Here is a 115,343-nt window from a genome sequence, read left to right as displayed (position 1 = left end):
AGCCGTACGAAAGCTATGCGCAGAAGGCCATGGGCAGCGCCGGCTTCACGGTACTGGCCAATGTCAGTGGCCAACCGGCCATTTCCCTGCCGCTGGGCATGAGCGACGACGGCTTGCCGATCGGCATGATGTTCACCGCCCGCTTAGGGGGCGAAGACCTGCTGATCCGCCTGGCCGCGCAGTTGGAGCAAGACCGCCCTTGGGCCGCCCGGCGCGCGCCGGTGTAAGACGTTCGGGCACCAGGGAAGGTGCCGTTTCGCCGCTTGTCTAGTCCGCTTTGACGATGATTATTCAGTCCCTGCATTCGATCATCGACCCATGCCTCGTGCAACCGCACAACGCGATCGGGAGAACGAACGGATGGACAGCATGCGAGTCAAAACGCGCGAAGAACAGCAACTGCTAGACCATGCCCGGCGCATGGTCCCCGCCCTGAAAAGCCGCTCCGCACGGGCGGACCGCGAGTTCCGGGTGCCGGACGAAACCATTTTCGAACTGCAGCAGGCCGGTTTGCTGCGCGCCCTGCAACCCCGGGCCTTCGGTGGCTTCGAAGTCGACCCGCGGACCTTCTTCGAAATCCAGATGATCCTGGCCGAAGGCTGCATGTCGACGGCGTGGGTGTACGGGGTGATGGGCGTGCACCCCTGGCAGCTGGCGCGCTACCCACTTGAAGCGCAAAAGGATGTGTGGGGACAGGACCACTCGACCTTGATCTCTTCCACCTACATGCCGGTGGCCGAGGTGACGCCTGTGGAGGGCGGCTACCGGATCAGTGGCCGATGGGGCTTTTCCAGTGGCAGCGAACACTGCCAGTGGTGCTTCCTCGGCGGCGTGCTACCCGCCGACGAGCAGCGCGCCGCCGAGCACGGCACCTTCCTGGTGCCGCGCAGCGACTATCGGATCGAACACAACTGGGACGTGCTGGGCCTGCGCGGCACCGGCAGCCATGACATCGTGGTCGAAGATGCCTTCGTGCCTGCGCACCGCGTGCAGCGCACCAACAACTGCGAGGTCGACGCCACCCCAGGGCGTCAGGTCAACACCAACCCGATCTACGCCATTCCTTTTGCCCAGGTGTTCACCCGTGCGGTCTCGACGTCAGCCATTGGGGCCTTGCAGGGGGCCATCGATGCGTTTCGCGCCAACGCCGCCGCGCACATCGGCAAACATGGGATGAAAACCGCCGAGGATCCGGTGGCACAGACCACGGTGGCCGAAGCCACGATCATCCTCGATGGCCTGAAGCTGGTGCTCGAGCGCAACTACGCGCACCTGATGGCGCTGGCCGAGGCGGGTGAGTACCCGGACGTGGAAACCCGGCTGCTGTACCGCTACCAGTCTTCGTACGTCACCAACATCTGCGCCGAAAAAGTCAACGAACTGCTGCGCTGCATGGCGGCCTCCGGGCTTTACAACACCAACCCCGTCTCGCGGCTGTTCCGCGACCTGCACCAGGCCCGCGGGCATATCGCCAACAACTACATGGCATTCAGCCGCAGCCTGGGGGCGGTGCAACTGGGCCTGCCCAACCCGGACCCGTATGTCTGAGCCGTGCCCGGGCCGCCACTCTGCGCGCCCGGGCTTGCGAGCCCCTGGTCGGTATACCGGGGCAACCTAGATCACAGCCAAGGCACAACAACAATGACAGCTAACGCTCAGTCTACTTCTCACTACGACGTGATCGTCGTCGGTTCCGGCGCGGGGGCGATGACCTCGGCGCTGTTTGCTGCTGAACAGGGCCTGTCGGTACTGGTCGTTGAAAAAAGCGACAAGTTCGGTGGCACCTCGGCGATTTCCGGCGGTGGCATCTGGATTCCCAACAACCACTATTTTGCCGCCAAGGGCGGGCGCGACAGTTTCGAACTGGCCCTGCAATACCTCAAGGCTGCTACCGGTGAGCACGGCGATGACCTGCGCCTGCGCGCCTACCTCAAGCACGCGCCACAGATGATTCACGCCCTGGAGACCCGCAGCCGGGTCCGTTACGCCGTGGCGGAAAAGTACCCCGACTACTACCCGCAATTGCCCGGTGCCCTGGCGGGTGGCCGAACCCTGGATCCGCAACTGTTCGACACCAGCGCGCTGGGCGATGAGCTGCGCAACCTGCGTGCGCCATCGCCCTCGACCCTGTTGATGGGGCGTATCGCCTGGACGGCCAGGCATGCCCACAAGGCCATGTCCCGCTCGTTCGGCTGGCGCCTGCTGATCCTCGGCCTGATGCTGCGCTACAAGCTCGACTTCAAATGGCGGCGCAAGGGTCGCCGAGACCGCCGCGCCGCCCTGGGCAGCGCCCTGGTCGCAGCACTGCGCTGCTCGCTGATGGACCGCAAGGTCCCGGTGTGGCTGAACACCGATTTCCAATCGCTGCTGACTGACCAAGGCCGCGTCAGCGGCGTGCAGGTGTGTCGTGAAGGCCAGGTGGTGCAGTTGCAGGCTCGCCGCGCGGTGATCCTCGGCTCCGGCGGCTTCGAGCAGAACCAGGCGCTGCGCGAGCAGTACCTGCCGCAACCCACCCAGCGCAGCTGGAGCGCCACGCCACCGGGCAACAATACCGGCGCCGCCTTGCAGGCCGGTCTTGGCCTGGGCGCGGCGACGGCGTTGATGGACTGGGCCTGGTGGGCACCCACCCTGGCGGTGCCAGGCGAGGAAAAGCCGCGAGGGGTGTTTGCCGAACGAGCGTTCCCTGGCGCTATCGTGGTCAACAGCCAGGGCCGGCGGTTCGTCAATGAAGCCGCACCGTACCTGGAGTTCGTCGATGCGATGTACCGCGACAACCAGGACTCGGGGGGCAAGTCCATCCCGGCCTGGGTGATTTTCGATGGCCACTTCCGCTTCAACTACGCCATGGGCCCCTTGATGCCGGCCCAGGTAATGCCCGACAGCAGGCTGCGCAAGGAATGGCTCAATACCCTGTATTTCAAGGCCGACAGCCTGCCGGCCCTGGCTGCGCAGATTGGCGTCGATGCGGAGGGACTGACCCAGACCGTGGCGCGCATGAACGGCTTCGCCCGCAGCGGCGTCGATGCCGACTTCGGCCGCGGCGGCAATGTGTTCGACCGTTACTACGGCGACAGCAACGTCAAGCCCAACCCGTGCCTGGCGCCGTTGAGCAAAGGCCCTTACTACGCCATGCGCCTGGATGCTGGCGACATCGGCACCAAGGGTGGCTTGCTGACCAACGAAGACGCCCAGGTGATGAGCCAGGACGGTGAAGTGATCCCCGGGTTGTATGCCATCGGCAACTGCTCGGCCTCGGTGATGGGCACCAGCTACCCCGGTGCGGGCGGCACGCTCGGCCCGGCCATGACCTTCGGCTACATCGCTGCCCACCATATTGCCGCCCAGCGCTGAGGAGCTCACATGCCTGCTGCTGTTCACTCAAGCGCGACTGAAATACTGCCGGCGCTGCAGGCGGCCAATGCCGATGCGCTGCATTGGCACGCGCACTGCGATGTGCTGGTGATCGGCTGGGGCGCCGCGGGTGCCTGCGCGGCCTTGCAGGCACGGGCCGACGGCGCCGATGTACTGGTGGCCGACCGCTTCAGCGGTGGCGGGGCCAGTGCCAGGAGCGGGGGGGTGGTGTACGCCGGCGGCGGCACCCGTCAGCAGCGCGCCGCCGGCTTCGACGACACGCCTGAGGCGATGTTCCAGTACCTCAGGCATGAAACCCAGGGGGTGGTCAGTGACACCACCCTGCGGCGTTTTTGCCAGGACAGCGCAGCCAACCTGGCCTGGCTGGAAGGGCATGGTGCGGGCTACGCCCACAGCATGCCGCCCGGTGGCAAGACGTCGTACCCACCCGATGGCTACTTCTTGTATTACTCCGGCAACGAAACGGTGCCTTCGCACCGTGACGGCCTGCCACCGGCGCCGCGTGGACACCGCACGGTCGGCAAGGGGCAATGCGGCGCGGTGCTGTATGCACACCTCAAGGCGGCCTGCTTGCGCAACGGTGTTCGAACCCTGCTGCAGTCCAGCGCCCGGCGCCTGGTGGTCGATGCCACCGGCAGGGTCCTGGGCGCCGAATTGTGGTGCCTGCCTGCGGGAAGCGAACCGGCGCGCCTGCACGCCAAGTGGGCTGCACGCGCCGACCGTCTGCAGAATGTCGCGCCGCGCTACTGCGACAGGCTCAGACAACGCCTGAAAAAGCTCGAGCGTGACTGCGCAAGCCCTCTGCGGGTACGGGCGGCGCGTGGTGTGGTGTTGAGCACCGGCGGCTTCATCTTCAACCGCGACCTGATCGGCCAGCATGCTGCCAAGTACCGCCGTGCCTTCAAGGTCGGGTCTGCCGGCTGCGATGGCAGCGGCCTGCGCCTGGGCTTGAGCATTGGCGCGGCAAGCGATCGACTGCAGCAGGTATCGGCCTGGCGCTTCATCAACCCGCCGCTGTGCTGGCCCAAGGGTATCGTGGTCAATACGCTCGGCCGACGCTTCGTCAACGAAGAGCTCTACGGTGCGACCTTGGGCCAGCCGTTGTGCGAAGAGCAGGGCGGCAAGGCCTGGCTGGTGCTGGATGCGCGCTTGCGCAAGATGGCCATCAAGCAGACCCTGTTCGGCGGCTACTGGTGGTTCCAGCGCTTGCCGGCGTTGCTGCTGATGCTGTGGGGCCTGCGCAAGGGCCAGAGTGCCGAGCAATTGGCCCAGGCCACGGGCATGCGCAGCGATGTGTTGCGCAGCAGCTTGCAGGCCTACAACCGCGCGGCACGCGGCGACACAGCCGATGCCTTCGGCAAGTCGCCCGACAGCCGACAGGTGCTGGACCAGGGCCCTTACTACGCCATCGATATCTCCATGGGCAACCGGCTGTTTCCACTGGGTGCCCTGACCCTGGGCGGCCTCAAGGTGAACGAAGACAGCGGCGCCGTGCTCGACGAGCAGGGCGCGCCCATCACCGGCCTCTATGCCGCCGGACGCACCGCCATCGGTATTCCCTCCCACCTGTACGTCAGCGGCCTGTCGCTGGCCGATTGTGTGTTTTCCGGCCGGCGCGCCGGCCAGGCGGCCGCCGCGGCCAGCGCCGGTGATGACCTCAAACCCTGCGAGCAAGTGCCATGAGCCAGGACTACCAGACACTGCGCGTCACGCGCGTGATCGAAGAAACCTCAGACAGCCGCTCCCTGGAGTTCGAACTGCCAGAAGCATTGGTGACCCGTTTCGCGTATCGACCAGGACAGTTCCTGACCTTGCGAGTGCCGTACCAGGGCGGTTGGTTACCCCGTTGCTACTCGCTTTCGAGCACGCCGCTGCTCGACGAGCCGCTGCGGGTCACCGTCAAGCGAGTGCGCGACGGGCGCGCGTCCAACTGGTTGTGCGATGAAGTGCAGGCAGGCGATCAGCTGCAGGTGCGGCTGCCTGCCGGGGTTTTCGTGCCCCGCGAGCTGGACACCGACCTGTTGCTGTTCGGCGGTGGCAGCGGCATCACCCCGGTGCTGTCGATACTGCGCTCGGCGTTGCTGGCCGGGCGCGCCAAGGTCGTGCTGATCTATGCCAACCGTGATGAAGCCTCGGTGATCTTCCGAGAGCAGCTCAAGGCCTTGGCCAACGCTTATCCGCAACGGCTGCAGGTGATTCACTGGCTCGATTCGGTGCAGGGTATCCCTTGCGCCGACCAGCTGGCCGAACTGGCACGCCCGCATGCAGCCGCCGAGGCGTTCATCTGCGGCCCCGGCCCGTTCATGGATACCGCCGTCGCTGCCCTGCACAGCCTGGGCATGCCTACGGCGCGGGTGCACGTCGAACGCTTCGTTTCGCTGCCGCAGGAGGGGGATGCGCCACCGGCTGCCGTGGTCGACACCCTTCGACCCAACAGCCAGCTGTCGGTGCGCCTGGACGGCGAGGAGTACGAGGTGCCGTGCGCCGAAGGCGAAACCGTGCTCGATGCCATGCGCCGGGCCGGCCTGAACCCGCCCAGTTCTTGCCTGGTAGGTGCCTGCGCCACCTGCATGTGCACCGTAGAAGCCGGGGCGGTGCAGCTGCGCCGCAACGATGCCCTCGATGCGCAGGAGCTCGACCAGGGCTGGACGCTGGCGTGCCAGGCATTGCCCCGCAGCGAGTACCTGCGCGTGCTGTTTCCCGAATAACCCGAGAGTTCATGACCATGACGACCTGTTCCGCATTACCGGGCACTGTGCCTGGCCTGGCCCCGCTGTCGATTCCTGCCTTGCTGTTCGCCAGCGCCGAGCGCCACGCCGGCCGGGTGGCCCTCGAAGAAAACGGTGTGGCGACCGACTACCGCGACCTGCCGGCGCTGGCCCTGGGCGTGTGCCGCAGCCTGATTGCGTTGGGGATCGAGGCGGGCGATCGGGTGGCGATCTGGGCACCTAATTGCCGCGACTGGGTGATCGGCGCGCTGGGCATCCACTGCGCCGGGGCGGTGCTGGTGCCAATCAACACGCGCATGAAAGGCGCCGAGGCGGCCGACATTCTGCTGCGCAGCGAAGCGCGCGTGCTGCTGATGCAGGGGGAATTCCTCGGGGTGGACTATCAGGCGATGCTGGCGCCGCTGCGCCCGGCGACCCTGCAGCGGCTGGTGGTGTTCGGCGCAGCACAGCCGCAAACGACCGCGGACCTGGACTGGGCCGGCTTTCTGGCGCAAGGCGCGGCAGTCAGCGAAGTGCGTGCCCGCCAGCGTGCAGTGGCGGTCGGCCCGCGTGATCTTTCCGACATCCTTTACACCTCGGGCACCACGGGAAGGCCCAAGGGCGTGATGTGCGCCCACGGCCAAACCCTGCGCGCCTACACCGAGTACGCCCGTGTCATTGGCCTGCAACCGGGCGACCGCTATCTGGTCATCAATCCGTTCTTCCATGCCTTTGGCTACAAGGCCGGCTGGCTGACCTGCCTGCTGGCCGGTGCGACCATCCTGCCCCATGCAGTGTTCGACGCGGAAGTGGTGTTCCAGCGCATCGCCGCCGAACGCGTCAGCGTGCTGCCGGGTCCGCCTACGCTGTACCTGTCGATGCTGGCGCACCCGCACCTGGGGCAAACCGACTTGTCGAGCCTGCGCATTGCCGTGACGGGGTCGTCGACGATCCCACCGGTGCTCATCGAGCGTATGCGCAATGAGCTGGGGATCGATGTGGTGACCACGGCCTACGGCCTGACCGAATGCGGTGGCCTGGCGACCTTGTGCGACCCCGGTGCCCCCGCCGACATCGTCGCCGGCACCAGTGGCGCGGCGATCGATGGCACTGAGGTATGCATACGGGCGCCAGACAACCAGCCACTGGCCCAGGGCGAATCCGGGGAAATCTGCCTGCGTGGCTACCATGTGATGCGTGGCTACTTCAACGACCCCGAGGCCACGGCCCAGGCCATCGATGCGGACGGCTGGCTGCATACTGGCGATATTGGCAACCTGGATGCGCAGGGGAACCTGCAGATCACCGACCGGCTCAAGGACATGTTCATTGTTGGCGGCTTCAACTGCTACCCCGCCGAGATCGAGGCCGGTCTGATCCAGCATCCGGCCATTGCCCAGGTGGCGGTGATCGGTGTGGCCGATGCGCGCATGGGGGAGGTGGGGTGCGCCTGTGTCGTGCTGCGCCCGCACCAGCAACTGGATGAACCGGCCCTGATCGCTTGGGCCCGGGAGCGCATGGCCAACTACAAGGTGCCTCGGCAAGTGCGCTTTTTCCAGGCGTTGCCGGTGAATGCGTCGAACAAGGTGGTCAAGGGCGAACTGCGTCAGGCCGTTCAGGCGCAACAGGCGTGAGGAAGGGGGCGGTACCTGCCGCCCCGGCTTTGCTCAATGGCCTTCGAATCGCGCGGGGCGTTTCTCGATGAACGCCTGCATGCCTTCCTGCTGGTCGCGTGAGGCGAACAGCAACGCATTGGCCTTGCGCTCCAGGGCAAGGCCTGCTTCCAGCGGCGCGTCCATGCCCGCGAGGATGACTTCCTTGATCTGCTCGGCGGCCAGTGGCGGCATGGCGGCAATGGTCTGGGCTAGCTTCAGGGCCTGGGCCAGCACCTGGTCGTCGTCCACCACGTCGCTGACCAGGCCACTCACCCAGGCCTCGTGCGCGCTTATCGGCTGGCCGGTGAGAGCCATGCGCATGGCCTTGGCCTTGCCCACTGCACGGACCAGGCGCTGGGTGCCGCCAATGCCGGGCATGATGCCGATGCGAATCTCCGGTTGGCAGAACCGTGCGCTGTGCCCGGCGACGATGATGTCGGCGAGCATCGCCAGCTCGCAGCCACCGCCGTAGGCATAACCGCACACGGCCGCAATCACCGGTTTCGGGCACTGCTGGATGGGCGCCCAGACGCGCTCGGTGTGGCGTTGGTAGATATCGATCGGGCCAACGCCAGCAAGGCTGTTGATGTCGCCACCGGCCGCGAACACCTTGTCGCCACCGGTCAGCAGGATGCAGCGTACCTCGGGGTCATTGCCCAGCTCGCTGAAGCGCTGCGAGAGCAGGGCCTGCAACTCCAGGCTCAGGGCATTGGTCGCCAGCGGGCGGTTGAGCCGCAGCAAGGCGACACCCGGGCACGGGTGCTCGAGCAGCACCGGTGCGGTCAGTGATTCAGACATGGTCAACCTCGGGCAGTAGGCGCCCTGGACGGGCGCCATTGCGTGGATTGTCGCGAGCGCCCCGACCCGCTTCATCGTCCGTTCAGACGAAGTCGCTGTCGGCCTTTGTCCTTAGAGTGAGCCTCACACAAGCATGAGGAGCACGCCATGAGTGAACACTCGGGCCTGGATTACAGCGGCAAAGTGGTGTTGGTCACCGGGGGTACCAAAGGCATCGGTGCAGGTATAGCCCGCAGCTTTCTGGCAGCCGGTGCCCGGGTGATCGTCTGCGGGCGCACTGCCCCGGAACAACTGCCCGGCGTGGGCGAGGCCCGTGCGGACTTCCTGGCGGCCGATGTGCGCGACCAGGCCGCCCTGGAGGGATTGTTCGACACGGTGCGCCGCGAATACGGGCGCCTCGACGTGTTGGTCAACAACGCCGGCGGCAGCCCGTCGGCTGATGCCGCCAGCGCCTCGCCACGGTTCCATGAGGGGGTGATCCGCCTCAACCTCATCGCGCCGCTCAACGTGGCCCAGCAGGCCAACCAGTTGATGCAGGCCCAGCCACAAGGCGGCTGCATCGTCTTCATCGGCAGCATCAGCGGCCTGCGGGCCTCGCCTGGCACGGCGGCCTACGGTGCGGCCAAGGCCGGCGTGCTGGCCCTGGTGCAGTCGCTGGCGGCGGAATGGGCGCCCAAGGTGCGGGTGGTGGCGATCAGCCCGGGGCTGGTGCGTACCGAACGCTCGCACCTGCATTACGGCGATGAGGCCGGCATGGCCGCGGTCAGCGCGGGCATTCCGGCCGGGCGCATGGCCGAGCCTGACGATATCGGCAATGCCTGCCTGTACATCGCATCGCCCCTGGCCGGTTACGCCAGCGGCTGCAACCTGTTGCTGCACGGTGGTGGCGAACGCCCGGCCTACTTGGCTGTGGCGCAGCCTGCCGCGAACTGATCGACCCACGTCGGCGCTTCTGTCCGGAGCGCTGCTTAGATACGCAGGAGACGAACTTGGCTGATCCACAATTGCTATCCAGCGTGCGCGCCCTGGTGGGGCGCGAATACGGTCATGTGTACGCCTGGGATGCCGTCAATGCGCCGATGATTCGCCACTGGTGCGAGGTCATCGGTCTGCAGAACCCGCTGTACACCGATCCGGTCGCCGCCGCCGGCAGCCGCCACGACGGCATCATCGCGCCGCCACCCATGCTGCAGATCTGGTGCATGGAAGGCTTCCACATGAACAACTACGCACCGGGCTCGACCAGCGAGAACCCCTATGAGGTGCTGGGCCTGATCGAAAGCTACGGCTACCCGTCGGTGGTGGCGGTCAACTCGGAGCTGACCTTCGAGCGCAACCTGCGCCTGGGCGAGAAACTCTACTACACCACCCGGTTGGATTCGGTGGGTGATGAGAAAACCACCGGCCTTGGCACCGGGTTCTTCGTCACGCTGGTGATGAGCTACTTCTCGCAAACAGCCGCGGGCGACGAAAAGGTCGGTGAGTTGCTGTTCCGGGTGTTCAAGTTCAAGCCTGCTCATGCCCATAAAGCCGAGCCACAGGCATCGACCGAACCGGTTCCGGTGGCGGCCAAGCGACCGAAACCAGGCATGAGCGACGACACCCGCTACTTCTGGGATGGCTGCAAGCAGGGCCAGCTGCTGATCCAGCGCTGCACGCACTGCGCCACCTTGCGCCATCCACCGGCACCGGTGTGCATCCAGTGCCACAGCTTCGACTGGGACACCCAGCAGGCCAGCGGCAAGGGCGAGCTGTATTCCTTCGTGGTGATGCATTACCCCGAAGTCGCGCCGTTCGATCACCCCAACCCGATCGGCCTGATCGAGCTGGACGAAGGCGTGCGCCTGATTGCCGGGTTGGTCGGGGTCAACCGCGACGAAATCCAGATCGGTCAGCGCATGCAGGTCGAATTCCAGACATTCGACGATGACCTTGCGTTGCCGATGTTCCGGCCCTTGGCGCAGTAGGAGTCGACATGGACTTTGAATTCAATGAAGACCAGCGCGCCATCGCCGAAATGGCCGGCAGCCTGATGCGCGACTATTGCACCGACGAGCGCCTGCGCGAGTGGGACCTGTCGGGCGAGCCGTACATGCAGGGCCTGTGGGCCGGGTGCGTGGAAACCGGGCTGCATGCCCTGGCCATTGCCGAATCGGCAGGGGGCAGCGGCCTGGGCATGACCGAGTTGATGCAGGTGCTCGATGCCCAGGGCGGCGCGCTGGCCCAGGTGCCGTTGTGGCGCCACCAGCTTGCAGCGGCCACCTTGGCCGAATTCGGCGGCGCAGCCGCCGCGCCCTGGGTTGAACGTGCTGCTGCCGGAGAGTGCCTGCTCACCCTTGGCCTCGACGGCCTGCACAACGTCCGTGGCATCGAGCTGCTGGCCCACCCGCAAGCGGATGGCTGGCAGCTGCAGGGGCGCGTGTCGGCACTGCCCTTGGCCGAGCAGTCGGCGGCCGCGCTGGTGCTGGCCAAGGTCCAGGGCCAGCCGCGGCTGGTGCGGGTCGAACTGGATGATCCGGGCATCAGCAAGACATCGGGCGTGATGACCCACGGCGAAGCCCATGCCGACCTGCAGTTCAATGGCGTGCGCCTGGACAACCGTCAACTGTTGCCCGAAGCCGCCCTGGACTGGCTGGCCCCGCGCACCATCGCCGCCCTGGCGGCCCTGCAACTGGGCGTGAGTGCCGAACAGGTGCGCCGCACCGTGGCCTACGTCAGCGAACGGCAACAGTTCGACCGCAGCATCGGCAGCTTCCAGGCCGTGCAGATGACCATGGCCGACACGCACGTACAGCTCGAAGTGTTGCGCAGCACCCTGTGGCAACTGTGCTACCGCCTGGATGCTGGCTTGCCGTCCCCGAGCGAAGCCCTGGCCACCGCCTTTCTGGCCTGCGAGGCCGGGCATCGCATCGGCCATGCCGCACAACACGTGCACGGCGGTATCGGCGTCGACCTGACTTATCCGATCCACCGGTTCCTGTACTGGAGCCGGGCATTGAGCAGTGCACTAGGAGGATCTTCGGTGATCCTGGAACGTCTCGGCGACTGGCTGAGCGACAACGACTCGTTGGGATGGAAATATGACCTCGAAGAACACCAAGCGCTTTGACGACGTGCGCCCCGGCGAGCAATTGCCGCCGCTGACGATCCCGATCACCGTCGGCCTGATTGCCGGTGGCGCGATCGCCACGCGTGACTACTTCCCCGGCCACCACGACCTGGACGCCGCCCGCGAGCTGGGCTCGCCGCATATCTTCATGAACATCCTGACCACCAACGGCCTGGTGCAGCGTTTCATCGAGCAGTGGAGCGGCCCAGATGTGCAGTTCCGCTCGCTGAAAATCAAGCTTGGTGCGCCGAACTACCCCGGTGACAGCATGACCTTCAGCGGCGAAGTCACCCACCAGGATGCCGAGGCGCGCTGCGTGCAAGTGACCCTGCAGGGCAAAAACTCCATGGGCAACCACGTGGCCGGCACGGTCGCGCTGGTTCTGCCTTGATTCGCGGGAGAGACACTGATGACGCATTTGTCGATTTCCGGACGCGCCGCCATTGCCGGTTTGGGCGCGACCGAGTTTTCCAAGAACTCCGGGCGCACCGAGCTGCGCCTGGCCATGGAAGCCACACTGGCAGCCCTCAAGGACGCCGGCATCGACCCCGGCGAGGTCGACGGTTTCAGCTCCTATTCGGTAGACAAGGTGCCGGAGTATGAAATTGCCCGGTTGCTCGGTTGCAAGGATGTGCGCTTCTTTTCGCAAGTGCCCCACGGTGGCGGTGCGGCCTGCGGGCCGGTGATGCACGCGGCCATGGCCGTGGCCACCGGGGTGGCCAAGGTGGTGGTGGTGTACCGAGCCATGAACGAGCGCTCCTGGTACCGCTTCGGCACCGGCAGCTACGGTTTTGCCTCCACGCCCACCTTCGAAAACGTCAACTACGGCTGGTACATGCCCCACGGCTTGCACACGCCGGCCGCCTGGGTCGGCATGTTCGCCAAGCGCTACATGCACACCTACGGTGCCACCTCCGAAGACTTCGGCCGGGTGGCGGTGGCGGTGCGAGATTTTGCCGCCAGCAACCCCCAGGCGTTCTTCCACGGCAAGCCGATCACCCTCGAAGAGCACCAGGCATCGCGCTGGATCTGCGAGCCGCTGCACCTGCTCGACTGCTGCCAGGAGTCCGACGGTGCGGTGGCCATGGTGATCACCTCGGTGGAGCGCGCCAGGGACCTTCAGCACAAACCGGTGCTGATCAAGGGTGGCGCGCAGGGCATCAGTGCCGGGCAGCAGGTGATGACCTCGTTCTACCGGGACGACATCACCGGCCTGCCGGAGATGAGCCTGGTGGCCCGTGAGCTTTACAGCCAGTCGGGCCTGGGGCCGGAGGCGCTGCAGACGGCGGTGATCTACGACCACTTCACGCCGTTCGTGCTGCCGCAACTGGAAGCCTTCGGTTTTGCCAAGCGCGGCGAAGCCAAGGAATTCATCCGCGCCGGCCACCATGCCCGGGGTGGCAAGTTCCCGATCAACACCCACGGCGGCCAGCTGGGCGAGGCCTACATCCACGGCATGAACGGCATCGCCGAAGCCGTGCGCCAGGTGCGCGGCACGGCCGTGAACCAGGTGGCCAGCGTGGAGAACGTGCTGGTGACCGCCGGGACCGGCGTGCCCACCAGCGGCCTGATCTTAGGCGCGGCATAAGGAGCGCAGCATGTTCGTCGATCTCACCCCCGAGCAGCATGCCCTGCGGCTCAAGGTTCGCGATTACTTCCAGAACCTCATGACCCCTGAACTGCGCATGAAGATGCGCGGCACCGAGGGCGGCGAGCTGTTTCGCCGCACCATCGCCCAGATCGGCCGTGACGGCTGGCTGGCAGTGGGTTGGCCCAAGGCCTACGGCGGCCAGGGCTATGCCGCCACCGAACAGTTGATATTCTTCGAAGAGGCCAATATTGCCGGTGCGCCACTGCCATTCGTGACCATCAGTACCGTGGGCCCGGCGTTGATGGCCCATGGCTCGGCGTTGCAGAAGGAAATGTTCCTGCCCGGTATCGCTGCCGGTGACATCAACTTTGCCATCGGTTACTCCGAGGCCAGCGCCGGCAGTGACCTGGCCGTGCTGAAAACGTCGGCGCGGGAAGAGGGCGACGCCTTCGTGGTCAACGGCAGCAAGCTGTGGACCTCGGGCGCCGATTCGGCCGACTACATCTGGCTGGCCGCCCGCACCGACCCCGAGCGGCCACGTCACAGAGGCATCTCGATCCTGATCCTCGACACCCAGGCCGAGGGTTTCTCCAGTACCTTGATCCCGACCTCGGGCAACCCGACGGCCGCCACCTACTACGACAATGTGCGCGTCCCCAAGGACATGCTGGTGGGCGAGCTGCACGGCGGCTGGAAGCTGATCACGGCGCAGCTCAACCATGAGAGGCTGGGACTGGGTGCCTGGTCGGACAAAGTGGTCAGCCTGTTTACCCGGGTCTACCTGTGGGCGCGCTGCGCCGATGAACAGGGCCAACGCGCCACCGACCATGCCTGGGTCCGCCGTGATCTGGCCGAATGCTATGCCCGGCTCGAGGCCATGCGGCTGATCAACTTCCGTATTGCAGCCGATCTGGAGCATGATCGGGTCGACGTGGCGCTGGCTTCCACGACCAAGGTATACGGCTCGGAGTCGGCCATCGAAATCCTGCGCAAACTGTCGGCCATCGTCGGCGCCAGTGGCCTCACCCGGGCAGGTTCCGCGGCATCCTACCTGCTGGGCGAGCTGGAGTATGAAGTACGGGCCTCGGTCAACCTCACTTTCGGTGGTGGGACCAACGAGATCCAGCGCGAGTTGATCGCCCAGTTCGGGCTGGGCATGCCGCGCACGCAACGCTGATTCACGCGAGGCCAATAACAATAACGTCCCTGACAGGTGAACGAATGAGCGCAATCGAAGAGTTCAGGCAAGCCACGCGCAGCTGGCTGCAAGCCAATTGCCCGCCGTCGCTGCGCACGCCTACCCCCGACGGTGAAATCGTCTGGGGCGCCAGCCACGTAGATTTCCCCAGCGAAGACGCCCGCCTGTGGTTCGAGCGCATGCGCGACAAAGGCTGGTTCTGCCCGCAATGGCCCCGCGAATATGGCGGGGCAGGGCTCAGTAGCGAAGAAAACGCCGTCCTGGAAAGCGAGTTGCGCAGGCTCAAATGCCGACCCGCGCAGATCAACCTGGGCATCTGGATGCTTGGCCCGGTGCTGCTGGAGTTTGGCAGTGAGGCACAGAAGCTTGCCTTGCTGCCACCGATGTGCCGTGGCGAAGTGCGCTGGTGCCAGGGTTTTTCCGAGCCCAATGCCGGCTCCGACCTTGCCAGCCTCAAGACCTCGGCGGTGGTCGATGGCGATGAGCTGGTGGTCAACGGCACCAAGATCTGGACGTCCTACGGCGACAAGTCCGACTGGATGTACGCGCTGGTGCGCACCGACACCCAGGCCCCCAAGCACCAAGGCATCAGCCTGATCGTGCTGGACATGAAGAGCCCTGGGGTCAGTGTGTCGCCCATCGACCTGATCAGCGGCAAATCGGCGTTCTGCCAGGTGTTCTTCGACAATCTTCGGGTGCCGCGCAGCCAGTTGATCGGCCCGCTCAACGGCGGTTGGGAACTGGGCAAGCGCTTGCTGCAGCATGAGCGCAAGGCCATGTCCAAGTTCGGCGAGTTCAGCTTGCCGACGCACTTTCACCTGTTGCCGCTGATTCGCCAGTACCTGCCGGCAGGGCAGGCGCCTGCCGATCAGGCCCTGTACGCCCGCGCCCAGGCGTGTGCGATGAACGAGCATGCCTACAACCTGACGGTCCAGCGCATGGGCGAGGAGGCCAGGGCCGGGCAGGATATCAGCGCGGTGATGGCCATCATGAAGCTGGTGCATACCGAACAGGAGCGCGAGAAGTTCGAAGTGCTGCTCGATGCCTTGGGCTACCGCGCCCTCGGTGTCGCCGACGAGCCCTTCACCGACCAGGAGCTGGCCATTACCCGGGGCTGGCTCAACAGCTATGCCTTGACCATTTCCGGCGGTTCGTCGGAGGTGCAGTTGAACGTCATCGCCAAGCGGGTCCTGAACCTGCCAAGCGTATAAGGGAGTATGAGCATGAGTCTGGTGTACAGCGAAGAGCAACGCCTGCTGGCCGACAGCGCCCGCGAGTTTCTCGCGGCGCGCAGTCCGGTCACGGCGCAGCGCCACCTGCGTGACCAACCCCGCGAGCCTGGTTACGACCCGAAAGTGTGGAAAGAAGCCATCGCACTGGGCTGGAGCGCCATTCCGTTCCCCGAAGCCCTGGGTGGGCTGGACTTCGGCTGCATGGGCCTGGGGCCGGTGTTCGAGGCGATCGGCAAGCACCTGTGCGCGTCGCCATTGTTCAGTGTGGTGCTCAATGGTTCGCTGGTGCATCGGCTGGGGTCGGACACACAGAAAGCCCAGTGGCTGACGGCGTTGATCAGCGGTGAGCGGCACCTGGCCCTGGCGCTGGATGAAAAACCTCGCCACGACCCTGCCTACACGGCGCTGGCAGCGACCCCGGAGCAGGGGGGCTATCGTCTGGATGGCGAGAAGTTCTTTGTGATCGATGGCCTGGGGGCCGATGGTTACCTGGTAGCGGCGCGTACGGCAGCAGACCCCGGAAATGAGCACGGCATCAGCCTGTTCCTGGTACCGGCCGATGCGTCGGGCCTGCTAGTGAGCCCGTTGTCGCTGATCGATTCGCGCAACGTTGCAAGGCTGCGCCTTAGCGGCGTTCAAGTGGGCCACGACGCCTTGCTGGGCAGCGCAGGCGACGCATGGCAGGCACTCGACGAAGCCCTCGATCGCGCTCGCGCCTGCCTGGCCGCCGAAATGCTTGGCGCCGCGGAGCAATTGTTCTCGTTGACCCTGGAATACCTCAAGACCCGGGTGCAGTTCGATGTGCCGATCGGCTCGTTCCAGGCCTTGCAGCACCGTGCGGCGCGCTTGCATGTCGAGCTGCAGCTGGCCCGCAGCACCGTCATGGCGGGCCTCGCCGCGCTTGACGAGCGTGCGCTGAACAGCGCCGAACGCGCTCGCCTGGTAAGCCTTGCCAAGTGGAAGGCCGGTGAAGTGGCGGCCTTGGTCAGCAATGAAAGCGTGCAGATGCATGGCGGCATCGGGGTCACCGATGAGCTTGACGTGGGTCTGTACCTCAAGCGCATCCGGGTGGCCCAGGCGTGCCTGGGCGATGGTGATTTCCAGTGCGCGCGCTACGCTGCGCTCGAGCCTGTGGAGAAGTAGACGATGAAACTGGAACAGTGGCGCAATGCCTGGCAACAGCTGACCGGCCCAGGTTCGCCATTCGAAGTGATGACTTCGTCCGACAGCCCGGAGCGCTATTTCCGTCACGCTGCCCCGAACCTGTTGGCTGCAATCGATGCCGGGCGAGTACACGGTGAACGCGAGTTTCTGGTGTGGGGCGAACAACGCCTGACCTTTGTCGAGTTCTTTGCCCAGGCCGACCGCCTGGCGGCGCAACTGGCCCAGCGCTTTGCCGTGAGGCAGGGCGACCGGGTGGCCATCGCCATGCGCAATCAGCCGGCCTGGCTGGTGGCCTTCGTTGCCATCCAGCGCTGTGGTGCGGTCTGCGTGCCACTCAACAGCTGGGGGCTGCGCGACGAGTTGTTCCATGGCCTGGACGACAGCGGTGCCCGCGTGCTGGTGTGCGACGAGCCGCGCCTCGAACAGCTGGCCAACGATCTGCTGGCGCAGCGCTGCGTCGGCCTGGTGGTGGGGGTGCCGCAGGAGCAGCCGCTGCCATCCAACTGCCAACGACTGGAAGCCTTGCTGCAGGCCCCGCCCCTGGCGTTGCCGGAGGTCAGCATCCAGCCCGACGACCCGGCGCTGATTCTTTACACCTCTGGCACCACCAGCCGCGCCAAGGGCGTGTTGTCCAGCCACCGGGCCATTTGCCAGGCCCTGACGGCCCTGGAGTTCCAGTCGGCATTCTGCGCCATGAGCTCGCCCGAGCGCATTCAGGTGATCATCGCCAGTGGGCTGTTGCCGACCAACCTGATGGCCGTGCCGCTGTTCCATGTCAGCGGTCTGCATGCGCAGTTCTTGATGGCCTTGCGCGGCGGGCGCCGATTGCTGCTGATGTACAAATGGGACGTGGACAAGGCTTTCGATCTGATTCGTGATGAGCGCTGCACCCAGTTCAATGGTGCCCCGGTGATGATGCAGCAGCTGCTCGGCTCACCGCGCTTCGACAGCGCCGACAGCGACAGCCTGTTCGGCCTGGGCCTCGGCGGCTCGGTGGCCTCCAGCCGCCTGCTGGCCGACATCGTCCGGCGCAAGCCCCAGGCGATTGGCGGCAGTGGCTATGGCCTGACCGAAAGCAATGGCATCGGCGCGGCGGTCGGGGGCGATCAGTTCGAGTACAAGCCAGATTCCGTGGGCTGGCCGTTGCCGATCGTCGACGTGCGCATCGGCCCCAGCCCGGACGCGCCGTTGCCGGCCGGTCACAGCGGGTTGATCTGGCTGCGTTCGCCGACCTTGATGAGCGCCTACTGGCGGCTGCCGGACGCCACTGCCGAAACGTTGCAAGGGGGCTGGTTGGACACTGGCGACATCGGCCACCTGGACGACGAAGGTTTCCTCCACGTGACTGATCGGGCAAAGGACCTTATCAACCGCGCCGGTGAAAAGATCTCGGCCAGCGAAGTCGAGACCTGTGCCTGCGAAATGCCGGGGGTGCTGGAGGCGGCGGCCTTGGCCCTGGCCGATGAGCAGGTGGGCGAGCGTCTGGTCCTGGTGGTGCGCAGCGACCTCGATCCACCGCCCAGCGCCGAGCAGGTCTGCCTGTTCATCGGAAAGCGGCTGGCGGCGTACAAGGTGCCGGCCGAAGTCCACCTCTGCCACGCGCCCTTGCCACGCAACGCTTCGGGCAAAGTGATCAAGGCCCAGCTCAAAGATTTTATAGTCACGGCCTGACTCAGTAGTCTTTCTGGACGATGTTCTCCCGAGCAGATCAGGAACAATGGGGTACCCCAGTAGTCCTGGTCTGCGAAGGAGACAAACGATGAAAATAACAACACTGTTTGTAGCTGCAGTGGCAGTCAATATCGGCCTGCAAGGTCATGCACTGGCACAGGTGTCGCCCGAAGAGGCGGCCAAGCTCGGCAAGGAACTGACCTGTGTCGGCGCGGAGAAGGCCGGCAATGCCGAAGGCACCATCCCCCCTTACACCGGCAAGTACCTGGGCGAGGTGCCGGGCTGGAACCATGTGAAGTTTTCCGGCGACCAGCCGGTCGACCCCTACGCCGATGAGAAGCCGATACTGGTCATCACCGCGCAGAACATGAGCCAGTACGAAAGCCATCTGACCGAGGGCCAGAAGGCACTGCTCAAGCGTTACCCTACAAGCTACAAAATGAACATCTACCCCGGCCACCGCGACTTCCGCTACCCGGACTACGCCTGCGAGCGGGTCAAGAGCAATGCCCTGAACGCCAAGCTGGTGGACGACGGCATGGGCATCGAAGGGCTTGGCCAGGTGCCGTTCCCGATCCCGAAAAACGGCATGGAACTGCTGTGGAATCACCAGCTGCCGATCCGTGCCTACACCGAAGACAAGGTCAGCGACCTGGCGTCGGTGTTGCCAAACGGCAGCATTGGCTGGGGGCGCGCCCACGGGCGCAACCTGTCCCAGGCCAACTCGCCGAAGGTCGAACCCAAGACCGAGGGCGGCCTGCAGGCCATGAGCTGGAACACCACGCTCAAGCCCGTGCGTGACAACGGTGTGGTGAGCATCTCCCACGAACCCTACAACTTCCTCGTCAACCCGCGCCAGGCCTGGAGCTACAGCCCGTCCACCCGGCGTGTGCGGCAGCTGCCGGGGTACGGCTATGACCAGCCGATGATCGGTACCAACGGCACCATGACCGTGGACGAGGACCGGCTCTACAACGGCTCGCCCGAGCGTTACAGCTGGAAGATGCTGGGCAAGCGCGAAATCTACGTGCCGGCCAACGCCTACAAGGCCAACGCCGGTAACGTGAAGTACGCCGACCTGCTGACGCCCAACCACCCCAACCCGAGCTACATGCGCTATGAGCTGCGTCGTGTGTGGGTGCTGGAAGCGACACTGAAGGAGGGATACCGCCATGTGTATGGCAAACGCGTGCTGTTCATCGACGAGGACACCTGGAACGCGGTGCTGTCCGACAACTATGACAGCCGCGGTGCCCTGTGGAAGCACGCGATGATCAACTACTACTACCACCCGGACATGAGCGCCTGGCAGGCCGGTTCGCAGTTCTTCATGGACCTGAACTCGGGCCAGTACACCGGTTATGGCATGACCAACGAAGCGAAGAAGGGGCCGATTCTCAACGAAGGCAAGTTCACCCCGGACATGTACACCGCCGATGCGGCGCGCGCCATGGGGCGTTGAGTCCAGGTGATGCAGTGGGGCCGCAACGCGGCCCCTTTGCGTTCAGCTGGCAAAGCGCGCCGGCAGCGTGCAGCCAAGGTACTGTATGAACGCGCCGATGCGTTGGGGCACATGGCGCCTTTGCTGATACACCGCATAAATGTCCGCCCTCGGCGCCTCATACTCAGGCAGCACCTGCATCAGCTCGCCGCGTGCAAGGTACTCATGGGCATCCCACCACGACCGCAACACCAGCCCGTGGCCATCCAGGGCCAGGCGCATCACCACCTCACCGTCATTGCTCGACAAGCTGCCCGTCACTTTCTGGCTGTACGTCTGCCCGTCCCGGGAAAAGCGCCAGGTCGCGTAGTCGCTGTCGTACTGCTTGAGCACGATGCAGTTGTGCCGCGCCAGGTCCGCCATGGATGACGGCACGCCCTGGCGCGCCAGATAGGCCGGCGCTGCGCACAGCAGCCGCGGGTTGTCCAGCAGGTGATGGGCGATCAGCCTGGAGTCTGGCGGTTCGCCCACGCGGATATCGATGTCGATCGAGGCATCGAGCAGGTTCACCGGCTGGCTGGACAGGTTCAGCGACAGCTCCAGCTGCGGATTCTGGGCCGCAAAGGCCGAGAGCAGGGGGGCGACATGCCGCCGACCGAAGCCGAACGAGGCATTGATGTCCAGCTTGCCCTTGAGGGTCGGCTGGCGGTTGCCCAGGGCACTTTCCAGCTCTTCCAGCTGACGCAGGATCGGCCGTGCGCCCTCCAGGTACAACTGGCCTTCCGGGGTCAGTTCCAGCCGTCGCGTGGTGCGCCGAATCAACTGCACCCCTAGGCGCTGCTCCAGCAGCGTCAGGCGTTTGCTGATGGCGGGCAACGATAACCCCAGGGCCCTCGCCACGGCGGTCAGGCTGCCTTGGGTGGCAACGCGGGTGAAGAAGGCAAGGTCATTGGTGGTGGAGGCGATTGAATCTTTACTTTTATTCAAGAATGCATTTCCTGAAATCGCAATTGTTCATTTCTGTTGGGTCAATACACTGGAAATCCACCCACTGACAAGCGCTGGAACGGCTGCCATGACGAACTCCCCTTACAGAATTGCGGTTATCCCCGGTGATGGTATTGGCAAAGAAGTCATGCCCGAGGGTGTGCGTGTGCTGCAGGCCGCAGCTGAAAAATACGGTATCGCCCTGCAATGGGACTGGTTCGACTTCGCCAGTGCCGACTACTACCTGCAGCACGGCAAGATGATGCCGGACGACTGGTTCGAAACCCTCAAGACCTATGACGCCATCTACTTCGGTGCGGTCGGCTGGCCGGACGTGGTGCCTGACCACATTTCGCTGTGGGACTCCTTGCTCAAGTTCCGCCGCGACTTCGACCAGTACGTGAATCTGCGCCCCATCCGCCTGATGCCTGGCGTAAAAGCGCCCCTGGCCAACCGCAAACCGGGTGACATCGACTTCTACGTGGTGCGCGAGAACACCGAAGGGGAGTACTCCAGCGTCGGCGGCAAGATGTTCGCCGGCACCGAAAGAGAGGTGGTCATCCAGGAAACGGTCATGACCCGGGTCGGAGTGGACCGCATCCTCAAGTTCGCCTACGAACTGGCGCAAAGCCGGCCGAAAAAGCACCTGACCTCGGCCACCAAGTCCAACGGAATCGCGATCACCATGCCGTACTGGGACGAGCGTGTGGCGCACATGGCGCAGCAGTACCCACAGGTGCGGGTCGACAAGTACCACATCGATATCCTCACGGCGCATTTCGTCCTGCACCCGGACCGCTTCGACGTCGTCGTGGCCAGCAACCTGTTCGGCGACATCCTCTCCGACCTTGGCCCGGCCTGCACCGGCACCATCGGCATCGCGCCGTCGGCCAACATCAACCCGGACCGGACCTTCCCCAGCCTGTTCGAACCCGTGCACGGCTCGGCGCCGGACATTGCCGGGCAAGGCATTGCCAACCCGATCGGGCAGATCTGGTGTGGTGCCATGATGCTGGAACATCTGGGCCACCCCGAGGCGGGTGCGGCCGTGCTGCAGGCCATTGAAGCGGTGCTGGCCAAAGGGCCGGAACTGGCACCTTTGACCCGCGACCTGGGAGGTACCGGCAACACCGAGGAACTGGGCCGGGCCATCGAACGACAGCTGGCAGACCAATGAAACCGATGGGGGCCGCCAAGCGGCCCCCGTCACTGCCTCATGCTTCTCGCCCGGCGCGATGGCCGGCGGCGATGGCGCCCTCGATATAGCCAAGGCTCTGGCAGTCGCCGATGCTGACAGCCTTGAACCCGGCACTGGCCAGCTGTTCGACCAGCGAGCTGTCGGGCCGTGCGCCACTGGCCAGCACCACCGAGTCGCAACGCACCTCGGCCGCTTCGCCTTCGGCGGTGCGGTAGCACACCCGGTTGCCCTCGATCGCGCTGACCTGCACCCCCGTCAATAGTTGGCCACCGTGCACGCGAATGCCATGCAGCACGCGCCAGCGTCGCACAATCGCCAGCTCGCGGCCCAGCTGAGTGGTGCTCTCCAGCACATGCACCTGACGCCCACGGGCAATCAGGAATTCGGCCAGCTCCAACCCCACCAGGCCGCCACCAATGATGACCACGCGCTTGCCCAGGGGCATCCACACCCGCGAGAGCTTTTCCATGGCCTCGGTGCTGTTGGTAACCCCGATCAGGTTGCCGGCTTTCATCAAGGTGCGCTGGGTCAGCGAGAGCTTGCGCTTGGCGATCGCGTCGGCGCCGTCACCGGTCATCAACCGGCGCAGTTCGTCGCCGCTCCACACATGGTTCTGCTCGGCACCGGGAATGTCGGGCGCGTTACGTTGCGCGCCGGTGGCCACGATCACCTGATCCACCGCAAGGTCGCGCAACAAGGCTGCGTCCACCGAGGCGTTCAGCCGGATGTCGATGGGCAACTGGCGTACCTGGTGCAACAGGTTGTCCAGCAGCCGGCCATTCTCGGGGTAGGCGAGGGCGGCGAAAAACAAGGTACCGCCCAACCGGTCACTGCGTTCCAGCAGGGTCACCCGGTGCCCGCGCAAGGCCGCGATGCGGGCCGCCTCAAGCCCCGCCGGCCCGCCGCCGACCACGGCGACATGCCGCGTACTGCTCGCAGGGATGATGACGCGCTCGGCTTCGAAGCCGGTTTGCGGGTTCACCGCGCATTTGACCCGTTCGTTGATGAAGATTTGGCTGACGCACACGTAGCAATAGATGCACGGCCTGATGGCCTGCGCCTGGCCGGCCGCCAGTTTGGCGGGCAATTGCGGGTCGGCCAGCAGCTTGCGCCCCATGGCGATGAAATCGCAGTGGCCGGCCGCGATAGCGTTGTCGCCGACCTCAGGCTCCAGGCGGCCCACGGCGATGACAGGTATGCTCACGCATTGCTTGATGGCGGCGGTCCACTCCATGAAGCCTGCAGGCTTCTGCACCAGCGGGGCCTCGGTGAAGGCCACGCCACTGGTGGTGGCGGCGTAGGCCGACACGCTGACGGCGTCGGCGCCGGCCTGTTCGGCCAGGCGGGCCACGGCCTGGGCATCGGCCAGGGTGATGCCGCCCGGTGTCGAGAGCTCCTGGGCATCGAGCCGCAGCCACACGCCAAAATCCTCGCCGACCCGTGCCCGCACCGCGGCCAGCACCTCCAGCAACAGGCGTGCGCGATTTTCCAGCGCACCACCATAGGCATCCTCGCGCTGGTTGTAATACGGCGAAAGGAACCCGGCGATGATGTAGTTGTGCGCGGCGTGAATCTCCACGCCATCGAAGCCCGCACGCTGGGCGCGCTCGGCTGCGGCGGCGAACCACTCGACCATCTGTGCGATGTCGGCCTGGTCCATGACGCGCAGCTGGATACCCCCACTGCGCCCACGCACGGCGCTGACGAACGAGGCCAGCTCCTCGGGCGTGAGCGCCTGCATCATGTCGGACTGGCTGGACGGCGGTATCGAAGGCACCCACAGCGGGCGGTCCGAGGCCATGTCGCGAATCGCGTTCTTGCCGGCATGCTGCAACTGCATGGCGATTTTCGCCCCATGCTTGTGCACGCGCTCGGCGAGCTGGGCAAGGCCCGGGATGAATTCATCGGAAGAAACGCCCACCTGATACGGCTCGGCCGTGCCGGCCGGGAAGGCGATGGCGCACACGCCCATGATCAGCAGACCCGCACCGCCAGCGGCGCGGGCCTCGTAATAGGCCTGTATACGCTCGCCGCAATGCCCGTCGGCCTCGGCGAAGTTGGAGCCCATCGGGGCCATGATGATGCGGTTGCGTAGCGAGAGGGAGCCGATGCGACCGGGCGCAAGCAAATGGGACAGTGTTGTCATTGTTCTATCAGCCCTGGGTGAATGCAGGTGCCGGCGACAGCGGCAAGGGAGCCGCTGTCGCCGGTCGCTCATGCCTGGCGAAGGAACTCGAGGCAGGATCGGTTGAACAGCTCGCGGTGCTCGACCTGCACCCAATGCCCGCAGCGGTTGAGCACAATAAAGCGAGCGTCGGGGGCATTGTCGAGCACTTTCATGGCGCCGCCGACGGGATTGAAGTTGTCGTTGGTGCCCCAGAACCCGAGAATCGGCACCTGCAGCTCCTCCAGGCGCTCGGTCATGTTCGGTACCATCATGGTCGAGAACAGGCAGCGCGGCTGGTGCGCCGCCACCGCCACGCGTTCGGCCAGCAGGCTGTCGGGCAACTGCGAGGCGTCGAACAGCTGCAGGCTCATGATCTGGCGCATCTTGTCGATGTCCAGGGGGCCTGCATTGAACATCTCGACCATGCGCTTGATGCCGATCTTCTGGAAGTAGGTCTCGCGCTCCTCCACCCCACCAGGGGCCATCAGGATCATCTTGTCGAGCAGCTCCGGCTGCGCCAGCCCGAGGCCGATGGCGATGGCGCCACCCAGCGAGTTGCCCAGCAGGGTGCAGCGACGCACACCCAGGGCTTTGAGTAGTCCGGACACGGCATTGACGAAGAAGTCCAGGTCGTAGTTGACGTTGTCGGGTTTGTCCGAGCGGCCAAAGCCTGGCAGGTCGATCACCAGGTTTCGAAAACCGGCGGCGACGAATGTCGGATAGTTGCCCTTGAAGTTGCTGTAGCCACTGGCGCCGGGGCCACTCCCGTGCAGCCACAGCACCACCGGGCCACTGCCTTCGTCGAGGTAGTGCAGGCGCAGGCCGTTGTCGAGGGTGACGAAGTGGCCGATGGGCAAGGGTAGGTCTTGTTCTGACATCACTGATTCTCCATTCATCAGGCGGTAACTGCGTTTTCAGGATTGGTGACCGGCGCGGCCGAGCGCAGGATTTGAGCGCGGTAGCGGGGCAGGGCCAGGCTCAGGAACACGGCCGAGAGCATCAGCATGCCCATCGACGTGGCGAGTGCGTAACGCAGGGCTTCAGCACCCAGCGTCGGTGCGAACCAGTCGCTCAGGACGCCCACCAGCAAGGGGCCGACGCCTACGCCCAGCAAGGTCATTGCCATGACGAAGATCGAAGTGGCCTGGGCAATGCGGGCGGCGGGGAACAGGTGGGTGACCGCACCCAGGCAGGGCGTCGCCCACCAGGTGCCAAAGAAGGCAAAGCCTGCGTAGAACAGGAACGCCGTGGGCACTGGGGTGCTGCCCAGGGTGAAGGCGATGCCGGTGGGCCAGAGGAAATACGCCAGACCGAAAGGAATGCTCGCCAGGGTGGCCAGCAACGGCACACCGATCTGCCAGCCGGCATCGCGCCTCGACAGGCGATCCGACAGGATGCCGCAGGCCAGGGTGCCGAGCACGGCCCCGCTGCCGCCCACCACACCCACCAGGAAGCCGGCCTCCTGCACGCTCAGGCCGTGGGAGCGAATGAGAAAGCTCGGGCTCCAGGTGCCGATGGAGTAGCCCGCGATTGCGCTGGTGGCGCCTGTCAGCACCAGCCACAGGAACGACGGCATCTGCATGAGACTGGCCACGGTGATGCGCCACCCTTCATTGGCGACCGTGACGTTGACCTGCGGTGCGTGCGCGCGTCCCGGTGTGCGCACGGTCAGCCAGAGCAGAAGCCCCAGTGCGATACCCGGAAGGCCGATGATCACGAACGCTGACCGCCAGCCGTAATGCTGGGCAATCCAGCCGCCGAAGCCGATGCCCAGTATCGCGCCAAAACTTGAACCCAGCATCAGAATGGACAGCGCCGTGGAGCGGTGCTTGGCCGGGTACAGCTGCGAAATCATCGCCACCGAGGGCGCCGTGCCACCGGCTTCACCGACCGCGACGCCAATGCGCGCCATGACCAGCATCCAGAAGTTGGTCGCGACGCCGCAGGCCATGGTCATCACACTCCAGCCAATGCAGCAGGCGGCAATCACGGGCTTGGGCCCGACGCGGTCGGACAGGCGTCCTAGCGGGAAGCCGAAGAGGGTGTAGAACACCGCGAAGGTCACGCCGGACAGCAAACCGATGCCTGTGTCGGTGATCGAGAACTCCGCCTTCACCGGTTCGATCAGGATGGCCATCAGGTGCCGATCGATGTAGTTGAAGATGTAGATCACGGCCAGCACGAGCAGGGCGTAGTGGGTACGCCAGGTGACGCGAGTCGATGAGTTCACAGCGGGTGCTCCCGGTTTTGTTCTAGTGGGCAAGAGCATGACCGCCCTCCATGACCATCACATCGTCCATTCAGACCACATGACCGGGGTGGGGCGTGCACCTGCGGGTTGTTAGTCCCATCGGACGATGTTGGGGTGTTTTGCAGCGGTAATGATTGTCCCGTAACCGAACCAGCAGCCAGGTGAGTTGTTGGTTGGAATCGCCACGGCGTACGGGAGATCTTCGATGAAATTGAGCGACAAAGTTGCCTTGGTCACGGGCGCCGGACAAGGCATGGGACGTGCGATCGTCCAGCATTTTGCCGAAGCAGGCGCCCGGGTCGTGGCTGCCGACATCAACCTGCAGGCTGCCCGGCAAACGGTCGAGGGCCTGGGCGAGCGTGCCTTGGCGCTGGCCTGCGATGTGGCCGACAGCGCGTCGGTCGGCGCCGCCATGGCGGCACTGGAGGCCGCGTTCGGCCGGCTCGACATTCTGGTCAACAACGCCGGCGTGGGCGCGGTGGACGCCTTTGTCGATACCCCCGATGACCATTGGAAGCGGGTAGTCGGTGTCAACCTTGGCGGCACCTTCTTGTGCAGCCGCGAGGGCGTGAAGCTGATGCTCAAGCACGGCATCAAGGGCGCCGTGATCAATGTGTCGAGCACGGCAGCGCTCACCGGCGAAGGGCCTGCCCACTACTGCGCGGCCAAGGCCGGCGTGATGGGCCTGACCCGCAGCATGGCGCGGGAGCTGGCCGCCAGTGGCATTCGCGTGAACACCCTGGTGCCTGGCCCGACCAACACCCCCATGATGGCCCGCATTCCCGACGACTGGATGCAGTCGATGCTCAACGCCATTCCCCTGGGCCGCATGGGCGAGGCTGACGACGTGGCGCGCGCCGCGGTGTTCCTGGCCAGTGACGATGCCGCCTTCATCACCGGCCAGAACCTTGCCGTCAACGGCGGCATGGCCTTCATCTGAGCCTGGGAGCGGAACATGAGCAGACGACTGCAAGGAAAGATCGCCTTCGTGACCGGTGCAGGGTCCGGGATAGGCGCCGCCACGGCCCGGCGTTTTGCCGAAGAGGGTGCCTGTGTGGTGCTGTGCGGGCGCAACCTGGCACCGCTGGAGGCGGTAGCCGCCGTCATCCGGGATGCCGGCGGCCAGGCCCAGGCGTGCGTTGCTGATGTGAGTGACGAGCAGGCCATTGTCGCCGCCATCGAGGCGACGGCCAAACACCACGGGCGCTTGGATATCCTGGTCAACAACGCCATGGCCTACAGCTTTGGGCCGGTCGACAGCACTTCGACCCAGGCCTGGCACAGCAACTTCGCCACGACTGTGGATGGCACGTTCTGGGCTACCCGCACGGCGATGGCGTTGATGAAGGCCCAGGGTGGCGGTGGCGCCATCGTCAACCTGGCCTCCATCTGCGGGCTGTTCGGCACCCCGTGGATGGCTGGCTATTCGGCGGCCAAGGCCGCGGTCATCAACTTCAGCCGCTCGGTCGCCAGCGAAGGCGCCAGCAGCCGCATCCGCTGCAATGTGGTGGTTCCGGGGGTTATCGACACACCCGCGACCGCCGACATGCTGGCCAATGCCAGCACCCGGCACAACACCGAGAAACTGATCCCCCTACGCAGGGTGGGGCTGGCGCAGGAGGTGGCCAACGCAATTCTGTTCCTGGCCAGCGACGAGGCGTCCTACATCACCGGCGCCTGCCTGCCGGTCGACGGTGGGCGCGGCGCTGAACTCTACACGGTGCTGGAGTGATGACCATGACCCCAGACTCCCTGCAAGCGCGTCTCGAACGGCTCGAAGCGATCGAGGAAATTCGCCAACTGGCCGCCAAGTACGCACTGTCGCTTGACATGCGCGACCTCGATGCGCACGTCAACCTGTTCGCCGAAGACATCCGCGTGGGCCGCGAGCAGGTCGGCCGAGCGCCGTTGAAGGCCTGGGTCGACAGCACCTTGCGTGACCAGTTCAGCGGCACTTCGCATCACCTGGGCCAGCACCTGATCGAGATGCTCGACGCCGACCATGCCGTGGGCGTGGTGTATTCCAAGAACGAGCATGAGGCCGGCCCGGAGTGGGTCACCATGCAAATGCTCTATTGGGACGACTACGAACGCATCGCCGGGCGTTGGTACTTCCGCCGTCGCCTGCCGTGCTACTGGTACGCCAGCGACCTCAACAAACCGCCAATCGGCGAGCGAAAGATGCGCTGGCCGGGCCGTGAGCCCTATAGCGGCACCTTCCATGACCTGTTCCCCTCCTGGACTGCGTTCTGGGCCAAGCGCCCGGACAAGGGCCAGTTGCCCGCCGTCGCTGCGCCGGCGCCGCTGGAGCAGTTTCTGCTCACCCTCAGACGTGGCGCCGCGGCCCCCAAGATCCGTGTGCGTTGAGGAGCGATGATGAGCATTCTGTTTGAACCCCTTCGCCTGGGCGATCTGCAACTGAGCAACCGCATCGTCATGGCACCGATGACCCGCAGCCGTGCCACGCACGAGGCGGTGCCTACGGCCGAGATGGTGGACTACTACCGCCAGCGAGCCAGCGCCGGGTTGATCATCGCCGAAGGCACGGCACCCTCGGCCGACGGGCTGGGCTATTGCCGCACGCCAGGTATTTTCGACAGCGCGCAGATTGCCGCCTGGCGGCAGATCACCCGTGCGGTCAGCCAGGCGGGTGGCCGCATGGTGTTGCAATTGATGCACACCGGCCGCGTCGGTAGCTGGCGCAACAAGCCGGCCGGTGCGCGCACCGTGGCCCCTGGCAGCCAACGCGCACGGGCTCAGGTGTTCAGTGACCAGGCCGGCCAGGTGGATACCGACGAGCCCCGGGCGCTGAGCCTGGAGGGCATCGGCGAGGTGGTGGAGCACTACCGCCGTGCGGCATTGAATGCGCGGGAGGCCGGCTTCGAAGGTGTTGAACTGCACTGCACCAGTGGCTACCTGCCCATGCAGTTCATGGCCGCGGCCAGCAACCCGCGAGAGGACCGCTACGGCGGCAGCGTCGAGCACCGCGTGCGCTTTCCTGCCGATGTGCTGACGGCCATGGCGTCGGCCATCGGTGCCGGGCGCGTGGGGTTCCGGCTGTGCCCAGGTAATCCCTACAACGACATTCAGGATGACGACCCGGTAGCGACCACTGCGGCGCTCTGCCGCGCCGTCGAGCCACTGGGCCTGGCCTATCTGCACATCATGCGCTCGCCACTGGCCGAACTGGATGCCTTTGCCTTGGCGCGCCAGCACAGCCACAGCGGGCTGATCCTCAACGATGGCTTCGATGGCCCGTCGGCGCAGGCTGCGCTGGAAGCGGGGCAGGGCGCTGCGGTGTCGTTCGCCCGCCACTTCATCGGCAACCCAGACCTGGTCCAGCGCCTGCGTACAGGCGCAGCGCTGGCCGGCTTCGACCGCAAGACCCTCTATACGACAGGGCCGAGGGGCTATTCGGATTACCCGAATCTGGCCCAGGCGCCTGCTACCTCGCCGTGCTACCGGAGCTAAGGATGAACACTTACAACAACGCCAGCCTGTCGCCCAGCGTCGCGCCCAGCCCCGTGCCGCGCGAGCAGACCCAGGCCATCCTCGACCGCCGTGCCCAGGCCGCCGCGAACATCCGGCCGGCGCACCGTTACACCCTGGCCGACCGCCTTGAAGCGCAAGCGCAGCGCCATGCCGAGCGGCCCTTCATCCTCTATGGCGAGCAGTGCCTGAGCTATGCCCAGGTAAATGCCCGGGCCGACCGCCTTGCCCATGTGTTCCATGCGCGCGGCCTGCGGCCGGGGGATGTGTGCGCACTGGCCATGGAGAACCGCCCGGACTTCTTCTGCTGCTGGTTTGGCCTGGTCAAGCTGGGCGTGGTGGTCGGCTTCGTCAATACCCAGGTCACTGGCCGTCCGCTGGTTCATGCCCTGGAGGCCATCGGCGCGAAGGCCGTGATCGTCGGCGAAGAAATCCTGGGCAACTTCCTGGCCACGCCGGGCTTGCCAGCGGTGCCGCTGTGGCTGATGGCCGACCCCGAGCAGCCTTTTGCGCAAATCATCCCCAAGCAGGTCGACCTCGGATTGAGCCAGGCGTTGAGCCTGGCGCCAGCCACGCCGTTCCCGCGGGATCTGCGCGCCGACCTTGCGGCTGAAACGCCCAGCCTGCTGATCTTCACCTCGGGCACCACCGGGCTGCCCAAGGCCGCGCGTTACAGCCACATGCGCTGGATGAGCACCGGCGACGTGATGGAAGTGACGCTGCAGACCACGCCCCAGGATGTGTTCTATTGCTGTCTGCCGCTGTACCACGGTGCGGCAGCCACCTCGGTGACCTCCACGGCGCTCAAGTCCGGTTCGGCCATTGTCGTGCGGCGCCGATTCAGCGTCCGCGAATTCTGGAGCGACGTACGCCGGCATCAGGTCAGCGTGTTCCAGTACATCGGTGAAATCTGCCGTTACCTGCTCAACCAGCCGGTGGTGCCAGGCGAACGCGAACATGGCCTGCGCTGCATGCTCGGCGCGGGCCTGTCGGCGGAAAACTGGCAGAACTGGGTGCAACGCTTCGGCGAAATCGATGTGTACGAGGGCTGGGGTTCCACCGAGTCCAACGCCAACGTGGTCAACGTCGACAACTTCCTGGGCGCTTGCGGGCGCATACCGTTCTGGGAAAAGAGCAACGTGCGCCTGGTGCGCTACGACGTCGAGACCGACAGCCACCCGCGGGACGAACACGGCTTTTACCAGTTGTGCGATAGCGGCGAGGTCGGCGAAGCGCTGGGGCTGATCATCAACCACCCCGACATCGGCGGCGGACGGTTCGAGGGATACACCTCGGCCGAAGCGACCGAAAGCAAGATCCGCCGCAATGTATTCAAGGACGGCGATGCCTACTGGAGCTCGGGTGACCTGTTGCGCTACGACGAGCACGGCTACCTGTACTTCATCGACCGCATCGGCGACACCTTCCGCTGGAAAAGCGAAAACGTGTCGACCCTGGAAGTGGCCGGCGCACTGGGTGACTTCGCTGGCCTTGAGCTGATCAACATCTACGGCGTGCAGGTGCCCGGGCAAGAAGGGCGCGCTGGCATGGCTGCGGTGCTGATGCAGGCGGGCCACGCCTTCGACCCACAAGCCTTCTTTGCCCTGACCGAAGCGCGCCTGCCGCGGTATGCCGCACCGGTGTTCGTGCGGGTATCGGCCGCGGCGGACCTCACCAGCACCTTCAAGCTGCGCAAGGTCGACCTGCAGCGCCAGGGCTATGCCCCTGAGGCGTTCGCCGACCCGCTGTTCGTGCGTGACGAAAGTACCCGCACGTACCAGCCGTACTGCGCTGATCTGCTCGCCCGGCTTGGCCTGGCTCCGTTTGTCGGTGATGCCCGTGAGTAGGCTGGATGCGCAGGGCCACGAGTGGCGTTCGGGCCTGCGTTTTCCTTGGCCGCAGCCGCCAGCCAATGGCGAGGTGCTGGAAGTTGCCCCCGGTTTGCTGTGGCTGCGCATGCCCCTGCCGTTCGGACTCGACCACATCAACTTGTACCTGTTGCGCCATGGCCAGGGCTGGGTCGCGGTCGATACCGGCCTCAACAATGTGCAAACCCGCGAGGTGTGGGAAGGGGTGTTTGCCCAGGCGCTCGGCGGCCTGCCGCTGGTGGCGGTGGTGTGCACGCACTTTCACTCCGATCACGTCGGTGTGCTCGGCTGGCTGGCCGAACGCTTCCGCTGCCCGGTGTACATGACTGCCAGCGAGTTTCAGGCCATGCATCAGCTCGGTGGCAGGCGCGCAACGTGCGACTGGGCGTTCAGTGAGCATTACCAGAAAGCCGGATTCACCTGCGAGCAGACCGAGGCGTTGTTCCCGTTGCTGAACTCCGCGCACTTCAGCCCCGAGATTCCCACCGGTTTCACGCGCTTGCGCGAAGGCGTCACGCTGAACATTGGCGGGCGCGCCTGGCAGGTGCTGATCGGCCGCGGCCATTCACCTGAACATGCCTGCCTGTACTGCGCCGATGATGGGCTGTTGATTTCCGGCGACCAGGTGTTGCCGCGCATTACCTCCAGTGTCTGCGTCGAAGTGACCGAGCCTGAGGCCAACCCCCTGGGCGACTGGCTGGATTCCATCGAACGGCTGCGGGCGGTACCTGACAGCGTGCTGGTGTTGCCGGCGCACGAGCGGCCGTTCTGCAACCTGCACACACGTCTGGATCAGCTTCGCGACCATCACCTTGCGCATGTGCAGACCCTGCTCGCGGCCTGTGACGTGCCGCGCAGCGCGGTGGAGTTGATGGCGGTGATGTTCCCTAAGGCCAAAGGGCGTTTCGACGAAATGATGGCCATTGGCGAAACGTTGGCACATGCCAACTACCTCATGGCCGAAGGGCGTTTGCGGCGAGATGAAGCGGAGGGCGTGTTCCGTTACGCACGCACGGCAGATGGCGCCACTGCGCGCCCGGTGTCAGGGCCGCTGTGATGAGGCGGCAGCGATGGTGTGGATCTTATGTGAGGCCAACGGGCCATCAAACGGGAGAGGCAGAGTGACTGATAAAAACAACAATTATGCGACTGGCCTGATTGCGAAGGGCTTCCAGCTATCCGGACTGGTAGTGGCGATCGCGGCGGCGTCTTCATCTGCCTGGGCGGGAGAGACCATCGAGTTCGACAACGGCACCACCATCGACTGGAGCGTCACCACCAGCTACGGGCTGGGTGTGCGCCTGTCCAGCCCCGACAAGGACCTGCTGACGCTCAACGCCGACGACGGCGACCGCAACTTCGACAAGGGCAGCCTGACCACCAACCGCTTCGGCGCCCTGGCCGAGATGATCGTGCGCAAGGACACATACGGCGCTGTGTTGCGCGCCAGCACCTTCTATGACGACGTGTATCACCGCAGCAATGACAACGACTCGCCCGCCACCGTCAACAAAGGCGGGGACCACGACGAGTTCACCAGTGACACCAAGTACTACAGCGGCGGGCGCAGCAAGTTCCTCGACGCCTATGTGTTCAATGGCTGGCGTTTCGACAACGACTCGATGCTCGACGTCAAGGTCGGGCGCCATGTGGAGTCGTGGGGCGAAAGCCTGTTCTACCCCGGCGTCAGTGGCGCGCAGAGCCCGTCCGATGCGGTGAAGGCGGCGCAACCGGGCGTCGAGGTCAAGGAAGTGCTGTTGCCGGTCGGCCAGGTGTCGGCGGCCTACCGCCTGAACCCGCAGTGGAGTCTGGGTGCCTACGTGCAGTACGAGTGGATGGGCACCGAGTTGCCACCGGTCGGCAGCTACCTGTCGACCAGCGATGTGGTCGGCCCGGGGCGTGAGTTCATCCTTGGCGCCAACGGCTCGCGCATCAACTACCAGGGCACCGACGAGCCCCGCGACAGTGGCCAGTGGGGCGCGCAAGTGCGCTTCCGGCCGGTGCCGGCGCTTGAACTGTCGTTGTTCCACATCAACTATCACGACAAGAACCCGGCCACGGCCCTGGTCGGCTACCAGATCAACCCCGCAGGCCCCGGCGCCTTCTTCGGTACACCCAGTGGCTACCGGATCACCTACTTCGAGGACATCAAGCTGACGGGCATCAGCGCCTCGACCAAGATCGGTGAGACCCAGGTCGGTGGCGAATGGTCGTACCGGGACGGTGCGCCGGTCATGGTCAACACCGGGCTCGGGCCGACGCCTGCGCGTGGCAAGGGCCAGCAGATGCAGATTTCGGCCATTCGCATTCTGGGCGATCGCCCGTGGGCGAACCAGACCACCCTGACCGCCGAAGTGGTGCATGTGCGCGTGGACAGTGTCGACGAAGCTTCGGCGGCGCCGAACCTGCAGGCACTGGGCAACAGCCTGGTGCCTTCGATGCGTCCGCTGGTGCAACCGTCGGACGACTACACCTACAAGACGGCCTCGGCCTGGCGCAGCAAGACGGCCAGTGCCTATACCGTAGGCGCTTCGTTCAGCTACCCGGGCGTGTTCGAAGGCTGGGACCTGGAAGTGCCCATCAACTTCTCGAACGTGTTCAGCGGCGCGACACCCATGGCCGGTACCATCTCGGGCCTGCAGGGGGACCGGCGGTTGAGCGTCGGTACCACCTTCAAGTACCTGGGCAACCTGGAAGTCGCCCTGCGGTATACCGGCTACCTGGGCGACGCCGACCCGGTCAAGCGCTTGCTGGCCGACCGCGACTATGGCTCGTTCTCGGTCAAGTACAGCTTCTGATCAAACCGTCGGGGCACACGCGATCTAGTCAAAATGAACGATTGCGTCGTGCCCCGGCTGTGGCATGGTCGGCAGACAACAAAAACCTTGCGTACAAGTGGGGGACACATGGGACTCAAAGGACACGCGGCGATTGTAGGCGCCGCGCAATACAAACCGGAAAAATACGCCACCGCACCGAGGATGTTTCACCTCGAGCAGGTGGCCGACCTGGCGGCGCAGGCTTTGCGCGATGCCGGGTTGCGTGCTGACGACCTGGACGGCCTGGTCATCAACGGCCCGCATTTCCACGAGGCGTCGGTGTTCGTGCCGGCCATGGCGGCCGAATACCTGGGCTTGACCCTGAATTTTGCCGAAGTGGTCGACCTGGGCGGTTGCACCTCGGCGGGCATGGTCTGGCGCGCCGCGGCCGCCATCGAGCTGGGCCTGTGCCAGGCGGTGCTGTGCGTGCTGCCGGCGCGGCTGGCGCCCATGGGCCCGGATGAAGACCCCGGGGCCATTGCGCGGGCCATGCGCTACGGCGGCCACAGCACGGCCTTCGGTGCACCGGAGGCCGAGTTCGACCTGCCTTACGGGCACATGGGCCAGAACACCGGCTATGCCATGATTGCCCAGCGCTACGCTGCCCAGTACGGCTACGACCCCGTGGCCATGGCCAAGATTGCCGTCGACCAGCGCACCAACGCGTTGGCAAACCCCCAGGCCATGTTCCATGGCCAGCCACTGAGCATCGAACAGGTGCTGGCCAGCAAGCGGGTGGCCGACCCCTTGCATGTGCTGGAAATCGTCATGCCGGTGGCCGGTGGTGCCGCCCTGATCATCGCCTCCAAGGAAGTCGCCGCCCGGGCACGCAAGCGTCCCGCTTTCATCACAGGCTTTGGCGAGCACCTGGCGTTCAAGTCGCCTTCCTATGCCAAGGACATGCTCACCACGCCGATCGGCCCTGCCTCACGGCGGGCGTTCGAGATGGCCGGGGTCAAGCCTGCGCAAGTGGATGCCGCGCAAATCTACGACTGCTACACCATCACCGCGTTGCTCACCCTCGAAGACGCAGGCTTCTGCGCCAAGGGCGAGGGCATGCGCTTCGTGCGCGAGCATGACCTGACCTGGCAGGGCGATTTCCCGATGAACACCCACGGCGGCCAGCTCAGCTTCGGCCAGGCCGGTGCCGCCGGTGGCATGTCACAGGTGATCGAAGCGGTCACCCAGATCAGTGGTGAAGCGGGCGAACGCCAGCTGGCGCGCTGCGATACCGTTTACGTTTCCGGCACCGGTGGCGTGATGAGCGAGCAGGCCGCGTTGATTCTTCAGGGAGCATGAGCCGCATGTCCAACAATAAGCCGATGCCGATATCCACCGAGATTTCCGCGCCATTCTGGGAAGGGCTGAAGGCCGAGCGCCTGCTGATTCAGCAATGCAACGCCTGCGATCACTGGGTGTTCTACCCCCGCCGGCACTGCCCGAGTTGCCTGGCCCATGACTTGACCTGGCGCGAGGTCAGCGGCGCTGCCAGTCTGTACAGCTTCACCATCGCGCGCATCGCCACCTTGCCCGACTTCGCCGACGAGATGCCGCAGAAACTGGCGGTGGTCGAACTGCAGGAAGGTGTGCGTATCAACACCACGCTGGTCGGGCTGGACGAGGACCAGATCCGCATCGGTATGCGTCTCAAGCCGGTGTTCGCCGAGGTGGATGCCAAGGGCGCGCGTTTGCTGCGCTTTACCGGCCTCGACCAGGATACCGCCCCGTTGCAGCGCTGGTCGGGTGCAGCAGAGGTGCCGTCGGCGGCCCCTGTCGCACTGGCGCCGGTCAGGCAGGTGGCCCTGAATGATGAGCAGGCACTGCAAGCCCTGGTCAGCGAGACCTTCAGCGCCTGGAGCAACGAAGTCGTCGTCGACCAGGCCTTGATCGATGCCTTCGCCGTGTTGTCGGGCGATGACTACTGGATTCATACCGACCCGCAGCGGGCGCGCAAGGAAAGCCCGTTTGGCGGCACCATCGCCCATGGCGCGCTGGTGCAGATACTGCAGTCGCGCTTCAAGCTACCGTTGGGGTTCGAAATCACCGGGTTCACCACCATAGTCAACTACGGCTCCGACCGCCTGCGCTTCCCGGCGCCGGTACCGGCCGGTGCGCGGATTCAGGCACGCGCCCGGGTCAAGCAGGTGGCGCAGGTCAAGCGCGGTACCCAGCTGACCCTGGAAGTGAACATCCACGTGGTCGGTAGCGATCGGCCTTCGGTCATCAACGACCTGGTGATTCTGTACATGTAATCGCACGGCGCGAGCGCCGTCGTTTTTCCCTTCTCACCCAGGCCTGCCATGCAGGCCTGCGTGTTTGTAGCCCTCGCGATTTTCTTTGCCCGACAGATCAGGGCCTTAGTCTCAACGGACGATGAGGCCCGCCCCCCGACTCAGCACAATGAAGACCAACCAAGGTCCGGTCATTGAGGAGCAGGGCATGATGGATATCCGGGGTCTGAGCTACTTCGTCGCGCAAATTGAAAACCTCAGCCAGTGGCAACGTTATGCCGAAGACGTGCTGGGCATGATGGTGACGCCGGCACCCGGTGGCGGGCTGTACGTGAAGATGGACGAGCGGCCGTTTCGCATGCTGATCACTGAAGGCCCGACCTCGGGCTATCTGGCGTCGGGCTGGGAGCTGGCCAGCGAACGGGCATTCAACGATGCCCTGCATGCGTTGACGCAACAGGGTGTGGCCTTCGAGCGGGGCACTGCGGCGCAGATCGAACAGCGCGGTGTGCAGGCGCTGGTCAGCGTGCGCGACCCGTCCGGCAATTGCCACGAACTGAGTTGGGGCCACCGTTCCGACTGCCTGCCGTTCGTCTCGCCCCAGGGCGTGCCGCGCTTCGTCACCGGCGACATGGGCCTGGGCCACACCGTGCTGCCGGCGCCGAACTTCGACGCCACCCTGGCTTTCGTCAAGGACGTGCTGGGCTTCGAGCTGTCGGACATTTTCAACTTCCGCCCGGACCCGGCCGCACCGCCGATCCGCATTCATTTCCTGCATTGCCGCAACAGCCGCCACCACTCATTGGCGCTGGCCGAATTCGCCAGCAGCTCGGGCTGTGTGCACGTGATGGTCGAGGTGGACTCGATGACCGAAGTCGGCCGTGCCCATGACCGGCGCCTGGCTCACCAGGTGCCGCTGTCGGCCACCCTGGGCCAGCACCTCAATGACCTGATGACCTCGTTTTACATGAAGACCCCGTCCGGCTTCGACCTGGAGTACGGCTACGGCGGTCTGCAAGTGGACTGGGCCGAGCATTCGGCCTTCGAATTCACCCGCGTAAGCCTGTGGGGCCATGACTTTTCCGTTGGCCGCCCACAAGGAGACAACTGATGAACAAGCAAATGACGGCGGCCGATGCCGTCGCCCAACTGCGTGATGGCATGACCATCGGCTTTGGCGGCTGGGGCCCGCGGCGCAAGCCGATGGCCATCGTCCGCGAGATCCTGCGCTCCCCGGTCAAGGACCTGACCGTGGTCGCCTACGGTGGCCCCGAGGTGGGCATGCTGTGTGCGGCGGGCAAGGTGAAGAAACTGGTGTTCGGCTTTGCCACACTCGATGCCATTCCGCTTGAGCCTTACTACCGCAAGGCCCGCGAGCACGGTGGTCTGGAACTGATGGAGCTGGACGAAGGCATGTTCCAGTGGGGCCTGCGTGCGGCGGGCATGCGCCTGCCGTTCCTGCCCACCCGCTGCGGCCTGGCCAGCGATGTGACGCGACTCAACCCTGAGCTGAAAACCGTGCAATCACCTTACGCCGATGGTGAGGTGCTGCTGGCCATGCCGGCGTTGAATCTGGATGTGGCATTCGTTCACGTCAACGTTGCCGACACCCTGGGCAACACGCTGCTGACCGGCCCTGACGTTTACTTCGACCATCTGTTCGCGCGGGCTGCGGCGCAGTGTTTCGTGTCTTGCGAACAGCTCCATCAGCGCCTTGAGCTGAGCCCCGAGCAGGCGCGCTGCAACACCTTCGAGCGCTACCTGGTCAGTGGCGTGATCCACGCGCCGTTCGGCGCCCACCCCACCACCTGCCAGCCGGCGTACGGCTGGGACCTCAGCCACCTGAAGCGTTATGCCGCCAGTGCCAGCGAAGAGGGCGGCTGGGAGGCTTATCTCGCCGAGTTCGTCACCCCGGGCGAGCAGGCCTACCAGGACCGCAACGGCGGTTCCGAACGCATGGGCGCTCTGGCCCTGCCAGTGTTCTGAGGAGGATGAAGATGTCGACTACCTGTGCGTTTACCCTCGCCGAACTGATGATCGTCGCCGCCAGCGAAGCCTGGCGCGGCAACGGCGAACTGTTCGCCTCCGGACTGGGCGTGATTCCGCGCCTGGGCGCTAGCCTGGCCAAGCTCAGCCACAGCCCCGAACTGCTGATGACCGACAGCGAGGCGTTCCTGGTGGAGGAGCCGATTCCGCTCGGGCCGCGTGGCGACTACGTGCCCAAGTATTCGGGCTACCTCAACTTCGAGCGGGTGTTCGAGTGCGTCTGGGGCGGGCGCCGCCACGCGATGATCGGGCCGACCCAGATCGACCGCTGGGGGCAGAGCAACCTGTCCTGCGTGGGCGACTACCACAAGCCCAAGGCGGCCATGCTGGGCGTGCGCGGCTTGCCAGGCAACAGCATCAACCACATCAACTCGTTCTTCGTGCCCAACCACAACACCCGCGTCTTCGTCAGCGGTGAGGTCGACATGGTCTCCGGCGTGGGCTTCAAGGCCGAACGCTGGCCCCAGGGTGTGCGCCGCGACCTGATGGACATCCGCCTGATCGTCACCGACCTGTGCGTGATGGACTTCGATGGCCCGAACCGCGCCGTCCAGGTGCGCAGCCTGCACCCGGGCGTGACGTTCGAGCAGGTGCAGGAAAACACCGGTTTCCCGCTGCTCAAGTCGCCGTCGCTGAAGGAAACCGCATACCCGACGGCTGAGCAGCTGGCCCTGATCCGCCGGCTTGACCCGCATGACTACCGCAGTGCGGCGATCAAGGGCAACCCGGCCGGCATCCGCCCGGCCTGAAGCGAGGGAATTGACCATGAACAGCCCTGACAGCGAATTCGTCGAGCGCGAAGACCACGCGGTCTACGAAACGCAGGAGCCGGTCCTGTACGGCGTGGCCGACGGCATCGCCACGCTCACCCTGAACCGCCCGACGTTCAACAATGCGCAGAACTCGCAGATGACCTATGCGCTGGATGCCGCGCTGCGCCAGGCCGTGGATGACGACACGGTCAAGGTCATCGTGCTGCGCGGGGGCGGCAAGCACTTTTCGGCGGGGCACGATATCGGCACCCCGGGCCGCGACATCGACAAGCCGTTCGAACGCGCCCACCTGTGGTGGGACCACACCAACAAGCCCGGCGGCGAGCGGCTGTACGCCCGTGAGCAGGAGGTATACCTGGGCATGTGCCGGCGCTGGCGCGAGCTGCCCAAGCCTACCATCGCCATGGTGCAGGGTGCCTGCGTGGCGGGTGGGCTGATGCTGGCCTGGGTCTGCGACTTGATCGTGGCCAGCGACGATGCCTTCTTCCAGGATCCGGTGGTACGCATGGGTATTCCCGGGGTGGAGTATTTCGCCCACCCCTACGAACTGAACCCGCGCATCGCCAAGGAGTTCCTGTTCACCGGCAACCGCATGACGGCCGAGCGGGCTTTCCAGATGGGCATGGTCAACCAGGTGCTGCCGCGTGACCAGCTCGAGCATGGCACCTATGCGCTCGCCGCGCAGATTGCCCGCCAGCCACGCATGGGCCTGGCGCTGACCAAACAGGCGATCAACCACGTCGAGGACCTGCAAGGTAAACGCACCGCCATGGATGCCGCGTTTGCCTGGCACCACTTCGCCCACGCCCACAATGACTTGTTGTCCGGGGACACCCTGGGCGGCTTCGATGCCAAGGCCATGGTCCAGGCCAACAAAGCGGCTGCTGGCGGAGAGCGATCATGAGTCGCTGGTTGAATACACCCCTGACTGCAGCACTGGGTTGCCGCTACCCGATCGTGCAGACCGCGATGGGTTGGGTGGCCGATGCCAACCTGGTGATTGCCACGACACGAGCGGGCGGCTTCGGCTTTCTGGCCGGTGCGACCATCGATGCCAATGCCCTTGAGGGCGAAATCCAGAAGGTGATTGCCGCCACCGGTGGCAGCCGGTTTGGCTTGAACTTTCACATGTTCCAGGAAAATGCCGCCCAGTGCGTCGACCTGGCGATCCGCTACCGGCTGCGCGCGGTCAGTTATGGCCGTGGGCCGGATCAGCAGACCATCGCTCGATTCAAGGCGGCCGGGGTGCTGTGCATGCCTACCGTCGGGGCGCTCAAGCATGCCCTGAAAGCCGTGGAGCTGGGGGCCGATTTCATCACCATCCAGGGGGGCGAGGGCGGCGGGCACACCGGCGGTGTGCCCAGTTCGATCCTGCTGCCCCAGGTGCTGGGGGCGGTGTCGGTGCCAGTCATCGCCGCCGGCGGCTACTCCACTGGCCGAGGGCTGGCGGGGGCGTTGGCCGCCGGTGCCGCGGGCATTGCCATGGGCACACGGTTCCTGATGTCCAGCGACTCACCCATCCCCGCGGCCACCTTGAAGCACTACGTGGCGGTCAGTGACCCGCAGCGGGTGCGGGTGACGACGGCCGTGGACGGCATGCGCCACCGCATGATCGACAACCCGTTCATCAACCGCCTGGAGCAGGCCGGGCCTGTGGGGCGCTTGCGCATCGCCTTGCGCAGTGCCTGGAAATGGAAGCAGCAGACCGGCATGAGCCTGGGGCACCTGTTGGCGGTACTGCGCCAGGCCATGAAGGAAGACCCCGGCGCAGTCTCGCAAACGGTAATGGCGGCCAACCAGCCGGTGTTGCTGCAACGCTCGATGGTCGACGGTGTACCGGACGAGGGCATCTTGCCCAGCGGTCAGGTGGCGGCCGCGATTGGTGAATTGAAAAGCTGCCAGCAGGTGATCGAAGAGATTGCCGGTGAAGCCGAAGCCTGCCTGGACGCGCTGTTGGCGCGCCAGCTCCAGCAGGCACCCGAACACGCCCAGGTCAATGGGCGCAGAGACTGAACGCAAGCGGCCCCGCCGAGCAAGGGAGAGAACCCACGTGAGCCAAGCATTTACTACACAGATCGAAGCGGGCATTGCCGAGTTGGTGCTCGCCAAACCCCCGGTCAACGCCCTCGACAGCCAGGAGTGGATGGACCTTGCCGAACAGGTGCAGGCATTGGGCGAAGATCCGCAGGTGCGGGTGATCGTCATCCGCGCCGAAGGGCGCGGTTTCTGCGCAGGTGTCGATATCAAGGAACTGGACGCCCACCCGGACCGCATCGTCGCCGTCAACGCTGGCAACTATGCCGCCTTCAAGGCCGTGCACCGTACACCGGTGCCGGTGATCGTCGCCGTGCATGGCTTTGTGCTGGGCGGCGGCATCGGCATCACCGGGGCAGCGGACATCGTGGTGGCGTCGCAGTGCGCGACGTTTGCCTTGCCTGAGGTCGACCGCGGCGCGATGGGCGGTGGCGCCCACCTGCAGCGCCTGTTCCCGGTGCAGAAGGTGCGCTACCTGTTCTTCACCGGTGCCAAGATCGGCGCGGCAGAGGCGGCGCAGTACGGCTTCATCGAGCGGGTGGTGCCCAAGGAGCAACTGCGGGAAACCGCTCTGGAAATTGCCGCGAAGATCGCCGAAAAGAGCCCGGCGATGATCCGTCTGGCCAAGGAAGCGCTCAACGGGATCGAAGACGGCAACCTCGAAGACAAATACCGCTGGGAGCAGGGCTTCACCCTGCAGGCCTACACCAGCCCCGACTCCGCCGAAACCCGCCGCGCCTTTGTCGAAAAGCGCGATGCGAAGTTCTGAGAGAACGCCATGGAACTCGCCTATACCCCGAAACAGAAGGCCTTCCGCCAGGAAGTCCGTGAATGGCTGGCGGCCAACAAACCGACCAGCCCCTTGGCCAACTACGACACCCGCGAAGGCTTCGAGCAGCACCGGGCCTGGGAGCGCAAGCTGTTCGAGCAGCGCCTGTCCATGGTCATGTGGCCCAAGCAGTACGGTGGGCGCGGCTGCGACCTTATCGAGTGGCTGATCTTCGAAGAGGAATACTACGGCGCCGATGCGCCGATGCGGGTCAACCAGAATGGCCAGTTGCTGCTGGGGCCGACCTTGATGGAGTTCGGCACGGCGGCGCAGAAGGAACGCTTCCTGCCGCCGATGGCCTCCAGCGAGGACATGTGGGCGCAAGGCTGGTCGGAGCCCAATGCCGGTTCCGACATGGCGGCCATCACCAGCAAGGCCATCCGTGACGGCGACCACTATGTGCTCAACGGGCAGAAGACCTGGTCCAGTCGGGCCCTGTTCGCCGACTGGCTGTTCGGCCTGTTCCGCAGCGACCCAGCCTCGAGCCGGCACCATGGATTGTCGTACCTGGTGGTGCCGCTGGATGCCCCCGGCGTGACCATTCGCCCGATCAAGGCGCTGCACGGCAAGAACACCTTCGCCGAGGTGTTCTTCGACGATGTGCGCATCCCGGTCGAGAACTGCATCGGCCAGGAAGGCCAGGGCTGGCATGTGGCAATGGCCACGGCAGGCTTCGAGCGTGGCTTGCTGCTGCGCTCGCCGGCTCGCTTCCAGGCCACGGCGCGCAAGCTGGTGCAACTGTACCAGGCCAACCGTGCGCAGGCCGACCGCGACCCGAGCATCCGCGAGGCGGTGGTCGAGGCGTGGATGGGGGCCGAAGGCTATGCACTGTCTTCCTACCACACCGTCGGGCGCATGAGCCGTGGGGCGCAGATCGGCGCCGAATCGAGCATCAACAAGGTCATCTGGTCGGAGCTGGACCTGAAGATGCACGAAACCGCCATGCGCATCCTCGGCGCGCACGCCGAGCTGCGCGCCGATGCCGCGCAAGCCGTCGAAGGTGCCTGGCTGGACGGGTTCCTGTTCGCTCAGGCCGGGCCGATCTATGCCGGCACCAACGAGATCCAGCGCAACATCATCGCCGAGCGCATGCTCGGCCTGCCGAAATAGGAGCCGGCCATGGACTTTACCTTTACCGATGACCAGCTCACGTTTCGTGAGGCCATCAGCCGTTTCCTGATGACCGAGGCGGCGCCTGAACTGCTGCGCGAAATCTGGGAAACCGACGTTGGCCGCAGCGCGGACCTGCGCGGCAAGATCGCCGAACAGGGCCTGACTGCATTGTCTGTGCCTGAGGCGTTCGGTGGTCTGGGCATGAACGATATCGCCTGGTCGTTGATGACCCAGGAGCTAGGTTACTACGCCATCCCCGACTCGCTGGCCGATACCGCCTATGTGGCCGCCGGCCTGCTCAACCGCCTGGCCGACGACCACCCGGTCAAGGCCAGCCTGCTGCCACGCATTGCTGACGGCAGCGTGCGCCTGGCGATTGGCCACCCGGTCAACCCGTTGGTGGCCGATGCCGCGCTTGCCGAGTGGCTGATCCTGGCCCATGGCGATGATGTGCATGTGGTGCCACGCGCGCAGGTGGATGTGCAGGCCAGCGCCAGTATCGATGCCTCCCGGCGCCTGAGCCAGGTGAGCTGGGCGCCGAGCCCCGACACGTTGCTGGTGGCGGGCGATGCAGGCAGGGGCCTGTGGGCCGAGACCCTGAATCGGGGGGCTCTGTCGGTGGCCGGCCAGCTGCTGGGGCTTGCCCAGCGGATGCTGGACCTGTCGGTTGACTATGTGGCCCAGCGCAAGCAGTTCGGCAAGCCCATCGGCAGCTTCCAGGCGGTGAAGCATCACCTGGCCGATGTCGCCAGCAAGATCGAGTTCGCCAAGCCTGTGCTCTACCGCGCAGCCCATGCGCTGGCCAAGGGCGAGGTCAGGGCGGACGTGTACGTGTCCCAGGCAAGGCTGGCCTGTTGCGACGCCAGTTGGCTGGCGGCGCGCCAGGGCATCCAGGTGCACGGCGCCATGGGGTACACCTGGGAAGTCGACCTGCAGATGTTCATGAAGCGCGCCTGGTCGCTGGACCCTGGCTGGGGTGACCGGGCCCTGCACAAGTCCCGTGTCGCGGCATACGTGCTCGGCGACAACGCCCGACTCGGCCCTGGTAGTACCTTCGAGGAGTAAGCCATGCCCCAAGCCTATATTGTCGATGCCCTGCGCAGCCCTACCGGCAAGCGCAAAGGCAGCCTGGCCCATGTGCACGCCATCGACCTGGGTGCGCATGTGCTCAAGGCGCTGGTCGAGCGTAACGCGATCCCCGCCGAGGACTATGACGATGTGATTTTCGGCTGTGTCGATGCCATTGGCTCGCAGGCCGGCGACATCGCCCGCACCAGTTGGTTGGCTGCCGGTCTGCCGTTGAACGTACCTGGCACCACGGTGGACCGCCAGTGCGGTTCGTCCCAGCAGGCGCTGCATTTTGCCGCCCAGGCCGTGATGAGCGGCATGCAGGATGTGGTGGCGGTCGGCGGTGTGCAGACCATGACCCAGATTCCGATCTCCTCGGCGATGCTGGCGGGCCAGCCGTTGGGATTCAGCGACCCGTTTTCCGGAAGCAAGGGCTGGCAGGCGCGCTTCGGCAACCAGCCGGTCAACCAGTTCTACGCGGCGCAGTGCATTGCCGATCACTGGCAGATCAGCCGTCAGGACATGGAAGTGTTCGCCCTCGAAAGCCACCGTCGGGCCCTGCACGCCACCCAGGCAGGCTACTTCGACCGTGAAATCGTGGCCTGCGAGGGCTTGACCGAGGATGAAACGCCCCGGGTAAGCAGCCTTGAAAAAATGGCTGGTCTGGAACCGGTGAGCCCTGAGTTTCCTTCGATCACTGCCGCGGTGTCGAGCCAGACCTGCGACGCGTCGGCGGCGCTGCTGGTGGTGTCGGAGGCCGCGCTCAAGCGCTACGGCCTGACGCCCCGGGCGCGCATCCATCACTTGTCGGTGCTGGGCGACGACCCGATCTGGCACCTCACCGCGCCGATTGCCGCCACCCGTGCGGCGCTGAAAAAGGCCGGCATGCGCATGGCCGACATCGATCTGGTCGAGATCAACGAAGCCTTCGCGTCGGTGGTCATGGCCTGGGCCAAGGAACTCGACTACGACCCGGCCAGCACCAACCCGCACGGCGGCGCCATCGCCCTGGGGCATCCCTTGGGGGCGACGGGGGCGCGCCTGACCGCCACCTTGCTGCACGCGCTCGAACGCACGGGCGGGCGCTACGGCCTGCAGACCATGTGCGAGGGCGGCGGCCAGGCCAACGTCAGCATCATCGAACGGCTGTAAAGCCGCACTTGGACACGAACAGGAAGACATACCATGGGAATCTGTGCGGATCGTACCGTGATCATCACCGGTGCAGGCGGCGGGCTGGGGCGTGCGTATGCCCTGGCATTCGCCGAAGAGGGCGCGAATGTCGTGGTCAACGACATCCGCCGTGAGGCCGCCGAGGCGGTCGTGGGGGAAATCCGCGAACGCGGCGGGCAGGCGATCGCCAGTGATGATGACATCACCACACTGGGCACCGCGCAGCGCATCGTCGATGCCGCGTTGGCAGCGTTTGGCGAGGTGCATGTGCTGGTCAACAACGCCGGGGTGCTGCGCGATCGCATGTTCGTCAGCCTGTCGGAAGAAGACTGGGATCAGGTGATGCGGGTGCACCTCAAAGGCCACTATTGCCTGGCCAACATTCTCGGGCGGCGCTGGCGCGACCTGGCCAAGGCCGGCACGCCAGTGGCAGCGCGCATCATCAACACCAGCTCCGGGGCCGGGCTGCAAGGCTCGATCGGGCAGTCCAACTACTCGGCGGCCAAGGGCGGTATCGCCTCGTTGACCCTGGTGCAGGCTGCCGAGCTTGGCCGCTACGGCATCACGGCCAACGCCTTGGCCCCGGCGGCACGCACCGCGATGACCGAGAGCGCGATGCCGGACATGGTCAAACGGCCGTTGGACGGCAGCTTCGATGCCTGGGCGGCGGACAACGTCGCGCCGCTGGTGGTGTGGCTGGGCAGCGAAGCGTCCGGGCATGTCAGTGGCCAGCTGTTCGAGAGCCAGGGCGGGCGGATTTCCCTGGGCGATGGCTGGCGCACGGGCGTGACCCGGGACAAAGGGGCGCGGTGGCAGGTCGGCGAGGTGGGCGACGTGGTGGACGCCATTCTCGAAGAGGCGCCCAGGGCGCAGAAAGTCTGGGGGACTTGAACCCGCAGGTTTCCTACCCCGTCCGTTTTGACGATGTGCCCGATTACCCCTGGCTTTATACCTGTCAGCGACCTGTATTCAGTCAGAGGTAATCCCAGTGAAACAAGCCCCTCCCTACGTCCCAGGCCATCAGTTGCTGGCCGGCAAATCCGTTCTCGTCACGGCGGCCGCAGGCGCCGGCATCGGCTACGCCGCCGCCAGGCGCTGCGCCGAAGAAGGCTGCCGCGCCTTGATGATCTCCGATGTCCATCCCCGTCGCCTGGAGCAGGCTGTCGAGCAGCTCAAGGCCGACACCGGCCTGCAGGCGGTATACGGCCAACTGTGCGATGTCACCGACGAAGACCAGGTGCAGGCGCTGGTGGCTGCCGCCGAGCAAGCGCTGGGTGGCGTCGATGTGCTGATCAACAACGCAGGCCTCGGTGGCCAGAAGCGCGTCACCGAGATGAGCGACGAAGAATGGCAGCGGGTCATCGACGTGACCCTCACCGGCACTTTCCGAATGACTCGCGCCATGTTGCCTGCCATGCAGCAGCGCGGGGCGGGAGCCATCGTCAACAACGCCTCGGTGCTTGGCTGGCGGGCGCAGAAGGAGCAGGCCCACTACGCCGCCGCCAAGGCCGGGGTGATGGCCCTGACCCGTTGCAGTGCGCTGGAAGCAGCCGAACACGGGGTGCGAATCAATGCGGTGTCGCCGTCGATCGCCTTGCATGCCTTCCTGCAGAAGTCCGCCAGTGAGGAACTGCTGGCGCAACTGGCTGGCCGTGAAGCCTTCGGGCGTGCGGCCCAAGTGTGGGAAGTCGCCAACGTGATGGTCTTCCTGGCCAGCGACTACGCCTCCTACATGGTCGGCGAAGTGCTGTCGGTCAGCTCCCAACAGGCGTGAGGACACAGCATGACTACCTGTTTCAGCAATGCCCAGCAGATGCTCGACGCCCAAGGCCTGGACCTGGGCGTGACGGACTGGCTGGCAGTGACCCAGGCGCGGATCGACCTGTTCGCCGAAGCCACCGGTGACCATCAGTGGATTCACGTCGATCCCGAGCGCGCCGCCAACGGCCCCTTCGGTGCCTGTATCGCCCATGGCTACCTGACCCTGGCCCTGGCCAACCTGTTCATGCCGCAGTTGATGCGCGTCGAGAACATGGCCATGGGCGTCAACTACGGCACCGACCGCGTGCGATTCCCGGCGGCCGTGACCGTCGGCTCGCGGGTACGCGGCCGAGGCCAGGTGATCAGCGCCGAGTCCGTGGGCAGCGCCGTGCAGCTGGTGGTGCGCATCAGCGTGGAAATCGAAGGCACCGAGCGCCCTGCGTGCGTGGTCGACACCATCAGCCGTTACACCTTCAACCCTATTGCCGAGTGAGCACATGAGCATGAATGACGTTGTGATCGTTTCCACCGCGCGCACCGCGCTGACCAAGTCTTTCCGCGGGTCGTTCAACGACACCGAGGCCCCGGTGCTGGGCGGCCATGTGGTGCGCGCGGTGGTTGAACGCGCTGGCATCGAGCCCGGCCTTGTCGAGGACGTGATCATGGGCGCTGCCGTGCAGCAAGGCACCCAGGGTTACAACATCGGCAGGCTGTGTGCCTACACCGGCGGCCTGCCGGACAGCGTGCCAGGCATGGCGGTGGACCGGATGTGCGCCTCGGGCCTGATCAGCATCGGCATGGCGGCAAAGAACATCCTGACCGGGGAGATGAGCATTGCCGTGGCAGGTGGCGTCGAGTCGTTGTCGCTGACCCAGAACAAACACAAGAACACCTACCGCAATCAGTCGCAAGCGGTACTGGCGTGCATGCCCACGGCGTACATACCGATGATCGAGACGGCCGAAATCGTCGCTCAGCGTTACGGCATCAGCCGCGCCGCCCAGGACGACTATGCCCTGCAAAGCCAGCAGCGCACGGCGGCTGCACAGCGCGACGGCTTGTTCGCTGACGAAATCGTGCCGCTGTCGGTGCAAAAGCAGCTGTTCGACAAGGAAGGCCAGCCCGACGGCCATGAGCAGGTGGTGGCCGACCGTGACGAGTGCAATCGCCCCTCAACGCAACTGGCGGACCTTGCCGCCCTGAAACCTGTGTGGAAGCAGGGCCAATGGGTCGAACAAGGCCAGTTCGTCACCGCAGGCAATGCGTCGCAGTTTTCCGATGGCGCGTCGGCCAGCCTGCTGATGAGCCGCACCCAGGCTGCCGCCTACGGCCTGCAGCCGCTGGGCATCTATCGCGGCATCGCGGTGGCAGGCTGTGCGCCTGAGGAGATGGGCATTGGGCCGGTGGTCGCAGTGCCGAAACTGCTCAAGCGCTTTGGCCTGCGTGTGGCCGACATCGACCTGTGGGAAATCAACGAGGCCTTCGCCTGCCAGGTACTGCATTGCCAGGATGCGCTGGGCATTCCCCCGCAGCGCCTGAACGTCAATGGCGGGGCCATTGCGATCGGCCACCCGTTTGGCATGTCCGGCGCCCGCATGGTTGGCCATGCGCTGCTCGAGGGCCGCCGTCGCGGCGCGCGCTATGTGGTCGTGGCCATGTGCATCGGCGGCGGCATGGGCGCAGCGGGCCTGTTCGAACTGCCCTGACCTGCAGCCGGCTGTTCGGTGCCCGGTTAGGCCGTTTGGACGATGTACCGGGTGCCGAACAGACCGACTATCTACATACCTCGGTGAACAGAACAGCCGTCGTTCATCACTACAAGAACAAGAGGGTGGGTCGTATGCAGCGTATTGCAGGGGGGTGCCCATGGGCAAACTGATTGCCTATCTGGTGTGTCTGGCCGTCGCGGGCATCGTTGCACTGGCCTTCGCGCCACGTGATGCGTTGAGCGTGACCGATAGCGCACTGAACACCGAGCGCATGCAGATCAACGGCCTGCTCAACCTGCGGGACCGCCAGCTGGCGGTGGGTGAGCGTGGCGCGATTCTGCTCAGCGACGACCAGGGTCGCACCTGGCAGCAGGCCACGGTCGAGCCCCAGCGTAATCTTTCCCTGACGGGCATTACCGCATTGACCGCTGCGCACCTGGTAGCGGTGGGGCAGGATGGCTGGATCGTGCGTTCCACCGACGGCGGCAGCACCTGGCAGGAGGTGCAGTACGACGCTGAAGCCGGTGAGCCGCTGCTGGGCGCCTGGGCGGCCAGCGACGAGCAGGTGTTCGTCTTCGGTAGCTACGGGCGGTTCTACCGCTCCGACGATGGCGGGCAGCACTGGCAGGCCGAGGCAGTGGACGTCGACCGCTCTCACCTCAATGCCATGGATGGTGACCGCGAAGGGCGCCGCCTGGTGGTGGGCGAACAGGGCCTGGTGCTGCGCAGCAGCGATCATGGCCAGCACTGGCACGCATTGCCCAAGTTCTACAACGGCTCGCTGTTCGGTGTGGCGCGCCTGAGCGCCGATAGCTGGGTGGCCTACGGCATGCGCGGGCATGTGTTTGTCACCCACGACTTCGGTAGCCACTGGCAGGGCGTCGATACCGGCAGCCTGCAGCCACTGTACGGCCATGTGCAGCTGCCGGATCACGCTGGCGTGCTGATTGTCGGTGCCGGCAGCAGCTGGGTACGGCTCGATGGCCAAGGCAAGCTGCTGGGCAGCGGACGTCAGCCGGGCCTGGGCACCTTGACCTCGGCCATGGTGATGCAGGACGGCCAGGTTCGTGTGGCCGGCGAGCGCGGTGTCATGCAAGCCACCGGCAACAGTGTCGCCACAGTGGGCAAGGAGGGGCTGGTTCATGACAAACACTAAGGCATGGGTCGCGCGTCAGGTCGAGCGCGGTGCCGACCTGCTGCTGGCGAACCGCAAGGTGCTATTGGCACTGTTCATCGTCTTGACCCTGGGGCTGGGCTACAGCGCCACGCATACCCGGCTCGACCCGGGCTTCAACAAGCAGATCCCGGTGCGCCATGAGTTCATGGTCAACTTCCTCGACTTCAGTCAGTACTTCACTGGCGCCAACCGCTTCCTGGTTAGCGTCAAATGGAAAGGTGAAGGGGACATCTACAACCCCCGGTTTCTCGAGACCCTGCGCAAGGTGACCGACGATGTGTTCTTCATCAACGGGGTGAGCCGCGCCAGCGTGACATCCTTGTTCACCGCCAATGTGCGCTACATCGAAATCACCGAGGACGGGTTCTTTGGCGATGTGGTGGTGCCGCCGCGCTTTACCGGGTCTGCCGAGGACCTGGCCCAGGTGCGCAGCAATGCGGCGCGCTCCGGGCAGGTCGGGCGGCTGGTGGCCAATGACCTGAAATCGGCCATGGTGCGGGCCGACCTTCAGGACATCGACCCGCGCACGGGCCAAGCGGTGAGTTATGTCGAAGTCGCCCAGCGCCTGGAAGCGATTCGCGACAAGTACAGCAGCGAGCAGGTCGAAATCAACATCGTCGGCTACGCCAAGCTGGTGGGTGACGTGGTGGAAGGGTTGATGACGGTGATCGGTTTCTTCGTCGTCGCCTTCCTGATTACCGGGTTGTTGCTCTGGCTCTATTCGCGCTCGCTGCGCCTGACCGTGGTGGCGCTGCTGGTGGCGCTGTTGCCGGTGGTCTGGTTGTTGGGCTTGCTGCCGCTGATGGGGTTGGGCATCGACCCGATGTCGATTCTGGTGCCGTTCCTGATCTTCTCCATCGGTGTATCCCATGCCGTGCAGATGACCAACGCCTGGAAGCAGGAGGTGGTCGCCGGCCACACTGCGGTGCGGGCAGCGCACCTGGCATTCTGCAAGATCTTCATTCCAGGCTCGCTGGCCCTGCTGATGAATGCCTTGGGTTTTGCGGTGATCATGCTGATCGACATCCCGATCGTGCATGAGCTGGGGGTGACGGCGTGCATCGGCGTGATGCTGATGATCGTCACCAACAAACTGATGCTGCCGATCATCATTTCCCACCTTCGCCTGGAGCGCCGGCTGCTGGTGGGCGATAGCGGGCAACCAAAGGACAGGCACCGGCTATGGTGGCGCCTTTCTGCATTGGCCGAGCCAGGCCCGGCGCTGGCAGTACTGGTGGTGAGTGTTCTGCTGCTCGGCGTGGCGATGTTCAAGGCCCGGCAACTGGAGGTGGGCGACATTGGTGCCGGCGCGCCGGAGTTGCGTGCCGACTCCCGCTACAACCAGGACAACGCCAAGATCGTCGCCAGCTACTCGATCGGCCTGGATGTGCTGGCAGTGTTCGTGCAAGCCAGGCAGGTCGAGGAAGCGTGCCTGTCGCCCGCGGTGATGCGCGCCGTCGAGGCGTTCGATTTCAAGATGCGCAGCGTGACAGGGGTGCAGTCGGTACAAAGCGTGGCCGGCTTCGGCAAGACCGTGATTGCCGGCAACAATGAAGGCAACCCGCGCTGGGCGGCCATCCCTGGGTCGGCCAGGGGCCTGAGCCAGGGCGCACGTGCCTATGTGCCGGAGGACGGGCTGGTGACCGATGGCTGCCAGCAGATGCAGATCCTGGTGTTCCTCACCGACCACGATGGTGCCACGGTGGCCCATGTGGTGCAGCAGGCCGAGCGGATCATCGCCCAGGTCCAGGTGCCGGAAATGGAGTTTCGCCTGGCCGGCGGCAACGTCGGCGTCATGGCCGCCTCCAACGATGCGGTCAAGCGTGCCGAAGTGCTGATGCTGGTGGCGTTGTTCGGCTCGGTGCTGGTGTTCTGCTGGCTGACCTTCGGTTCGCTGCGCGCCGTGCTGTGCATCCTGGTGCCGCTGGCCATCGTTGCGGTGCTGTGCAACGCACTGATGGCGATGCTGGGGATTGGCCTGAAAGTCGCGACACTGCCGGTGATGGCCCTGGGTGTCGGGGTAGGGGTGGACTATGGCATCTACCTGTATGAGCGGATCCAGCACGAAATGGCCGAAGGTGCCAAGCTGCGCCAGGCGTTTTACCAGGCCATGTGCCAGCGCGGCACGGCAGCCGTGTTCACCGCCTTGACCATGGCGATCGGGGTGGGTACCTGGGCGTTCGCGCCGCTGAAGTTCCAGGCTGACATGGGCGTCTTGCTATCGTTCATGTTCTTGGTCAATGTACTGGGGGCGATTTTCCTGCTCCCGGCGTTGGCGGCCTGGTTCAATCAGGGCACGCCGCTGGTGGTGGTCAGCAAAGGTCGTACTGCAGCTCCACAGGTGTCCGACGTATAACAATAAGAAGGGGCACGGCCTTGGCTGTGCATCCCGAGGAGACGAGCAATGACAACTTCCTGCTTGAATGTCGAGGCCTTGGCAGAACTGGGCCTGGACCTTGCCGAGTACGACAGGCTCATCGGCGAATTCTACGACGGGTCTCTGGATCACAAACTCATGGCCAAGACCCTTCGCCATGTGCGCAGCATCTACCAGGCCAACTATGTCACCTTGATCCTGCGTGTGCCCGAGCAGCCGGACCTGGGCCTGATGATTGTCGTCGGCGATATCGAAGGCGAGGGCGAGGTCGGTTACTGGGCTTACCCACAAGCCTTGACCCCGTTCAGCAACCCGCCACTGGACCGGGTGTTCACAGTGGACGACCTGATGAGCGAGGCGCAGTGGACCAGTTCGCCCTATTTCAAGACCTACGGGATGGCGCACGACACCTTCCACATCATGGGGGCCGACGTGTCGACGCCCGATGGCGGCAAGCTGCGCTTCCGTATCACCCGGCCCAAGGGCGCGCCGAAGTTTTCCACGGCCGAGCGCACGCTGTGCGAAATGATCCTGCCGCATTTGCGCCGTGCCATGCATGTGCACAACCTGCTTGACCGCAGTGAATCGATGGAAGAGTTGTATGCCCAGGCGATCAGCCGCCTGTCGGTGGCCACTATCGTGCTGGACCAGCACGGCAGCGTGTTGCAGCTCAACCCGGTGGCCAAGGAACTGCTCGAAAGGGCCGATGGCATGAAGCTGGTCGGGGGATGCCTGGAGGCGACCTACCCCAGCGACAATCGCGAGCTGCAACGCTTGCTGCGTAGCGCCTTTGCCCGTGACCCGAAAAGCGACAAGACCAGTTCCGGTGCCGAGGCGATGTCGGTAACCCGGCCGTCTGGCAACGTCAATCTGGGCGTTGTGGTGGAGCCGGTGCAGAGCCAGGACTGGGCCGAGGACAAGAGCAAGCCTGCCGTGGTGGTCTACATCCGCGATGCCGTGGGCCGCTCGGTGGCCAGTGAAACGGTGACCAAGCAGTTGTTCAACCTGACCCGGGCAGAAACCGCCCTGGCGCTGGAGCTTGCCAACGGCCTGTCGCTGGAGGAGGCCGCCGAGGTACTGAACGTGCGCCGCAACACGGCAAGGGCGCACTTGCGTTCTATCTTCTCGAAGACCGGTGTGCGCCGGCAGACCGAGCTGGTGCGCATCATCCTCAACAGCGTGGTGGCGCTTGGAAAGCCTAAACCGTCCATGCTGGCGAGCAAACTGCCGGAAAAGACCGAGCTCAAGCTGGCCCACCCGATGCGCAGCAGCGCGTGAACAGGGTGGCAAGGCTTAGTCCGCGTGGACGATGCACTGGGTTCAAGCGGGCGTCGATACTGGCCCGCACCGTCATTGGAGAAGGAACAACGTTATGCCAGTAACAGCGGTCAGCGGTTCGGCTTCAGGAATTGGCGCGGCAGTGTGCCAGGCGCTGCGTGCGGCGGGGCATCGCATCATCGGCATCGACCGGGCAGATGCCGAGGTGATTGCCGACCTGTCCAGCGCCACGGGCAGGCAAGCGGCCATCGAAGCGGTGCTCGAACAGAGCGAGGGCGTGCTGGACGGTCTGGTGTGCTGCGCCGGCGTCGGTTCGAGTGCGGCCTGCAACACCATCGTGTCGGTCAATTACTTTGGCGTTAGCGAGCTGCTCGATGGCCTGGCCGATGCCTTGGCCAAGGGCGCGGCGCCAGCAGCCGTGGTCATCGGCTCGATTGCCGCGACCCACGTCAACCCCGACCAGCAACCGATGATCGCGGCCATGCTCGCGAACGATGAAGCCCTGGCGTTGCAGCACGTCAACGCGCTGGGCCAATCTGGCGTGGCCTATGCCAGTTCCAAGTACGCGATAACCTGCAGCGCGCGCCGCCGAGCCGTTGACTGGGCCGGGCAGGGCATTCGCCTGAACGTGGTGGCACCGGGTGCGGTGGAGACGCCGCTGCACCAGGCCTCGCTGAACGATCCTCGTTTCGCCGAGGCGGTGAAGGCGTTCGTCGCCCCCATGGGGCGCTCGGGGCACCCGGAGGAAATCGCTCAAGTGGTGGCGTTCCTGCAGTCGCCGCAGGCCAGTTTCATTCACGGCAGTGTCATGTTCGTCGACGGTGGCATGGATGCCAAAGTGCGCCCTGGGCGCTTCTGACCTTCAACCCGCTGAAAACACAAACAGCGCCAGGGCTGTCGACCGAGGTCGATGCCCCTGGCGCTGTTTTCGTTTTTCACGGGCGATTCGCGGCGATAGCGACGCGATGCTGGCCTAGTCCGTGTGGAGTATGAGGATTTGCGCCAGTTCGGCGACAGTAGTTCGTGTAAGTCATCGGGGATTTCTACACGAGGAACTATAACAATGAACACGCTCGCAGCCGTGAATATCGACGCTGAACTGGCTCCTCGCTTCGGACGAGGCTGGCACTGCCTGGGTGAAGCCGCCAGCTACCGTGACGGCCAGTTGCACACCTTGAATATCTTTGGCACCCGGCTGCTGGCATTCGCCACTTCGGATGGGCAGATCAGCGTCATCGACGCGCATTGCCAGCACATGGGCGCCGACTTGTCGCGTGGCACACTGGAGAACGACCGCGTTGTCTGCCCCTTCCACCACTGGCAATACGATGCCAGCGGCAAATGCGTGGAAATTCCTTATTGCAAGCGTATCCCGCCGAAAGCCAAGAACCGCAAGTGGTTGACCTGTATCGAGAACAACTTGCTGTTCATCTGGAACAACCCGGAAGGCAAGGCCCCGGCAGAAGGCGTGGTGATCCCGCACTTGCCGGAACAGGACAGCGGCGAATGGCTGCACGACTGGCACCTGGACAAGCTGGTCATCGAAACCAATCCGCGCGAACTGGTCGACAACCTGGTCGACGCGCAACACTTCGGCCCCGTGCACGGAACGCCGACCAAGTACTTCGCCAACATCTTCGACGGTCACATTGCCCAGCAGATTTTCCATGGCGACTCGGAAAGCCTCGGTGGCGACCTGGTGGCCGAATCGGCTTACTACGGCCCTGCCACGCACATCACGCGGATGCGCGCCGTGTTCGAAGGCATGGAGATCCACTCGATCCTGCTCAACTGCCATGTGCCGATCACGGCCAACAGTTTCGAGTTGCGCTTTGGCTGCATGGTGAAAAAGATCCCCGGCTGGAGCGAGGAGCAGAACCGCGCCATGGCACTGGATTACGTGGAGCGCACCCGCGACTCGTTCTATCAGGATGTGGACATCTGGGCGCACAAGATCCGGGTCAACAACCCGGTGCTGGCTGAGGGCGATGGCCCGGTGTATCAGCTGCGCGAATGGTATGGGCAGTTCTTCATGGACGAGGCCGATGTGCCGGCGACCCTGCGCGAACGACGCGAAATTGTCACCGTTGCCCAACACTGACCGCAGGCCCGGCAGGAGCGCACCATGATTGTGAACGGCCGAAGTACCTTGACCCTCATGCTTGCTGCCAGTTTTGCCTCCACGATAGGCGGGTTGCCGTTCAATACCTTGCCGATTCTGTTGGGTTCGATGGTCGACAGCCTGGGTTTCAGTGTCGAGCAGGTTGGCGTGTTGGGGGCACTGTGTTTCGCCGGCTACCTGCTGGGCACGGTCGTCGCGGTGGGGCTGATCGACCGGCTCGACTGGCGCTGGCTCACCTTGGGCAGCGCGGCGGGAGCGTGCGCAGCCTATGGGATGTCGGCGTCGATGTCGGTCCAGGCGCAAATGCCACTGTGGGTGGCCATCGGCTTTTTCGCCGCCCTGATGACGTGCCTGGGCATGCGCATCATGGGTGAAATGGCCAACAAGGAACGCGCCTTCGGCTTGCGCCTGGGAATCGAGCTGGGTGTGGTGGCGGCCGTGCTGTTCGCCATGCCATCGCTTGTGATCGCGCATTATCACTACGCCGGTGCGGCCGCGATGCTGTGCGTGATCATTCTGCTGTTGAGCTGCAGTGCCTGGGCATTGCCCGGGCGCCAGCGGCCGACAACCACAGGGCAGGCACAGTGCAAGCAGACGCTGCTTTCACGCTTTCGCTTGCCGCTGCCTGCGTATCTGGCACTGGGTTTGTTCTTTCTGTTCGGCGCTGGGCAAATCGGGCTTTGGGCGTTTCTTGAACGTCTGGGTCATGGCCTTGGGCTTTCGCCGACCGAACTTGGCATCGTCTTCGCGGTGTTGAAACTGCTGGGCGGGGCGGCCGCACTGCTGATGGCGCTGGTGGGGGATCGTCTGGGCGCGCGACTGCCGCATGTGATCGTACTGGGTGTATTGAGTCTGGGGCTTTTCCTGCTCGGCAGTGCCGAAGGATTCTCAAGCTACGCCGCGGGTGCGTGGATCTGGGAAGTCGGTTTCACCTGGGGCTGCGTCTGCCAGGCCGCCGCCATCGCACGGCTGGACAGCGAGGGCCGCTCGACCCTGATCATCCCGGCCTCGTTCGCCTTGAGTTCGATGGCCGGTCCCGCCGTGGCCGGACAATTGGTGGGCCAGGGGTTTGAGTTACTGCTCCTGCTTGCAGGTGCCTGTGCCGTGATTCCGTCTCTGGCATTCATGTACGTGCTGAGCAGTCATTCAAGGCCGGTATACTCCCCGGTCGATGTTGCTCCGTAATGTCGAGGGCATAAGCTCAACTTTCCCCCCCCTGGTCCAGCCTTGCCAGATCAGCGCCTGGTCCCATTCTTTGCAGAACAACCACCGCCGCACCTGCGCGCTGATGTCCATGGCGCTGATGGTCGACTGAACAGGGCGAAGTGGGGGGACTCGCTGCCGGGGCCGACGCGCGCAGGGTACCCGCAATCTGCCCCTGGTTGTGGGGCCGGGTATTGGCGCGTACCATGCCCGCATTCCTTCCAATAACCAAACCGTGCTTCAGCGCGGCCGATACTTGGCCCCCTGATGCGCGTCTTTTCGCCTTGTCTGCGGAGAAATGAATTCCACACATGAACGGACCCCTACCCAAGGATTTGCCAGCGACCGAAGGTGGCGGCAGCTGGCTGAGCGTGATCGCGCTGGCCCTGGCCGCCTTCATCTTCAATACCACCGAGTTCGTGCCGGTGGCACTGCTCAGCGACATCGGCGGCAGTTTCGAGATGAGCACCGCGCAGGTCGGCCTGATGCTGACCATCTATGCCTGGGTGGTGGCGCTGGCCTCGTTGCCGATGATGCTGCTCACGCGTAACGTCGAGCGGCGGCGCTTGCTGTTGTTCGTGTTCCTGGTGTTCATCCTCAGCCACCTGTTGTCGTGGCTGGCGCAGAGCTTCGCCATGCTGCTGCTGAGCCGTATCGGCATCGCCCTGGCGCATGCGGTGTTCTGGGCCATCACCGCTTCGCTGGCGGTGCGCGTGGCACCGCCAGGCCAGCAGGCCAAGGCACTGGGCCTGCTGGCGACGGGCACGACCCTGGCGATGGTGCTGGGGATCCCGCTGGGCCGGGTGGTGGGCGAGGCGCTGGGCTGGCGGGTGACGTTCCTGAGCATTGCCGGCGTGGCCCTGGCTACCATGCTCTGTCTGATCAAATCGCTGCCGCTGCTGCCGAGCCAGAATTCCGGTTCGCTGCGTAGCCTGCCGATCCTGTTCAAGCGCCCGGCCCTGGTGATTACCTACCTGCTGGTGACCTTGGTGATCACTGCGCAATTCACCGCCTACAGCTACATCGAGCCGTTCGCTTTGCACGTGGCGCAGATCGGCGGCGAGCGCACCACGCTGGTGCTGTTGCTGTTCGGGGGCGCCGGGGTGTTCGGCTCGCTGTTGTTCAGCCGCTACAGCGAGCGCTTTCCCCATGGCTTTCTGGTGGGCTCGATCGGGTTGCTGGCGGCTTGCCTGCTGTTGATGTTGCCGCTGTCGGGCAACTTCTATGCGTTCGCCGTGCTGAGCATGTTCTGGGGGATCGCGATCCTGAGCTTCAGCCTGTCGTTGCAGTCCAAGACCCTGAAGCTTGCGTCCGATGCCACGGATGTGGCCATGGCGTTGTTCTCCGGGATCTACAACATTGGCATTGGTGGCGGGGCGTTGCTGGGGAGTATCGTCAGCAGCCAGATGGATGTGGCCCATATTGGCCTGGTCGGGGGCAGTGTGGCGGTAGTCGGGTTGCTGCTGGCAGTGGCCAGTACCCGGCGCTTTCGTGTGGCGCTTGGCAACTGATTGACCTTGACGGCCCTATCGCCGGCAAGCTGGCTCCCACAGGTCCACCACAGTTCTTGAATGCTGTGCGGTCCCTGTAGGCGCCGGCTTGCCGGCGATAGGGCCGGTACAGCCACCAACACCATCAGCCCAGCAACGCAGCCCAGGCCGACACCAGCAACATCCCCGCCAACCCCCGGTTGAACCACAGCAACCGCTCCGGTGCCTGCAACCAGCGCGCACTGCCCACCCCCAGCAATGCCCAGGCCGTCATGCACGGCAGCGCAATCAGCAGAAACACCAGCGCCAACTGCCAGACCGGCAGCATGGGCGCGGCGAACACGCCAATCACCGCCACGGCCATCATCCATACCTTCGGGTTCACCACTTGCAGGGAAGCGGCGCTAAAAGCACTGAAGGGCTTGTCTGCGCTGACGTCCAGCGGTTGCCCCGCGCTGCGCAGAATGCGCCACGCCAGCCAGCTCAACCACAACACCCCGGCCCAGCTCATCAGTTGCTGGGCCAGCGGATGGCGCATCAGCAGTTCGCCGAGCCCCAGCCCAACCAGCAGCACGACCGCCGCCGCCGCGCCACAGCCGGCCAGGATCGGCGCCACGCTGGCGCGCAGCCCCCGGCGTGCACCATGGGCGAGTATCAGCAAATTGGTCGGCCCGGGGCTGATGCTGGCGACCAGGGCGAAGAGGATGAACGGCAACAACGAATGCGACATGGTGAAAGGCTCCGGGTAATCAGAGCCCCATGCTCGGCCATTGCCGCGGGTCAGTCTGGAAGGTTTGAGCAGCGGCGACGGTAATCCGCCGGGGTCAGCTGGTAAGCGCGACGGAACCAGCGCCCCAGGTGGCTCTGATCGGCAAAGCCCAGGGCCATGGCCACTTCGCTGGGCGTCTGGCCTTGGGCAAGCAGGTGCCGGGCACGGGCCAGGCGCAGCTGGATCAGGTAGGCGTGCGGGGCCAGGCCGAACGCCGCCTTGAACGCCCGGGTCAGGCGAAAACGGTCGACGCCGCAGGCCAGCGCGAGGTCATCGAGGCTGATGTCCTGGTCCAGGTGGGCATGCAGGTAGTCCCGGGCCCGCTGCGCGGTCAGCGGCAGACGCGGGTCGGGGTTGAGGCGCTTGCGCCAGTGCAGGTGGCGGGTCAGGCAACTGATGAGGTCATCGGTGGCCGTTTGCCGAACGATGCGCAGCTCCTCGCCATGCACGGCCTGGAAGGCGCGGGCGGTAGCGCCGGCCAGGCGCAGGTCATGGCACAACGGGTCGGCGATGCTCGGCAGGCTGTCGCTCGGCGCCTGCTCGAACAGCGCGCGCAGTTCGGCCTCAAGCCACAGCGGCTGCAGGTACAGGGTCGAGTAGGTAAAGCCTTCTTCGGTCGGCGCGTGGCCGTCGTGGATATCACCGGGTTCGAGCAGGAATACGTGCCCCGGCGTGCTGCGGTGGCGCACCCGGCGGCAATCGAACTGCTGCACGCCTTGTTCGGTGAAACCGACCAGGAAGCTGTCATGCCAGTGCGGGTCGTAGGCATGGCCGACGAAATGCGCGCGAACCGACTCGATGCCGGTGACGGCGTCTTGCTTGAGGTCGATCCAGTTGCTCATGACGGCGGGGCTGCAGTTGTACAGGGCAGTTCACATTACCGTAGACGGCGCGGACGGTTTAGAACATTTGTGCAGGCTGCAGGGCGGTGAAGCGCTCGCGCAGCCACAGGTGCAGTTGCGAGACGGCGGGCGACAGTTGCTTGCGATGCGGGCAAACCAAGGTCACCGGCGTGAGCTCGCCGGGGTGTTCGGCAAGCAGTACCTCCAGTTCGCCCGCGGCCACATTGGCGCTGACATCCAGCCACGACTTGTAGGCGATGCCTTCGCCGAGCAGGGCCCAGCGCCGCACCACATCGGCGTCGTCGCTGAACAGCGGGCCACTGACCTGCACCGTGCGGTTGCCCAGCCGCCATTTGTCATAGATCCGCCCCAGCTGCAGGTACAGCAGGCAGGCATGCTGCTGCAGGTCGTCCAGCTGTTGCGGGCGGCCATGACGCGCCAGGTAATCCGGCGAGGCCACCAGCACGCGGCGGTTCCACGGTGCCAAGGGCAGGGCGATGTAGTTGGCCTCTTCGTTGAGGCCATAACGGATGGCCACGTCCACCGGGTCGCGGAACAGGTCGGCAACCTGGTCGGAGAGGAAGAAGCGCAGGCTCAGGTCGGGGTGCTCGCGGCGAAAATCACTCAACCACGGCAGGAGGATATTGCGCCCGAGGTCGGAAGGGGCCGACACCTGCAGCACGCCGCGTAGGGTGCTGTGCGCACCGTGCAGGTTGTCGCGCCCTTGGCGCAGGCTCTCCAGCACGTTGAGGGCGGTGGGCAGGTACAGCTCACCTTCGGCAGTGAGGCGCAGGCTGCGGGTAGTGCGGGCGAACAGGCGCACGTCGAGGTCGCGTTCAAGGCGTTTGATCGCGGCGGCGACCTGCCCGGGCAACAGGTCGGCCTCGTGGGCCGCAGCAGTGAAGCTGCCCAGCGCGCTGCTGCGCACGAACAGTTCGAGGTCGGTGATGCGGAGCATTTTTCACTCCAGGGGTGAAAGTGTTCCTGCATTCTGCCGGTTTTTCTTATTTGCAGGAAAGATACTATGCGGCACAAATCCTCTTCCCTTTATTGGAGTTACCCGCATGGACACCGTCTCCCTGGCCAAACGCCGCTACACCACCAAGGCCTACGATGCCGCCCGCAAGATCCCTCAGGCCACAATCGATGCCTTGCTTGAGCAGTTGCGCCACAGTCCGTCCTCGGTCAACTCGCAGCCTTGGCATTTCATCGTTGCCGACAGCGCCGAGGGCAAGGCCCGCCTGGCCAAGAGCACGGCCGACGGTTATGCCTACAACACGCCGAAGATTCTCGATGCGTCCCACGTCATCGTGTTCTGCACCCGCACTGAAATGACCGAGGCGCACCTGGACACGGTGCTCGACCAGGAAGCGGCCGACGGTCGTTTTCGTGACGAGCAGGCCCGCGCCGGGCAGAACCAGAGCCGTCGCCACTATGTGAACCTGCATCGCTTCGACCAGAAAGACCTGCAGCACTGGATGGAGAAGCAGACCTACCTGGCCCTGGGCACCGCGCTGCTCGGCGCTGCCGCCCATGGCCTGGACGCTACACCGATCGAAGGTTTCGACAGCAAGATCATGGATGCCGAGCTTGGGCTGCGTGAGCAGGGATACACCAGCGTGGTGGTGTTGAGCCTGGGCTACCGCAGCGAGGCGGATTTCAATGCCGGGCTGAACAAGTCGCGATTGCCGGCTGCGAAGGTGTTTACCTTCCTGTAATTCAGTTGTTGGGGCTGCTGGCCCTATCGCCGGCAAGCCGGCTCCCACAGGTACTGCACAGCTCTCAAGGGCAGTGCAGCACCTGTGGGAGCCGGCTTGCCGGCGATAGGCCCGGTCATGCCAACACATCCCCTCGGCGGCGTTTCACCACAGTGCAACCGCCCCCGCCGCAACCACCCGCGCAAACACCTCGATCGCCTTGTCCACCTGCGCCTCGCTGGTAAACCGCCCGATGCTGATGCGCACGCTCTTGCGCGCCCGCTGTTCATCCAGCCCCAGTGCCAACAGCACATGTGACGCCGCATTGCTCGCCGAATTGCACGCCGAGGTGGTCGACAACGCCAGCTCACTGGCCAACGCCGCACTGTTGAACCCCGGCGCCTCGATGCACAGGTTGAGGGTATGGGGAATACGCTGCTGCGGGCAGCCATTGAGGCTGACCCCAGGCAGCGCCAGCAGCCCGTCGCGCAGCCGTTTGGCCAACTGCTCCAACCGCTGGTGCTCGCTGTCACCGGGCTGGCCGGCGAGGGCGAAGGCGCTGCCCATGCCGACGATCTGATGGGTCGGCAAGGTGCCCGAGCGCAATCCACGCTCATGTCCACCCCCGTGCATCTGCGCACGCATCAGCTCACGTGCGCGGGGGCCGACGTACAACGCACCGATGCCCTTGGGTCCATACACCTTGTGCGCCGAGAACGACATCAGGTCGACCGCCGTGTTGCGCAGCTCGATGGCCAGTTTGCCCACGGCCTGGGCAGCATCCACATGCAACAAGGCGCCATGGGCACGCACCCGTTCGCCGATGGTGGCAAAGTCGGTGACGGTACCCAGTTCGTTGTTCACCGCCATCAACGACACCAGGCGGGTGTCGGCACGCAATGCCGCCTGTACCGCATAGGGCTGGATCAGGCCCGCGGCGTCCGGTGCCAGGCGGGTGACGGCCCAGCCTTGGCGTTCCAGTTCATTGACGGTATCGAGCACGGCCTTGTGTTCCAGCTGGCTGGTGATCAGGTGGCCCGGCTGGCCGATGCCCTGGGCGATGCCTTTGAGTGCGAGGTTGTTGGATTCGGTGGCGCCCGATGTCCACACCAGTTCATCGGCACTGGCGCCGACGCGCTCGGCCACTTGTTGGCGGGCAAATTCCACCGTTTCACGCGCCGCCTGGCCATAGGCGTGGCCACTGGACGCGGGGTTGCCGAAATTCACTTGTTGCCCAAGACAGGTGAGCATGGATTCGATGACCCGGTCGTCGACCGGGGTGGTGGCGGCGTAGTCGAAATAGAGCGGGGCGCTTGGCATTAGGGCGGGTCCGTAGCTGTCGCCGTGGAATCGGCGATCCTTGCAGCAAGCGTACCCGCCCGGGGCAAAACGAATTTGTCTTTTGTTCGGCAGAAAAGGGAGAATGAGGGAAATTTTTCTCCATATCATCTTCGATGTAGAAATTATTTCAGGCTGGCGCTAATGCCCCGTTCTTCTTCAGCCACCACGCGCTCGCACAACTCGATGATCTGCTCGCGCATCCAGCGGTTGGCCGGGTCCTGGTCGGTGCTTTCATGCCAGTACAGGTGCGTTTCCAGTGCCGGCACGTCCACCGGCAGCGGCTGGTAACGCAGTTGATGGCGGCGGGCGAAGCGTTCCGGCACGGTCATCGCCATGTCGGTCTGTTGCAGCACCTGGGAAGCCATCAGGTAGTGCTGCGAGCGCAAGGCAACCTTGCGCTGCACGCCCATCTTGCCCAGGGCCAGGTCGACGTAGCCCAGGCCGTTGCGGCGGCTGGAGATATGGATGTGGGTCATGCCCAGGTAGGCATCGAGGGTGAGCTTGGCGTCGGCCAGCGGGTGGCCCGGGCGCAGGGCGCAGACGTAGCGGTCCTGCATGAGCTTGACGTGGCGCACCTGTGGGTCGGTGTTCAGCGGCGCATCGACGGCGAAGTCCAGGCGCCCGGCGGCCAGCTCCTTGGTGGTTTCGCGGCGCTTGCACGGGAAGCTTTCGATCAGCACCGAGGGGGCCAGGCGGCGCAGGCGCTGGAACAGCGGCGGCAGAATCACCGCCTCGGTGAGGTCGGTCATGCTGATGCGGAAGGTCTTGTTGGCCTGCTGCGGGTTGAAGATGCGGCTTTCCTGCACCGAGGTGCGCAGCAGCGCCAGGGCATTGCGCACCGGGCCGATGATGTTCTGCGCCATGGGCGTGGGCACCATGCCCTGGGCGGTGCGCACGAACAGCGGGTCATTGAAGGTTTCGCGCAGCCGCGAGAGCGCGTTGGACACCGCAGGCTGGGTGATACCGACGATTTGTCCGGCGCGGGTCAGGTTGGCTTCGGTGTAGATCGCGTCGAAAACGATGAACAGGTTGAGGTCGACCTTGCTGAGGTTCATGGCGCCGCTCTTTGTTGGAATTATTGGCCGATCATATATCGGTTATGAATGTTTATACACGTAGAAAATAGACTAGGTGGATTGAGGGCGGCTGCTCTAGGCTCTGTCCATGTACTTCGAACCGTGAAGGTAGCCCCGATGGATTTCGCCTATACGCCCAAGGTCCAGGCACTGCGCGAGCGCGTGACCGCGTTCATGGATGCCTATGTCTATCCCGCAGAACCCGTGTTCGAGCGCCAGGTCGCCGAGGGTGACCGCTGGCAGCCCACCGCGATCATGGAAGAAATCAAGGCCAAGGCCCGCGCCGAAGGCCTGTGGAACCTGTTCCTGCCCGAGTCAGAATACGGCGCCGGCCTGAGCAACCTGGAATATGCACCGCTGGCCGAGATCATGGGCCGCTCGCTGCTGGGGCCGGAGCCGTTCAACTGCTCGGCGCCGGACACCGGCAACATGGAGGTGCTGGTGCGCTATGGCAGCGAGGCGCAGAAGCGCCAGTGGCTGGAGCCGTTGCTGCGTGGCGAGATCCGCTCGGCATTCGCCATGACCGAACCGGACGTGGCCTCGTCGGACGCCACCAACATGGCCGCCACCGCCGTGCGCGACGGTGACGAGTGGGTGATCAATGGCCGCAAGTGGTGGACCTCTGGCGCCTGTGACCCGCGCTGCAAGGTGATGATCTTCATGGGCTTGTCCAATCCGGATGGCCCGCGCCACCAGCAGCACTCGATGGTGCTGGTGCCGACCGATGCACCGGGCGTGAAGATCGTCCGGCCGCTGCCGGTGTTCGGCTACGACGACGCGCCTCACGGCCACGCCGAAGTGCTGTTCGAGAACGTGCGAGTGCCTTACGAGAACGTGATCCTCGGTGAAGGCCGCGGCTTCGAGATTGCCCAGGGTCGCCTGGGGCCAGGCCGCATCCACCACTGCATGCGTTCGGTTGGCATGGCCGAACGGGCGCTGGAGCTGATGTGCAAGCGTTCGGTCGCGCGCACGGCCTTCGGCCGCCCACTGGCGCGGCTGGGTGGCAACGTCGACAAGATCGCCGACTCGCGCATGGAGATCGACATGGCGCGTCTGCTGACCCTTAAGGCGGCGTACATGATGGACACGGTCGGCAACAAGGTGGCGCGCAGCGAGATCGCGCAGATCAAGGTGGTGGCGCCGAACGTGGCGTTGAAGGTGATCGACCGGGCGATTCAGATGCATGGCGGGGCAGGGGTGAGCGGGGACTTCCCGTTGGCTTATATGTATGCGATGCAGCGTACCTTGCGGTTGGCCGATGGGCCGGATGAAGTGCATCGGGCGGCGATTGGCAAGTATGAGATCGGCAAGTATGTGCCGGCGGAGATGTTGCGTAGCGGGCGGTAGTTGCTGCTGATGGTTTTGCGGGACGGGCGCAATGCTTGTCCCGCGTTACCTGTTTAATAATCCTTCTGAGCAACACTTCCGCGGTATTTGGAGGTGCTGGTAGTAAACAGCACAATGGCAGAAGCAATCGCCAGCGCTCCCCAGCCATAGGCATAGGTGCCGAGGCTATCTCGCGATAGACCAATCATCGGAGGTATCAATACTACGGATACCTGATTGGCTGTCATGGCCATTCCCAGCGCGAAGCCCTTGCGATTAGCGGGAGCGGTTTCTGCGATATACGCTACCCAAGGGCCGTACCACCCATAGGCAAAGAAGCCAGTCAAAGCCATGAATGCACTTAGGATTGCCAGGTTCTGAGTGTTCAAAAAAGGGAGAAGTATCAGTATGGCTGTTACTGCGCCCAGGCAAGTCATCACAGGGTAGTATCTTCCTGACTTGCAACGGTCGCTCCAGGCCGCCAGGATAATTCTTCCAGCTATGCCTGCTCCTAATACTACGAAGAACATCATTGCCGCAATAGAGCTTTCAAGGCCAAGTGAAGTGTGAAGGTACAAAACCAAGAACACTGAGATGGCGTACTGGGAGGCGGTAAGGCTAAAGCCAGACATCATGATCCTTCTCATGGAAGGATGCGATGCCATCGACAGTCGTGATTTAATCGCCAGCTTCAGGTTGATTGGCTTTTTTGCGGTGCTTTGTTGTGTTTCTGGCGTTTTGTAGAGCAGCATGAACAGAAGAGCACCGAGCAATGCTATTAGCCCGCCCGCCAGGAAGGCTGCTTGAACCGAGTACCGGATGGCAATAAATGGAAGTAGTAGGGTTGCCATGGCGCCGCCCAGTGGCAATCCGGCTTGTCGAATGCCCATCGCAAAACCTAGCTGGCTCCCTTTGAACCAATTGGATACGGACTTGCTTCCCCCGGGTTGGGCAGTGCTGTATCCAAAGCCTAAAATGATAAGCGCTATAAGCAACTCAGTGTAGGAGTTGGCCAGCGCAGCGCCGCATAATGAGGCCCCCACGAACAGTGTTCCAATACCTACAACAAATCGCTCACTGTACCTGTCCAGCAACTCGCCAGCAATCAAGAGCCCGGCAAGTGGGATTAATTGGGCAGCCGAAATCAGTGTGCCTATTTGCCAGTTGGTGAGGTTCATCTCGGACTTTACATTTAATGCGATTGATCCAAAGCCCTGAACGAAGAAGCAAGCGCACGCTTGCGCGAAAGTGGCTGCAGCTAAGATCACCCATCGATACTGGTTCTTGAGAATATTCATGTGCCTGATCTCCTTTTCCTGAGGAATGCCATTGTCCGTTATGTTGTTAATTGGGCTTAATTGTTACTTTTGGTGAGGGTTGTTAGATTTAAGTAGTGGGTTGGTTGTCTTGGTTGTAAATCCATGCTCGTGGCGTATTCGCTATATTGAGCCAAAGCCATGTTTCCAAAATATCTGTTGATAGTTGATTGCACCTTGTTTGCTGGTAAACGTGACGGCTCTCAGCGGTAGGTTGGTGGGGATGATTTCTGTTTTCGCTACAGATGATATCTGCAGCGCGACTTTTTTTGCAGGGTCAATCCAGTTTTCAACAGATGGAAATATTTTTCTCAAGTCATTGATCAGGTGGGGAAAATGAGTGCAGCCTAGAATAACTGTATCGATAGATAATCGTTGTTGTGTTGATAGATGGTTATCGATAAGCTCAGCGAATCGAGCGAAACTCGCTGTCTGACCTGCTAATCTACTTTCACATAGTGTTACCAACGACTGGGTCGCTATTGGCCATATTTGCCCTCGCAGTCTAGCAAAGGCTATTTCTTGGCTGATATGGTTGCTTTCAACTGTGCCGGGAGTTGCAAGCAAAACGATATTTTTTTTATTGGAGGCTTCAAGGGCATCCTTTATGGGGGGGTGACCAAGAAACAACTCCGTATAAGATGGTCGAGGCCCTGCTCTATGATCGCTATCGAGGCTGTATTGCACGCCACAACTAATGCTAGCGGGCTCACCTGCGCACAAAGCTGATCAAGCAACTGCTGGATTCTTTGAGCGATCGCAGCCCCAGGTTTGCTGCCGTAAGGGAACCAATCGTTATCTACCACATATAGGATGCTCGCGTCTGGAATTAGCCTTTCCAGTTGTCTTGCTACCGTCAAACCACCTACGCCCGAATCTAATACCACAATGGGACGTTTGGTGTTGAACAGTTGGGCGCCATCAAATGCAGTTTCATCACCTCGCCAAAAAGTTGGAGCGATTGTACATGGGGCTTTGTGGGTAGCCATAGAAGTCCGCCTTATGCATTGATGGCGCGAGTACCTACCGAGTTTCGCATTGCGCGAGACTTTCTTAGACTCGATGCGAATACCACCCGAGATAGCCAGCGAGCGTTGTCGCCGTAGTTAGCCTTGAAAGAGTCTCGCGCATGCACACACCGGTAGTTATCGATGAAGACACAGTCCGCTGGTTCCAGTACTAGCGCTATGCGATTTTCTGAAAAATGGTAAAGGAGTTTTTCCAGCGCTTGACGTTCGATGCCATGATATTCTTCAATGTTCAGCGTCGCAGCATTAATTTTGACGTATGGCGCGTCGCTATGACCGAATAAAATCGTTTGGGCGTTTTCTTCTATAATGTCAGAAGTGCTGTGGATCGGGTTGTGAGGAATTTTGAATCTTGCTTCAAATAGCACTTGTATTTCTTCAGTGCTAAGATTAATACCATCTATGCTTGAAATAATTGTTGCTGCGCGTTCATCGTTGCGCATGCACGCGAGACCTAAGTACTCGGGGCGAGCAGGGTGAAAAGCATCCTCTACGTGAAATCCAAAGTCGAGAACAGAGCCAGCGCTAGAGTTGGCGGTTTCGCTATACCCAGGAAACGGAACAATATTGTTATAAAGGCTGCCGCCGCGCTGTGAAGTAAATCCAATTCCCTCGCCAAGTAACGATCCATAAAGGCCGTGCAAAATGTTTGCGTCGTTTAAACGGTAATCATCGTCTAACTCAATATGCCTGGATGGGGTTGGCCCTGCACCATCAGCAAGGACTGGATTGCTGGAAATCAGAAGAGCCGAAAATTCCTCCCTGCGTTTGAAATCATAAAACTCTTTGCGAATGCTTCGTGGTAATTCTTGGGCGTACAGGACTGCCTTTTCCATAAAGCTGTATTGATTTGCCATTTCAGGCTCTTTGATGATTTCATTCAGCAGACCGCGAATTTGTTGTTTTTCATTGTTCGTAAGGATGAGTCGCTTTACTGTGGTTGTCATAGTGCACTGCTCCATTATATTTGTGGTTGTGGTTGTGGTTGTGGTTGTGGTTGTGGTCGTCGGCATGTGCCCTGAGTAATAACGTAAGAGGATTGTTGCTCGGCTTCAAGAAGGCAAAATGTGATCTTGTGTTAACAAGCTCATGCGGCAAATTTGTCATGAACTGAAGCTTGGTTGAGCTAAAGGTTGGTCTTGTTCGTAAACTTGTGAGTGAGAAAGTAAAGAGTTCGACGGAATGTAGTCAATCTTTTATGTTGTAGGATATTTCTTGTGCTTGTGTGAGAAAAAGAGAAGTATGCGTTCGCGGAACGTGTTGGGGCAGATTTAATCTTCTCGATGATTAAGTTGTATGCATCGCGTCCAAAGATACGGTAGCAACATGGCCGACACAGCCTGTCCATTGGGGCATCTCTCGCGAGCCTAGGCCTAATCTATACCCATATGTCGTACTTAGTCCGCACCGCCCCGTTCGCCTTGATCGATGCTTCCCGAGCATAGGCATATTCATAAATGGTTATTGCCAGCGTACGCCTGCTGGCCTTGTCCTGAATTTGGAGGAAGGGTCGGGCCAGTTGCATTGGGCGGCAATTGGCAAGTATGTGCCGGCGGAGATGTTGCGTGCCACGCAATAGTTGCTGCTGTTACCGGGAGGTATCTTGTGGGTTGGTGCAATGCTTGTCCCGCATTATCTGGTTAGCGTGGTTCTTGAAGGGTTCTTCTGCGTTATTTGTAGGAAATGTCTATTTCGCACCGGTGGGCAATTATTCCCCTGAGTTGCTGTTAGGTTTCAAAACCTAATCAGTGCGCAGGGAGCTAGGTAATGCGTGTCAATCTGGAAGGAAAAGGTCAGGCGGTAGATGGTGATGTCACTACCACCGGCGCTGTTTGCATCGCTACCGATGCTGGATACATCACTGATGGTCGCTGGGTGCTGAGGGAGGGAGACCCGACGACGCCTTGCCCGCGCTGTGGCGAGGAAGGCATTGTCGCCGAAGGGGTGTGGCACTTCACTTCTGGCGGGAAACGGGTTGCCATGGATGGTGCATTGGTAACCTGTGGCTGTCCATCAGGCACCAATCGGCTGGTGGCGCCGTTGCACGGTGCACCGCCATCCAGGCAATCAACCGCTGCAAGCCGTGTCGTAAATGTTGCGGCACGATCGACAGCTACACCCACACCCACAGCCCCAGGTCATTACTCACCCGTTGGAATGAGCAGCGTGCCCGGATCATTGGAGCCGGGCTTTTATGTGCTTCCCCGAAGCATGTCGTTTCCACAGGTGTTGATCGAGTTGGCTCAGCATGACAGCACCTTGCCGATTTCCCGATTACAGCGCCTGAATCCGACCTTCGAACAGGGGTTCAAGGCTGGGGAAATCTTTGTCATCGGTGATCCGGACAACGCTGATGCTTGTACCCGTGAGGAGGGGCAGCTGATGGCCGCCGCAGAACATGCGCGGCGTGCTTTGGCTGTGCTTGATTTCGCGGAATCGGATTTCATGATGCAGCACCAGGCGGAAATTGCTGGGCTGCTCAGTGGAGCCAGCCAGTCGATGGGCGTGGGCAAGGACATGCTGGACCAAGGGCTGAAGCAGGTCAGCATGGCGTTGCAGCAGATCGAGCAACTACATCAGCGAGAGTTTCTGCGGCATGGGCATTTGAACAGCCGGGAGTTCTTTGCGTCGCGGCGTCAGCTGTTGCAGCAGTTGGATGGGGAGTTGAAGGCGGCTTTTCTCAACAAGCAGCTGAATCTTGGTAATTATGAGCGTCTCAAGAAGAGCTTGAATATCTCGACTAAGAGCCTCGTGCACCATTGGTCGAAAGCGGGTGGGGCGGGGCAGATTCCAGGGTATACGACGCATCTGGAGAAAGTGGCAAAGCTTGGTAAGTACCTGAAATATGGGGGATATGCTGCAGTAGGGTTGGGTGGCGTTTCATCGTATTTGAAAGTTCAGGATGTATGTCGCGCTGGCGAAGCCCTTGCCTGCAAAAAGATCCGATTGACTGAGACGGGCAGTTTCTCTGCTGGACTGGTCGGAGGGGCGCTAGGGGCTTCAGCTGCTAGCTCGGCGGCAGGCACACTATGTGCCGTCTTTGCCATAGGATCTGGAGGGCTAGGTGTACCAGTGTGTGGCATGGTGCTAGTGGGCGCGGCGGGACTGGCAGGAGGTTTGGGGGCGGAGCATTCGGTGAAGCAACAGGTGAACTCCTCTACGAGGTTACCAATGATTGACATAACGGGCTGGCCGGTAATGGCAAAGCTGATTTTTTTACTCAGCCCTTTCGTCATAGGTATCCCGGGAGTTGCCATGAGTGCCTATACAACAATGACAAAGGATTATCATGTTGTCTGCTCAGCCATCACCAGCAGCCCATACTTCGAAGCAGTGAAAGCTGCATGGGGTAGTGGTAGTTTCAAGTGGCGCTGGATGGTTATATGCACGGCAAGTGGATTAGTTGCATTTCCTTGGTACCCTGCGCGTAGAGGAATGCTGGATTTAGATGAATTGAAAGCGTTCCCTACCCACCTCAAAAAGCGATTGGTGATATCAGCTTGGTTGAGCATGAGCGGATTCATCTGGTTGATGACCGCATGGGCAATGTTCGATTTCAAGTAGATGGCCTGCTCGCGAGCTCACCACTGGCCGCGATTTACTTGCCCCCTTTGACCCTTGGCAAGCTGGTTTCACAGGGGGCAAGGCGTTTACGGCGTCTTGAGATCCACCATCAGATCCTTGGCAGCCTTCGTCGCCAACACGCTCATAAGCTTACTCATCTCATCCTGACGACCAACCCCTGCCTCCGAGCCGCTCCCCATCATCACACTGGGCACCGGTGCCTTCGCCGCCGCTTCCGCCCACGCCCGATTGATCTGTACCAACGCATCGAGCTTGGTCTGCAGCGCACCATCCGCCTTGATCGCTGCCTCCCGCGCATACGCTTCGGCATCGGCCGTGATCTTGGTGGCTTCGGCATTGACGCGAGCCTTGTCGCGCAGCAATTCAGCGGTCTGCTTGTCGATCTCGGCGCGGCGCTTTTCCCGTTCGGCGTTGATCAGTGTTAGCTGCTTCTCGGTTTCGGCTTCGGTGGTGCGTTCGATCTGCTGTCGCAGGCTCTCCTGGCGCTTGGCCTCGACATCCTTTGCGCCTCGCGCAGACACCAGTTCCTTTTCCTCCTCCTCCTTGAGCCGGTTCTGCCGGGCGACGGCAAGCTCCGCCAGCGCCTGCTGCACCCTTACCATGCGCTGCTGATACTGCGGATTGGGATCGATATGGGTGACCCTGGCGTCCACGACTTCGACCCCGAACAGGCGAAACTGCTGCTGTTTGCGCAGCTCCTGGCCGTCTTTGTCGAGCTTCTTCTCGATGACGAAGCGGGTCGCGGAATTATCACCAAAACTGCCTTGCTCCGTGCCTGACTGGAGAATGGCCGTTTGCGCAGGGTAGTTGTCGCGCTGCACACGAATCTCCTTGCGGCTGGTCAGGTACAGGCCATTGCGCAGCTGGTTCTCGAACTCGGCGCCGAAATGGCTGCGGTTGCCGGCGTAGTAGTCATCGGCGCTCATCAGCGAGGCCGTGGCCTGCAGGGTTTCCTTGACCGCAGGCAAAAGTGCGCGCTGCAGGAAGTTGTCGGGCGTGCGGTATTCCTGGGCGATTTTCAGGAAGGCGTCGCCCGAGGGCAGGCGGAACTGGGTGCTGAATTCAGCCTTGGCATCGACGTTGCCCAGAAACACGATGGGCAGGTTGTCGAGGGTTACCGAGGGGTGACCGCTGCGGGCATCTTCCGAGCTGTCGGCTTGCAAGGAAGATTGCACGCCGATGGTTCGGCGCCAGGCTGTGCTGCGGCCAAACCATTTCGTGGCGTAGCCGACGTCTTCGACCACTTTCTCTTCGCCGAAAAGCGTACGCACGTGGGTCATCTGACCCGCTTCGTTGTAGAAATACACGCCGTTGAACAACGCCGCCAAGGCACCCACGGCGAGAACCGGGAGGCCAATGGCGGCGATGAGTTTGCGACTGACGCGAAATTGGGTGAAATCAGGTATCGGCAGTTTTTGCATGAGGCACTCCTTGTGCAGGGAGCGCGCATGCTGACTAAGGGGGAAGTAGTGCCACAATCAGCAGATTTCCCTATGTTCTGTAGGAAAGTTCGATTGTGGCGCTCCGGTCATTCATGCCGCAGTTCTGGGTCCTTTTTCTTCGCCTGAGCCGTGGTGCTGTCACCCGCTAGCGGCTCGGCCGGCTCGGCACCCACCGCAGGTTTTTCACCCCGCGTCTTGATCAACGACACCACCACCCCACCCAGCAACAACCCGAACGTCACCCCCAGCGACAGCAGCGCCGGCACCTTGCCGACCATGCCGTGGTAGAAGATCTTGCAGCCAATGAAGATCAGCACCAGCGCCAGCGCGTACTTGAGGTACACGAACCGGTGCATCAAGGCCGACAAGGCAAAGTACAGCGAGCGCAGGCCCAGAATGGCAAAGATGTTCGACGTGTAGACGATGAACGGGTCCTGGGTAATCGCGAAGATCGCCGGCACGCTGTCGACGGCGAACACCAGGTCGGCCAGCTCGATCAGCACCAGCGCCAGGAACAGTGGCGTGGCATAGCGCAGGGCCTTGCTCTGGCCCGGTGGAGTGAGACGGACGAAGAAGTGCGCGCCATGGATCTGGTCGGTCACGCGCATGTGCCGGCGGACGAACTTCAGCACCGGGTTGTTGGCCAGATCCGGGTGGCTGTCCTCTTTCGAGAGGGCCATCTTCACCCCGGTGAACAGCAGGAACGCACCGAAGATATAGAGCACCCATTCGAAATTCTGCACCAGCGTCGCGCCCACGCCGATCATGATCGCGCGCAGGAACACCACGCCGAGGATGCCCCAGAACAGCACCCGGTGCTGGTAGCGGCGGGGAATGGCGAAGAAGCCGAAGATCATCGCCATGACGAACACGTTGTCCATCGACAGCGACTGCTCGACCAGGAACCCGGTGTAGAACTCCAGCGCCGACTGCGCGCCCAGCTCGTACCAGACCCACACACCGAACAGCACACCCACGCTGAAATAGCCTGAGTACAGCAGCAGGCTCTCGCGCATTTCGATTTCACGGTTCTGGCGGTGCAGCACGCCCAGGTCGAGCACCAGCAAACCGATGACGATGGCAATGAACACCAGCCACAACCAGGTGCTGGTGCCGAGGAATGGAGTAGTGAGGAATGTCTGTAGAGCTGTCATGAGCCCCTCCTTGAATGTCGACGTTGCATGGCAACAGTGATCCGACATGGCGGCGCGGTCGCCGTCAGAGGGGCCCGGTATCACATGGGTTTTAGCCTAGACCCATTGACGCGTGATGCCGAATGGCGCGCTGTTACAAAACTTTGCCTGAAATGGCAGGGGTCAATGCACCCACTGCGCCCAGTCGGCAATTGCTCGCGCCCGTTGCAGCAGCTCTGCAGCAGACGCCTCACCGGCCACCGCCAGGCGTAGCCTGCCCAGGGCCCGGCCCTGTATGCGCTCGATCGACCCTTCCAGTAGCCGCACCTGTGAGCCCAGGGCGGTGGCCAGCAACCCCAGGTCAGGTTCGATGCCTTTCACACCCGTGAAATGCAGCTCCAGGTGCGCGTGCCCGGCAGCCTCATCCGTGGCCTGCCGCGGGCGCTCATGGCTGGCCAGGAGCAACCGGCTGACCGCGTGCTGCGGCGCGCCGAACACCTGCCAGACTTCGCCTTGTTCGACCACGCTGCCGCGCTCCAGCACGGCGACGCGGTCACACAGATCACGGATTACCTCCATCTCATGGGTGATGAGGACGATGGTCAGGCCCAGCCGGTGGTTGATATCGCGCAGCAACGCAAGGATGGCGCGGGTGCTTTGCGGGTCGAGCGCCGAAGTGGCTTCGTCGCACAGCAGAATGTCCGGTTGCAGCACCAGGGCCCGCGCGATTCCCACACGCTGCTTCTGCCCGCCCGACAGTTGCGCCGGATAGGCATTGGCCCGGTCGGCCAGCCCTACCAGTTGCAGCAACTCTAGGGCGCGGCGTGCGCGTTCCTGGGCCGGCACGCCGGCCATCTGCATGGGCAGTTCCACGTTTTCAGCGACCGTGCGACTGGCCAGCAGGTTGAAGTGCTGGAAAATCATCGCGACCTTGCGCCGCAATTGGCGCAGGCCAGCGGTGCCGAGGGTGGCAATGTCCTCGCCCTCGATCAGCACCTGCCCGACACTGGGGGCTTCCAGCCGGTTGATCAGCCGCAGCAGGGTGGACTTGCCTGCACCGCTGCGGCCAATGATCCCGAACACCTCGCCCTGGCGGATGTGCAGGTCGATACCCGCCAAAGCCGGGAGTTCGCCATAGCGTTTGTGGATGCCGCGCAACTGCAGTTGCGCGGTTGCAGCCAGGACTTCTTGTGGGAAGCGGGTCATGGGTGGCGCTCTCGCTGATCAGAAGCCCGGGGCGATCTGCCCTTTGTAGCGGGTCAGGATGAAGTTGCGGACCTCTGGCGAGTTCAGCGCCTTGGCCAGTTTCTGCAGGCCTTCGTCCTGCAGGTTGTCCGGGCGTGCAACCAGGTACTCGACGTACAGGTCCTTGCCCTTTTCGACGATCAGCGCGCTGTTGGTGTCGATGCCGGCCTCGAGGGCGTAGTTGGCGAACACGAAGGCCAGGTCCACCTGCCTCACCGAGCGCGCCAGCATGGCGCCTTCCAATTCGCGGATCTTGAAGTGGTGCGGGTTGGCGGTGATGTCGCGCTGGGTCGACTGCGGGTTGCTCGGGTCCTTGAGGCTGATCAGCCCGGCTTCGGCCAGCAGCACCAGGGCACGGCCGGTGTTCACCGGGTCGTTGGGGATGGCCACGCTGGCGCCGTCTGGCAGCTCGGCGAGGGTCTTGTACTTGGCCGAGTAGGCGCCGAAGGGTTCGATGTGCACGCCGACCACTGGCACCAGGTTGGTATGGCGGGTCTTGTTGAAGTCATCGAGGAACGGTCGGTACTGGTAGTAGTTGGCGTCCAGGTTCTTCTGCGCCAGTTGCAGGTTGGGTTGGATGAAGTCGTTGAACACCTTGATGTCGAGGTCGACGCCTTCCTTGGCCAGGGTGGGTTTGACGAATTCGAGGATCTCGGCGTGCGGTACCGGGGTGGCACCGACCACCAGGTGTTCGGCGGCCTGCGCTGCAAAGCTGTTGGCGGCAATGAGTGTGGCGAGGGCAGCAAGGGTCTTTTTCATGGGCGTGATCCTGAAGGTAGTGAAGTCAGCGTCGGGTGAAGTGCCGAACCAGGCGGTCACCGCCCATCTGCAGCGCCTGTACCAGCACGATCAGCAGCAGCACGGTGACCACCATCACGTCGGTCTGGAAACGTTGGTAGCCAAAGCGGATGGCCAGGTCGCCCAGGCCACCACCACCGATCACCCCGGCCATGGCGGTGTAATCCACCAGTACGATGGCGGTGACGGTGACGGCTGCAAGCAACCCGGTGCGGGCTTCGGGCAGCAGGGTGTGCCAGATGATCTGGCGGATACTGCCGCCCATGGCCTGGCTGGCCTCGACCAGGCCACGGTCGACTTCACGCAGGGCGGTTTCCACCAGGCGCGCGAAGAATGGTGTGCAGCCCACCACCAGCGGTGGGATGGTGCCGCGCACGCCCAGGGAGGTACCGGTGATCACCGTGGTGAGCGGGATCAGCACGATCAGCAGGATGATGAACGGCAGCGAGCGCAGCACATTCACCACCATCGACAGCAAGCGATACAGGGGGGCGTTGGCCAGCAGTTGGCGTTGCCCTGTGAGGTACAGCAGCACCCCCAGCGGCAGGCCGAACAGCACGGTGAAGCCCAACGCCGCACCGAGCATGCTCAGCGTGTCGATGCAGGCCTGGAGGATTTCCGACCAGTCCAGGTTCGCCAGCAGCTCGCTCATCGCCGTGCCTCCTGGCGCAGCGTCGCCACCGGGTGCGGCCCGCGCAGGCGGTCGCCCTGACCGAACAGCTTGTTGCGCAGGGTGCCTTCGGCGTATTCGCGCTTGAACAGCCCGCGTGCCTGCAACTCCGGCACCAGCAGGTCGACCACGGCGGTGAAGGTTTCCGGGGCCACCACACTGGCCAGGTTGAAGCCATCGACATCGGTGTCCTCGACCCATTCCTGCAACTGGTCGGCCACCGTCTTTGCCGAGCCGACCAGCACCGGCCCGTCGCCGCCGATGGCGCAGTAGTCGGCGATTTCGGCGGTGGTCCAGCTGCGCGAAGGGTCGGCCCGGGTGAATGCCTCGACAACGGACTGGATCGCCTCGCTGGAGACTTCGCGCAGCACCTGGTCCGGCTCCAGCTGGGCAAAGTCGATGCCTGTCCAGCCCGACATCAGGGTCAAGGCCCCCGTGGCACTGGCGTATTCGCGATACTCGCGCAGCAAGGCGAGGGCAGCTTCGTCGGTGGCCGCGACGATCACCGTCAGTTGCTCGAAGATCAGCACGCTGTCGGCGGCCCGGCCGGCCGCGACGGTGGCGGCGCGCAGGTCGGCCACCTGCTTTTTCAGCACGGCCTTGCTCGGTGCGGCGACGAACACGCACTCGGCGTTGGCGGCGGCGAACGCCCGGCCACGGCTGGAGGCGCCGGCCTGGTAGAGCACCGGCGTGCGCTGGGGGGACGGCTCGCTGAGATGGAAACCAGGCACCTTGAAATAGGTACCCTCGTGCGCGATGCCATGCACCTTGCGCGGGTCGGCGTAGACGCCGCTGGCGCGGTCGGCGCAGACCGCATCGTCTTCCCAGCTGGTCTCCCAGAGCTTGTAGCAGACCTGCAGGTATTCCTCGGCCAGGGCATAGCGCTGGTCGTGGCTCAACTGGTCGCGCTGGCCGAGGTTGCGTGCACCGCTGGCCAGGTAGGAGGTGACGATGTTCCAGCCGGCGCGGCCCTGGGTCAGGTGGTCGAGGGTGCTCATGCGTCGGGCGAACGGGAACGGGTGCTCGAACGACACCGAGGCGGTCACGCCAAAGCCCAGGTGGCGCGTGGCGGCGGCCATGGCCGGCACCAGTTGCAGCGGGTCGTTGACCGGTACCTGGGCGGCGCTGCTCAAGGCGGCGTCGGCGCTGGCGCCATACACGTCGTACACCCCCAGGACATCGGCGATGAACAGGCCATCGATGCAACCGCGCTCCAGGGTTCTGGCCAGTTCCGTCCAGTAGTGGATATCGGTGTAGCGCGTGGCCTGGTCGCGCGGGTGGCGCCACAGGCCGGGCGACAGGTGGCCGACGGTGTTCATGGCGAAGGCGTTGAGGCGAATCTGCTTGGTCATGGCGCGGGCCTCAGTTCCAGTCGTGACGGGTCGGCTTGATGCCGTTCAAGGCCCAGTTGCCAACCAGGTGGTACTTCCAGCGCACGGGGTCGTGCAGGGTGTGCACGCGGGCATTGCGCCAGTGCCGGTCGAAGTTGTGGCGGGTGAGCGACGAGCGCGTGCCGCCCAGCTCGAACAGGCGGTTACTGGCTTCGATGGCGGCCTCGGTGGTCAGCACCTTGGCCTTGGCCACGGCCAGCGAGGCGGCGGCGACGTTGTCTTCGTCCGGCGCCGGCTTGGCCGCATCCAGTACCCACCCGGCACGCTCCAGCAAGGCCTCGGCGGCCTCCTGGCGAATCTCCAGGGCGCCGACCTGGATGATGGTCAGCGGGTCATCGCCGGCGCGCTCCACCTTGGCGTCGATCCACGGGCGGGCGTGCTCGCGGACGAAGGCGATGGTGTCGTCCAGCGCCGCGCGGCCGATGCCGGCATCGATCGCGGCGGTGGTCAACTGGGCGAACGGCCCGGCCAGGGTCGGGCGTTCATACGAGCGGTAGCTTGGGAACAGGTTGAAGGCGGGTACCCGCAAACCGTCGAGCAGTACCGTGCCACTGGAGGTGGTGCGCTGGCCCATGCTGCTCCAGTCATCGACGATGACCAGGCCGGGTGTGCCGCGCTGTACGAACGCGAGCTGGGCACGGCCTTGTTCGTCCAGGGCGAGTACGCCGATCCAATGGGCGTACAGGGAGCCCGTGCAATACCCTTTGCGGCCATCGATGCGATAGCCGTCGGCCTCGGCGACCAGGCGGGTACTGATGTCCTGCACGGTCTTGCCGCTTGTTTCCGAAAGCGCGTTGGCGAAGCGGTTGCCTTGCAAGGCCAGGTCGAAGAAGAACCGCTTCTGTTCGTCGGTGCCCTGCAGGCGGATGTCTTCGAGCAGGCAATAGTGGTTCTGCGGGATCTGACCGAGCGAAGGGTCGGCGGCGGAGACGATGCCGATGACCTGCGCCAAGGTGGCGAAGGACACTTCGGCGCCGCCATGTTCACGTGGGACGGTGATGCCCCACAGGCCGCTGTTGGAATAGGCGTCGACGACGTCGGCAGGTACCTCACGGTTGCGGTCGCGTTCGGCGGCGCCTTCACGCAGCAAGGTGGCGACGCGGTGGGCGACGCTGAGGGCTTCGGCGTCATCGGCGATGACGTGAGCTTTAGGGTGGCGGATGTCGTAGTCCGCAGAGAGGGTTTCAGTCGGCATGTTGACCTCGGAGACTGGATGGTTGAATCCATGTCTGCAGGGGCCATGCCAGAATCAAATGCCTTTTAAATCAGGCGATTGGCGCGAAAATTCGGTTTCTTGTGTTGCGCTGCATGAAGAAGTGTTGATGGCCTGTTCGCGGCGCAACAGTTGCCGTCGCAACACCCTGCTGGCTGTAGGCCTCAGTACACCCACACCTCCACCCGACGATTGCGCAACCGCCCTTGTTCCAGGTCGTTGCCCGCTACCGGCAGCTCATCGCCCATGCCGGTCACTTCCTGCACTTCGACGCCCTCGCGCGCCAGCTCACGGCGTACCGCCTGGGCGCGCAGGCGCGAGAGGAGGGCGGCGCGGCCTGGCGTTTCCTTGGGGTCGCCAAAGCCCACCAGCACGGCTTTGCTTTGCAGTTTGCCGGCCTGGCGCAGGTAGTCGGCCACCCGCTGTACATCGCGCAGTGACTTGTTATCGAGGCTGGCGCTGCCTTCCTGGAAGCGGAAGTTGACGCTCAGGCGCTGGGCCTGCTGGGCCAGGCTGCGGTAGCGCGGCGGCATGTCGGCCTGGGCTGGCACCGCCTGTGCGTTGATCTGCTGGGAAACGAACCCCTGCTCGGCGACGATGGCCTGGCCGGCCGGGCTTTGCGCGAAGTCGGCCAGGGCCTTGGCCTGGGGCTTGGGATTGGCCGGCAAGTACAGGTACAGGCGCCGCGACAGCGGGTAGTCTTCACTGGCCACCAAGGGGCGCACCGGCAGCATCGCCGGGGCGTCGCCTTCAGCGATCGCCAGCACCTTGGCGCCGTGTACCGACGTCAGGCTGCTGAAGCCGATGGCCTGGCGGTCGGCTGCGACCCTTGCGGCCAGTTCGTCGCTCGCCTCGAAGCGCTGAATCCTTGCCGCCAGCTCGGCGTGGTTGGGCTCCAGCACCAGGGCCTTGAAGGTTTCGAACGTGCCGGAGCGGTCGTCCCGGGCATACAGGTGAATGGCGCCGCCTGCCACGCCCAGCTGTTCCCAGCGCTGGATCTGGCCGGCATAGATCTGGGCCAGTTGTCGCGTGCTCAGTTGGGGCAAGGGGTTGTCGGGATGGACGATCACCGCCACGCCATCCAGGCCGATGACTTGTTCGGCACGGACCGCACGCAGGTTGCCCAGTGCCTTGAGCTGGCGCAACTCGGCGTCGCTGATGGGGCGCGAGGACGCTGCCAGGTCCGCGTCGCCACGGCCCAGGGCGACGAAGCCGGTGCTCGAACCGTGCGCCGCGATGTCGATGCGCAGCGGCTGGCCTTGGGCGTCGCGGGCGGTGATCACGGTTTCATTGGTCATCGCACCTGGCCGTTGCTCGATGGCCGTTGCCTTTTGGGCGCGCAGTTGCCCTTGGACCAACGCCGGCAGCAGGGTAGCGCCGATGGTGTTGGAGCCTTGGACGCGCAGGTGCGCAGGCTCGGCGACGGCTGTCAGGGGCAGCAGGGGAAGTAGCAGGAGCAGCAGGCGCAGCATGCCGGGCAACCTTTGGCATAGAATTGCCCGGCAGATTACGACGGTGGGGTGACCGAAATGTGACAGGTCGCTGGTGCAGCCGTGCTATCTCATCTCAGATTCAGGGCCCTATCGCCGGCAAGCCGGCTCCCACATGAGCTGTGTGAGGAGTTTCCCTGTGGGAGCCGGCTTGCCGGCGATAGGGCCCGTACTGGCGCTGAAGAACCAGCGACTGTCTCAGCGCTCAGGCACCGGCAGCGCCGCCTCGCTGTTCCAGGCACTCACCGGCCGGCTGAACTGGTTCTCGGTCTGGAAATGCGCCATGCGCCATTGCCCTTCTTCCAAGGCGAAGCGCACCGTCAGCCGCGCAGCGTTCAAATGCGAGGCGCCATCGGCGAAGGTGCTGGTCTGCAGCATCACCCAGCGGCCCAGGCCCTGATCACCCTCTGCCTCGATCACCTCGCTGGTCAGGAAGTGCACATTCAAGGCGAAGTGCGCCGGAGTCTTCATGTAGGTGGCGAACATCGCGCGGATCGCTTCGCGGCCCCGGTAGCCGCCAAAGCTGGCGGCATACTTGGCCCCTTTGCCTTCCCACACGGCGTCATGGGTGAACAACCCGGCCAACTCGTCCAGCGGGGTGTTGGCGTCGAGCTGATCGCACAGTTCCATGTAGCGGTTGATGCACACGCGGATCGCCTGCTGGCTTTCGAAGCGTTGCAGGCGGGCTTGCAGGTCATGGATATCGGACATTGGTATCAGATCTCTTTGTAGGAGCGGCCTGGTGTCGCGAAAGGGCCGCATAGCGGCCCCAGTTTTCCAGCAGCGTCGCATAGGACGCTGGGGCCGCTTTGCGGCCCTATCGCGACACAAGGCCGCTCCTACAGGGCGCGAAAGTGGCCGACAGATTCAGTGGGTGGAATAGAGGTTGAGCAACAGCCGCTCGGCCACGGCCAGCAACTTCTCATCAGCGCCCTTGGCCGCCACCAACTGCAGGCCGACCGGCAACCCGGCGGCACTGCCCAGCGGAATGCTCAAGGCCGGGTGCCCCGACAGGTTGAACGGCCGCACCAGCGAGGTCATGCCCAGCACCGCGCGGGTGTCGGCAGCTTCTTCGAGGCGCAGCGGGAAGTCGGGCATGGTCGGCAGCGCCAGCACGTCGAAGCTGGCCAGGGCCTGGTCGACTTCTTCGGTGAAGCGACGACGCACTTCTTCGGCCTCGGCCAGCGCGCTGTCGGTGGTCTTGCCCGCAGCGGCCAGGCGGCCGGCGATATCGGCGCCGACCTTGCCGGTTTCCAGCAAGTGGCCACAGCCCTCGAAGGTTTCGCGGTTGATCACCACCATGCCGGCGTCATAGGCCGCGCCGAAATGCTTGAGTTCGACATTGCCCAGCGGCAGGCCGCTGGCGGTCAGTGCGCCGTGCACCACCTTGTGGATGGCGGCCTCGGCGGTGACCCGCAGCACGCCGATGCGCGCCTTGGCCGGCACCTGGGCGGGCACGAAGGTGGGGTCGATCATGCTCATGGCCCGCACCAGCATCGGCAGGCTGGCGGCGAACGGGCCGACGCAGTCCAGGCTGCTGCGTGCCGGCATCACGCCTTTGCGGCTGACACGGCCAAAGGTCGGCTTGAGGCCGAACACACCGCAGCAGCAGGCCGGGATACGCACCGAGCCACCGGTGTCGGTGCCCAGGCTGAAGTCGGCCAGGCCTGCGGCCACGGCCGCCGCCGAGCCACTGGACGAGCCGCCGGGAATACGCCCGGGGAAGCGCGGGTTGGCCGCGGTGCCGGTGTAGTGGTTGATGCCGGTGGTGCCAAACGCCAGCTCGTGCAGGCTGACCTTGCCGGTCAGGCGCGCACCGTTGGCCAGCAACTGGCTGACCACTTCGGCATGCCGTTCGGCCAGCGGTGCCTGCTCCAGCGCCTGGCTGCTGGCACGGGTCGCGGTACCGGCGACATCGATGGTGTCCTTGACCACGACACGGGGGCCGGCGCCGCCCAGGTCGAGGGTTTCAACTATGATTGTCATTGTTATCAAACCTTTTCGGGAAAGGATGCCGGACCACGGTCCAGCGCTTAACATGCGTGGCAAATACGTGAAATGTCAACTGAATATTCCAGTATTGTGTGGCGCCTGCCGGTAGCCAAATGCGCGGAAACGTCTATGATGGCGCGACTATTTCCGCACAAGTAGTGAATCGATGAGCAACTCGAAGAACACAGGCCATAGCCACCACGACCCGGCCAGCGAAGATTTTCGCAAGGAAGATTTCCCTTTCTACTGGCTGGCCCGTGTGCATGGTCGCTACACCCAGAACATGGAACGTCTGCTCAAGAAGATCGACCTCGACGTGCCGCGCTGGCGCGTGCTGTGGATCCTCAACGAGAACGGTGAATCGAGCATTTCCGAGATTTCCACCCACGCCATCGCCAAGCTGTCGACCATCACCAAGATCGTCTACCGCATGAAGGACGACGGCCTGGTGGATACCTCACCCAGCCCGGAAGACGGGCGGGTGACCCAGGTGCGCATCACCGAGGTCGGCCTGCAGAACATCGAGCGCATGCAGGATGTGACCCGCGAGCTGTTCCAGCGCAGCTTCAAGGGCTTGACCGAAGCCCAGGTGCAGCGGCTCAACCGCATGCTGGAAGTGGTGTTCCACAACCTGGAAACGCTCTGACTGCCAAGGGGCGCACTGCGCCCCCTGCGCCCCTGCTCAGAAGGTACTGACGAACACCACCTGGGTGTACAGGTTGTTGTTGTCGTTACCCAGTTGCGTGCCGCCCTGTTCGAAGCTGCGGTCAGGTTGGTACAGGCCCACCAGCGGCACGACCATCAGGTGATCGTTGATCGTCCATTCCGCGTACACATCCAGCTCGCGACCGTCCGCGTTGCCCAGATTGCGGTCGATGGTGTCGAACTTGAACCACAGGGCGCCGAGGTTCAGCGACGGGGTAGGGCTGACGGTCAGGCCTACTTTCTGGATCCGTGCATTGCTGTTGAACGGGCTGGCATAGTTGCCGGCCACTTCGCCCTGGAACCAGGTGCCCAGGCCGCGGCCAAGGCCGTAGAACAGGGTGTCGTACTGTTCCGAGAAGCGGCTGTAGCGGTAGCTGACGTTCGGCTGCCACGGCAGGTCGGCGAAGGTCCAGCCGGCTTCCAGGTACCAGGCATCCTCGGTGCTGGTGTGGGGTTTGTCCTGCTTGGCGTATTCGCCTGACAGGAACAGGTTCTCCACCCCGGCATTGCCTTGGCCGCGCAGGCTGTAGGTCTTCATGCCGTCACGTTCCAGCTGTTGCCCCGAGGCGTACTGTTCGTCGACGTGGGTGGTGCCGATGTAGGTCAGGCCGACGGTGCCGGCCTCTGCCACGTGCTCCAGGGTGGCCACGTGCATTTCGGTGTTGGCCTGGGCACGGTTGTCCGATTGCAGCCACATCAGGTCGCCGCGCCAGCCCTGACTGCCACCCAGGCGCAGCACGGCGGTCTTGTCGAAGCTCTTGCGCGCCGCCAGGTAGTAGGCGCCGCCACGGTTGAACTCGCCGTCGGCCAGGCCGTTGCCGATGTTCAGCGAATCGCCCTGGATCAGGAAGCCGTCACCGACCGCCACCATCTGTTTGCCGAAGGACAGGTCGATGCCGTCCTCGCCCAGCATGGGCACCAGGTTGCCGGACTTCCAGCCGACGTAAGCGTCCTCGATCTTGGTGGTGCGTTCGCTGCCGTCGCTGAAACCTGCCGCGTCGCCATCGCCCCAGGTGCCGGAACTGAGCAGGGCGAAGGCGCCATACATCGAGCCGACACCGCCCAGGCGCTGGTCGCCGCTCAGGCCGTACTTGATGTAGCCCTCGCGCCACGACGTGGAGCCTTCCTGGTCGCGGGCGATGGCGTAGCTTTCCTCACTGTGGAATGCACCGAACACCGCTTCGATATTGGCGTTGAGATGGCGCTCGGTGTCGCCGTAGAGCTCCAGGGCGGACGCCTGCAGCGAGACCCCGGCGAGCACTGCGGCCAGGGTGAGACGGAACGGGCGGTGCAGCATGGTCTGGCTTCCTTTGTTATGGGTTTGGCAGAAGTTCCGAAGACATGCCAAGGATCATGCAGGAAGCCCCAACGCAGGTTTTTGCCCTGGCTGCCAGTTGCCTTTGGCAGCGTGCCAAAACGCCAAAGGCCCCATTGCGGGGCCTTTGGTGGACAAGTGCGAGGGTTACTTGAGGCTGGCGAGGAAGCAGGTCACCGCCTGCCGTTCGGCGGCATCGTGCAAGCCGGCATATGGCATGTAGGTGCCTGGCACGGCGGCTTGTGGTTGTTCGATGAAGGCGCTGATGCCCTGCGCGGTCCAGGCAGCCTGGCGCGACTTCATGGCTTGGGAATAGTTGGCGCCGGGCACGGTCCCCGGGGCACGGCCCAGTACAGCGTGCAGGTTGGGGCCCATCATCGTCGGGCCGTTCTTCTGGGCCGAGTGGCACGCCGCGCAATCACGGGCGAACACCTGTTCGCCTTGCTGGGCTTGCGGGACTGCGCATTCTTCGGCCAGTGCCAGGGGGCTGGCCAGGGTGGCGAACAGCGCGAGCATTGCGAATTTGTTGGGGGTGAAGGTCGACATCAGTACGGTTCCAGGGTTGTTTCTTGTTGGTCTATGACTTGATTGTGCGCCAGCCTGGCGCACCGGGTTTTGCTCTGCCTGCCAGGCTGTTTGCCAGGGTTGCCAGGTGGGGACCTGTGGGAGCCGGCTTGCCGGCGATGAGGCCAGGGCAGGCAAACGCAGGCTGATGTAACTCAAAGCTTGCCTTGAGCAGACTGTTCGGGCCTTATCGCCGGCAAGCCGGCTCCCACAAGGGGCGATCGATCAGTTGGCGTGGCGCTTGCGGTACTCGCCTGGGGTCATGCCGAAGCGGGCCTTGAACGCGGTGCTGAAATAGCTCGAATCGGAGAAGCCCCAGGCATAGCCGAGCGACGAGACTTTCTGGTCCATGGCCGGGTTGCGCAGGCTTTCGGCGCAGAAGTCGAGGCGGCGGTTACGGATGTACTGGGCGATGACCAGTTCGTGCTTGGCGAAGATGCGGTACAGGCTGCGCATGGAAATGCCCACTTCCCGGGCGATGAATTCCGGGCTCAGGCTCTCGCAGGTGATGTTCTGGTCGATCAGTGCCAGGGCCTTGCGGAACATGCGCTCATGGCTGCCGGGTATGGCGTCGTGGCTGATGGCCGGACGCAGCAGGGCGATCAGCGCGTCGAGCACCGCCAGGCTTTCGTTGTTGGCCATGTACTGGGTACGCCCGGCTTCGATCATCATCTGTCGGGCCATGCTGGCCAGCGGCGTTTTCGCCTCGATGCGCTTGGCGCAGGCCACGCCGACGCCGCGGGTGCCGCTTTGCACCTGGGCGCGCGGCAGGATCAGCGACAGTTGCCGCGAGCGCTGATGGAAGTGCATGTCCAGCGGGGTGCTGGCGTCGATCAGGGTCAGGTCGCCGGCCTGCAGTTCGATGCACGCTTGCTGGTGCTCGATGCGCGAAGTGCCGGCCAGTTGCAGCACCGCGTAGTAGTTGTCGGCGCCACTGGCACGGATTTCCCGCTGGCCGCGGAACAGGTTGACCTGGGTCATGTCGACGATGCTCATGGAGATCTGGCCTACCTGGCATTTTTCCAGTTGGCCGACGAAGCCTGGGTCGAGCTTGCGGCCGTTGAAATGGCCGCAGGCTTCATTGACCTGGCTGAGCCAGGACTGGAAGTGGTCGTCGGTAACACGGCTTGCAGGGGTCATGGATGCCTCGCACGGTATGACGTGGAACGGATCGCTTGGGCGAACTCTTGGAATTTGGGTTATGCATTACTATTCACTTGAATATTCAAGCAAAAATCGGGCCTGAAGAAGCGCTTGATTATCCCTTAAATCAGTCAAGTTGTTGATAATCAAGCATTTAAAATAATTGGGTGGATGCGCACGGGTGCAAGCGATGCGCGCGAAACACCGCGTTTCTGCTTCCAGTTGTAGCAATTTGAAACGAAAGTGTTTCCGACGCGGGCAGCGTGTCGGCCTCATCGCCGGCAAGCCGGCTCCCACAGGGACTGCGCAGCCCTCAAGTATTGTGGAGATCCTGTAGGAGCCGGCTTGCCGGCGATGGGCTGCGCAGCAGCCCTAAGTGTGCGGCACCGGCTTGGCCACCGCCCCGCCCGCATACTGCGGCTTCAGATGCCCCTGTTCATCGAGCAGATAGGCATCCATCACCTCGCGCACCACCGGCCCCGCCACCCGGCCGCCGGCCTCGCCGTTCTCGATCATCACCGCCACCACCACGCTGGGGTGGTCCGCCGGGGCGAAGCCTACGAACAGGGCATTATCACGGTGCCGTTCGAGGGTCTTGTTGCGGTTGTAGCGCTCCCCCTGCTTGATCGCCACCACCTGCGCCGTGCCGCTCTTGCCGGCAATGCGGTACTGGGCGCCGGCAGCGGCGGCGCGGGCGATGCCGCGCGGGTCGTGCATGACCATCTGCATGCCCTGGCTGACCTGGTCCCAGGCATGTCGGTCGTGCAGCACGATATCAGGCATCGGGTTGGGGTCGATCGGGGTTTCGCCACCCACGGTCATGGCCAGGTGCGGGCGATGCCACACGCCCTTGCTGGCCAGCAGGCTGGTGGCCTGGGCCAGCTGCAGCGGCGTGACCTGCATGTAACCCTGGCCGATGCCGAGGATGAGCGTTTCGCCGGGGTACCAGGCCTGACGGCGGGTGGCGCGCTTCCATTGGGCCGAAGGCATCAGCCCCGGGGCTTCCTCGAACATGTCCAGCGAGACTTTCTGGCCCAGGCCGAACTCGGCCATGTAGTCGTGCAGGCGGTCGATGCCCAGCTTGTGCGCCAGGTCGTAGAAGTAGGTGTCGTTGGAACGCATGATGGCGGTGTACATGTCCACCCAGCCGTCGCCGCTGTGGTTCCAGTTGCGGTACTTGTGGTCGTAGTTGGGCAGCTCGTAGTAGCCCGGGTCGAACACCCGGCTGCCGGGGGTGATGACGCCGCTGTCGAGGCCGGCAATGGCCACTTCCGGCTTGACCGTCGAGCCCGGCGCATACAGGCCGCGCAGCACACGGTTGAACAGCGGCCGGTCGATCGAGTCACGCAGGGCGGCGTACTGCTTGAAGCTGATGCCTTTGACGAACAGGTTGGGGTCGAAGCTGGGGTTGCTGACCATCGCCAGCACGTCGCCATTGGCAGGGTCGAGCACCACCACCGCGCCACGGCGGTCGCCCAGGGCCTTTTCGGCGGCTACCTGCAGGTGCGCGTCGAGGCTCAGGATGATGTCCTTGCCAGGGGTCGGGTCCTGGTGTTTGAGCACGCGCATCACCCGGCCCTGGGCGTTGGTCTCGACTTCCTCGTACCCCACATGGCCGTGCAGCTGGCTTTCGTAGAAATGCTCGATACCGGTCTTGCCGATCGACTGGGTGCCCCGGTACTCGGTGCTGTCGAGGGTCTTGGTTTCCTTCTCGTTGATGCGCCCGACGTAACCGACCGAATGGGCGAAGTGCTCGGCCAAGGGGTACTCGCGGATGAACTGCGGCTCCACCTCCAGGCCCGGCAAACGGAACTGGTTCACCGCCACCAGGGCGATCTGCTCCTCGCTCAGGCCGACCATCAACGTCACCGGTTCGAAAGGTTTGCGGCCGCGGCGCAGGTCCTTGTCGAACTGCTTGCGCTCGTCCTCTCCAAGGCCCATTACTTCAGCCAGGGTATCGAGCACCTTGGCCGAATCGCCGGCGCGCTCGCGGGTCATGGTCAGGTCGAAGCTGGGTTTGTTGTCGGCCAGCACCACGCCGTTGCGGTCGTAGATCAGCCCGCGCTCGGGGGCGATGGGCAGCACGTGTACGCGGTTGTTTTCCGACACCGCGCTCTGCTGGTCGTGCTGCAGCACTTGCAGCACATAGAGCCGGCCGACCAGCACGGCGACCAGGCTGAAGACCAGGGCAGCGCAGGCCAGCAGCCGGCGGTTGACCAGGTGCTTTTCCTGTTCGTGGTCCTTGAGGGGGATCGGCTGGGGCATGGGCGATGGTGTGTTGGCTGAACGCGAAACCTGTGGAAGCCGGCTTGCCGGCGATTACGCCAGGGCAGCCAACATGGATGTAGACGAGTGCTACGCACTCGACTCGCCGGCAAGCCAGCTCCCACAAGCATGCGGGGCGGCGATGCTACGCGTACCGGCGTCGGCCCTCAAGGCAAGGGCCGGCGCCGGGGCAGGGCGGCGGGTGCTTCACCCCGCTATCAAGGCACTCTCGGCGTATATGAAGATTTGTTCATGCGCCTTCAGGTTCATTTGCCCGCAGCCATCAGGTTGTCCTGGGTCTGCTTCTCAACCGTGCGCTGGATCTCCCGTGCCAGGGTCTTCACATCGTGCTGTTCGATTTCCTTGGGCATCACCTCGAAGCCGATCGAGTTGTACAGCCGGCCCCAGGCTGCCTGGGCATCGGAGTAGGCAGCTTCACGCTGATAGCGCGAAAGCAGCAGGCGACCCTCGGCACGGATCAGTTCCAGTTCGCTGCCCAGCGCGGCGCTGCGCGATGACTGCGCATAGTTGAGCAGGCTCTGGTCCACACGCAGGCTTTCGTCGGCGAACTCCACTTCCTGGCGGGCCAGCTGGTAACGCAGCAGGCCGACCCGGACCTGGGTGAGAATCGCCATGGACAGCGCGGTGCGGCGCATGTCGTCGGTTTTTTCCTGGCTCTGCTCCGCTGCGTTGATATCGGGGTACTGCAGCAGGCGCAGCAGGTTCATCGAGACATTGATGCCGGTCTGGTTCCAGTCGCTGTTGTACAGGTACTTGTTGGAGTCGTACTCGTAGCCATAGTTGAAACTCACGTTCGGCCACAACTGGGCCTTGGCGATCTTCAGGTCGTTCATGCTCACGCGCTTGCGGTACCACTCTTCCATGATTTCCGGGCGGCGCTCCAGCGACAGACGCTCCAGCTGCTCGACGTTGCTGGTCAGCAGCGGCAGCGGTTGTTCGTTGGTATCGGCCAACACCATGCGGGTATTGGGCGGCAGCGACATCAGCGCGGCCAGCTCGGCACGGGCGAACTCCAGGTCCTGGCGGCGCACGGTGAGCATGTACACCGAGTCGAGCAGGGCGCGTTGGTAGGCGAGGATGTCCTGGCGCGGCAACAGGCCTCTGCCCTCGGCTTCGCGGGCCGAGGTCAGGGCGCGGTGGGTGCGCATCAAGAGGCCGTCCACTTCCGGCAGCAGGCGCTGGGCACCCAGCGCTCGCCAGTAGGCGTTGCGCACGTCCTGCAGGACATTCTGTGCGACTTTTTCCCGGCGCTCCTCGGCCATCAGCATCTGGTCGTTCTTCTGCTGCGTGCGGAAGTAGGCGACGCCGAAGTCCAGCAAGCTCCAGGACAGCCCGAGGCTGTATAGGGTGCGGTAGCGCTCCTCGGAGGTCGAGGGACGCAAGCTGACCTGGCGGTCCTCGATACCGATCGAGGTGCCCCCGGAGTCGTTGTTGCGCCCGGCGTAGCCGGCCGAGGCGACCAGGCGCGGCAGCATCTCGTGGCTGGACACGTCACGCAGGTCCGAGGCCAGCGCGCTTTCCAGAAGCTTCAGGCGGTAGTCGAGGTTGTATTTCAGGGCCCGCGCCGATGCTTCGTAGAAGGTGATAGGGCCGTTGACCGGCTCCTGCTCCTTGTACATGCGCGCCTGGTCGTCGATCACCCGCTGTCGCATTTCGTCTTCTGTGTAGGGCTTGGGATCGAAGGACGAGCAGGCGCTGAGCAGAATGCTGACGACAGTGAAGGTGCTCAGGCTTTTCAATGGCAGTGCTGGCATAGGCGATCCTTGGTCCATCCGTGAATAGTCATCAGCTTCATGGCGCATTGCTGCCGCGACGTTCGGCGGCTTCACGCAACTGCGCACGGAAGCCATGCGCGGGCTGAGGTTTGTTTTCCGCCACCGGCACCATGTCGGTGGGGAACGGTGCCCACAGTGAAGGGTCCGGCAGCAGGCCATCAGCGCTCAGGCTGATGACGCCGTGGCGGCCGTCGACCCAGTTCTTGTCCTCGGCGCTGCTGCGCCGGCTTTCGCCTACCGCGCGCGCCACGTACTGGCCATTGACCTGGCCAAGCTGGCTTCCGAGCGACAGGCTTTCGATCTCGGGAGTGGCAAACAGGCGCACATCGCTACCGTCCGCGCTCCAGGCGGACAGGGTCAGGTTATCGTTGATCCGCTCCACCACCGGGGCGACGAAGATCGCCGGGGACACATCCGGCAAGGGCAGTGTCAGCGTGCCTGCGCGGCTATCACGGTCGAAGTACGGCCCTGGCGGAATGTATGGGGTGGAAATATCCAGCGTGATGGTCAGCAGGGCCTGGTCGGTGGCCCCGGCGAGGTCGCTGATGGTGTAGGTGAAGAAGTCCTTGAGCACTTGGCCGAGGCCCGCTGCTGCCAGTACCTCGGCGTTGCTCAGGTCGATGGTGTAGGTGTAACTGCCATCGGCATTGAGCACCAGGGTGCCGTACCGGCCGGCGATGGGCTGGCCGATCACCCCCGGCGTGCCGGTGCCGTTTTCCTGGCCGGTGCGGATGCCGGTCACGGTCAGCCCGTCGCCGCCGTCCACATCGCTGTCGTTGGGCAGCACATTGCCGCTGGTGTGCGGCGCGGGCACCTGGTCACTGGCGAAGTTGGCATCGTCGCGGGCCACCGGGTTGTCGTTGGCGCCCTGGATGGTCACGGTCAGGCGCGCATCCGAGGTGATGCCGGCGGTGTCGCGCATGCGGTAGGTGAACACCTCCCGCAGCGACTCGCCGGCGGTGCGCATGGCTTGCACGGTGGGGTTGGTGTTGTCCACGACATACTGGTAGCTGCCGTCAGCATTGATCAGCAGGGTGCCGTAGAGGCCCTGGAGCACTTCGCCCGCACTGGCGGTGCGGCCGTTTTCGCCGGTGTACTGCACCACGGTCTTGGTTTCGCCGTATTGCACGCCGTCGATATCGGTGTCGTTGTCCAGCACATTGCCGCGCGGGTCGACGCCCGCAGTGCCGTTGTTCACGCCACCGGCTTCCACGGCGTCGGCGATATCGTCATGGGCTTGTGGGTAGTCGTTGCGGCCGTCGATGGTGATGCTCAGCAAGCCATTGGCAGTGCCACCCCAGATGTCGCTCAGCAGGTAGGTGAAGTTGTCGACCAGGGTCTGGCCGCTGACGCGCAAAGCCTGGACGGCTTGCAGGCTGTTGTCGAGCACGTAGTTCCAGGTGCCGTCGGCGTTCAGCGTGAGGTCGCCGTACTGGCCGCGCAAGGTCTGCCCGACCAGGCTGGCATTGCCGGGCAGGGCACCGTCGCCACTCCAGAACGCCAGCACTTCCAGGGTTTCCGGGAACAGGATGTTGATCGTGTCCGGGTCGCTGTCGTTGTCCATCACGTTGCCGCTGGGGTTGCTGCCCGGGATGCTGTTGTCGACGCCGCCAGCCTCGATGGCCTGGCCTTGGTCGGGGCCGGCGATCGGCGGCTGGTTCTCGCCGCGAATGAAGATGGTCAGGGTCGCGGTATCGCTCAGCCCGCCGCCGTCAGTCACCTGGTAGGTGTAGTTCTGGATGACGAAGCCCAGCGGGCCCAGGGCAATGATGTCGGGGTCGTTTGAGTTGACCACGAAGCGGTAGCTGCCGTCGGCGTTGAGGGTCAGGGTGCCGTAGTTGGTGGTGACGGTGGCACTGCCGGTGAGCGGGTCGAGGGTCGGGTTGCTGCTTTCCGCGCCCACGCCCACGGCGGTAACCACCTGGGTGTCGTTGGCATCCACGTCGGTGTCGTTGTTCAGCACATTGCCGGTAGGGTTGCGTCCGCCGCTGCCATCGTCGTTCAAGGCTGAGGCAAAGGCGAAATCGTCGCGCGCCACCGGCGTGTCATAGCGACCTTCGATGGTGATGTTGATCTGCGCCTGGGAGCTGGCACCGTCGGTGTCGTGCAAGCGGTAAGTGAAGGTTTCGCGCAGTTGCTCGCCGGCCTTGAGCGCCTGCACGGCCGCCAGGCTGTCGTTGACGGTGTACACGTAGTTGCCGTTGGCATCGATGCTCAGGGTGCCGTAGGTGCCGGCCACCAAAGTGGCCCCGGCAGTGACCTGGACGAAGGTGCCGCCCGCGGCCAGGGTGCCCAGGTAGATACCATCGACCGTCTTGCTGTCGCCAGCATCCACATCGCTGTCGTTGCCCAGCGCGTTGCCGGTGCCCGTCTGGCCCGCCGTGCCGTTGTTGACGCCGCCGGCCTCGATGGCGATGGCGGCGTCATCGGCAGCGATGGGCGTGTCGTTGCGGCCATGGATGACCACGGTGAAGGTGGCAGTGACGACCTTGCCGTTGCCATCGCTGACGCTGTACTGGAACACCTCGGTCAGTTGGTCGGCATTGGTGCGCAGGGCCTGCACCGCGCTGTTGCTGTTGTCCACCACGTAGCGGTAGTTGCCTTGGGCATCCAGCACCAGGCTGCCATAGTTGCCCGCCAGCGATTGACCAGGGGTGGCACTGGTGCCGGTGGGGCTGACCACCGCGCTGATGGTCAAGGTGTCGCCGTCAGGGTCGTTGTACGCCGCGCGGATGCTGCCGCTGGGGTTCAGGCCGGGGGTGGCGTTGTTCAGCCCGCCGGCTTCGATGGCGTCGATGGTGACCGGGTTGACCACGGGTGGGTCATTGACTCCGGTTACGGTGATGACCAGCTGCGCCTGGTCGGTCAGCCCACCGCTGTCGTGGATCTGGTAGGTGAAGATCACATCCAGGCTTTGTCCGGCCGCCAGCGCGCGAATGGCCGGGTCGGCGCTGTTGACCACGAAGGTGTAGGTGCCGTCGTCGTTGAGGGTCAGTTGGCCGAAATTACCGCTGATCAGGCTGTTGTTGGCCAGGCGGGCCACGGTACCGACGATGCTCGCGGGTGCGCCGTTGGCCACCGAAGTGAGTGTGCCGCCGGCGCTTTCCAGGCCGCTGCGCACGCCGTCTACCTTGAGCTGGGTGGCGGTCGGCTGGTCGAGGCGGTCGACGTCGGTGTCGGCCCCGACGCCACCGTTGCCGGTGATCACGTTGCCGCTGGCATTGACCGGCGCCGGGCTGCCATCACTGGCACCGGCGCTGGCCGAGCCATGGTCGTCCACGGCCACCGGTGCATCGTTGGCGCCCTGGATCGTGATCACCAGCACGGTCACCGAGCTCAAGCCACCGGCGTCGACCATCTGGTAGGTGAACTGCTCGACCAGCGAATCGCCGGGCGACAGCGCCTGCACGGCGGCATTGCTGTTGTCGATCACATAGCGGTAGCTGCCGTCGGCGTTGATGGCCAAGGTGCCGAAGTTGGCCAGAATGCTGGTCGACTGGCCGCTGACAACCGGAATGATCCGGCCGCCGCCCAGGCCGTCGAAGCGCACGGCGTTGACCTGTTTGGTTTCGCCCAGCGCCACGGAGTCCACATCGGTATCGTTTGACAGTACGTTGCCGGTGGCATCTTGCCCCAGGGTGCCATTGTTGGTGCCGCCGGCCTCGATGGCGGTGGCGACGTCGCCACTGGCGATCGGCGTATCGTTGGTGCCATGGATGTCGATCTGCAGCACCGCGTTGCTGGTCAGGCCGCCGCTGTCGACGAGGGTGTAGCCGAAGGTATCGACGAGGAAGTTGCCAGCGGTGCGCAGCGCCTCCACCGCCGGGTTGCTGTTGTCGACGATGTACTGGAAGCCCCCGTTGGGCCTGATCACCAAGGTGCCATACAGCCCTTGGATCACGGTGACGAGGCTGCCATCCACCGGCACGCCGACCGGGTTGGTGACGCTGGCAATGTGGGTGACGGTGAGCACATCGTTGTTGGTCTGGATATCGACGTCGGTGTCGTTGTCCAGCACGTTGCCGGTGGGGTTTACCCCGGGATCGGCGTTGCGCAGGCCTCCGGCTTCCACCGCGATCGCCAGGTCGGCGTTGGCCACCGGCGCGTCGTTGACCGGGTCGATGATGATGTTCATCACGTCGGTGTCGGTCAGTGCATCGGCCGGGTTCTGGCCGGGGATGCCGTCGCCGTTGAGCGGCGCATCGCCGAAGTTGCCTTGGTCATTGGTGACCATGGTCAGGGTTTCGGCGTTGCGGAAGGTGTTGAAGTCCTGGTCGCCTTTGTAATAGAGCTGGCTCAGCAACACATTCAATTGGGCCAGGGTGCCCGTGAGCACCAACGTGCGGCCGGCGCCCGCGGGTGGCGTGGCATTGGCCGCAGGCGGGGTGGCGGTTTGCCAGAGGACGCCATGCAGCACGCTCAGGGTAATGGTCATGATGCCGTCGGCATTGCCGGCGTTCACGTCCACGTCACTGATGGCCAGGCCACCGATGTGCAGCACCGTGTCTTCCTGGCCGTGCTGGTCGGAGACGGTGTTCACTGGCGCCTCGTTGACATGCACGTAGCCGGCGTCGGCGGTGCCGGTAGCGCCTTCGCCCAGGGTCAGGTTGATACTGCCCAGGCCCGTGACCGCCGCACCGGTGTCGGTGTCGATACGCACGCGGAAGTTGCCGCCAGGGGTGGCCTGATGGCTTTGGTCCACGGCGATCAGGTAGCTGCCTGAAGGCACCAGGGCAAACTGGTACAGGCCGCCGTTGGCGGTGGTGGTGCTGAAGACGCGGTCGTCAGCGGTGCCGAACACCCCGTCGTCGCCGGACCAGGTCAGGGTCACGCCGATGCCGTCCAGACCGGGGCCGTCAGGGGTGACGCTGTCCGTGGCGCTCTGGGTGTCGTCCCACAGCCTGCCCTGGATCACGCCCATGCCGGCGCCGTCGCTGAGGATGTAGTTGTTCAGGCCACTGGCGCCGTCCTGGCCGTTGCGCTCGCCCGTGGCGCCGCCGGCGGTGGCGGGCAGCGAGCCGCCCCAGCCGGTGCTCTCGAAGTCGCTGGGCAGGCTGGTCCAGGTCAGCACGGCGGCACTGGCAGCGTTGTCGGCAAAGGAGATGTTGGGCAGGGTGACGGTGTAGATCACCTGCACCGTGTCATTGGGCGCCAGCCGGGTGAAGTCCACGGTGATCCCGTTGCCATCGCTGAAGCTGATGCCACTGGGCAGGTTGAGCAGGTTCAGCGGCACGCCATTGAGCAGGATGCTTTGCACCTGATAGTTGCTGCCATTGGGGAATTGGTCGACCAGGTGGGTGTCGTAGGCGGCCACGCCGCCGTTCTGGGTGAAGCTGACCGACACCGTAGCGTCGGTGGTGCCGGCGACGGTGCCGGGCGCGACGTTGATGACCGACTTGTCCATGTTGGTGAAGCTGGGCTCCACCACGCGCTCGAATATCGTGTCGCTGCGGCCCCGGTCGACGCCGCCGTTCGGACCGACGTGTTCGAACACGGTCATGCCCAGCTGGCCAGACGTGTCCTGGTTGCCGATCACGTTGCTGACACGCACGTTGAACTCGAGGATCACCCCTTCGATATCGCTGTCATTGATCTCGGTGTTGGTCAGGTTGCCGAGGTTGAAGGTGATGGTCTGGCTGCCATCGGCGTTGGTGATGATCTGCAGGCGGCCGTTGTTGATGTCGAAGATCCCGGTGGGGACCGTGCCCCCCAGGTCGGTGTGGATCGGCAAGGCCACGTCGCTGTTCTGGTTGCCGAGCATGTACAAGGCGTTAGGGTCATTGCTGACCAGATTGCCGGCGTCGGTGACCAGGCCGCCGAGGTTGCTCGACACCATCGCGATCAGGATGTTGTTGAGGTCGGCGGGGATGAACTCAAGGCCCGCGGCCAGCTCGATGCGGATCTGGTAGTCGGTGTTCTCCCCGGTCGGCACCAGTACCGCCACCCGGTAGCGGATGATTTCGCCCACCACCACGGTTTCCAGCAGGCCACTGGTATCGGTTGCGCCGCTGGTGTTGTTGGCGGGCGGGGTATCGTTCACGCCGCCGACGCGCGACACCTGGATGCCGTTGGTGACCGGGATCAGCAAGGCACTGATCACGCGGTAGTCGTTGAGCACGCCAGTATTTAGCAGGCCATCGTCGCCGCTGCGTTCGCCATTGACGGTATCGGTGGTGTTGTTGGTGCCGTCCAGGCTGCTCCAGCGCACCTGGACATTGTTGGGAATCGCCGCTTCGCCCGCGGCGGTGGCATTGACCACGCCGGTGAGGGTAATGACGATGCTGCCACCGTTGGCGATGTCGATGTTGGCACCGTTTTCGGTCACCAACTGGCCGCCGACGATGACGAAATCGACGCCGCCGTTGTTGGTGGCGCCCCCGATGTACTGGATGGTGCCGCTGATCACCAGGTTGTCGATCTCGGTCGGCAGCACGTCGAGCAGGCTGATGTCGAACGCATCGGTACCGGAGTTGTTCGCCACCGTGATGGTGAAGGTCACCGTATCACCCTGGTCGAAGCCGCCGAACGACGGTGTCGAGGTGATCTGCTGGGTCACCGTGAGGGTCGGCTCGACGATGGTCACGCCGGGCTGCTGGGCGCTGTTGACACTGCGGTCCACCGCCACCGTGCCGTTGGGGGTATCGCCGTCGGGGTCGCTGTAAACCAGCTGCGCGCCATTGTTCAGCGTGGTGCCCTGCTGGTTGCCGGTCACGTTGCTGGCCACCAGCACCAGGCGGATGACGAAGCTGTTGTTGCCGGTGACGTTGTCGGCGTTGGCGCCGGCATTGCTGAACACCAGCATCAGGTCGGCGCCGTCGCTGCCGTCGAGGGTCAGCGGGTTGACGTTGAGCACGCCATTGAAGTTCGCCCCCAGGGCGGCGCTGCCGCTGGTCAAGGTGATGATTTCATAGCCCAGGTTGCCATTGAACCGTGGGTCCAGGCGCAGGCCCGGAGGGATCAGGTCGTTGATGCGCAGGCTGCCAGTGGCGCCTTCGGGCAGGGTGACGACGATGTCGTAGGTGATGCTTTCGCCAATCACCAGGTTGCTGCCGGTGGTGTGGCCGGCGCTGGAATCATCGTCGGAGAGGTTGCCGTCCTTGTAGGTCTTGCTGATGGTCGGCGCGGCGACTTGCTGGTTGGCTACCTCCACAAGGTCGGTGGGGGTGAAGTCCTGGCCATTGTCGACGCTGGCGTATTTGGTCAGTGCCGCCGTGCTCTGCAGGGTGCTGGAAGCGAGGATGGCATTGTCGACCGTGACGTCGTAGGTGATCACCACCACGTTGGCGCCGGACAGGTCGTTGGCGGTGCCGCTGCGGCCGGCCAGCAAGGCGGCCTGGCCGTTCAGGTCGTTGAAGGTGATGGTGTTGCCGCTGACGCTGTAGTCGGTGCCGGCCACCAGCAGGGTGCCGTCGCCGCGGTAGATCTGCAGGTTGGCCGTCGCCAGGCTGCCGCCGATGAACGACAGGCCGGCGGGCAGGGTGATGCTGGTGCTGACATCGAAGGCACCGCCGCCACCGCTGTTCTTCAGCGCGGTGGCCAGGCGCAGGGTATCGGCGCCATCGATGCCGCTGACGTTGCCGTCCACCGCGGCCAGGCTGGTCACATTGCCGGCGAACGGTACACCGATGCTGCCGGGGGCGGTCCAGCTGCCGGTGGTGCCGGTGACCGTGCCATTGCTGCTGGACACCACGCCATGCTTGATATCCAGCACCGGCTCTGCGATCGATTCGATCACTGCCACGTCGGAGGAGGTCAGCACGGTCTTGTCGACCGTGGTGGTCTGGCTCGATTGCGCCAGTACATCGAGCGCTCGCTGGTCGGCGAAGGGCTGGTCGCCAACCCTCATGGTGAAGCGCACCTGCACGGTGCCGCCGTTGAGGCCGCCGGAGACGAAGTCGCCGAAGTCGAAGATGATCGAGTTGCCGGGGCCTGTGGTGACGCTGTCAGGTACATCGAGGATGTTGTTGCCGCTGCCGAAGGTCCATTGGCCAACACCGTTGCCGATGCTCCAGGTGATGCCCGTGGCGTCGAGCAGGGGCAGTGGCAGGTAGGCGGTAAGCTTGAAGTTCTCGTAGTCGGCCACCAGCAGGTCGTAGCTGATGGTGAAGGTCACCACATCACCGGGGCGCAGTTCGCCGTTGCTCGGCGGGTTGCCGCCGTTGACCTGGGTCAGCTCGATATCGACCGTGGAGGTATCGATGGTGCTGGTGGTGCTGGAACCATCGGTCTGGATGCCGCCGATGTTGAGCGTATCGCGCAGCACCGTGGCATCCACCGTGGCATTGTTGCCGATGCTGTCGCCTTCGTTGAGCTGGTCGTGGGGCGGGTGATCGGAGGTGTAGGTGGCGTCGATCAGCGCGTCATAGACGATGCTCAGGCGCGTGGCGCCTTCCTGCAGGTTATCGTCGGCGTACAAGTCGCCGAACAGTGCCGCAACCCCCGGGCCGGCAACGGCCCGGCGGATCGACTCGGCAATGTCGAACACCAGCGTGGTGCTGCCGTCGGCATTCACCGTCTGAGTAAATATCAGGGCGATGGCCTGGGAACCGCCATGCTGCTGGATGATCAGCGTGGGCGGGTTGCTCGGGTCGAAGGTCTGGCCGTCGCTGAGCAGGTCGGTCAGGGTGAACTGGCCCTGCTCGAGGATGTTCTCGCCGAAGGCGAAGAAGTCGGAAATGGCCACGTCCATGGTGTAGCGCAGGGTGTCGCCGGGCGTGAGGCCGGGGGTGCCGACGTCGTTCTGCAGGTTGACCTGCTTGAGCAGGGTGATGGACTTGGCGACGAAGGTTATGCCTTGGCCATTGCCGGTTTCGCTGAACGGGTAACCATTAGGGTCGACAGGGCGGTCGCGTGGGTCCAGCGGATTCCAGTTGCCGGTGACACTGGCTGTGCCGAAGTTGATGGTCACCGGGTTGCCGGTGGTCGGGTCGATCACCGGGCGGCCGTTGGCGTCGATCTCCGGTACATAGAAGTCGACCTGGGTTTCGCTGGCGCCGCTCAGGGTGTCGTAGTGGATGTCGTAGCTGGCCACGAAGGCATTGGGGTTGGCCAGGGCCAGGGCGATGGCGGCAGGGTCGGTGAGCACCGTGCCGTCGTGCAGGGTGATCGAGCTCAGGGTGCCGCCGGGGCCCGGAGTGATGGCGCTGACATGCACCTGGTCGGGCACGGTCTGGGTCACGGTGACGTTGTTCAGGGTCTGGCCGGGTGCCGGGGTCACGGTGACGGTCTGGGTGCGCGTGAAGTTCGGACCGGTAACGGTTTCGCCTTCAGGCATGTTGACCGTTTGCGTGACCTGCAACAGGGTCGGCGTAATGACGAAACTGTGCAGCGCGCTTTCCACCAGGCTCGGGTCCTGGACCGGGTTGTTCACCGAGTCGTTGCCGTACTCGAAGCCGGCGCGGGTATTGATGGTGAGGTTGGGCGCGCCGTCGGAGTAGGTGGTGTCGGCCAGGTTGCTCAACTGCCCGGTAATCAGGATATCGATGCTCGGCTGGCCGTTGGTGACGCTGGCGTAGGGCAACTGCAGCACCACCATCTGGTCGCCGGGCTTCATGCCGACGCTGGCGGCGTTGATCACCAGGGGATTGCCACTGGCGTCCTTGGCCAGCGGGTGGGTGGCATTGCCGCTGGCATCGAAGGTGATGACGATACTGTTTACCGCTCGCCCCAGGTAGGTGGCAGAAACGAAGCTGGCGCCGTCATCACCGTCACGCCCGGTAGCCGGCATGAACACATCGATGAAGGGCGCGTAGCCTTCCTGGGTCGAGGGGTTGCTGAAACTCACGGTGAAGTTGAACTGCGTGCCCAGCTGAACCTCGGCGCCGCCGCTGCTCAGGCCGGCGGTGGGGCTGGCATCGGCCAGCAGGCCCTGGAAGCTGTCGAGGGTGGCGGCGGCCAGGGCGATGGTCTTGTCCACATCGCCACTGCGCACTTCAAGGCGCCAGTCGCCGCCGGCCAGCTGGCTGCCGGTGGCATTGTTCGAGGCGCCGACGTCGGCGCCGGTCCAGCGCGCCAGTTCGTTGACCAGTGCCTGGCCGGCGCTGCCGGCGCCCACGTCGCAGCCATACAGCTGGATATCGGCACCGGCATTGAGTTCGCCGCGCCAGGCGCTCAGGCGATCGCCCAGTTGTTCGACGCTCTGTTGGGTGAACACCTGGTTGCCCAGGGTGAACTGGCCAGAGGCGCCGTGGGAGAACACCTGGATAGAGTCGACCTTGCCCATCTGTGCCAGGGCATTGCTGATGGCGGCGATGGCATCCTGGCCGGGGTCAACCACCACCGCAGTGCTCCCGGCTGGCAGGTTGGCGGCCAACTGGTCACGGTTTTCCAGGCGAGCATCGATGACCACCAGGTTGCGTGGCGCAGGGGCCTGCGCGGTGGTCTGTGCTTCGCTGGCGGTGGGGGCGGGGTGGCTGCTGTCCTTGGCGTCTGCAGTGCCGGGGTCGCTGTGGTGCTGCTGGTCGACCGCGGCCGCGGCGGCCCCGTCGAACAGGATACGCTGCTCAAGGGCTACCGTTTGCGACCGGGGGCGCAAGGCAGTGGCGAAGCCGGCTCTGCTTTTGATGTCCATGTCCTTACCTGCTCATAAGTTTACGACTGCAAATTCGGGAGCTTAAGCAATCCTAGTCGGGTTTTTTGAAGCTGGTTAAACAGCCGCCGAGAGGTAATGTCAAAAGCCGCTTTCGCGCAGGCCAACCCCCAGCAACCATTTGCCCAGCTCGCCCAGCACGCTGCGTTTTTGCCCTTCGATCTGCAGCTTGCCGCGGGTTTCGCGCACGCTGGCCAGCGGCTCATCCAGGGCGATCAGCACCTGGAACAACGCCGCGTTGGGCGTGAGCGATTGGCCGCTGGTGGGCACCGGGCCGCCGAACTGCGAAGACAACATGCGGTGGGCCAACTGCCCGGCGCGGGTGCTGCCGATGGCCAGTACCTTGCCGTGCAGCGCGGTAGCCTGGCCTTCGGGGTAGAACTTCACCGGGTTGCCCACGGCCAGGTGGTGCACCTGGTCCTGGGCGACGTAGGCGTCGACCTGCCAGTGGCTGGGGTCGATCAGGATGCCCAGCGGCTCCTGGCGGTTGAGCCATTGGCCGGGCTGCAAGTCGCGGTCCACGTCCAGCCAGCTGCCGGCGAACGGTGCCTGCAGGTTGAGGCGGGCGATCTCCCGGCGCGCGGAGCGGGCTTCTTCGTTCTGCACCCTCAGGCGTTGCTGGGTGGCGGCATCCTCGGCCAGCCCGCTGGGGTCGGCCAGCAGCCCCGACAACCGCGCCTGGTAGCTGCGCGCACTGGCTTCGCTGCTGCGCATGCGCGAATCCAGGTCCGGTTCATCGAGTACCGCAAGGACCTCACCGGCCTTGACCTGGGCCGGGGCATGCAGGCGCTTGAGCCGTGCCGGGTAGGGCGTGTAGACGCGCAGCTGGTGTTCGGCACGGGCCACGCCCACGGCATCCACCTGGCTGTGCCAAGGCACGGCCAAGGCCAGCACCAACAACCCCAGGCACAGGTAGAACAGCCGCTTGCGCTGCTCGGGAATGAACGCCCGCTGCTGCCACCAGTGACTGAGCTCGCGCTTTACCGGCAAGGCGATGAACCACGCCAATTCGACCATGAACAGTACGATCCCCAGCAGTTTGAAGAAGAACAGGTACACCGCCACGGCGATGCCCAGGAACAGCACCAGGCGATACAGCCAGGTGGCGAAGGCGAACGCCACCAGCAGGCGCCGCTGGCCGACGGGAAACGGCTCCGGCCAGGCCTCGTTCAGCCCCAGCAGATGACGGCGCAAGGCAACCCGCGCCATGGCCGAGGCACGCTCGTGCAAGTTGGGGAAATCGAGCAGGTCACTGAGGATGAAGTAGCCGTCGAAGCGCATGAACGGGCTGGCGTTGAGCGCCAGCGACAGCACCCAGCTGGTGGTCGCCAGGTACAGCAGGGCATTGCGCAGGGCGCCGTCGTCGCTCAAGGCCCAGCCCAAGGTGGCAAGGCCCGCCAGCGACAGTTCGGTGACGATGCCCGCCGAAGCGATCGCCAGCCGTTGGTGGGCGCGCTTGAGCTTCCAGCTTTCGCCGGTGTCGGTGTACAGCATCGGCCACAGCACCAGGAACGCCACGCCCATGTGCCCGACGCGCAAGCCCAGGCGCGTGGCGACCAGCGCATGGCCAAGCTCGTGCAGGGTCTTGGCGACCACCAGCGCCAGGGCGAAGCTGAACAACCCTTCGGTGGAGAACGACTCCACCACCGCATGGGTGAAGCTGTCCCATTGCTGCATCACCAGGATCACCCCCAGCAGGGTCAGGGCGATCACCAGCACGCCGGTGAGTGGATGGAACAGCCAGCCCAGGGCCTTGGCCAGATGTTGCAGGCCGGCTTGCGGGCGCAGCAGCGGGATGCGGAAGAACAGGTAGTGATGCAGCCACCAGCGCCAGCTCGACCAGGTGCGCGCATCGAAGGCGCTCTGCAACCTGGCCAGTTGCTCGGCGCCCGGACGCAACAGGTTGTGTTGTTCGAGAAAGGCACGCAGCGCCAGCACCTGCTCGACATCCGGCTTGAGCGCGCTGTCACGCGACACCTGTTCACTGACCTGGCGCGGTGTCTGGCCCCAGCGCAGCAAGCATTCGAATTCCAGCCAGCCGATGCGGTAGAAGCGGTTGATCACCGTGTCGTGGATCATCCACGCCGGTTCTCCGTCGCGGTTGTCGGCGGCTTCGCACAGGCGCAGGTCTTCGCGCAGCGGCGGCAGTGGCAGGTCGCTGAGGTCGAGCATCACCAGCCACTCCAGGCACGCACGGTGGCCAGGGGGCGACGCAGCAGGTAATAGCCGAGCATCACTCGGCCGCCATACAGCTTGGCGGTACCGTGCAGGCCCAGGCGTGCATGTTCGGAGTGCTCGTCGATGCTGGCCAGCAAGCGGTAGGCGACCACGCCGTCGTCGCCGGGCTTGGCCTGGTAGCTGGTTTCGAGGATCTTGCCCTTGAGCGGGCTGAGCGGGTAGGCGGTGAGGAACAGCGTGACCTCGGCGCCCGGCTCCAGGGCGATGGCGTCGGCCACGGCCAGCTGGATCTGCATCGCCGGTTGCGCCGGGTCGGCCACGTGCAGGATGCGCTCGCCGGTCGACACTGGTTTGCCGATCCAGTCGTTGGGGTCGCTGAACACCGCAACGCCGGCCCGCGGCGACACCACCTGGGTGCGCTGCAACTGGGCCTGCACGGCGGCCAGTTCGGCCCGGCGCTGCTGGGCCCGGCCTTGCAGCAAGGTCAGCTCGTTCTTGCTTTGCGGGTTGTCGAACGCCCGCTGGCTGGCGGCCAGCAGCTCGGCATCGGCCACCGCGACCTCCTTGCCGAGCACCTCGGCGCGGCTGCGCAGGGTGGTTTCATCGAGGGTGAACAACGGCGTGCCGGCTTCCACAGGCTGGTTGGGGCGCACCAGCACCTGGGCGATCACGCCGTCGATGGGCGAGCTGATGATCAGTGCCTGGCGCGAGACGATCTGCGCCGGTGCCAGCGCCGTCTGCCGCACCGGTACCAGCAACAGCGCACCGGCCACCAGCAGTGTCAGCAGCACCTGGCGGCGGCTGGGGCGCCAGCGGCTGATGTGCCGACGGCGGGTGAGCGTGCGCCAGCAGTAGGCCCAGGTGCGCGTCAGGCCGTCGAGTTGCTGGTGCAGCATCGCGGGCGGTTCTGCTTCCAGCAGCAGCACCAATACGCCGAGCCGCTCGCCGTCAGGGCCGTGCAGCGGTATGCACCATAGACCGCTGGGCCACCACTCGGCCCAGCCTTGGGCGATGTCCTGCGGCGGCGTGGCGTTGTCCTGGGTCAACCAGGTGGGTTGCGGTTCGACCAGGCGCTCGGCCAGCCAGCGGCTGGCGCGCTTGAGCCAGACCAGGTACGGCGAGTCTTCGCTGGGCCGCGCCAGGCCCGAGACGCACAGCAGATCGAGGCCGGCCTTGTTCTGCTCGAACACCAGCGCCTGATGGAAGGGCAGCAGCGGGTACAGGTCGTTGGCCATGCTGAACGCCAGGGCGCCCAGCGTTTCGGCGGCCATGGCCTTGTCGCGCAGGGCGTCCAGTTGCAGCAGCAACTGTGGATGGGGGAGCGGCCTATTCACGGTCATGGTCGAACCGCGCGGTGCCGCTCATGCCGGCCATCAGTTCAGGGAAGCGCTGATCAAAGCGCGCTTCCAATTCCACGGTCTGCGCCACGGCATCGACCCGGGCGTTGATGACGCTGACCTTGGCGGGGTAGGTCTTGCCTGTCTCGTGCACGGTCACCTGCAGCGGCTGACCGGGGCTGAGGGACTTCAATTGGCTGGAAGGCACATTGAGGCGCACCTTCAAGGCGCCGTCGCTGACCAGGTCGAACAGCGGCGTACCGGCGCTGACGGTCTGGTAGGGCTTTACATACACCTTGGCGACATGCCCGGAGAACGGCGCCAGCACCTGGCAGTAACTCATCTGCGCCTCACCCATGGCGCGCGCGCCAGCGGCCTTCTGCACTTCGGTGTTGGCTGCGGCCACTTCGATATCGCCCACGGCATCGAGCTTGCGCAGCTGCTTCTTGGCTTCCAGGTTCTGCCGCGCCATGGCCAGCTCGGCCACCGCGACCTTGTCCCGTGCCTGGGCCTCGTTGCAGTTGAAACGTGCCAAGGTGGCGCCCTTGGCCACATGCTCGCCAAAGCGGGTCTTGAGTTCGCCCAAGGTGCCGCTCATCTGGCTGGACAGGGTGGTTTCCAGCTCTGCAGCGAGCAGCACCCGAATCAGTTGTGGGTCTTCGCCCGTAGTTTCTTGCTCGGCATGTACGGCGACACTGGCCAGGGCCAGCAACAGCAGCAGGTAACGGTGTTTAACGACGGGCAACGGCATCCTCGACTCCTTCCTGAGAAACTTCTTGAAGCGCAGCGCGAACGGTTCGAATTCTCATACTAGGAAGGAAACTGGATTTTGCCCAATCGCGCGGTATAGAGGCGCTTGTGGCGCGCCGTGGCGGCAGCCTTGGAGCGCCTGTACTAGGGTGAAGCAGTGCTTCGGGGCATGAGCACGACAAAGAACAGCCTGCTACAAGGCGAACTGCAATGACCGTGGAGCTGACGAATGGGGTGGTGTGCACAAGCAGTGCAAGTGGGGCGGGTGTTGGTCATGTTGCTGGCACTGTGCGGCGCCGGGTTCTGTGCCGCAGCCCCAGATGCTGGACAATTGCCGATGCAGGCCAAGGATCGCGCAGGTTACGCCGATGCCGGCAGTTGCCAGGCCTGTCATGCCGAACAGGCTGGGCAATGGCAGCATTCCGACCATGCCTGGGCGCTGCGCGATGCCAGCGCGGGCAACGTGCTGGGCAACTTCGATGACGTGCGCTACGACCAGGATGGGGTCAAGGCGCGTTTCTATCGCAAGGGCGACAGCTTTTACGTCAACATCGAAGGCGAGGACGGTAAGCCGGCCGACTTCAAGGTGCTCTACACCTTTGGCTATTCGCCGCTGCAGCAATACCTGGTGGCGCTATCGCGGGGACGATTGCAGGCCCTGACCATCGCCTGGGACAGCCGGCCGGCGGAGCAGGGCGGCCAGCGCTGGTTCTCGCTGTATCCCGGGCAACGCTTCGCCCCGGACGATCCGCTGCACTGGACCGGCCGTTACCAGAACTGGAACGGCATGTGCGCCGACTGCCATTCCACCGGTTTGGCCAAGCACTACGACGATGCCAAGGACAGCTTCGCCAGCACCTGGCAGGAAAAGACCGTGGGTTGCCAAGGCTGCCATGGGCCAAGCCAGGCCCATGTCGACTGGGCCACGCGCAACCCAGGTGCCTCGCCTGCCCAGGGGCTGGCAGTGGATTTCAAGGCATTGGGCAGCAAGGGGCTGGTGGAACAGTGTGCCTATTGCCACAGCCGACGGCAGGGGTTGGGCACCGGCCAGTTGCCTGGGCACCCGCAGCTTGACCAGAGCTTGCCGGCCACCCTGCGCAATGGGCTGTATCACGCCGACGGGCAGATCGACGGCGAAGTGTACGAGTACGGCTCGTTCACCCAGAGCAAGATGTATGCCGCCGGGGTCACCTGCACCGACTGCCACAACCCGCACACCACCAAAGTGCGCATCGAAGGCAACGGCCTGTGCCTGCAATGCCACAACACCCAGCCCAACACTGCGCGCTTCGCCGGCTTGCAGGCCAAGGACTACGACAGCCCCGAGCACCATCACCATGCTGCCGGTTCGCCGGGGGCGCAGTGCGTGAGCTGCCACATGCCGAGCAAGGACTACATGGTCGTCGACCCTCGGCGCGACCACGCCCTGCGCATTCCACGGCCCGACCTGGCTGCCCAGGGCATCGGCCCGGATGCCTGCACGGCGTGCCATAAGGACCGCCAGCCAGCATGGGCCGCCAGCGCCATCGACAGTTGGTTCGCCAACCCCAAGCGCCCGGCCCATTACGGCGAGAGCTTCCATGCCGTGCGCGAAGACCCCGCTACTGGCCTTAGCCGACTGGGCTATGTGCTGGCAGACAAGAGCAACCCCGCCATCGTCAGGGCGACCGCCGCCGAGCAGTTGGCGGGCATGGGGCCTGCGGCCAGCAGCAATCTGCGCTGGGCGCTGCAGGACCCGGATGCGGTGGTGCGCGCCTACGCAGTGAACGGCTTCAGCCGCGTGCCGCCCGAGCAGCGCGTGGGGCCCTTGCTGCCGTTGCTGCAGGACCCGACCCTGGCGGTGCGTGACGAAGCCGTGCGGGCACTGGCCGACGTGCCTGCCGCGCAACTGCCTGAAGCCGACCGCCAGCCATACGCCGCCATGCTCGCCAATTACGAGCAGCGCCTGCGCAGCAACGCCGACCTGCCGGGCGGGCGGCTCAACCTGGCGGTGCTGATGCAGCGCCAGGGTCGCGACGAGCAGGCCATGGAGCAATATCGCCAGGCCTTGCGCATGGACCCGTACTTCGTTCCGGCCAGGGTCAACCTGGTGACCCTGGCCAGCGGCAGCCAGCGTTTGGACGATGCCGAGCAGTTGCTGCGTGATGGCGTGGCGCTGGACAAGATGCCGGCGCCGGACCGCGGCAACCTGGCATACATGCTGGCGTTGTTGCTGGTGGAGCGGGGCAAGCCCGAGGAAGCGGTGGGCTGGATGGAGCAGGCTGCCGTGGCGTTGCCGGGCAATACACGGATTCGTTACAACCAGGGGTTGCTGCTGTCGCGGATGAACCGCCGGGATGAGGCGCTGCAGGCGTTGCGCAGTGGCCTGGAGCAGGCGCCGGAGGATACGGATCTGTTGTATTCGCTGATCTACCTGCATGCCCTGGCGGGTGAGCGCGAGCAGGCCTGGCCGTATGTGCAACGGATGCGCGAGGTGGCGCCGGAGGATCAGCGGTTGCGTGGGATCGAACCCTATTGGCAGAAACAGCCTTGAGGGGAAAGCACCGCCCGCGAAGGCAGTGGTGCACCTGTGGGAGCCGGCTTGCCGGCGATAGGGCCCGAACAGGCTATATCGTGGTGCTTGTCCTGGCCTCATCGCCGGCAAGCCGGCTCCCACAGGAATCGCGTCAGCTTTTAGATATTGAGCAAGACAGTTGCTCCCACAAGGATCGCGCAAGTTTCGGATCTTGAGCCCCACCTTGTTCTCTTCACGACACCCCATTGCACCCCACCCCAACCCAACTAGATTTACCAGACCCCTAGCCACCCAGGAACCTTCGCCCCGTGAACACTCACCAACACGTCCAGGCACTGGAAGCCTCGGTCGCGGAAAAGGTCCTCGGCCAGGCCGAGACCATCCGCCACGTGCTGCTGGGCCTGCTCGCCAACGGTCATGTGCTGCTCGAAAGCCTCCCAGGCCTGGCCAAGACCCGCACGGTAAAAGCCCTGGCCACGCACCTGGAGGCGCAGATGCGGCGCATCCAATTCACTCCTGACCTGCTGCCTTCGGACATCACCGGCGGCGAGATCCTGCAGCAGACCGCCGAAGGCAACAGCATCCGTTTCCAGCCCGGCCCGCTGTTCGGCAACGTCATTCTTGCCGACGAAATCAACCGCGCCCCGGCCAAGGTCCAGGCCGCCTTGCTCGAGGCCATGGAAGAGCGGCAGATCACCGTAGCCGGGCAGAGTTACCCGATGCCGGGCCTGTTCATGGTGCTGGCGACTCAGAACCCCATCGAGCAGGAGGGCACCTACCCGTTGCCCGAGGCGCAGATGGACCGCTTCCTGATGAAGCTGCAGCTCGACTACCCAAGCCCGGAAGACGAAACCCAGGTGCTGCGCCTGGTGCGCGAAGAGGACCAGGCCAGCCAGGACGGCGCGGCGCAACCGGCGCGGCTGGCCCAGCAGGTGATCTTCGACGCCCGTCGCGAGGTGGCCCAGGTGCATGTCGCCGCGGCCATCGACCGCTACCTCATCGACCTGGTCAACGCCACCCGCCACCCCGCCGACTACGATGCCGACCTGGCGCGCTGGATCAATATCGGTGCCAGCCCGCGCGGCGGCATCAGCCTCGACCGAGTGTCGCGGGCCCACGCCTGGCTCAACGGCCAGGACTTCGTTTCACCGGACAATGTGCGTGCCGTCGTGCACCCGGTCCTGCGCCACCGCCTGCAGCTGTCCTACGACGCCATCAGCGATGGCGTGAGCGCCGACCAGGTCATCGACCGGCTGCTGGACAAGGTGGCCATTCCCGCCTGACGGAGATGCCCATGAGCAGCGTTGCCGCCGACGGTTTCGTGTATGCCTCCCTCGCCGAATTGATGGCGCTGGAGGCGCGTGCCCGGGGCTTGAGCTTCGTCGCCCGCCAGCCGCTGTCGAGCATCCTCTCCGGCAACCATGCCTCGCGCCTGCGCGGGCGGGGCCTGAGTTTCGATGAGCTGCGCCACTACATCCCCGGCGATGACCTGCGCCACCTCGACTGGCGCGCCTCGCTGCGCTATGGCAAGCCCTTCGTGCGTACCTTCACCGAGGAGCGCGACCGGCCCACGCTGGTGCTGGTCGACCAGCGCATGAGCATGTACTTCGGCTCGCAGCGCTACTTCAAGTCGGTCAGCGCCGCGCAGGTGGCGGCCATCTGCGCGTGGATGGCCTTCCATGCCGGGGACCGGGTCGGTGGCATGGTCTTCGGCAACCAGCAGGTCGACTACGTGCGCCCGTTGCGCAGCCGGGCGCGGGTCGAAGCCTTGTGCAGCGCGCTGGTCAAGGCCAACCATGCGTTGTCGGCGTTTACGGCGGACGCAGAGAACGACGCGCAACTGGACAAGGTGCTGCGCAGCTGCGTGGCCTCGGCGGGCCACGACCACCTGATCTGCATCATCAGCGACTTCGCCGGTATCGGCCCTGACACCCTGCCTTTGCTGCGCCAGTTGCGCCAGCACAACGACGTGATCGCCATCCAGGTCTATGACCCTATCGCCCTGCAGCTGCCGGACAAAGGCCGGCTCAATGTGACCCAGGGCGCCCAGCAGGTGGAACTGGAGGTCGGCCAGCGGCGGATCAGCCGGCCCCTGGGCGAGTTTCTCGCCGGGCGCCTGCGCGATGTCGCCGAACTGCTGCGCCGCAGCCAGGTGCCGTTGCTGCTGGTGAGCACCGGCGACGACAGCCTGGAGCAGTTGCGCCGGGAGCTGGGCCGCCTGGCCCAGGGGCCACGATGACTGCCCCGGTGCCGGCCATCGACCAGCTGCGCGAACTGGCGCCCGGCGCGCCACCGTTCAGCTATCTGCCGCAGACCTGGGCCTGGCTGCTGCTGGGCGTGCTGCTGCTGGCAGCCGTGCTGCTCTGGGCGGCCCTGCGCTGGCGCCGTTGGCAGCGCGACCGTTACCGCCGCGAAGCCCTGCAGCGCCTCGATCAACTGAGCGCTGCCGGGCTGGCCGGCCTGCGCGAATTGCCTGCGCTGCTCAAGCGCGTGGCCTTGTCGATGCCGGATGCGCCGTCGGTGGCCAGCCTGACCGGCGCGCAATGGCAGGCGTTTCTCGCCCAGCGTGCGCGGCAGCCCTTGCCCGAGGGGTTTGCCGACACCCTGCAGCAGCTTGCCTATGCGCCGGATGCCTATTTGCTCACGCTGCAGGCGCCGCAGGTGAACACCTTGTTCAGCACCAGCCGCAGCTGGATCGAGGGGCATCATGTGGCAGTTTGACTACCCCTGGGTGTTCCTGCTGTTGCCCCTGGCCTGGCTGGCCTACCGCGTGCTGGGCGTCTACCAGGAAAGCCGCAGCGCACTGCGGGTGCCGTTTTTCGCCGCCATGAGCCGCGCCGTGGGCAAACAGCCGGGCGCGGCGAGCGCCAGCGGCGGGCGAGGGCAGCTGCTGCTCAATGTGCTGGTCTGGGGGCTGGTGGTCGCCGCTTGTGCCAGGCCGGTGCTGGTGGAGCGGCCGATCCAGCGCGAGCAACCCATTCGCGACATGATGCTGGCCATCGATATCTCGCAATCCATGTCGGCCACCGACTACACCAACGCCGAGGGCCAGCGCACCGACCGCCTGACGGCGGTGAAGTCGGTGGTGCGCGATTTCATTGCCCGGCGCAAGGATGACCGCATCGGCCTGATCGTGTTCGGCACCGGGGCCTATCCCCAGGCGCCATTGACCCTCGACCACGCCAGCCTGCTGATGCTGTTGGACGAAGTGGGCATCGGCATGGCCGGGCCCAACACTGCGCTGGGCGACGCCATCGGCCTGACCATCAAGGCGATGGCCAAGGCCCAGGCGCCAGAGAAGGTGTTGATCCTGCTCACCGACGGCAACGACACCGGCAGCGCCATCACGCCCGACCATGCGGCGCGCCTGGCCCGGGCGAATCATATCGTGGTACATACCATCGGTATCGGTGACCCGCAGGCCACCGGTGATGCCAAGGTCGACCTGGCAGCCCTTCAGGCGATTGCCCGTACCACCGGCGGGCAGTTCTTCCGCGCCGACGATCGCCAGGCGCTGGAGCAGGTGTACGCCACCCTCGACCGCCTGACACCGCACAAGGTCAAGACCTTCAGCCACCAGCCCAAACGCGACCTGTTCGCCTGGCCGCTGGGTGCGGCCCTGGCACTGTTGCTGGCGGGCCAGTTGCTGGCGCTGCTGCGCGCCCGGGTGGCCGGTCGCCAGCCGAAGACCCTGGAGCCCAGGGCATGAACCTCGACCTCAGCGCGTTCCACTTCCTGCGGCCACTGTGGCTGCTGCTCGTGCTGCCGGGTGTATTGCTCCCGGTGCTGTGGCTGCGCCGGCATGACCTGCGCCGCCAGCTCGACGGCATCATCGCCCCGCACCTGGTCGCGCACTTGCTGATCACCCCTAAGGAGCAGCGGCGCTGGCGCCCGGTGCATCTGCTCGGCGCCATCCTGGTGCTCGGCGCCCTGGCCGCTGCAGGGCCGACCTGGGAGCAGGACCTGCCGGATTTCCTGGATGACCGCGCGCCGCTGATCCTCGCTGTGGATCTGTCGCCCTCGATGGCTGCCGCCGACGTACCGCCCAGCCGCCTGGCGGCGGTGCAGCACACCCTGCACGACCTGGTGCTGCGCCGAGGCGGCGCGCGCACCGCGCTGATCGCCTACGCCGGCAGCGCGCACCTGGTGTTGCCGGCCACCGACGACCCGGCGCTGCTCGACACCTTCATCCAGGCCCTGGCCACCGACCTGATGAGCAAGCCCGGCAAGGACGCGCTGGGCGCGATCGACCAGGCGCTCAGGCTGCTGGATGCGGAAAAGACCCCCGGCAGCCTGGTGCTACTCACCGATGGCGCCGATGCCAGCCAGTTCGAGGCGATCGGCAAGCGCCTGCAAGGCAGAGCGCTGCAGGTGCTGGTGCTGGCGGTCGGCAGCCAGTCGACCGGGCCTTTGCGCGATGCCCAGGGCCTGCCCAGGCTCGATGCCGAAGGCCGGCCGGTCCAGGGCGATTTTGATGCCAAGGGCCTTGAAGGCCTGGCCAAGGCGGCGAATGCGCCGCTGGGCAGCCTGTCGCTGAACGACGATGACCTGGACTGGATCGAACTGCATGCCCAGCGCCACTTCAAGGCTGCCAGTGGCCTTGATGCACAGTTGCACTGGAAGGATGCCGGCTATTGGCTGTGCTGGCCTTTGCTGGCGCTGGTGCTGCTCAGCGTGCGCCGGGGCTGGCGGGTGAACTGGCTGCCGGGCCTGCTGCTGGCCTTGCTGCTGGGCGGCACGGCGGAGCCGGCGCGGGCCGGGGCGCTGGCCGATGCCTTCTTCACCGCCGACCAGCAAGGGCGCTGGGCCTTCGAGCATGGGCACTACCCGCAGGCCGCGGCGCAGTTCCACGACCCGTACTGGAAGGGCGTGGCAGCCTACGAGGCCGCCGACTTCCAGGCGGCGCTGGCCAGCCTGGGCAAGGTCGACACGGCACCTGCCTGGTTCTACCAGGGCAACAGCTTCGTGCGCCTGTTCAAGTTCCCCCAGGCCATCGCTGCCTACCAGCAGGCCTTGCGCCTGCAACCCGCGTTTGCGGAGGCCCAGGCCAACCTAGCGCTGGCTGAGGCATTGCTCAAGGACTACGAGGACCAGCAGCAGGCAGACCCGCCCGACGAGAAAGCCGACAAGGTGGTCGAGGACCAGACACCCGCCGCTGGCGGCAAGCAACAGCAGCAACAGACGCCACAGGCAGCCTCGGATGAATTGTGGCTGAACAACCTGACCACCTCGCCGGCGCAGTTCCTCAAGCGCAAGTTCGCGCTCCAGGATGCCGCGCGCCAGCAGACCGCCAAGGAGGCACCATGATCCGTTGGGCCTTGCTCTTGCTGATCTGCCTGGCGGGGTGGGTGAAGGCTGCCGACCCCGAGGTGCGGGTGCAGGCGCGGCTGGTACCTGACACGGCGATCTTGACCGGCGCCACCGTGAGCCTTGAGGTGGACCTACTGGTCGATACCTGGTTCACCGACGCCCCGGTGCTGCCGACCCTGCAACTGGCGGGCGCGGTGGTGAGCCCGCCCAGCGGCGAGGCCCAGCATCTGAACCAGCAGCTCGACGGCAAGGCCTTCTTCGGCCTGCGCTACCACTACCAGATCACCCCCATCCAGGCCCAGCGATTCAGCATCCCGGCGCTGGCCTTCCAGGTCCAGCCGGGCCCGGCCAGTACTGTCATGACGGTGCACAGCCAGCCGCTGGCGTTCGAGGCCAAGGGGCCGGCCAGCACCTCCGGCGAACAGCGCCTGGTCGCCCAGCAGGTCGAACTGACCCAGGCCATCGAGCCCTCGCACAGTCCGTTGCGGGCCGGTGACAGCATCATCCGTCGCCTGCACATCAAGGCCCCCGGCGCCCAGGCCATGCTGATTCCGCCGCCGCGTTTCGCCGAGGTCGATGGCCTCAAGCGCTATGTCTCGACCCCCCACGTCACGCAGCTCAGCGATGGTCGTGGCGGCACGCTCGGCGGCCAGCGCGAAGACAGCGTCAGCTATGTGGCCACGGCGGCGGGGCGCTACCGTCTGCCGGCCATCGAGGTGAAATGGTGGGATGCGGCCACGGGCGAGCCGCACACGGCCTCGGTGCCCGCCGTGGACGTGGTCGCCGAGGCGGGTAGCTACCAGGCGCCATTCTCCCTCAAGGAAGACTTGCGCGCCCTGGGGCAGGGCGCGCAAGTCAGTATTGCCAGCCATTGGTTACTGCTGCTGGCGTTGCTGCTGGTGCTGGGAAGCCTGGCGTGGGTTGGGCGCGCATGGGGGCGGGCGGGCTGGCAGTGGCTGCGGCACTGGCGGGCGCGGCGCCATCAGGCCTGGCTCGACTCGCCCGGCTACGCCTGGCGCCAGGCCCGCCAGCAGTGCGCCCACCAGCCGGCGCGGCTGGACGGCGTGTACCTGTGGGTACGGCGCTGCACCGGGCGACGCACCCTGTCGTCAAGTGAACATCCCTCGGCCGGGCAGTCGCAGGACGATTTGCTAGCCTTTTTCCAAGCTGCCTATGGTGCCCAGGCCAATCACGCGCCAGGCCCAGGCGAGCGCAAGCAGTTGCTGCAGCGCCTGCGCCAGGGCCCTGCCGCGGGCCAGGGCAGTTCTCCAGGCAAACACGGGCTTCATGAATTGAACCCATGAAACGGCTCATTCAGGTAAACGCAAGGACGGTAATGCATGCGCGAATCGACAACTGGCGTTTTCCAGCGCGGTCTGCTGTACCTGTTACTGATGCTGCTGCCGCTGCTGGCCCAGGCG

90 protein-coding genes and 1 pseudogene (2 of these 91 only partly in view) are annotated in these 115,343 nt (G+C 64.4%); 59 read left to right on the top strand and 32 right to left on the bottom strand.

Features of this window, described 5'->3' with window-relative positions:
- From ACIPZB_RS18770 to ACIPZB_RS18745, 6 genes are all read left to right on the top strand, one after another.
- Nucleotides 1-227, top strand: partial view of an amidase gene (locus tag ACIPZB_RS18770; protein ID WP_400642048.1) — the final stretch only. The gene continues 1,357 nt to the left of window position 1, outside the view; 227 of the gene's 1,584 nt are visible here — the last part of the coding sequence; the start codon falls outside the window, past its left edge; it ends in the stop codon at nt 225-227.
- 133 nt (nt 228-360) lie between these two features.
- Complete coding sequence (locus ACIPZB_RS18765) at nt 361-1,548, top strand: acyl-CoA dehydrogenase family protein (RefSeq protein WP_400642047.1); 1,188 nt, start codon at nt 361-363, stop codon at nt 1,546-1,548.
- A 93-nt stretch (nt 1,549-1,641) separates the two neighbouring features.
- Complete coding sequence (locus tag ACIPZB_RS18760; protein WP_400642046.1) at nt 1,642-3,351, top strand: FAD-dependent oxidoreductase; 1,710 nt, start codon at nt 1,642-1,644, stop codon at nt 3,349-3,351.
- 9 nt (nt 3,352-3,360) lie between these two features.
- Nucleotides 3,361-5,055 carry an FAD-binding protein gene (locus ACIPZB_RS18755; RefSeq protein ID WP_400642045.1) on the top strand — a complete coding sequence of 565 codons (1,695 nt, stop codon included), beginning with the start codon at nt 3,361-3,363 and terminating at the stop codon, nt 5,053-5,055.
- On the top strand, nt 5,052-6,080 hold the full coding sequence (locus ACIPZB_RS18750; protein ID WP_400642044.1) for a 2Fe-2S iron-sulfur cluster-binding protein: 1,029 nt from the start codon (nt 5,052-5,054) through the stop codon (nt 6,078-6,080). The genes ACIPZB_RS18755 and ACIPZB_RS18750 overlap by 4 nt, the downstream gene beginning before the upstream one ends.
- Before the next feature lie 17 nt (nt 6,081-6,097).
- Entirely contained in the window at nt 6,098-7,714 is a 1,617-nt protein-coding gene (locus tag ACIPZB_RS18745; RefSeq protein ID WP_400642043.1) for a FadD3 family acyl-CoA ligase, read from the top strand.
- Between the two features lie 33 nt (nt 7,715-7,747).
- Here ACIPZB_RS18745 and ACIPZB_RS18740 read toward each other — a convergent pair whose 3' ends face one another.
- Nucleotides 7,748-8,533, bottom strand: coding sequence for an enoyl-CoA hydratase (locus ACIPZB_RS18740; protein WP_400642042.1), 786 nt, complete (start codon nt 8,531-8,533; stop codon nt 7,748-7,750).
- A 147-nt stretch (nt 8,534-8,680) separates the two neighbouring features.
- Here ACIPZB_RS18740 and ACIPZB_RS18735 point away from each other — a divergent pair, with 147 nt between their 5' ends.
- The 10 genes from ACIPZB_RS18735 to ACIPZB_RS18690 all read left to right on the top strand — a co-directional run bounded on the left by ACIPZB_RS18735 (nt 8,681) and on the right by ACIPZB_RS18690 (nt 19,960).
- The gene (locus ACIPZB_RS18735) at nt 8,681-9,466 is read left to right on the top strand and encodes an SDR family oxidoreductase (RefSeq protein WP_400642041.1); all 786 of its coding nucleotides are present in this window, start codon (nt 8,681-8,683) and stop codon (nt 9,464-9,466) included.
- A gap of 56 nt (nt 9,467-9,522) precedes the next feature.
- The gene (locus ACIPZB_RS18730; protein WP_400642040.1) at nt 9,523-10,500 is read left to right on the top strand and encodes a bifunctional MaoC family dehydratase N-terminal/OB-fold nucleic acid binding domain-containing protein; all 978 of its coding nucleotides are present in this window, start codon (nt 9,523-9,525) and stop codon (nt 10,498-10,500) included.
- Nucleotides 10,501-10,508: 8 nt separating this feature from the next.
- Nucleotides 10,509-11,642, top strand: coding sequence for an acyl-CoA dehydrogenase family protein (locus ACIPZB_RS18725; RefSeq protein ID WP_400642039.1), 1,134 nt, complete (start codon nt 10,509-10,511; stop codon nt 11,640-11,642).
- Entirely contained in the window at nt 11,614-12,033 is a 420-nt protein-coding gene (locus tag ACIPZB_RS18720; RefSeq protein WP_400642038.1) for a MaoC family dehydratase, read from the top strand. Before ACIPZB_RS18725 ends, ACIPZB_RS18720 begins: the two co-directional genes overlap by 29 nt.
- Before the next feature lie 18 nt (nt 12,034-12,051).
- Nucleotides 12,052-13,230, top strand: a complete 1,179-nt coding sequence (locus ACIPZB_RS18715) for a lipid-transfer protein (RefSeq protein WP_400642037.1) — start codon at nt 12,052-12,054, stop codon at nt 13,228-13,230.
- Between the two features lie 10 nt (nt 13,231-13,240).
- Nucleotides 13,241-14,410: an acyl-CoA dehydrogenase family protein gene (locus ACIPZB_RS18710; protein WP_400642036.1), complete on the top strand. Its 1,170-nt coding sequence runs from the start codon at nt 13,241-13,243 to the stop codon at nt 14,408-14,410.
- Nucleotides 14,411-14,454: 44 nt separating this feature from the next.
- The gene (locus tag ACIPZB_RS18705) at nt 14,455-15,642 is read left to right on the top strand and encodes an acyl-CoA dehydrogenase family protein (RefSeq protein WP_400642035.1); all 1,188 of its coding nucleotides are present in this window, start codon (nt 14,455-14,457) and stop codon (nt 15,640-15,642) included.
- A gap of 12 nt (nt 15,643-15,654) precedes the next feature.
- Nucleotides 15,655-16,806, top strand: coding sequence for an acyl-CoA dehydrogenase family protein (locus ACIPZB_RS18700; protein ID WP_400642034.1), 1,152 nt, complete (start codon nt 15,655-15,657; stop codon nt 16,804-16,806).
- A gap of 3 nt (nt 16,807-16,809) precedes the next feature.
- A complete protein-coding gene (locus ACIPZB_RS18695; protein ID WP_400642033.1) occupies nt 16,810-18,498 on the top strand; it encodes a class I adenylate-forming enzyme family protein in 1,689 nt (562 codons plus the stop codon).
- Nucleotides 18,499-18,586: 88 nt separating this feature from the next.
- Nucleotides 18,587-19,960: a DUF1329 domain-containing protein gene (locus tag ACIPZB_RS18690; protein ID WP_400642032.1), complete on the top strand. Its 1,374-nt coding sequence runs from the start codon at nt 18,587-18,589 to the stop codon at nt 19,958-19,960.
- 42 nt (nt 19,961-20,002) lie between these two features.
- On the opposite strand, the gene ACIPZB_RS18685 is transcribed toward ACIPZB_RS18690, so the two are convergent.
- Nucleotides 20,003-20,926: a LysR substrate-binding domain-containing protein gene (locus ACIPZB_RS18685; RefSeq protein WP_400642031.1), complete on the bottom strand. Its 924-nt coding sequence runs from the start codon at nt 20,924-20,926 to the stop codon at nt 20,003-20,005.
- Between the two features lie 88 nt (nt 20,927-21,014).
- Between ACIPZB_RS18685 and ACIPZB_RS18680 the strand changes: the two genes are divergently transcribed.
- The gene (locus ACIPZB_RS18680) at nt 21,015-22,103 is read left to right on the top strand and encodes a tartrate dehydrogenase (protein ID WP_400642030.1); all 1,089 of its coding nucleotides are present in this window, start codon (nt 21,015-21,017) and stop codon (nt 22,101-22,103) included.
- Nucleotides 22,104-22,140: 37 nt separating this feature from the next.
- Here the strand turns inward: ACIPZB_RS18680 and ACIPZB_RS18675 are convergent, their stop codons facing one another.
- The 3 genes from ACIPZB_RS18675 to ACIPZB_RS18665 all read right to left on the bottom strand — a co-directional run bounded on the left by ACIPZB_RS18675 (nt 22,141) and on the right by ACIPZB_RS18665 (nt 26,521).
- Nucleotides 22,141-24,270 (bottom strand): FAD-dependent oxidoreductase, encoded by a 2,130-nt coding sequence (locus tag ACIPZB_RS18675; protein WP_400642029.1) that lies wholly within the window; start codon nt 24,268-24,270, stop codon nt 22,141-22,143.
- Between the two features lie 68 nt (nt 24,271-24,338).
- Nucleotides 24,339-25,169, bottom strand: a complete 831-nt coding sequence (locus ACIPZB_RS18670; RefSeq protein ID WP_400642028.1) for an alpha/beta fold hydrolase — start codon at nt 25,167-25,169, stop codon at nt 24,339-24,341.
- Between the two features lie 17 nt (nt 25,170-25,186).
- Entirely contained in the window at nt 25,187-26,521 is a 1,335-nt protein-coding gene (locus tag ACIPZB_RS18665) for a spinster family MFS transporter (RefSeq protein ID WP_400642027.1), read from the bottom strand.
- Nucleotides 26,522-26,747: 226 nt separating this feature from the next.
- On the opposite strand from ACIPZB_RS18665, the gene ACIPZB_RS18660 reads away from it, so the two are divergent.
- The 29 genes from ACIPZB_RS18660 to ACIPZB_RS18520 all read left to right on the top strand — a co-directional run bounded on the left by ACIPZB_RS18660 (nt 26,748) and on the right by ACIPZB_RS18520 (nt 59,123).
- Nucleotides 26,748-27,482, top strand: coding sequence for an SDR family NAD(P)-dependent oxidoreductase (locus ACIPZB_RS18660; protein ID WP_400642026.1), 735 nt, complete (start codon nt 26,748-26,750; stop codon nt 27,480-27,482).
- A gap of 15 nt (nt 27,483-27,497) precedes the next feature.
- The gene (locus ACIPZB_RS18655) at nt 27,498-28,274 is read left to right on the top strand and encodes an SDR family NAD(P)-dependent oxidoreductase (protein WP_400642025.1); all 777 of its coding nucleotides are present in this window, start codon (nt 27,498-27,500) and stop codon (nt 28,272-28,274) included.
- 5 nt (nt 28,275-28,279) lie between these two features.
- Entirely contained in the window at nt 28,280-28,909 is a 630-nt protein-coding gene (locus ACIPZB_RS18650; RefSeq protein WP_400642024.1) for a nuclear transport factor 2 family protein, read from the top strand.
- 9 nt (nt 28,910-28,918) lie between these two features.
- Nucleotides 28,919-30,013, top strand: a complete 1,095-nt coding sequence (locus ACIPZB_RS18645) for an alkene reductase (RefSeq protein ID WP_400642023.1) — start codon at nt 28,919-28,921, stop codon at nt 30,011-30,013.
- A gap of 2 nt (nt 30,014-30,015) precedes the next feature.
- Nucleotides 30,016-31,878 (top strand): long-chain-acyl-CoA synthetase, encoded by a 1,863-nt coding sequence (locus ACIPZB_RS18640; protein ID WP_400642022.1) that lies wholly within the window; start codon nt 30,016-30,018, stop codon nt 31,876-31,878.
- Nucleotides 31,871-32,956, top strand: a complete 1,086-nt coding sequence (locus tag ACIPZB_RS18635; RefSeq protein WP_400642021.1) for an MBL fold metallo-hydrolase — start codon at nt 31,871-31,873, stop codon at nt 32,954-32,956. The genes ACIPZB_RS18640 and ACIPZB_RS18635 overlap by 8 nt, the downstream gene beginning before the upstream one ends.
- A 64-nt stretch (nt 32,957-33,020) precedes the next feature.
- Nucleotides 33,021-34,697: a DUF1302 domain-containing protein gene (locus tag ACIPZB_RS18630; RefSeq protein WP_400642020.1), complete on the top strand. Its 1,677-nt coding sequence runs from the start codon at nt 33,021-33,023 to the stop codon at nt 34,695-34,697.
- A 108-nt stretch (nt 34,698-34,805) separates the two neighbouring features.
- Nucleotides 34,806-36,017 carry a thiolase family protein gene (locus ACIPZB_RS18625; RefSeq protein ID WP_400642019.1) on the top strand — a complete coding sequence of 404 codons (1,212 nt, stop codon included), beginning with the start codon at nt 34,806-34,808 and terminating at the stop codon, nt 36,015-36,017.
- 5 nt (nt 36,018-36,022) lie between these two features.
- The gene (locus ACIPZB_RS18620; protein ID WP_400642018.1) at nt 36,023-36,970 is read left to right on the top strand and encodes an OB-fold domain-containing protein; all 948 of its coding nucleotides are present in this window, start codon (nt 36,023-36,025) and stop codon (nt 36,968-36,970) included.
- A gap of 187 nt (nt 36,971-37,157) precedes the next feature.
- Entirely contained in the window at nt 37,158-38,060 is a 903-nt protein-coding gene (locus ACIPZB_RS18615) for a VOC family protein (RefSeq protein WP_400642017.1), read from the top strand.
- Nucleotides 38,060-38,935, top strand: coding sequence for a CoA transferase subunit A (locus ACIPZB_RS18610; RefSeq protein ID WP_400642016.1), 876 nt, complete (start codon nt 38,060-38,062; stop codon nt 38,933-38,935). Before ACIPZB_RS18615 ends, ACIPZB_RS18610 begins: the two co-directional genes overlap by 1 nt.
- An 11-nt stretch (nt 38,936-38,946) precedes the next feature.
- On the top strand, nt 38,947-39,744 hold the full coding sequence (locus ACIPZB_RS18605; protein ID WP_400642015.1) for a CoA-transferase subunit beta: 798 nt from the start codon (nt 38,947-38,949) through the stop codon (nt 39,742-39,744).
- Nucleotides 39,745-39,760: 16 nt separating this feature from the next.
- The gene (locus ACIPZB_RS18600; protein WP_400642014.1) at nt 39,761-40,672 is read left to right on the top strand and encodes an enoyl-CoA hydratase; all 912 of its coding nucleotides are present in this window, start codon (nt 39,761-39,763) and stop codon (nt 40,670-40,672) included.
- Nucleotides 40,669-41,781: an NAD(P)H-dependent flavin oxidoreductase gene (locus tag ACIPZB_RS18595; RefSeq protein ID WP_400642013.1), complete on the top strand. Its 1,113-nt coding sequence runs from the start codon at nt 40,669-40,671 to the stop codon at nt 41,779-41,781. Before ACIPZB_RS18600 ends, ACIPZB_RS18595 begins: the two co-directional genes overlap by 4 nt.
- Before the next feature lie 37 nt (nt 41,782-41,818).
- Nucleotides 41,819-42,571 carry an enoyl-CoA hydratase family protein gene (locus ACIPZB_RS18590; protein ID WP_400642012.1) on the top strand — a complete coding sequence of 251 codons (753 nt, stop codon included), beginning with the start codon at nt 41,819-41,821 and terminating at the stop codon, nt 42,569-42,571.
- A 9-nt stretch (nt 42,572-42,580) separates the two neighbouring features.
- Complete coding sequence (locus ACIPZB_RS18585) at nt 42,581-43,741, top strand: acyl-CoA dehydrogenase family protein (RefSeq protein ID WP_400642011.1); 1,161 nt, start codon at nt 42,581-42,583, stop codon at nt 43,739-43,741.
- A gap of 9 nt (nt 43,742-43,750) precedes the next feature.
- Nucleotides 43,751-44,809 (top strand): acyl-CoA dehydrogenase family protein, encoded by a 1,059-nt coding sequence (locus ACIPZB_RS18580; RefSeq protein ID WP_400642010.1) that lies wholly within the window; start codon nt 43,751-43,753, stop codon nt 44,807-44,809.
- A gap of 3 nt (nt 44,810-44,812) precedes the next feature.
- Nucleotides 44,813-45,964, top strand: coding sequence for an acetyl-CoA C-acetyltransferase (locus tag ACIPZB_RS18575; RefSeq protein ID WP_400642009.1), 1,152 nt, complete (start codon nt 44,813-44,815; stop codon nt 45,962-45,964).
- 33 nt (nt 45,965-45,997) lie between these two features.
- Nucleotides 45,998-46,876 carry an SDR family oxidoreductase gene (locus ACIPZB_RS18570; RefSeq protein ID WP_400642008.1) on the top strand — a complete coding sequence of 293 codons (879 nt, stop codon included), beginning with the start codon at nt 45,998-46,000 and terminating at the stop codon, nt 46,874-46,876.
- A gap of 97 nt (nt 46,877-46,973) precedes the next feature.
- Nucleotides 46,974-47,759 carry an SDR family oxidoreductase gene (locus tag ACIPZB_RS18565; protein WP_400642007.1) on the top strand — a complete coding sequence of 262 codons (786 nt, stop codon included), beginning with the start codon at nt 46,974-46,976 and terminating at the stop codon, nt 47,757-47,759.
- Nucleotides 47,760-47,768: 9 nt separating this feature from the next.
- Complete coding sequence (locus ACIPZB_RS18560; protein ID WP_400642006.1) at nt 47,769-48,239, top strand: MaoC family dehydratase; 471 nt, start codon at nt 47,769-47,771, stop codon at nt 48,237-48,239.
- 4 nt (nt 48,240-48,243) lie between these two features.
- Nucleotides 48,244-49,452: an acetyl-CoA C-acyltransferase gene (locus ACIPZB_RS18555; RefSeq protein WP_400642005.1), complete on the top strand. Its 1,209-nt coding sequence runs from the start codon at nt 48,244-48,246 to the stop codon at nt 49,450-49,452.
- Nucleotides 49,453-49,612: 160 nt separating this feature from the next.
- Nucleotides 49,613-50,611: a WD40/YVTN/BNR-like repeat-containing protein gene (locus ACIPZB_RS18550; protein ID WP_400642004.1), complete on the top strand. Its 999-nt coding sequence runs from the start codon at nt 49,613-49,615 to the stop codon at nt 50,609-50,611.
- A complete protein-coding gene (locus ACIPZB_RS18545) occupies nt 50,598-52,988 on the top strand; it encodes an RND family transporter (protein WP_400642003.1) in 2,391 nt (796 codons plus the stop codon). Before ACIPZB_RS18550 ends, ACIPZB_RS18545 begins: the two co-directional genes overlap by 14 nt.
- A 48-nt stretch (nt 52,989-53,036) precedes the next feature.
- Nucleotides 53,037-54,287, top strand: a complete 1,251-nt coding sequence (locus ACIPZB_RS18540) for a helix-turn-helix transcriptional regulator (protein WP_400642002.1) — start codon at nt 53,037-53,039, stop codon at nt 54,285-54,287.
- A gap of 94 nt (nt 54,288-54,381) precedes the next feature.
- Nucleotides 54,382-55,146 (top strand): SDR family oxidoreductase, encoded by a 765-nt coding sequence (locus ACIPZB_RS18535; RefSeq protein ID WP_400642001.1) that lies wholly within the window; start codon nt 54,382-54,384, stop codon nt 55,144-55,146.
- Between the two features lie 204 nt (nt 55,147-55,350).
- On the top strand, nt 55,351-56,388 hold the full coding sequence (locus ACIPZB_RS18530) for a Rieske 2Fe-2S domain-containing protein (protein ID WP_400642000.1): 1,038 nt from the start codon (nt 55,351-55,353) through the stop codon (nt 56,386-56,388).
- A 24-nt stretch (nt 56,389-56,412) separates the two neighbouring features.
- Entirely contained in the window at nt 56,413-57,594 is a 1,182-nt protein-coding gene (locus tag ACIPZB_RS18525) for an MFS transporter (RefSeq protein ID WP_400641999.1), read from the top strand.
- A 329-nt stretch (nt 57,595-57,923) separates the two neighbouring features.
- Complete coding sequence (locus ACIPZB_RS18520; RefSeq protein ID WP_400641998.1) at nt 57,924-59,123, top strand: sugar transporter; 1,200 nt, start codon at nt 57,924-57,926, stop codon at nt 59,121-59,123.
- Between the two features lie 124 nt (nt 59,124-59,247).
- On the opposite strand, the gene ACIPZB_RS18515 is transcribed toward ACIPZB_RS18520, so the two are convergent.
- The 3 genes from ACIPZB_RS18515 to ACIPZB_RS18505 are packed head-to-tail and all read right to left on the bottom strand — an operon-like array spanning nt 59,248 to nt 61,671.
- Nucleotides 59,248-59,832 (bottom strand): LysE family translocator, encoded by a 585-nt coding sequence (locus ACIPZB_RS18515; RefSeq protein WP_008099299.1) that lies wholly within the window; start codon nt 59,830-59,832, stop codon nt 59,248-59,250.
- 50 nt (nt 59,833-59,882) lie between these two features.
- Complete coding sequence (locus tag ACIPZB_RS18510; RefSeq protein ID WP_400641997.1) at nt 59,883-60,713, bottom strand: AraC family ligand binding domain-containing protein; 831 nt, start codon at nt 60,711-60,713, stop codon at nt 59,883-59,885.
- A 58-nt stretch (nt 60,714-60,771) separates the two neighbouring features.
- Nucleotides 60,772-61,671 carry a LysR family transcriptional regulator gene (locus ACIPZB_RS18505; RefSeq protein WP_400641996.1) on the bottom strand — a complete coding sequence of 300 codons (900 nt, stop codon included), beginning with the start codon at nt 61,669-61,671 and terminating at the stop codon, nt 60,772-60,774.
- A gap of 106 nt (nt 61,672-61,777) precedes the next feature.
- On the opposite strand from ACIPZB_RS18505, the gene nfsB reads away from it, so the two are divergent.
- Nucleotides 61,778-62,431 carry an oxygen-insensitive NAD(P)H nitroreductase gene (nfsB, locus tag ACIPZB_RS18500; protein WP_400641995.1) on the top strand — a complete coding sequence of 218 codons (654 nt, stop codon included), beginning with the start codon at nt 61,778-61,780 and terminating at the stop codon, nt 62,429-62,431.
- Between the two features lie 144 nt (nt 62,432-62,575).
- On the opposite strand, the gene ACIPZB_RS18495 is transcribed toward nfsB, so the two are convergent.
- Both ACIPZB_RS18495 and ACIPZB_RS18490 read right to left on the bottom strand, forming a co-directional pair.
- Nucleotides 62,576-63,730 carry a cysteine desulfurase family protein gene (locus ACIPZB_RS18495; RefSeq protein ID WP_400641994.1) on the bottom strand — a complete coding sequence of 385 codons (1,155 nt, stop codon included), beginning with the start codon at nt 63,728-63,730 and terminating at the stop codon, nt 62,576-62,578.
- A 143-nt stretch (nt 63,731-63,873) separates the two neighbouring features.
- Nucleotides 63,874-64,806 carry a LysR family transcriptional regulator gene (locus ACIPZB_RS18490; RefSeq protein WP_400641993.1) on the bottom strand — a complete coding sequence of 311 codons (933 nt, stop codon included), beginning with the start codon at nt 64,804-64,806 and terminating at the stop codon, nt 63,874-63,876.
- 138 nt (nt 64,807-64,944) lie between these two features.
- Here ACIPZB_RS18490 and ACIPZB_RS18485 point away from each other — a divergent pair, with 138 nt between their 5' ends.
- On the top strand, nt 64,945-66,174 hold the full coding sequence (locus tag ACIPZB_RS18485) for an acyl-CoA dehydrogenase (RefSeq protein WP_400641992.1): 1,230 nt from the start codon (nt 64,945-64,947) through the stop codon (nt 66,172-66,174).
- 53 nt (nt 66,175-66,227) lie between these two features.
- On the opposite strand, the gene ACIPZB_RS18480 is transcribed toward ACIPZB_RS18485, so the two are convergent.
- The 3 genes from ACIPZB_RS18480 to ACIPZB_RS18470 all read right to left on the bottom strand — a co-directional run bounded on the left by ACIPZB_RS18480 (nt 66,228) and on the right by ACIPZB_RS18470 (nt 69,444).
- Nucleotides 66,228-67,451, bottom strand: a complete 1,224-nt coding sequence (locus tag ACIPZB_RS18480; protein ID WP_400641991.1) for an MFS transporter — start codon at nt 67,449-67,451, stop codon at nt 66,228-66,230.
- A 141-nt stretch (nt 67,452-67,592) separates the two neighbouring features.
- Nucleotides 67,593-68,156, bottom strand: a complete 564-nt coding sequence (locus ACIPZB_RS18475) for a hypothetical protein (RefSeq protein WP_400641990.1) — start codon at nt 68,154-68,156, stop codon at nt 67,593-67,595.
- A 313-nt stretch (nt 68,157-68,469) separates the two neighbouring features.
- Nucleotides 68,470-69,444, bottom strand: coding sequence for a TauD/TfdA family dioxygenase (locus ACIPZB_RS18470; protein WP_400641989.1), 975 nt, complete (start codon nt 69,442-69,444; stop codon nt 68,470-68,472).
- Between the two features lie 820 nt (nt 69,445-70,264).
- On the opposite strand from ACIPZB_RS18470, the pseudogene ACIPZB_RS18465 reads away from it, so the two are divergent.
- Together ACIPZB_RS18465 and ACIPZB_RS18460 are read left to right on the top strand one after the other, a co-directional pair.
- Nucleotides 70,265-71,676: pseudogene (locus ACIPZB_RS18465) on the top strand (PAAR domain-containing protein).
- Nucleotides 71,669-72,061 (top strand): hypothetical protein, encoded by a 393-nt coding sequence (locus ACIPZB_RS18460; protein ID WP_400641988.1) that lies wholly within the window; start codon nt 71,669-71,671, stop codon nt 72,059-72,061. The pseudogene ACIPZB_RS18465 and the gene ACIPZB_RS18460 overlap by 8 nt, the downstream one beginning before the upstream one ends.
- A gap of 86 nt (nt 72,062-72,147) precedes the next feature.
- On the opposite strand, the gene ACIPZB_RS18455 is transcribed toward ACIPZB_RS18460, so the two are convergent.
- The 10 genes from ACIPZB_RS18455 to ACIPZB_RS18410 all read right to left on the bottom strand — a co-directional run bounded on the left by ACIPZB_RS18455 (nt 72,148) and on the right by ACIPZB_RS18410 (nt 83,450).
- The gene (locus ACIPZB_RS18455; RefSeq protein ID WP_400641987.1) at nt 72,148-73,503 is read right to left on the bottom strand and encodes an SPFH domain-containing protein; all 1,356 of its coding nucleotides are present in this window, start codon (nt 73,501-73,503) and stop codon (nt 72,148-72,150) included.
- Between the two features lie 107 nt (nt 73,504-73,610).
- The gene (locus tag ACIPZB_RS18450) at nt 73,611-74,678 is read right to left on the bottom strand and encodes a TerC family protein (protein ID WP_400641986.1); all 1,068 of its coding nucleotides are present in this window, start codon (nt 74,676-74,678) and stop codon (nt 73,611-73,613) included.
- A gap of 162 nt (nt 74,679-74,840) precedes the next feature.
- Nucleotides 74,841-75,863, bottom strand: coding sequence for a methionine ABC transporter ATP-binding protein (locus ACIPZB_RS18445; protein ID WP_400641985.1), 1,023 nt, complete (start codon nt 75,861-75,863; stop codon nt 74,841-74,843).
- 18 nt (nt 75,864-75,881) lie between these two features.
- Nucleotides 75,882-76,661, bottom strand: coding sequence for a MetQ/NlpA family ABC transporter substrate-binding protein (locus ACIPZB_RS18440; RefSeq protein ID WP_400641984.1), 780 nt, complete (start codon nt 76,659-76,661; stop codon nt 75,882-75,884).
- A 25-nt stretch (nt 76,662-76,686) separates the two neighbouring features.
- Nucleotides 76,687-77,352, bottom strand: a complete 666-nt coding sequence (locus ACIPZB_RS18435; protein ID WP_400641983.1) for a methionine ABC transporter permease — start codon at nt 77,350-77,352, stop codon at nt 76,687-76,689.
- Complete coding sequence (locus ACIPZB_RS18430; protein WP_400641982.1) at nt 77,349-78,722, bottom strand: LLM class flavin-dependent oxidoreductase; 1,374 nt, start codon at nt 78,720-78,722, stop codon at nt 77,349-77,351. Before ACIPZB_RS18430 ends, ACIPZB_RS18435 begins: the two co-directional genes overlap by 4 nt.
- 10 nt (nt 78,723-78,732) lie before the next feature.
- Complete coding sequence (locus ACIPZB_RS18425) at nt 78,733-79,956, bottom strand: SfnB family sulfur acquisition oxidoreductase (protein WP_400641981.1); 1,224 nt, start codon at nt 79,954-79,956, stop codon at nt 78,733-78,735.
- 182 nt (nt 79,957-80,138) lie between these two features.
- Complete coding sequence (locus ACIPZB_RS18420; RefSeq protein ID WP_400641980.1) at nt 80,139-81,446, bottom strand: substrate-binding domain-containing protein; 1,308 nt, start codon at nt 81,444-81,446, stop codon at nt 80,139-80,141.
- Nucleotides 81,447-81,662: 216 nt separating this feature from the next.
- Nucleotides 81,663-82,175, bottom strand: coding sequence for a nuclear transport factor 2 family protein (locus ACIPZB_RS18415; protein WP_400641979.1), 513 nt, complete (start codon nt 82,173-82,175; stop codon nt 81,663-81,665).
- A 156-nt stretch (nt 82,176-82,331) separates the two neighbouring features.
- The gene (locus ACIPZB_RS18410; RefSeq protein ID WP_400641978.1) at nt 82,332-83,450 is read right to left on the bottom strand and encodes an amidase; all 1,119 of its coding nucleotides are present in this window, start codon (nt 83,448-83,450) and stop codon (nt 82,332-82,334) included.
- Between the two features lie 172 nt (nt 83,451-83,622).
- Here ACIPZB_RS18410 and ACIPZB_RS18405 point away from each other — a divergent pair, with 172 nt between their 5' ends.
- A complete protein-coding gene (locus ACIPZB_RS18405; protein ID WP_400641977.1) occupies nt 83,623-84,102 on the top strand; it encodes a MarR family winged helix-turn-helix transcriptional regulator in 480 nt (159 codons plus the stop codon).
- A gap of 36 nt (nt 84,103-84,138) precedes the next feature.
- Here ACIPZB_RS18405 and ACIPZB_RS18400 read toward each other — a convergent pair whose 3' ends face one another.
- The 9 genes from ACIPZB_RS18400 to ACIPZB_RS18360 form a co-directional block, all read right to left on the bottom strand.
- A complete protein-coding gene (locus tag ACIPZB_RS18400) occupies nt 84,139-85,458 on the bottom strand; it encodes a hypothetical protein (protein ID WP_400641976.1) in 1,320 nt (439 codons plus the stop codon).
- A 165-nt stretch (nt 85,459-85,623) separates the two neighbouring features.
- A complete protein-coding gene (locus ACIPZB_RS18395) occupies nt 85,624-86,022 on the bottom strand; it encodes a c-type cytochrome (protein ID WP_400641975.1) in 399 nt (132 codons plus the stop codon).
- Between the two features lie 243 nt (nt 86,023-86,265).
- Complete coding sequence (gene feaR / locus ACIPZB_RS18390) at nt 86,266-87,180, bottom strand: transcriptional regulator FeaR (RefSeq protein ID WP_400641974.1); 915 nt, start codon at nt 87,178-87,180, stop codon at nt 86,266-86,268.
- A gap of 375 nt (nt 87,181-87,555) precedes the next feature.
- A complete protein-coding gene (mrdA, locus tag ACIPZB_RS18385; protein WP_400641973.1) occupies nt 87,556-89,448 on the bottom strand; it encodes a penicillin-binding protein 2 in 1,893 nt (630 codons plus the stop codon).
- A 266-nt stretch (nt 89,449-89,714) separates the two neighbouring features.
- The gene (locus ACIPZB_RS18380) at nt 89,715-91,223 is read right to left on the bottom strand and encodes a TolC family protein (protein WP_400641972.1); all 1,509 of its coding nucleotides are present in this window, start codon (nt 91,221-91,223) and stop codon (nt 89,715-89,717) included.
- Between the two features lie 37 nt (nt 91,224-91,260).
- Nucleotides 91,261-101,814, bottom strand: a complete 10,554-nt coding sequence (locus tag ACIPZB_RS18375) for a VCBS domain-containing protein (RefSeq protein WP_400641971.1) — start codon at nt 101,812-101,814, stop codon at nt 91,261-91,263.
- 99 nt (nt 101,815-101,913) lie between these two features.
- Nucleotides 101,914-104,004, bottom strand: a complete 2,091-nt coding sequence (locus ACIPZB_RS18370; RefSeq protein ID WP_400641970.1) for an HlyD family efflux transporter periplasmic adaptor subunit — start codon at nt 104,002-104,004, stop codon at nt 101,914-101,916.
- On the bottom strand, nt 104,004-105,350 hold the full coding sequence (locus ACIPZB_RS18365; protein ID WP_400641969.1) for an efflux RND transporter periplasmic adaptor subunit: 1,347 nt from the start codon (nt 105,348-105,350) through the stop codon (nt 104,004-104,006). The genes ACIPZB_RS18370 and ACIPZB_RS18365 overlap by 1 nt, the downstream gene beginning before the upstream one ends.
- On the bottom strand, nt 105,337-106,098 hold the full coding sequence (locus ACIPZB_RS18360) for an efflux RND transporter periplasmic adaptor subunit (protein ID WP_400641968.1): 762 nt from the start codon (nt 106,096-106,098) through the stop codon (nt 105,337-105,339). The genes ACIPZB_RS18365 and ACIPZB_RS18360 overlap by 14 nt, the downstream gene beginning before the upstream one ends.
- A gap of 273 nt (nt 106,099-106,371) precedes the next feature.
- Here ACIPZB_RS18360 and ACIPZB_RS18355 point away from each other — a divergent pair, with 273 nt between their 5' ends.
- The 8 genes from ACIPZB_RS18355 to ACIPZB_RS18320 all read left to right on the top strand — a co-directional run.
- Complete coding sequence (locus ACIPZB_RS18355) at nt 106,372-108,630, top strand: tetratricopeptide repeat protein (protein ID WP_400641967.1); 2,259 nt, start codon at nt 106,372-106,374, stop codon at nt 108,628-108,630.
- A 290-nt stretch (nt 108,631-108,920) separates the two neighbouring features.
- A complete protein-coding gene (locus ACIPZB_RS18350; protein ID WP_400641966.1) occupies nt 108,921-109,895 on the top strand; it encodes an AAA family ATPase in 975 nt (324 codons plus the stop codon).
- Nucleotides 109,896-109,900: 5 nt separating this feature from the next.
- Entirely contained in the window at nt 109,901-110,851 is a 951-nt protein-coding gene (locus ACIPZB_RS18345; RefSeq protein WP_400641965.1) for a DUF58 domain-containing protein, read from the top strand.
- Nucleotides 110,848-111,333: a DUF4381 domain-containing protein gene (locus tag ACIPZB_RS18340; protein ID WP_400641964.1), complete on the top strand. Its 486-nt coding sequence runs from the start codon at nt 110,848-110,850 to the stop codon at nt 111,331-111,333. Before ACIPZB_RS18345 ends, ACIPZB_RS18340 begins: the two co-directional genes overlap by 4 nt.
- A complete protein-coding gene (locus tag ACIPZB_RS18335) occupies nt 111,320-112,321 on the top strand; it encodes a vWA domain-containing protein (RefSeq protein WP_400641963.1) in 1,002 nt (333 codons plus the stop codon). Before ACIPZB_RS18340 ends, ACIPZB_RS18335 begins: the two co-directional genes overlap by 14 nt.
- A complete protein-coding gene (locus ACIPZB_RS18330) occupies nt 112,318-113,919 on the top strand; it encodes a VWA domain-containing protein (RefSeq protein ID WP_400641962.1) in 1,602 nt (533 codons plus the stop codon). The genes ACIPZB_RS18335 and ACIPZB_RS18330 overlap by 4 nt, the downstream gene beginning before the upstream one ends.
- Entirely contained in the window at nt 113,916-115,226 is a 1,311-nt protein-coding gene (locus ACIPZB_RS18325; RefSeq protein ID WP_400641961.1) for a hypothetical protein, read from the top strand. Before ACIPZB_RS18330 ends, ACIPZB_RS18325 begins: the two co-directional genes overlap by 4 nt.
- A gap of 36 nt (nt 115,227-115,262) precedes the next feature.
- Nucleotides 115,263-115,343, top strand: partial view of an HAD family hydrolase gene (locus ACIPZB_RS18320; protein ID WP_400641960.1) — the start only. 924 nt of this gene lie beyond the right edge of the window; the window shows 81 of its 1,005 coding nt (coding positions 1-81); the start codon lies at nt 115,263-115,265; its stop codon lies off the right edge, out of view.

It is taken from the genome of Pseudomonas sp. NPDC089396, assembly GCF_044749545.1.
Lineage (GTDB): Bacteria > Pseudomonadota > Gammaproteobacteria > Pseudomonadales > Pseudomonadaceae > Aquipseudomonas.
The sequence above is the reverse complement of the archived record's forward strand: the minus strand, read 5'-3'. Positions and strand labels throughout refer to the sequence as shown.

Excerpts from the sequence above, each read along its gene's own strand:
- ACIPZB_RS18420 (WP_400641980.1), bottom strand. The coding sequence starts at position 81,446 with ATGCTGCGCCTGCTGCTCCTGCTACTTCCCCTGCTGCCCCTGACAGCC.
- ACIPZB_RS18375 (WP_400641971.1), bottom strand. The coding sequence starts at position 101,814 with ATGGACATCAAAAGCAGAGCCGGCTTCGCCACTGCCTTGCGCCCCCGG.
- ACIPZB_RS18380 (WP_400641972.1), bottom strand. The coding sequence starts at position 91,223 with ATGCCAGCACTGCCATTGAAAAGCCTGAGCACCTTCACTGTCGTCAGC.
- ACIPZB_RS18585 (WP_400642011.1), top strand. The coding sequence starts at position 42,581 with ATGGAACTCGCCTATACCCCGAAACAGAAGGCCTTCCGCCAGGAAGTC.
- ACIPZB_RS18660 (WP_400642026.1), top strand. The coding sequence starts at position 26,748 with ATGAAATTGAGCGACAAAGTTGCCTTGGTCACGGGCGCCGGACAAGGC.
- ACIPZB_RS18725 (WP_400642039.1), top strand. The coding sequence starts at position 10,509 with ATGGACTTTGAATTCAATGAAGACCAGCGCGCCATCGCCGAAATGGCC.
- ACIPZB_RS18445 (WP_400641985.1), bottom strand. The coding sequence starts at position 75,863 with ATGACCCGCTTCCCACAAGAAGTCCTGGCTGCAACCGCGCAACTGCAG.
- ACIPZB_RS18395 (WP_400641975.1), bottom strand. The coding sequence starts at position 86,022 with ATGTCGACCTTCACCCCCAACAAATTCGCAATGCTCGCGCTGTTCGCC.
- ACIPZB_RS18745 (WP_400642043.1), top strand. The coding sequence starts at position 6,098 with ATGACGACCTGTTCCGCATTACCGGGCACTGTGCCTGGCCTGGCCCCG.
- ACIPZB_RS18595 (WP_400642013.1), top strand. The coding sequence starts at position 40,669 with ATGAGTCGCTGGTTGAATACACCCCTGACTGCAGCACTGGGTTGCCGC.
- ACIPZB_RS18560 (WP_400642006.1), top strand. The coding sequence starts at position 47,769 with ATGACTACCTGTTTCAGCAATGCCCAGCAGATGCTCGACGCCCAAGGC.
- ACIPZB_RS18330 (WP_400641962.1), top strand. The coding sequence starts at position 112,318 with ATGAACCTCGACCTCAGCGCGTTCCACTTCCTGCGGCCACTGTGGCTG.
- mrdA (WP_400641973.1), bottom strand. The coding sequence starts at position 89,448 with ATGCCCCAGCCGATCCCCCTCAAGGACCACGAACAGGAAAAGCACCTG.
- ACIPZB_RS18755 (WP_400642045.1), top strand. The coding sequence starts at position 3,361 with ATGCCTGCTGCTGTTCACTCAAGCGCGACTGAAATACTGCCGGCGCTG.
- ACIPZB_RS18470 (WP_400641989.1), bottom strand. The coding sequence starts at position 69,444 with ATGACAACCACAGTAAAGCGACTCATCCTTACGAACAATGAAAAACAA.
- ACIPZB_RS18510 (WP_400641997.1), bottom strand. The coding sequence starts at position 60,713 with ATGAGCAACTGGATCGACCTCAAGCAAGACGCCGTCACCGGCATCGAG.
- ACIPZB_RS18530 (WP_400642000.1), top strand. The coding sequence starts at position 55,351 with ATGAACACGCTCGCAGCCGTGAATATCGACGCTGAACTGGCTCCTCGC.
- ACIPZB_RS18485 (WP_400641992.1), top strand. The coding sequence starts at position 64,945 with ATGGATTTCGCCTATACGCCCAAGGTCCAGGCACTGCGCGAGCGCGTG.
- ACIPZB_RS18505 (WP_400641996.1), bottom strand. The coding sequence starts at position 61,671 with ATGCTCCGCATCACCGACCTCGAACTGTTCGTGCGCAGCAGCGCGCTG.
- ACIPZB_RS18425 (WP_400641981.1), bottom strand. The coding sequence starts at position 79,956 with ATGCCGACTGAAACCCTCTCTGCGGACTACGACATCCGCCACCCTAAA.
- ACIPZB_RS18450 (WP_400641986.1), bottom strand. The coding sequence starts at position 74,678 with ATGACAGCTCTACAGACATTCCTCACTACTCCATTCCTCGGCACCAGC.
- ACIPZB_RS18655 (WP_400642025.1), top strand. The coding sequence starts at position 27,498 with ATGAGCAGACGACTGCAAGGAAAGATCGCCTTCGTGACCGGTGCAGGG.
- ACIPZB_RS18615 (WP_400642017.1), top strand. The coding sequence starts at position 37,158 with ATGATGGATATCCGGGGTCTGAGCTACTTCGTCGCGCAAATTGAAAAC.
- ACIPZB_RS18720 (WP_400642038.1), top strand. The coding sequence starts at position 11,614 with ATGACCTCGAAGAACACCAAGCGCTTTGACGACGTGCGCCCCGGCGAG.
- feaR (WP_400641974.1), bottom strand. The coding sequence starts at position 87,180 with ATGACCCCTGCAAGCCGTGTTACCGACGACCACTTCCAGTCCTGGCTC.
- ACIPZB_RS18575 (WP_400642009.1), top strand. The coding sequence starts at position 44,813 with ATGCCCCAAGCCTATATTGTCGATGCCCTGCGCAGCCCTACCGGCAAG.
- ACIPZB_RS18690 (WP_400642032.1), top strand. The coding sequence starts at position 18,587 with ATGAAAATAACAACACTGTTTGTAGCTGCAGTGGCAGTCAATATCGGC.
- ACIPZB_RS18750 (WP_400642044.1), top strand. The coding sequence starts at position 5,052 with ATGAGCCAGGACTACCAGACACTGCGCGTCACGCGCGTGATCGAAGAA.
- ACIPZB_RS18335 (WP_400641963.1), top strand. The coding sequence starts at position 111,320 with ATGTGGCAGTTTGACTACCCCTGGGTGTTCCTGCTGTTGCCCCTGGCC.
- ACIPZB_RS18435 (WP_400641983.1), bottom strand. The coding sequence starts at position 77,352 with ATGAGCGAGCTGCTGGCGAACCTGGACTGGTCGGAAATCCTCCAGGCC.
- ACIPZB_RS18365 (WP_400641969.1), bottom strand. The coding sequence starts at position 105,350 with ATGACCGTGAATAGGCCGCTCCCCCATCCACAGTTGCTGCTGCAACTG.
- ACIPZB_RS18645 (WP_400642023.1), top strand. The coding sequence starts at position 28,919 with ATGAGCATTCTGTTTGAACCCCTTCGCCTGGGCGATCTGCAACTGAGC.
- ACIPZB_RS18360 (WP_400641968.1), bottom strand. The coding sequence starts at position 106,098 with ATGCCGTTGCCCGTCGTTAAACACCGTTACCTGCTGCTGTTGCTGGCC.
- ACIPZB_RS18495 (WP_400641994.1), bottom strand. The coding sequence starts at position 63,730 with ATGCCAAGCGCCCCGCTCTATTTCGACTACGCCGCCACCACCCCGGTC.
- ACIPZB_RS18740 (WP_400642042.1), bottom strand. The coding sequence starts at position 8,533 with ATGTCTGAATCACTGACCGCACCGGTGCTGCTCGAGCACCCGTGCCCG.
- nfsB (WP_400641995.1), top strand. The coding sequence starts at position 61,778 with ATGGACACCGTCTCCCTGGCCAAACGCCGCTACACCACCAAGGCCTAC.
- ACIPZB_RS18705 (WP_400642035.1), top strand. The coding sequence starts at position 14,455 with ATGAGCGCAATCGAAGAGTTCAGGCAAGCCACGCGCAGCTGGCTGCAA.
- ACIPZB_RS18520 (WP_400641998.1), top strand. The coding sequence starts at position 57,924 with ATGAACGGACCCCTACCCAAGGATTTGCCAGCGACCGAAGGTGGCGGC.
- ACIPZB_RS18535 (WP_400642001.1), top strand. The coding sequence starts at position 54,382 with ATGCCAGTAACAGCGGTCAGCGGTTCGGCTTCAGGAATTGGCGCGGCA.
- ACIPZB_RS18620 (WP_400642018.1), top strand. The coding sequence starts at position 36,023 with ATGTCCAACAATAAGCCGATGCCGATATCCACCGAGATTTCCGCGCCA.
- ACIPZB_RS18400 (WP_400641976.1), bottom strand. The coding sequence starts at position 85,458 with ATGCTGCACCGCCCGTTCCGTCTCACCCTGGCCGCAGTGCTCGCCGGG.
- ACIPZB_RS18715 (WP_400642037.1), top strand. The coding sequence starts at position 12,052 with ATGACGCATTTGTCGATTTCCGGACGCGCCGCCATTGCCGGTTTGGGC.
- ACIPZB_RS18415 (WP_400641979.1), bottom strand. The coding sequence starts at position 82,175 with ATGTCCGATATCCATGACCTGCAAGCCCGCCTGCAACGCTTCGAAAGC.
- ACIPZB_RS18610 (WP_400642016.1), top strand. The coding sequence starts at position 38,060 with ATGAACAAGCAAATGACGGCGGCCGATGCCGTCGCCCAACTGCGTGAT.
- ACIPZB_RS18550 (WP_400642004.1), top strand. The coding sequence starts at position 49,613 with ATGGGCAAACTGATTGCCTATCTGGTGTGTCTGGCCGTCGCGGGCATC.
- ACIPZB_RS18490 (WP_400641993.1), bottom strand. The coding sequence starts at position 64,806 with ATGAACCTCAGCAAGGTCGACCTCAACCTGTTCATCGTTTTCGACGCG.
- ACIPZB_RS18640 (WP_400642022.1), top strand. The coding sequence starts at position 30,016 with ATGAACACTTACAACAACGCCAGCCTGTCGCCCAGCGTCGCGCCCAGC.
- ACIPZB_RS18430 (WP_400641982.1), bottom strand. The coding sequence starts at position 78,722 with ATGACCAAGCAGATTCGCCTCAACGCCTTCGCCATGAACACCGTCGGC.
- ACIPZB_RS18355 (WP_400641967.1), top strand. The coding sequence starts at position 106,372 with ATGTTGCTGGCACTGTGCGGCGCCGGGTTCTGTGCCGCAGCCCCAGAT.
- ACIPZB_RS18765 (WP_400642047.1), top strand. The coding sequence starts at position 361 with ATGGACAGCATGCGAGTCAAAACGCGCGAAGAACAGCAACTGCTAGAC.
- ACIPZB_RS18525 (WP_400641999.1), top strand. The coding sequence starts at position 56,413 with ATGATTGTGAACGGCCGAAGTACCTTGACCCTCATGCTTGCTGCCAGT.
- ACIPZB_RS18670 (WP_400642028.1), bottom strand. The coding sequence starts at position 25,169 with ATGTCAGAACAAGACCTACCCTTGCCCATCGGCCACTTCGTCACCCTC.
- ACIPZB_RS18455 (WP_400641987.1), bottom strand. The coding sequence starts at position 73,503 with ATGCAAAAACTGCCGATACCTGATTTCACCCAATTTCGCGTCAGTCGC.
- ACIPZB_RS18345 (WP_400641965.1), top strand. The coding sequence starts at position 109,901 with ATGCCCATGAGCAGCGTTGCCGCCGACGGTTTCGTGTATGCCTCCCTC.
- ACIPZB_RS18480 (WP_400641991.1), bottom strand. The coding sequence starts at position 67,451 with ATGAATATTCTCAAGAACCAGTATCGATGGGTGATCTTAGCTGCAGCC.
- ACIPZB_RS18695 (WP_400642033.1), top strand. The coding sequence starts at position 16,810 with ATGAAACTGGAACAGTGGCGCAATGCCTGGCAACAGCTGACCGGCCCA.
- ACIPZB_RS18580 (WP_400642010.1), top strand. The coding sequence starts at position 43,751 with ATGGACTTTACCTTTACCGATGACCAGCTCACGTTTCGTGAGGCCATC.
- ACIPZB_RS18555 (WP_400642005.1), top strand. The coding sequence starts at position 48,244 with ATGAGCATGAATGACGTTGTGATCGTTTCCACCGCGCGCACCGCGCTG.
- ACIPZB_RS18650 (WP_400642024.1), top strand. The coding sequence starts at position 28,280 with ATGACCCCAGACTCCCTGCAAGCGCGTCTCGAACGGCTCGAAGCGATC.
- ACIPZB_RS18760 (WP_400642046.1), top strand. The coding sequence starts at position 1,642 with ATGACAGCTAACGCTCAGTCTACTTCTCACTACGACGTGATCGTCGTC.
- ACIPZB_RS18675 (WP_400642029.1), bottom strand. The coding sequence starts at position 24,270 with ATGACAACACTGTCCCATTTGCTTGCGCCCGGTCGCATCGGCTCCCTC.
- ACIPZB_RS18410 (WP_400641978.1), bottom strand. The coding sequence starts at position 83,450 with ATGACAATCATAGTTGAAACCCTCGACCTGGGCGGCGCCGGCCCCCGT.
- ACIPZB_RS18625 (WP_400642019.1), top strand. The coding sequence starts at position 34,806 with ATGGGACTCAAAGGACACGCGGCGATTGTAGGCGCCGCGCAATACAAA.
- ACIPZB_RS18545 (WP_400642003.1), top strand. The coding sequence starts at position 50,598 with ATGACAAACACTAAGGCATGGGTCGCGCGTCAGGTCGAGCGCGGTGCC.
- ACIPZB_RS18605 (WP_400642015.1), top strand. The coding sequence starts at position 38,947 with ATGTCGACTACCTGTGCGTTTACCCTCGCCGAACTGATGATCGTCGCC.
- ACIPZB_RS18600 (WP_400642014.1), top strand. The coding sequence starts at position 39,761 with ATGAACAGCCCTGACAGCGAATTCGTCGAGCGCGAAGACCACGCGGTC.
- ACIPZB_RS18735 (WP_400642041.1), top strand. The coding sequence starts at position 8,681 with ATGAGTGAACACTCGGGCCTGGATTACAGCGGCAAAGTGGTGTTGGTC.
- ACIPZB_RS18325 (WP_400641961.1), top strand. The coding sequence starts at position 113,916 with ATGATCCGTTGGGCCTTGCTCTTGCTGATCTGCCTGGCGGGGTGGGTG.
- ACIPZB_RS18540 (WP_400642002.1), top strand. The coding sequence starts at position 53,037 with ATGACAACTTCCTGCTTGAATGTCGAGGCCTTGGCAGAACTGGGCCTG.
- ACIPZB_RS18460 (WP_400641988.1), top strand. The coding sequence starts at position 71,669 with ATGATTGACATAACGGGCTGGCCGGTAATGGCAAAGCTGATTTTTTTA.
- ACIPZB_RS18570 (WP_400642008.1), top strand. The coding sequence starts at position 45,998 with ATGGGAATCTGTGCGGATCGTACCGTGATCATCACCGGTGCAGGCGGC.
- ACIPZB_RS18370 (WP_400641970.1), bottom strand. The coding sequence starts at position 104,004 with ATGCTCGACCTCAGCGACCTGCCACTGCCGCCGCTGCGCGAAGACCTG.
- ACIPZB_RS18405 (WP_400641977.1), top strand. The coding sequence starts at position 83,623 with ATGAGCAACTCGAAGAACACAGGCCATAGCCACCACGACCCGGCCAGC.
- ACIPZB_RS18515 (WP_008099299.1), bottom strand. The coding sequence starts at position 59,832 with ATGTCGCATTCGTTGTTGCCGTTCATCCTCTTCGCCCTGGTCGCCAGC.
- ACIPZB_RS18340 (WP_400641964.1), top strand. The coding sequence starts at position 110,848 with ATGACTGCCCCGGTGCCGGCCATCGACCAGCTGCGCGAACTGGCGCCC.
- ACIPZB_RS18700 (WP_400642034.1), top strand. The coding sequence starts at position 15,655 with ATGAGTCTGGTGTACAGCGAAGAGCAACGCCTGCTGGCCGACAGCGCC.
- ACIPZB_RS18440 (WP_400641984.1), bottom strand. The coding sequence starts at position 76,661 with ATGAAAAAGACCCTTGCTGCCCTCGCCACACTCATTGCCGCCAACAGC.
- ACIPZB_RS18680 (WP_400642030.1), top strand. The coding sequence starts at position 21,015 with ATGACGAACTCCCCTTACAGAATTGCGGTTATCCCCGGTGATGGTATT.
- ACIPZB_RS18710 (WP_400642036.1), top strand. The coding sequence starts at position 13,241 with ATGTTCGTCGATCTCACCCCCGAGCAGCATGCCCTGCGGCTCAAGGTT.